The following is a 115,343-nucleotide window of genomic DNA, read 5'->3' as shown; positions in this document are numbered from 1 at the left end:
GAGGCGTGGCTGTCCGACAAGCCGCACGAGCGCATCGGCTACCTGACCTGGTTCCGCGGCAAGGATCCGGCCTCGGCCCGGGCGCTGGTCGAGGAGGCGTGGACGCAGACCGGCCTGTCTGCCGAAACCCGCGCCGCCTACGTCGAGGCGCTGGCCGTGGGCCTGGGCCCCGAGGACGAGCCGTTCCTGGAGGCGGCGCTGGACGACAAGTCCCGCCAGGTCCGCGCCGAGGCGGTACGGCTGCTGGCCACCCTGCCCTCCTCGCGGTTCGCCGAGCGCATGACCGCGCGCCTGCACGAGCGGGTCCAGGTGGCCGTCGAGGGCACCGCGGTCCTGGTCACGCTCACGGAGGAGATCACCGCGGCCACCGAGGACCAGGCCCGCGACGGCATCGGCGAGGGCTGGGTGCAGACCGAGGAGGAGCGGCGCCTGGCCCGGATGCAGCCCTCGTACTGGCTGGAGGACCTCATAGCCTCGACGCCGCTGGCGGCGTGGGAGCACTACGGCCTGTCCCCGGCCGAGCTGCTGCGCGCCACGGCGGCGAACCGCTGGGAGGCCAACTCCTGTCACCGCGGCTGGCGCTCGGCGACCCTGCGGCAGCGGGAATCGCGCTGGGCCGAGGCGTTCTGCGCCGTCAACGCCGCCACCGACATGCTGGAACTGCTTTCCGACGAGGCCGCCGAGCGCTGGTGTCTGAGCGTGGTGGCCAGTCACCGGTCGCAGTGCTCGATCCACAGCGCCCCGATCATCCTGAGCCGGCTGGGGCGGCCCTGGTCCGATCCGGTCTGCCAGGCCCTGCTCGACTCGATCCCGGCGTACCTGCCCAACGCCACCCGCAACGACGTGGCCCGCTTCTTCGGCATGGACAACCTGGCCGGCCGCTGGATGCCGCCGTCGTTCGCCGACGCGGTGGCGGCCAAGGCCGACCAGATCCGCGCCGAGCTCCCGTTGTGGGCCGAGGACCTGGACGACCTCGCGGCGATGCTGCGCGACCGGGCCCTGATGCTCGCCGAGCTGGACTCGGTCTGACGACGCCGGACCCTGTCGAACGATCTGGACGCTGTCCGAACCCTTCCCCCAAGGTGGACCCTTGAGTGGGTGCCACCTTGCCGAAAACCGAAAGTTGCCTTCGCCATGACTGCCACTGAAGTCACCGTCCTTCGCCAGCACGCCGAGCACGCCTTCGCCGGGGAACTGGAAGCCCTGCGCAATGCCGACGCCGACTCCGGCCGTCCGAAGCCGCCGCGCTGGAAGCTCTCGCCGTGGGCGGTCGCGACCTATCTGCTGGGCGGCACGCTGCAGGACGGCACCGTCATCACGGCCAAGTACATCGGCCCGCGCCGCATCGTCGAGATCGCCATCGCCACCCTGGCCACCGACCGCGCGCTGCTGCTGGTCGGCGTCCCCGGCACCGCGAAGACCTGGGTCTCCGAGCACCTGGCCGCGGCCATCTCCGGCGACTCGACGCTGCTGGTGCAGGGCACGGCCGGCACGCCGGAGGAGGCGATGCGCTACGGCTGGAACTACGCGCAGCTGCTGGCCCACGGCCCCTCGCGCGACGCGCTGGTCCCCAGCCCCCTGATGCGCGCCATGTCCACCGGCGCGATCGCCCGCATCGAGGAGCTCACCCGCATACCGGCCGACGTGCAGGACACGCTGATCACCATCCTGTCGGAGAAGACGCTGCCGATCCCGGAGCTCGGCCAGGAGACGCAGGCGGAGAAGGGCTTCAGCGTCATCGCCACCGCGAACGACCGCGACAAGGGCGTCAACGACCTGTCCTCGGCGCTGCGCCGCCGGTTCAACACCGTGGTCCTGCCGCTGCCGGCGACCGCCGAGGAGGAGATCGAGATCGTCTCCCAGCGGGTGAAGTCCCTCGGCAAGGCGCTGGAGCTGCCCGAGGTCCCGGCCGCGCACGAGGAGATCCGCCGCGTGGTCACGGTCTTCCGCGAGCTGCGCGCCGGCCTGACCGAGGACGGCAAGACCAAGCTGAAGACCCCCTCGGGCACCCTGTCCCCGGCCGAGGCGATCTCGGTGGTGGCCGGCGGCATCGCGCTGGCCGCGCACTTCGGCGACGGCACGCTGCGCCCCGCCGACGTGGCCGCCGGCATCCTCGGCGCGGTCGTGAAGGACTCCTCCACCGACAAGCTGGTGTGGCAGGAGTACCTGGAGACCGTCGCCCGCGGCCGCGACGGCTGGACCGACTTCTACCGCAGCTGCCGCGAGGTCAGCGCCTGATGACCGTCACCCTGCTGGGGATCCGCCACCACGGACCCGGCTCGGCGAGGGCGGTCGCGGCGGCGCTGGAGGAGCTGAAGCCGGACGCGATCCTCATCGAGGGTCCGCCCGAGGCCGACGCGCTGATCCCGCTCGCCGCGCATCCCGCGATGCGCCCGCCGGTCGCGCTGCTGGTGTACGCCGACGCCGATCCCTCACGGGCCGGGTTCTGGCCCTTCGCCGAGTTCAGCCCGGAGTGGGTCGCGATCCGGCGCGGCGTCGCGGACGACATCCCGGTCCGCTTCATCGACCTTCCTTCGGGCCACCGATTCGCGGAGCTCGGGACGGACGTAGAGGTACAGCCCGCCGAAAAATACGACGAGCGGCAAGACGACGGTGACGCCCAGCACGAGCCAGACGCGGATGATGTCGGCGACCACAAGCGTGAACATATCCGCACCGACCCCATCGCGGCCCTGGCCACCGCCGCCGGCTACGACGACCCCGAACGCTGGTGGGAGGACGTCGTCGAGCAGCGCGCCGACGGCACCTTCTCAGCCCTCGATTCCTTCGCCGCGATCGCCGACGCCATGACCGTCGTCCGCGACCAGGCCCGGCCCGAGGACGAGCAGCGCGAGGCGTACATGCGCCAGTGCATCCGCGAGGAGATCAAGGCGGGCCGTGAGCGCATCGCGGTGGTCTGCGGCGCCTTCCACGTCCCGGCCCTGACCGCGATCGGCCCGGCCGCCCCGGACGCCAAGATCCTCAAGGAGCTGCCGAAGAAGGCGAAGACCACCGCGACCTGGGTTCCCTGGACGCACGGCCGCCTGTCCTTCCGCTCCGGCTACGGCGCCGGCATCGAGTCGCCGGGCTGGTACCACCACTTGTTCACGGCGCCGGACCTGGTCGTCGAACGCTGGCTCGCCCGCGTCGCCGAGCTCTTCCGCGCCGAGGACCTGCCGGTCTCCTCCGCGCACCTGATCGAGGCCACGCGCCTGGCCGAGACCCTGGCCACGCTGCGCGGCCGCACCCTGGCCGGGCTGACCGAGGTCACCGAGGCCGTGCAGTCCGTGCTGTGCGGCGGCTACGACACACAGATGGCGCTGGTCCGGGACAAGCTGGTGATCGGCGAGGACCTCGGCGAGGTGCCGCCGGACGTGCCGGTCGTGCCGCTGGCCGCGGACCTGGCCCGGGAGCAGAAGCGGCTGCGCTTCCAGCCCAAGCCCGGCCAGACCGAGGCCAAGCTGGACCTGCGCAAGCCCAACGACGGCGAGAAGTCCCGGCTGCTGCACCGGCTGAACCTGCTGGGCATCGGCTGGGGCACCCTGGGCCGGTCCCAGGGCAGCGGCACCTTCTGGGAGACCTGGGCGCTGGACTGGCAGCCGGAGTTCGCGGTGAAGCTGGTCGAGGCCGCGATCTGGGGCACCACGGTGGTCACCGCGGCCTCGGCGAAGGCCGCGGACCTGGCGACGAACGCCGAGCAGCTGGCCGGGATCACCGACGTCGTCGAGGCCTGCCTGCTCGCCGACCTGCCGGCCGCCCTGGACCCGATCATGACCCTGCTGGCCGACCGCGCGGCCGTGGACACCGACGTCGCGCACCTGGCCGACGCCCTGCCCGCGCTGGCCAGGACCCTGCGCTACACCGACGTGCGCGGCACCGACACCGCGGCGCTGCGCAAGGTCGCCGACACCCTGGTGGTCCGCATAGCGCTCGGCTTCCCACAGGCCTGCTCGGGCCTGGACCAGGACGGCGCGCAGCGGATGCGGGCCCGCATGGACAACACGCACCAGGCCGTCGGGCTGCTCGACGACCCCGCCGCCAGCGAGGAGTGGTACCGGGCCATGGCCCTGGTCGCCGACCGCGAGGGCATGACCGGACTGCTCGCCGGCCGCGCCGTGCGGCTGCTCTACGACGCCTCCCGGATCGACGGCGACGAACTGAGCCGCCGCATGGGCCTGGCGCTGACCCCGGGTGTGCCCCCGGCCGAGGCCGCGGCCTGGCTGGACGGCGTGCTCTCCGGCGGGGCGATGCTGCTGATCCACGACCCGGTGCTGCTGGGCCTGCTGGACCGGTGGATCGCCGGGATCCCCGCGGACACCTTCACCGACGTGCTGCCGCTGCTGCGCCGCACGTTCGCCAACTTCGAGGGCCCCGAACGCCGCAAGATCGGCGAGCTGGCCCGGACCGTCGGCGCCGCGCCGGTGGCCGGCGTCGCGGCCGGGGCCGAACCCCCGGGCTTCGACCGGGACCGCGCCGGGCGCGCGCTGCCGGTGGTGCGGATGCTGCTCGGGATCAAGGAGGACGCAGATGTCTGACACGCTCGCCGCCGCCGACGAGGAGCGCATGCGCCGCTGGCGCCTGGTCCTGGGCGGGGACGACGACGGCACCGGCTGCAAGCTGACCGGCGTGGACCTGGAGATGGACAAGGCGCTGGCGGCTCTGTACAACAAGGGCGGCTATGAGACCGGCGGCGGCGCCGTCACCACGCGCGGCCGGGGCCGCGGCGGGCAGCAGGCGCAGCGCAGCGCCGGCCTCGGGGCGTCCTCACCGCAGGTCGCCCGCTGGCTCGGCGACATCCGCGCCTACTTCCCGCAGACCGTCGTGCAGATCATGCAGCGCGACGCCATCGACCGCCTCAACTTGCGCCAGCTGCTGCTGGAGCCGGAGATGATGGAGTCGGTCGAGCCGGACGTGCACCTGGTCGGCACCCTGCTGTCGCTGAACCACCTGATGCCCGCCGAGACCAAGGAGACCGCGCGCCAGGTGGTGCGCAAGCTGGTCGAGGACCTGGAGCGGCGGCTCGGGGCCAAACTGCGCGCCACGGTCAGCGGCGCGCTGGACAAGAGCACGCGCACCAGCCGCCCCCGGCACAGCGACATCGACTGGGGCCGCACGATCCAGGTGAACCTGAAGAACTACCTGCCGGAGTACCGCACCGTGGTGCCCGAGCGGCTGGTCGGCTACGCGCGCAAGGAACGCGCGGTGAAGCGCGACGTGGTGCTGGCCATCGACCAGTCGGGCTCGATGTACGCCTCGGTGGTGTACGCGTCGGTGTTCGGCGCGGTGCTGGCGTCCCTGAAGTCGCTGAAGACCTCGCTGGTGGTCTTCGACACCGCGGTGGTCGACCTGACGCCGCAGCTGTCGGACCCGGTGGATGTGCTGTTCGGCACGCAACTCGGCGGCGGCACCGACATCAACCGCGCGATCGCCTACAGCCAGTCGCTGATCTCCCGCCCGACGGAGTCCATCTTCATCCTGATCTCCGACCTCTACGAAGGCGGGGTCCGCCGCGAGATGCTGCGCCGGGTCGCGGAGATGACGGCGGCCGGCACGCAGGTGATCGTGCTGCTGGCACTGTCCGACGAGGGCGCGCCGTCCTACGACCGGGAGAACGCCTCGGCGCTGGCGGCGATGGGAGTGCCGGCCTTCGCCTGCACCCCGGACAAGTTCGGCGACCTGATGGCGGCGGCGATCCAGCGGCAGGATCTGGGCAAGTTCATGGAGCAGTAGAGCAGGGAGCTCTCGCTGGTGACGCCGAAGCAGGCTGCTTATACGGTGTGCGCTATGCGGGGGAACAGTAAAGCGATGGCCGGCCATCGCCGTCGAGGCGGCGGCCGGCCGTGAGCGTGAAGCGCCTGCGCGCGGGCGATCCGCGCGGCGTGGGCCCGTACCGCTTCCTGGGCCGTCTCGGCGCCGGCGGTATGGGCCTGGTGTGCCTTGCCCGCGACCCGGACGGCCGCCTGGCCGCGGTGAAACTGATCCACCCCGCGATCGCCGCCGACCAGGACTACCGCCGCCGCTTCGCCCGCGAGGTCCGCGCCGCGACCGCGATCCGCGGCCGCTTCACGGCCGCGGTCCTCGCCGCCGACCCCGACGCACCGCAGCCCTGGTACGCGGCGGAGTTCATCGACGGCCCGACCCTCGGCGAGGTGGTCCGCCGCTCCGGCCCCCTGCCCGCACCGGCCCTGCGCGCCCTGGCCGCCGCCCTCGCCGAAGCCCTGGCGGCGCTGGAAGCCGCCGGCCTGGTCCACCGCGACGTGAAGCCGGACAACATCCTGCTGGCGCCCGACGGCCCCGGACTCATCGACTTCGGCCTGGCCCACCGCGACACCGACAGCATCCTGACCCGCGCCGGCACGGTCCACGGCTCGCCCGGCTACATGGCGCCGGAACAGATCGCCGGCCACGGCGCCACGACCGCCTCGGACGTGTTCGCCCTCGGCACGGTCCTGGCCTACGCTGCGCAGAAACACGGCCCCTTCGGCACCGGACCGGCCGAGGCGGTCGCCTACCGCACCAGGTTCGGCGAGCCGCAGGTGGCGGAGGTGCCCGAGGAATTCCGCGGGCTGGTGCTGGGCTGCTTGGCCAAGGAGCCTGCCGCACGGCCGACGCCCCGGGACTTGATCGCACTGTGGGCGGTGCGGCCCGATGAGCTGGACACGCTGATCCAGGTCGGGCGCGACCACCACGCGGTCCAGCCACTGCGTGATCTGCTCTTCGGCAAGGTCGCGGGGATCATGCCGGCCCTGGACCCCTGGCTTCCATCCTCTCCCGCCGAAGCCGACCTGCCGACCCTGGCCACGGCACCGCCGATCTCCCTACCGCCCGGCTGGACCGTCGGCCCCCTTCCGCGCCGCACCCCGTGGTGGCACCAGCCAGTCGGCGTGGACCGGCTGCCCAACAACCCCCTCCTGAACATCGTGCTCGCCGGCCCGATCGCGGGCACAGTCCTGGGTTTCGCCGGCATCCCCGCCTCAAGCACCGCGACCGCCATCCTGTTGGCCGCGACCGCGCTGGCGCTCGGTTTCCTCCTCGGTGTCCGGCGCAGCTGCATGACCCTCCTGTTCTTCAGCATCGAAGCGCATTCGGTGCCGCATTTCCTCGAAGCTGTGATCCTCGTCCTGTCCGCCGCCGTCATCGCCCGGGTCGGCGGCCTCAGGCGACAACCGATCCTGTGTCTCGCAATCGCCTTCGCCGCATCCATCGCGGCCCTGGCCTGGGTCGCCCGCGGGACCGACGGACTGCTGATCTACCGGGATGCCGCCGTCGCCGCGGCGTGCGGCGCTGCCGTCGGCTTCCTGGCGCTCATAGGATCGTCGAAGGAGGCCGTCGCCGTGGACGGCCCTTACCGCGCGACAGGAGTTAACCGATGACTGGCGGCAATCTGACCCGCGACGAGGCGGCGGAGCGTGCCCGGCTGTTGACGGCCGAGCACTACGCCGTCGAGCTGGATCTGACGCGCGGGGACAGCACGTTCGGCTCGAAGAGCACCATCACCTTCGGCTGCTCCGAGCCCGGCGCCGCCACCTTCGTCGACCTGCTGGCGCCGGCCGTGCGCAGTGTGACGCTGAACGGCGAGGCGCTGGACCCCGCCGAGGTGTTCGACGGCGCGCGCGTGCACCTGAGCGGTCTGCGGGCCGAGAACGTCGTGGTCATCGACGCCGACGCCGCCTACAGCCGCACCGGCGAGGGCCTGCACCGCTTCGTCGACCCGGTGGACGGCGAGGTGTACCTCTACACCCAGTTCGAGCCCGCCGACTCCCGGCGCCTGTTCGCCAACTTCGAGCAGCCGGACCTCAAGGCCCGCTTCCAGTTCACCGTGACCGCGCCGGCGCAGTGGCGGGTGTGGTCCAACGAGACCCTGGAGGAGCTGACCCAGGGCCCGGACGGCGCCAACACCTGGCGCTTCAACGCCACCGAGCCGATCTCCACCTACATCACCGCGGTGGTGGCCGGCGACTACCACGTCGTCGAGGACGAGCACACGGTGCGCCTGGCCGACGGCTCCGACCTGCTGATCCCGGTCAGCGCGATGGTCCGCAAGTCCCTGGCGCCCTACTTCGACGCCGCCGCGATCCTCGAGGTCACCAAGGCCGGCCTGGACTTCTACCACCGGATCTTCGACTACCCGTACCCCTTCGGGAAGTACGACTCCGCCTTCGTGCCCGAATACAACCTCGGCGCCATGGAGAACCCGGGCCTGGTCACCTTCAACGAGCGCATGGTCTTCCGCTCCAAGACCACCGACGCCTCCTACCAGGGCCGCGCCAACACGATCATGCACGAGATGGCGCACATGTGGTTCGGCGACCTGGTCACCATGAAGTGGTGGGACGACCTGTGGCTCAAGGAGTCCTTCGCGGACTTCATGGGCGCCTACGCCCTGACCCACGCAACCCGCTGGGAGGACGCCTGGGTCTCCTTCGCCAACGGCCGCAAGGCCTGGGCCTACCGCCAGGACCAGCTGCCCACCACGCACCCGATCGTCGCCGACATCCGGGACCTGGAGGACGCCCGCCTCAACTTCGACGGCATCACCTACGCCAAGGGCGCCTCGGTGCTCAAGCAGCTGGCCGCCTACGTCGGCGAGGAGGCGTTCCTGGAGGGCTCGCGCCGCTACTTCAAGGCCCACGCCTTCGGCAACACCACCCTGGACGACCTGCTGGCCGCGCTGGAGGAGACCTCCGGGCGCGACCTGAAGGCCTGGTCCAAGGCCTGGCTGGAGACCGCCGGCGTCAACACCCTGACCGCCGAGCTGGAGACCGACGCGAACGGCGTGGTCACCGCCGCGGGCATCGCGCAGAGCGCCGTCCCGGAGTTCCCGACCCTGCGGCCGCACCGCATCGCCGTGGGCTGCTACTCCCCGAACGCCGCCACCGGCGCGGTGGAGCTGGTGGAGCGGATCGAGCTGGACGTCGACGGGCCGCGCACCGAGCTGCCGCAGCTGGTCGGCAAGCCGCGGCCGGGCCTGGTGCTGCTCAACGACCTGGACCTGACGTACGCCAAGATCCGCTTCACCCCGGCCGAGCTGGACGCCTTCGAGCGCGGCGCCCTGGCGGCCCTGCCGGACCCCATGGCCCGCGCGCTGGCCTGGTCCGGCGTGTGGCACATGACCCGGGACGCGGTGCTGCCCGGCCGCCGCTTCATCGCCGTCGTGCTGCGCAACATCGAGGCCGAGACCGACATCAGCGTGGTGCAGAACCTGCTGCGCCAGCTGCGGCTGGTGCGCGGGGAGTACCTCGACCCGGCGCACCGCCCGGCCGCCGACGCCGTGCTCTCCGCGCGCCTGTGGGAGCTGCTGGCGGCCGCGCCGGCGGGCAGCGACCACCAGGTGGCCTTCGGCTACGCCGCGGTGCGCTCGGCGAGTCAGGACTCGGATTTCGCCAAGCTCAAGGCCCTGCTGTCCGGCGAGTCGTCCTTCGACGGACTCACCGTGGACCAGGACCTGCGCTGGGCGATCATCGAGACGCTGGCCGCCGGGGGCCTGGACGACGACGGGGTGCTGGCCGAGCGCGAGGCCGCCGCCGACGACACCGCGGACGGCCGCCGGCACCGGGCCGCCGCCCGCGCGGCGCGGCCGCTGGCCGAGGCCAAGGCGGAAGCATGGCGGCTGGTCGTGCAGACCCCCGATCAGCCCAACGACCTGATCGGCGCCGTGTTCGCCGAGTTCTACCAGGTCGGGGCGGACAAGCTGGCCGAGCCCCACGTCGAGCCGTACTTCCAGGCCCTGGCCGCGATCTGGGCCGAGCGCAGCATCCAGAACGCCGAGCGGATCGTCAGCGGCGGCTACCCGTGGCCGCTGACCTCGCCGGCGCTGCTCGCCCGCACCGACGCCTGGCTGGCCTCCGACGCCGCGAAGGCGCCGGCGCTGCGGCGGCTGGTGCTCGAGGCGCGCGACGACGCGGCCCGGGCCTTGCGCGCGCAAGAATGCGACCGGAACGCCTAGCGAACCGCGCGTATCCCGCACGTATCCCGCGCAATCGCACCGGTCCCGTCTCGCATGGCGGGACCGGTTGCGCTCGCCGGGCGGCTCCCTCATGTGCCCGATTTCACACCCCTGCTCTTCGCCTCCCGGTTCGTGATCTGGCTGCGCACCGGACTACCCTGCGATGAGGTGGACGGCATCCGCGCATCTTGTAGCGGTAGCCGTACCGGAATCTTCCTTTGAGGGACGGACGCGTGGATCTTTTCGAGTACCAGGCGAGGGACATTTTCGCCAAGCACGGTGTGCCGGTGCTGGGCGGCGAAGTGGCCGAGACCCCGGAGCAGGCGGAAGCCGCTGCCGAGAAGCTGGGCGGCCGGGTGGTCGTCAAGGCCCAGGTGAAGGTCGGCGGCCGCGGCAAGGCCGGCGGGGTGAAGCTGGCCGACGGTCCGGCCGACGCCAAGGAGAAGGCCGCCGCGATCCTGGGCATGGACATCAAGGGCCACACGGTCCACAAGGTCATGCTGGCCCAGACCGCGCAGATCGAGGCGGAGTACTACGTCTCGTTCCTGCTGGACCGGTCCAACCGCACCTTCCTGGCGATGGCCAGCGTCGAGGGCGGTATGGAGATCGAGGAGATCGCGGTCTCCAAGCCCGAGGCGCTGGCCAAGGTCCCGGTCGACGCCGCGGCCTACCACCAGGGCCTGTCGCAGGAGAAGGCCGACGAGATCGTCAAGGCCGCCAACTTCCCGCACCACGTGGCCGACCAGGTCGCCGCCACGCTGGTGACGCTGTGGGACGTCTTCGTCAAGGAGGACGCCACCCTGGTCGAGGTCAACCCGCTGGTGAAGACCACGGACGGGAAGATCGTGGCGCTGGACGGCAAGGTGTCGCTGGACGACAACGCCGCCTTCCGCCACGAGGACCACGCCGCCCTGGAGGACGCCGCCTCGGCCGACCCGCTGGAGGCCAAGGCCAAGGCCAAGCACCTGAACTACGTCAAGCTCGACGGCGAGGTCGGGATCATCGGCAACGGCGCGGGCCTGGTCATGTCCACCCTGGACGTGGTCGCCTACGCCGGCGAGAAGCACGGCGGCGTGAAGCCGGCGAACTTCCTGGACATCGGCGGCGGCGCCTCGGCCGAGGTCATGGCCAACGGCCTGGACATCATCCTGAACGACCCGGCCGTGAAGTCGGTGTTCGTCAACGTCTTCGGCGGCATCACCGCGTGCGACGCGGTCGCCAACGGCATCGTCGAGGCCTTCAAGCTGCTGGGCGCCGAGGCCGGCTCCAAGCCGCTGGTCGTCCGCCTGGACGGCAACAACGCCGAGCTGGGCCGCCAGATCCTGGTGGACGCCAAGCTGCCGGGCGTGGAGCAGGTCGACACCATGGACGGCGCCGCGGACCGCGCGGCCGAGCTGGCGAACGCGCGCTGAGGGGTTTGAGAAAACGAAATGGCTATCTTCCTCACTGAGAACTCCAAGGTCATCGTCCAGGGCATGACCGGCTCCGAGGGCATGAAGCACACCAAGCGCATGCTGGCCTCGGGCACCAAGATCGTCGGCGGCGTGAACCCGCGCAAGGCCGGCACCAGCGTGGACGTGGACGGCGTGGACGTGCCGGTCTTCGGCACCGTCGCCGATGCCATGGAGAAGACCGGCGCGGACGTGTCCGTGGTCTTCGTCCCGCCGGCGTTCACCAAGGCCGCGATGATCGAGGCGATCGACGCCGAGATCCCGCTGCTGGTGGTCATCACCGAGGGCGTGCCGGTCCACGACACCGCCGAGGCCTGGGCCTACGCTCAAGCCAAAAGCGACTCCGCCGCGGGCGCCAAGGGCACCAAGACCCGCATCATCGGCCCGAACTGCCCCGGCCTGATCACCCCCGGCGCCTCCAACGCCGGCATCATCCCGGCCACCATCACCAAGGCCGGCAAGATCGGCCTGGTCTCCAAGTCGGGCACGCTGACCTACCAGATGATGTACGAGCTGCGGGACTTCGGCTTCTCCACCGCCGTGGGCATCGGCGGCGACCCGGTCATCGGCACCACGCACATCGACTGCCTGCAGGCGTTCCAGGACGACCCGGACACCGCGGCGATCGTGATGATCGGCGAGATCGGCGGCGACGCCGAGGAGCGCGCGGCGGCCTACATCAAGGAGCACATCACCAAGCCGGTGGTGGGCTACGTCGCGGGCTTCACCGCCCCCGAGGGCAAGACCATGGGCCACGCCGGCGCCATCGTCTCCGGCTCCGCCGGCACCGCCGCGGCCAAGCAGGAGGCCCTGGAAGCGGTCGGTGTGAAGGTCGGCAAGACGCCGTCGGCCACCGCCCAGCTGATGCGCGAGATCATGCAGGGCCTGTAAGGATTCTGCGGTAGGGCCCCGGCCGCGCTTCGTGCGCGGCCGGGGCTTTCGCGTTCCCGGATCAGCCGGCGGACAAGAGGTCAGGCAGTTCCGCCGGGAAGAACGTCTCCTCCGTCGCCCGGAGCGCTTCACAGCTCCACCACCGGTGATCGGTGTGCGTGTGCCGCTCCACCGCGTCGAACCCGGCGGTCGACACCTCGAACGGCTCGGTCCGCAACACGAAACAGTGATTGTGCTGGCGCAGCAACCGGCCGTCGAAGAAGAACTCCGCGTAGTTGCAAGACCTCCTCGCCCAGATCCTGCGGGCGGACCTCCAGGCCGGTCTCCTCGCGCCGTCGAGCTTGCCCTATCGGCCCGCGACCGCGTCAGGCCCCGCCGCGTTACGCCGCCGGGGTGAATCCCCGCCACGCCCCCGGCCAGGCGCGCCTCGCCGCCCCGGCGGCGGCGGATCCGCTGACCAGAGTGGGGGACATGCGCGATGAGACCGATCCCCGCAGCGCCGTCGACGCCGGACCGGATCGCAGCTGGGTCGCCGAGCAGCTCGCCGCCGCCAGGGCACGGCAGGAGCCCGAGGGGGAGCCGGACGCGCCGGCGCTGGCCGAGGCATTGCGCGAGCTCGCCGCCGACTGGGGCCAGGCGCTCGCCGTCGCGTGGGACGGGCCGTACGGCCGCGACCTGCGCCTGGCCGTGCGGGCCGGATCGCACGCGGTGCTGGCCGCCGTGGCCACCTGGCTGGCCGCCGTCACCCTGTGCGTCACCGTCTGGCTGGTCTCGGCCCCGGACACCTCGGGCATCATCGGCCCGCTGCGGGTCGGCGGCCAGCTCTGGCTGCTCGGCCACCACGCCGCCCTGGACGTGCCGGCCGGCCGGATCGCGCTGGCGCCGCTGGGGTTCACCGCGCTGGTCGTGTTCGCGCTGTGGCACACGACCGTCGCGCCGATCGCGCGGCCCGTGCAGATCGCCTACACCGCGTTCGGCGCCGCGACCGGGTACTGCCTGATCGCCGCGCTCGTCGCGGCCGCCGCCGAGACCGGCGATGTACGGCCCGACACCGCGCAGGCCGTGCTGTTCGGGGTGCTGTTCGGCGCGCTGGTGCCGACCGCCGCGCGGTGGCGGCGGATCGCCGGGTTCTGCGAGGCGCCAGCGTGGGTCGGCACGGCGGCGCGCGCGGCCGGTGCCGCCACCGCCGTGCTCGTCGCCGGGGGAGCGGCGGCGCTGGTCGCGACCCTGATCGCGCACCTTCCGGAGAGCGGCTGGCCGCGCGGGATCGGGGACGCCGGCGGCATGTTCCTGCTCAGCCTCGCCCTGCTGCCGAACGCGGTCGCGTGGTCGGCGGCGTTCGTGCTCGGGCCCGGTTTCGCGGTCGGGACCGGCACCGGTGTCAGCGTCCTGAGCGCGAAGGTCGGGGCGCTGCCGGTCTTCCCGATGCTCGCTGCCGTGCCGCGCGACGGCGGCGGCCTGTATCCCTACAGCCTGGCTTTCCTCGCGCTGCCGGTGGCGGCCGGGGCAGTGCTGGCACTGGTTGTGGCCCGCGGCGGGCACCGGGTGCTGGCCGACCGGGTCCGGGCGCTGTGCGCGGCCGCGCTGGGCGTGGCGGTGCTGGCGGGCCTCGTGGCGACGCTGTCCGGCGGGCCGCTGGCCGACGGCCGGATGGCCACGCTGGGCCCCTCCGGATGGCGGACGGCGGCGGCCACCCTCCTCCTCCTGGGGGTGACCGCCGCCGTCGGGGTGCTCGCGCGGCCGCTAGCCCTGGCCGTAAGGGGGCTGCCCCTGCGGCGGGTACTGGACGCCGTAGCCGTACTCCGGCCCCGGCGCCGCGGGGCGGAAGTAGGGCCCGGATTCACCCTTCCAGACGAATATGATCGCCAGCAGGCCGACCAGCAGGGTGGCGACCGAGCTGATCTTGTCGATCACCGGGATCCAGCCGCTGGCCAGGTTGCTCAGGCTGCCCAGGACGCCGATGCCGAAGAAGACGCTGGAGACGATCCGGGCGTAGTTGTGGCCGCCGCGGGTGGCCAGGGCCATCCAGAGCCACAGGCCGGCCCCGATGAGCCCGCCGACGACGGCGCTGGCGACGAAGACGCCCTTGTCGCTGTTGATGGTGGTGTCGGAGTACCCGAGGGACTTCAGGTGGTCGTTGACGGAGCTGATCTGGGTGAGTCCGATGACCATGTTGATCAGGCCGATGGCCAGGCCGGCGAACATCAGGTTGACGGCGATCCGGACTGAGTTCGGCATCGGCGGCCTCACCGGCGCCGGCGCGCCGTAGCCGTACGCCCCGCCGGGATACGACGGGTAGGCCGGCGGCGGCGTCGGGTAGCCGCCCTGTTGTTGGTCGTTCGGGTTCTGCCAGGGATCCTGGGACACGTCGCGAAGCCTTTGCTGTCAATGTGGATGTGTGCTGGTCATCCACACAGTAGGGCGCTGCCTCAGACCCCGGAAGGCCTCAGCAGATCCCGGAAGGCCTCAGCGCGACGTCGACATCCCGGTGGTGTTCTCCAACTGGGTCAGGCACTGCTTCTCCGCGACCTGTGTGTTCGCGCCCTGCATGCACTTGGCGTAGTCCTTGAACGGCGTCCACCAGACGATCGAGGCCACCAGCAGCAGCCCGGCCAGCACGCCGGAGACCGAGGCCGAGACCATGCTCGCGGTCGCCTCGGAGGCGCGCTCGTGCTTGAGCGCCGCGGTGCGCTGGGCCGAGATGGACAGCACGAACGCCGCCACCGCGAACGCCAGCCCCGCCGCCGAGCCGACCATCCATGCCGGGAACGTCGCCAGCCCCTGGTAGATCGCCAGCATCGTGCACGCCGTCGAGCCCAGCGAGAGTCCCAGAGCCCAGCGGGTCTTCAGATCGCGCTGCGGACGCTGCTGCTGCGGCTGCTCGCGCTGGTCGCGGTAGCGGCGGTCGGGGTCCTCGCGCGGGTCCGGACGCCGGTTCACCGGCCCGTACCGGTTCGGGTCGCCCCACGGGGAGTGCGGCTGCTCCGGCTCGCGCGGACGCTCCGCGCCCCACGGCTGCACCGGACCCGGACGCACCTGGCCGTACGGCTGGCGCGGCGGCGCGCCCCACGGCGAGGGCGGCACCGGACGCTGCGGATCGCGGGCGTCCTCCGGCGGCGGGGCGAAGGGGTTGTCCTCGGCCGGCGCGGAAGCGGGCGCCGTGGCTGATTCCGGCGCCGGACCCGGGACGGCGGCCGAGCCCGCACCCGGCTGCGAATCCGGAGTCCCCGACGCGGTCGCAGCCGCCCCACCCCGCCCATCCGGCTCAGCGGCCCCGACGCCACCTGCGCCGAGCCCGCTCTCCGTCGGCGTGGGCCGTTGCTCGGCGTCGGTCACGGAAGTCCTCCGGGTTATCGTGGACATGATCGGTTCATCCTCGGCCGGCTGGCGGGCAACACACCGTCCGCCCACTATCGTTGCCTATGGCGACCCCGCCCGTCCAAGTGGGTCGGGTCCGGCCGAAAGACAACAGCAAACACCCCTATGAGGAGGCCGCGGTCGTGGTCCATCCCGAAGGAACGAAGAGCCCTCCGGGGCTCGTGCACCACCGCCCGGGCGCGCCGGCGAGGATCGTGGTCCTCGTCTCCGGCTCGGGCACGAATCTGCAGGCGTTGATCGACGCCCAGCAAGCCGACCCCGCGTTCGGCGCCACCATCGTGGCCGTCGGCGCGGACCGCACCGGGATCCAGGGTCTGGATCGTGCCGAGCAGGCCGGCATTCCCACGTTCGCGCTCCGCGTGAAGGACTTCGCGAGCCGCGAGGACTGGGACCGCGCGCTGCGCGACCAGGTCGCCGAGTACGCGCCGGACCTGGTGGTCTCGGCCGGCTTCATGAAGCTGCTCGGCACCGACTTCCTGGCCGCGTTCGACGGCCGCGTCATCAACACCCATCCCGCGCTCTCGCCGAGCTTCCCCGGCATGCACGGCCCCGCCGACGCGCTGGCCTACGGCGTGAAGATCACCGGCTGCACCGTCTTCTTCGTCGCCGGCGGCGTCGACGACGGCCCGGTGATCGCGCAGGCCGCCGTCCCGGTCGAGGCCGACGACGACGTCGCGAGCCTGCACGAGCGCATCAAGACGGCGGAGCGGGCGCTGCTCGTGGACGTCGTGGGCCGGCTGGCCCGAAACGGCTGGACCATCGACAACCGAAAGGTCATTTCCAGTGAGCACCACTGAGGACATCCGCCCGATCAAGCGCGCGCTGGTCAGCGTGTACGACAAGACCGGACTGGAGGACCTGGCCCGCGGCCTGCACGCGGCCGGGGTCGCGCTGGTCTCCACGGGCAACAGCGCCCGCCTGATCCGCTCCCTGGACATCCCGGTGACCGAGGTCGCCGAGCTCACCGGCTTCCCGGAGTGCCTGGACGGCCGGGTCAAGACCCTGCACCCGAAGGTGCACGCCGGCATCCTGGCCGACCTGCGCCTGGAGGACCACCGCAAGCAGCTCGACGAGCTCGGCGTCGAGCCCTTCGACCTGGTCGTGGTGAACCTCTACCCGTTCACCCAGACCGTGGCCTCCGGCGCCACCCCCGACGAGTGCGTCGAGCAGATCGACATCGGCGGACCCTCGATGGTCCGCGCTGCGGCCAAGAACCACCCGAGCGTCGCGGTCGTGGTGAACCCGGCCAACTACGGCGCCGTGCTGACCGCGGTGGCCGGCGGCGGCTTCACCTTCGCCCAGCGCAAGCGCCTGGCCGCCGAGGCCTTCGCGCACACCGCCGAGTACGACGCCGCCGTCGCCGGCTGGTTCGCCGCGGCCTACGCGCCCGACGGCGAGTCCCGCTTCCCCGACTTCGTCGCGAACACCTACGAGCGCAAGGCCGTGCTCCGCTACGGCGAGAACCCGCACCAGGGCGCCGCGCTCTACATCAACGACGGCGAGCAGGACACGCTGGCCACCGCCGAGCAGCTGCACGGCAAGGAGATGTCCTACAACAACTACGTGGACACCGACGCGGCCATCCGCTCGGCCCACGACTTCGACGAGGCCTGCGTCGCGATCATCAAGCACGCCAACCCCTGCGGCATCGCGGTCAGCGCGGCCGGCGACATCGCCGAGGCCCACCGGCTGGCCAACGAGTGCGACCCGGTCTCGGCCTTCGGCGGCATCATCGCCGCCAACCGCACCGTCACCCACGCGATGGCGCTGCAGGTCAACGAGGTCTTCACCGAGGTCATCTGCGCCCCGGACTACGAGCCGGAGGCGCTGGAGGCGCTGAAGACCAAGAAGAACATCCGCATCCTGAAGACCGCCTCCCGCAACCGCCGCAAGCTGGAGTTCCGCCAGATCTGCGGCGGCCTGCTGCTGCAGGACGGCGACCTGTACCAGGCCGAGGGCGACGACCCGGCGACCTGGACGCTGGCCAGCGGCGAGCCGGCCGACGAGCAGACCTTCGCCGACCTGGTCTTCGCCTGGCGGGCGATCCGCTCGGTGAAGTCCAACGCGATCCTGCTGGCCTCCGGCGGCGCCTCGGTCGGCGTCGGCATGGGCCAGGTCAACCGGGTGGACTCGGCCAAGCTGGCGGTCCAGCGGGCCGGCGACAAGGCGCACGGCTCCGTCGCCGCCTCCGACGCCTACTTCCCGTTCCCCGACGGCTTCGAGGTCCTGGCCGAGGCCGGGGTCAAGGCCGTGGTCCAGCCCGGCGGCTCGGTCCGCGACGAGCTGGTCGTCGAGGCGGCGCGCAAGGCCGGCGTCACCATGTACATGACCGGCACCCGGCACTTCACCCACTAAGGAGGCGATGACAGATGTCTCACACCGCACAGCCTTCCCAGTCGGCACAGATCCTGGACGGCAAGGCCACCGCCGCCGCCATCAAGAGCGAGCTGTCGGCGCGCGTGGAGGCGCTCAAGGCCCGCGGCGTCGAGCCGGGCCTGGCCACCCTGCTGGTCGGCGACGACCCGGCGTCCGCCTCCTACGTGCGCAGCAAGCACCGCGACTGCGCGCAGGTGGGCATCGCCTCGATCCAGCGCCAGCTGCCCGCGACCGCGTCCCAGGCGCAGGTCGCCGAGGCCGTGGCCGAGCTGAACGAGGACCCGGCCTGCACCGGCTACATCGTGCAGTTGCCGCTGCCCAAGGGCATCGACGAGAACGCGATCCTGGAGCTGGTCGACCCGGACAAGGACGCCGACGGCCTGCACCCGACCAACCTGGGCCGGCTCGTGCTCGGCGCCCCGGCGCCGCTGCCGTGCACCCCGCTGGGCATCGTGGAGCTGCTGCGCCGGCACGACGTGGCGATCGCCGGGGCCGAGGTGGTGATCGTCGGCCGCGGCATCACCGTGGGCCGGCCGCTGGGCCTGCTGCTGACCCGGCGCAGCGAGAACGCGACCGTGACGCTGTGCCACACCGGCACCCGCGACCTGGCGTTCCACACGCTGAAGGCGGACATCATCGTGGCCGCGGCCGGCGTGCCGAACCTGATCACCGCCGACCTGGTGAAGCCGGGCGCGGCGGTGCTGGACGTCGGCGTCTCGCGCGGCGAGGGCGGTCTTGCCGGGGACGTCGCGGACGACGTGCGTGACGTGGCCGGCTGGGTGTCGCCGAACCCCGGCGGGGTCGGGCCGATGACCCGGGCGATGCTGCTGAACAACGTGGTGGAGATCGCGGAGCGGCAGCTCTAGCCGATGCTGCCGATGCAGATCAACCGTCGCTATTGACGGTTAATCAGATCACCCTTACAAGGGGGGACATGTCCGACGGCGATCGGGACCTGTCCCCCCTTGATGATTTCCCGTTCCATCAGACCTCGGAGTCCCTGGCACACGTCGCCACCTCCGACCGGAACTTCTACGACCGCTACTACTTCAACATCCACCGCCGCGCCGGCGATCTGTTCATGGCGCTGGGCGTGGGGCAGTACCCGAACCTCGGGGTCACCGACGCCTTCGCGGCGGTCGTTCACCGAGGCGTCCACCGCGTGGTGCGCGCCTCACGCGAGCTTGGGTCCGACCGCGGCGACACCTCCGTGGGCCCCTTCCGCGTCGAGGTGCTGGAGCCGCTGAACCGGCTGCGCGTGGTACTGGAGCCGGGGGAGTACGAGCTCTCCTTCGACCTGACCTGGACCGGCGCCATACCGGCCACCCGGGAGCCGCGGCAGTTCGTGCGGCGCAACGGCCGGGTGTGGATGGACTCGGTGCGGCTGGCCCAAACCGGTTTCTGGGAGGGGACGCTGCGCATCGGCGAGGACGAGCTCGCCGTCACCCCCGACACCTGGTGGGGCTCGCGCGACCGCTCCTGGGGCATCCGGCCGGTCGGCGAGGCCGAGCCCGCCGGGATCCAGGGCAACGGCGGGGTGCCGCCGACGTTCCACTGGGTCTACGCGCCGATGCAGTTCGACGACTTCTCGATCCTGGTGATCGCGCAGGAGGACGAGGACGGCGGCCGGGTCCTCCAGGAGGCGGTGAAGGTCTTCGGCGACGGCCGCCCCGCCGAGGAGCTGGGCCGTCCGGAGTTGGAACTGCACTATGTCTCCGGGACCCGCAACGTGGAGTCCGCGGAGGTGCATTTCGCCGGCCGGGCTGAGCGAATCCGCGTCACGCAGTTGCTTGCGCTGCATATGGCCGTCGGCAGCGGCTACGGCCTGGACGCCGACTGGCGCCACGGCATGTACCAGGGGCCGGAGCTGGTCGTGCAGCAGGTGGCGATGCCCGCGGCGGAGGCGGCGGCGAAGTCGGGGATGTTCGGCATCACCGAGCGGCTCTCGCGCTTCGAGTACGACGGGCCCGAGGGCGTCCGCACCGGATTCGGCCTGTTCGAGACGCTGTTCATCGGCGCGCACAAGCCGAGCGGATTCGGCGACTGGCTGGCCGTGGCACCGTAGCGTGCTCGTTACAGAGGCCGGTCGTCGTGGTCATGCGGCGCGGATAGAGTTTGCGCATGGCAGTGAACAACCGTCCTCCGGGTGCCTCTTTCGGCCGATCGGTCGCGGCGGAGTGGCCGATCCTGGCGGTGCTGGCCGGCTTCGGCTTCGGCATGACGGTGATACTGCACGACGAGGTCTTCCAGGGCGCCGCCGTGATGGGCATGTCCCTGCTGCTGGCCGCCGGGCTGCGGCTGTTCCTGCCGACCCGGGTGGCCGGGACGCTGGCCGTCCGGCGCCGCGGGATCGACGTCGGGATGTACACCGTCGTCGGCACCACGCTGGTGGTGCTGGGGCTGCTGGTGCAGGGGATCTTCTCGAACTGAGGCCCGGTGTCTTCTTGGTCACCGCGGGTCCGGCACCGCTTGGCGATATGCCTGTGGCGCCATGTATCTTGAGGTCGAGATAATTCCCGATCCGTAAGGACGATCCGCCATGGCCTACTCCGGTCCCAAGATCAAGGTCGCGAACCCCGTCGTCGAGCTCGACGGCGACGAGATGACCCGGATCATCTGGCAGTTCATCAAGGACTCGCTGATCCTGCCCTACCTGGACGTCGACCTGAAGTACTTCGACCTGGGCATCGAGCACCGCGACGCCACGGACGACCAGGTCACCGTGGACGCCGCGAACGCGATCAAGCAGTACGGCGTGGGCGTCAAGTGCGCCACCATCACCCCGGACGAGGCGCGGGTCGAGGAGTTCGGCCTGAAGAAGATGTGGAAGTCGCCCAACGGCACCATCCGCAACATCCTCGGCGGCGTGATCTTCCGCGAGCCGATCGTCATCAGCAACATCCCGCGCCTGGTCCCGGGCTGGACCAAGCCGATCGTCGTGGGCCGCCACGCCTTCGGCGACCAGTACCGCGCCACCGACCTCGTGGTCCCCGGCGAGGGCACGCTGACGCTGACCTTCACCCCGAAGGACGGCACCGAGCCGATCGAGCTCAACGTCTTCGACTTCCCCGGTGGCGGCGTCGCGATGGCGATGTACAACCTGGACGAGTCGATCCGCGACTTCGCGCGCGCCAGCATGCGCTACGGCCTGCTGCGCAACTACCCGGTGTACCTGTCCACCAAGAACACGATCATGAAGGCCTACGACGGCCGCTTCAAGGACCTGTTCCAGGAGGTCTTCGACGCCGAGTTCAAGGCCGACTTCGAGAAGGCCGGCCTGACCTACGAGCACCGCCTGATCGACGACATGGTGGCCTCCGCGCTGAAGTGGGAGGGCGGCTACGTCTGGGCGTGCAAGAACTACGACGGCGACGTCCAGTCCGACACCGTCGCGCAGGGCTTCGGCTCGCTGGGCCTGATGACCTCGGTCCTGATGGCCCCCGACGGCAAGACCGTCGAGGCCGAGGCCGCGCACGGCACCGTGACCCGCCACTACCGCCAGCACCAGCAGGGCAAGCCCACCTCCACCAACCCGATCGCCTCGATCTACGCGTGGACCCAGGGCCTGGCCTACCGCGGCAAGTTCGACAACACCCCCGAGGTCGTGAAGTTCGCCGAGACCCTGGAGCGCGTCTGCGTCCAGACCGTCGAGGAGGGCAAGATGACCAAGGACCTGGCGCTGCTGGTCTCGCCGGACCAGCCGTACCTGACCACGCAGGAGTTCCTCGCCGCGATCGACGAGAACCTGCAGAAGGCGATGGCCTCGGCCTGAGGCTGGCTGATTCTTCACCGCACGGAGAAGGTGCGCGGCCTGTCGGCCGCGCACCTTTGTGTTTCTTGCCGCTGTGTCTATTGCATCCAGGCTGCTGCCGCCGTCGGCGGCGTGTACGTCACGGGTGATCGCGGTCCGCGTGTCCGCCGTGCGGTGCGGACCGGCCTCAGCCGCGGGTGAGCCGCCGGTCGGCGAGTTCGGCCAGCAGCGCGGCCCCGTCGCCGAGCACCGCGTCGTCGAAATCGGCCAGCGGGCTGTGGTTGGACGGGGCGCCGGTGAAGTCCTCCGCGGTGCTCGCTCCGAGGAAGGCGTACGTGCCCGGCACCTCCTCCAGCACGCGGGAGAAGTCCTCGGCGCCGGGGTTCGGGTTGGCGAGCCGGGAGAAACGCTCCTCGCCGTGCACCTCGCGCACGACCTCCTCCAGGAAGTCGACCTCGGGTGCGTGGTTCACGGTCGGCGGGTACTGCTCCTTGTAGGTGACCTCCGCCGTGCAGCCGTAAGCCGAGGCCAGGCCGTTGAACAGGTCCACCACCACGTCCAGGAGCCGGGCCCGGGACTCGCGGGAGAACGAGCGCATCGTCACGTGGAAGGTGGCGTCGTCCGGGATGATGTTCGCCGCGGTGCCGGCGTGGAACTCCCCGACGGTGATCACCACCGGGTCGAAGATGTCGAACTTGCGGGTCACCAGCGTCTGCAGCGCCACCACCATCTCGCAGGCCACCGGGACCGGGTCCTTGCCGGTGTGCGGCCGCGAGCCGTGCGCCCCGGCGCCGCGCACCGTCACCGCGATCTCGTCGGCGCCGGCCATGAAGGTCCCGGCGCGGGAGACGAAGTGCCCGCGCGGCAGGCGGTCGGACATCACGTGCAGCCCGTAGGCGCCGATCACGCGCGGGCCGGCGGCGTCCAGCACGCCCTCGCGGATCATGTGCCCGGCGCCGTCGTCGCCCTCCTCGCCGGGCTGGAACATGAACACCACGTCGCCGGCCAGCCGGTCGCGGTGCGCCGCCAGCAGCCGCGCCGCGCCGACCAGCATGGTCGTGTGCAGGTCGTGGCCGCAGGCGTGCATGTTCGGGCCGGCCGCGGCGAAGTCCCGTCCGGTCTTCTCCACCACCGGCAGCGCGTCCATGTCGCCGCGCAGCAGCACGGCCTGCCTGGCGGCGCCGCCGGCCGCGGGCCCGGTCCCGCGCAGCACGGCCGTCACCGAGTTCAGCCCGGCGCCCAGGGTGATCTCCAGCGGCAGGCCGTCGAGCGCGGCCAGGACCCGCTCCTGGGTGCGCGGCAGGTTCAGGCCGATCTCGGGTATGCGGTGCAGGTCGCGCCGCAGCAGGACCAGGTCCTCCTGCAAGCCCTTGGCGTCATCGGTGTAGGTCATGCTGCCATCGTGCACCGCCTGTCCAGATCCGCGAGCCCCTACTGCATGGGAGCCGGCTGCAGGATGTTGAAGCGCGCCCCGAACTGGTCGGCCAGCGCCGCCAGCCGTCCGGGCGGGGCGTCGGCGGCCGGGATCAGGACGGTGCCGCCGGAGCCGGTCACGCGCTCCACGGTCGCGTCGGCGTCGGCCACCATGAAGTAGGGGATCCACTTCTCGTCCTGGATCGGCACCTGGTCGGTGATCGTCATGATCCCGCCGAAGGCGGCCAGCGGGTCGCCGGGCTGTGTCGTCCACATGTCGTAGCCCCCGCCCTCCGGCGCGCCCTCCATGTAGGGCTCGACACTCCACCCGAACAGCGCCGGGTAGAAGGTCTTCGCCGCGGCCGGGTCCCGGGTCCACAACTCGGCCCACAGCATCGTGTCGTCCACGCAGCAGGTCTGGAATCCGGTGACCGCGCCGGACTGCCAGAGCGCGAACTCGGCGCCGCTGGGGTCGCTGAGCTGTGCGAAGGTGCCCGCCTCGGGGACCTCCATGACCGGCACGCGCACCTTGGCGCCGGCCTGCTCGGCGGCGGCCGTGCTGGCCGCGGCGTCGGCGACGCGGATGTAGGTGGTCCAGTCGGGTTTCGCGGCCGGGTCGGTCAGCCCGCCCAGGCCGGCCACTGTCTTCCCGTCCTTGAGCAGGAACCAGTAGCCGGGGCCTTCTGCGGAGTCCGGCATCATCTGCTCCGCGGTCCAGCCGAAGACCCGGCCGTAGAACGCGGCCGAGGCGCCGGGGTCGGGGGAGCCCAGGTCGATCCAGCCGGGCAGGTTCGGGGTGTTGTCCGAGGTGATCATGAGGGGCCTTCCGTTGTGAGGTGCATCACGCCGTTATGCCCGAGTCTTCCACTCTGTACCGACAGTCACGAGCCGGACGCGGAACGACCTCGGGCGCTTCGCCGGCGTGTCTCGTTTCTCACAGGCGCCGCTCCCGCCAGACGGAAACCCCGCAGGTACTCCAGGAGTAGCCTGTGGGCTGGCAACACATCCATAAGGAACCTTCACATAAACGCAGGAGCCACAAGCGATGTCCCGCACCCCCGTCAACGTCACCGTGACCGGCGCGGCCGGCCAGATCGGCTACGCCCTGCTGTTCCGCATCGCCTCCGGCCACCTGCTGGGCCCGGACGTGCCGGTGAAGCTGAACCTGCTGGAGATCCCGCAGGCGGTCAAGGCCGCCGAGGGCACGGCGATGGAGCTGGTCGACTCCGCGTTCCCGCTGCTGGCCGGCATCGACATCCACGACAACCCCAAGGACGGCTTCACCGGCGCGAACGTGGCGCTGCTGGTCGGCGCGCGCCCCCGCACCGCCGGCATGGAGCGCGGCGACCTGCTGGAGGCCAACGGCGGCATCTTCAAGCCGCAGGGCGAGGCGATCAACGCGCACGCCGCCGACGACATCAAGGTCCTGGTGGTCGGCAACCCGGCCAACACCAACGCCCTGATCGCCGCCGCGCACGCCCCGGACGTCCCGAAGTCCCGCTTCACCGCGATGACCCGCCTGGACCACAACCGCGCCCTGGGCCAGCTCGCGCTCAAGACCGGCTCCCCGGTCAGCGAGATCACCAACATGACCATCTGGGGCAACCACTCCGCGACCCAGTACCCGGACGTGTTCCACGCCAAGATCGCCGGCAAGAACGCCGCCGAGGTGATCAACGACCAGGCCTGGATCGAGAAGGACTTCATCCCGACCGTCGCCAAGCGCGGCGCGGCCATCATCGAGGCCCGTGGCTTCTCCAGCGCCGCCTCGGCCGCCAACGCCGCCCTGGACCACGTGTACACCTGGGTCAACGGCACCGCCGAGGGCGACTGGACCTCCATGGGCGTGGTGTCCGACGGCAGCTACGGCGTGCCGGAGGGCCTGGTCTCCTCCTTCCCGGTGACCACCAAGGACGGCCAGTGGAGCATCGTCCAGGGCCTGGACATCGACGAGTTCTCGCGCACCCGCATCGACGCCTCGGTCAACGAGCTCGCCGAGGAGCGCGACGCGGTCCGGCAGCTCGGCCTGATCTGAGTCCGATCCGACGATCCGAAGCCTGATCAAACGTTCAACGGTCTGGTGCCCCAGTGCGGGGGCGCCAGACCGTTCGCCGTCTCACAGCATCGGATCGCGCGCCAACAACCGCGTCAGCACCAGCGCCGACCGCGTCCGCTGGATCTCCGGCTCCCGCCGGATCCGCTCCAGCGCCTCCTCCAGATGCCGCATGTTCTCGGCCACCAGGTGCAGCAGCGCGTCGGCGTCCCCGGTGATGGTGTACGCCGCGACCACCTCCGGATGCCGCGACACGCACTCCCGGATCACGTCCGGCGACGTCCGGTCCCCGCAGTACACCTCGACGAACGCCTCGGTGGTCCACCCGAGCGCGGTCTGGTCGACGATCACCGAGAACCCCCGGATCGCGCCGTCGGCCCGCAGCCGGTCCACCCGGCGCTTCACCGCCGACGCCGACAACCCCACTTCCGCCCCGACATCAGCGAACGAGGCGCGCGCGTCCTTCCGCAGCACGTCGATGATCACGCGGTCGAGGCTGTCCATACCCTGAGATTAGCGGTCGGCGGCCTGTCGGCCCCGGACCGCCGGGCCCGGCCGCCGCCCCACCCCGCGCCACCGCCCGCCGGCCCGCTGCTCACCGCGCCTCGGCAGCCACAGGGTGCCCGCGCCCGCCAGTGCCACCGCCGCCCCCGCCACCTGCACAGGCACGATCCCGACCCGGCCCGCGGCGAACCCGCCGAGCAGCGCCCCGGCCGGGATCGCCCCGGTCACCGCGGCCTGCTGGAACGCCGCGACCCGCCCCTGCAGGTGCGGCGGCGCGGCGAGCTGCCGCGCGGTGGTCATGGCGATCGCCCACACCGTGGCCAGCAGACCGAACGCGAGCTGGTAGACGATCAGCGTCTCGAACGGCATCCCCAGCGCCGCCGCCGGCATCAGGAACAGCGCCGCGGCCGCCCCGACCGCGCAGTACCGCACCGCCTCCGCCAACCCGAACCCCTCCGCCACCCGCTTGGCCGTCACCACGCCCAGCGCCGAGGCCGCCGCGAACACCGCGAACGTGACCCCCAGCTGCCAACTGCTCAGCCCCAGCTGCTCGGTGGCGTAGAACACGAAGAACCCGCCGGTCACCGCCCCGCCGAAGTTCAAGGCCCCGGCCGCGGTCACCTGCCGCCGCAGGACCTGGTCCTCGGCGATCACCCGCAGGCCCTCCCGCACGCCCCGCAACCACGGCTCCCGCTCCAGCCCGCGCTCCCCGGCGACGTTCAAAGCGGCCGGCAGGAAACACAGCAGCACGGCCTCCACCCCGAACGCCACACTGTCGCCCAGCAGCGCCTGCGACGTCCCGAACCAGGCCACGAACAAGCCGCCGAGCGCCGGCCCGCCGATCTGCCCGGCGGTCCGCGCCCCCGACAGCCCGACGTTCGCGTCGAGTAGCTGATCCGCGCCGACCGCGCGCGGCAGCGCGGCCTGCAGGGCGACCGTCAGACTCGTCGCGAACGTCCCCGACCCCAAAGCCACCGCATACAGCAGCGGCCAGGAAAGCCACCCCGAGGCGTCCGCCACCGGCACAGCCGCCACCAGCAGCCCCTGCGCGACCGTCAGCACGACGACCAGCAGCCGCCGCAACCGCGCCCGGTCCACGACCAGCCCCACGAACGGACTGAGCACCGCCCCGGGCAGAAAGCTCAACGCCATCAGCGCCGAAGCCCCGAACGGCCCAGCGTGCAGCCGCACCACAGCGGTCAACGGCAAAGCGACCGCGGTGATCTGCCTCCCCACGGATCCGGCCATCTGATCCGCGCACAAAACCAGGAACGGACGATTACGGCGAAGGGATGACGTCATCAGTTCATTGAAGACGACCGCCGCCGTCTATGAGCCGATCGCGCAGAACGAAAAAACCCGCCGGCGAGGCACACCAAAAGCAGCCCCCGCGCGTCTAAAGAAAGGAAGCCGCGCCCGCAGCGGGCCGTACCCCCGCCGCGAGCGCGGCCGCTCGCGCCGCACGGACCCGGCCGCCGAGGCCGGGTCCGTCGCGACCGACAGACAGTATCAACCCAGAGCGCTCTGTAGTTGCAGCACCGCCCAGTCCAGGTCCTCCGCCGTCACCACGAGCGGCGGCGCCATGCGGATGGTCGACCCGTGCGTGTCCTTGGCCAGCACCCCGCGCGCCATCAGCCGCTCGGAGATCTCCCGGCCGGTGCCGAACCCGGGGTCGATGTCCACGCCGGCCCACAGACCGCGCCCGCGGACCTCGCGCACCATCTCCTCCGGCAGCTTGGCCAGCGCCTGGTGCAGGTGCGCGCCCAGCGTCCGTGCGCGCGACTGGTACTCGCCGGTGGCCAGCAGGCCCACCACCGCCCGGCCCACCGCGCACGCCAGCGGGTTCCCGCCGAACGTCGAGCCGTGCTCACCGGGGGCGAACACGCCGAGCACGTCCCGGTCGGCGACCACCGCCGACACCGGCAGGATCCCGCCGCCCAGCGCCTTGCCCAGGATGTAGACGTCGGGAACCACGTCCTCGTAGTCGCACGCGAACGTGTACCCGGTCCGCCCCAGCCCGGACTGGATCTCGTCGGCCATCATCAGGATGCCGCGCCGCGTGCAGATCTCCCGCACCGCCGCCAGATACCCCTGCGGCGGCACCAGGACCCCGGCCTCGCCCTGGATCGGCTCCAGCAGGATCGCCACCGTGTCATCGGTGATCGCCGCCTCGATCGCCGCCGCGTCGCCGTAGGGCACCGAGACGAACCCCGGGGTGAACGGCCCGAACCCGTGGCGCGCGTCGGGATCGGTGGAGAACGACACGATCGACAGCGTCCGGCCGTGGAAGTTGCCCTCGCAGGTGATGATCTGCGCGCGGTCCTCCGGGACGCCCTTGACCTGGTACCCCCACTTGCGGGCGGTCTTCAGCGCGGTCTCCACGGCCTCGGCCCCGGAGTTCATCGGCAGCGCCGCCTGCTTGCCGCACAACTCGGCCAGCTCCTCGACGAACGGCCCGAACTGGTCGTGGTGGAACGCCCGCGAGGTCAGCGTCACCCGGTTCAGCTGCTCGCGCGCCGCCGCCAGCAGCACCGGATTGCGGTGCCCGAAGTTCAGCGCCGAGTACCCCGCCAACATGTCCAGATAGCGGTTGCCGTCCACATCGGTCACCCAGGCGCCGTCCGCCTCAGCGATCACCACCGGCAGCGGGTGGTAGTTGTGCGCGGTGTGCGCGTCGGACTGGGCGATCAGCGCCTCGGCGCGCGCCGAAGGCGGGTTCTGCGGGCCGGCGCCGGCCTGGGCCTTGAAGGCCCAGGGCTCGGTGCCATGGTTGGTGTTGGTGTTGGTGTTGGTGTTGGCGTTGGCGTCCGCGTTCGAGGCGGTGTCGGAGATGGTGGTCACGGGTCAGACTCCTCTCAGCTCCGGAGCTCCAGCGTGCAGCACTTCACAGAGCCACCCGCCTTCAGCAGTTCGGACAGGTCGACGCCGATCGGCTCATAGCCGCGCTCGGCCAGCCGGGCCGCCAGGCCCGTGGCGGCCTGCGGCAGCAGCACATGAAGACCGTCGGAGACCGCGTTCAGCCCGAAGACCGCGGCGTCCTCGGCGGTGGCGACGACCGCCTCCGGGTACAGCGTGCGCAGCACCGCCTGCGAACCCGGCGAGAACGCCTCCGGGTAGTAGGCGATGGTGTGGGCGTCCAAGACCGCCAGCGCCGTGTCCAGGTGGTAGTAGCGCGGGTCGACCAGCCGCAGCCCGATCACCGGCATCCCGAAGAACTCCTGCGCCTCCAGGTGCGAGTTCGGGTCGGACCGGAAGCCGTGGCCGGCCAGGATCCAGTCCCCGGCATACAGGAAGTCGCCCTCGCCCTCGTTGATGAACTGCGGGTCGTGGACCTCCGCGAAAGCGTTCTTGCGGAACCACTCCATGTACGCCGGGCCCTCGGCCCTGCGCTCCTCGTTCCGGAACGAGGCGCCCAGCACCTTGCCGCCCACCACGGTCGCGCCGTTGGCCGCGAACACCATGTCCGGCAGGCCCTCGATCGGTTTGATGGTCTCGACCTGGTGGCCCAGATCCATGTACGTGTCACGCAGGGCCTCCCACTGGCGCGCGGCCAGCGAGGCGTCGACCGGTTCGTCCGGGTCCATCCACGGGTTGATCGAGTAGGTGACCGCGAAGTGGTCGGGCGGGCACATGAGGTACCTGCGCGGGATCGCCACGCGCTGTGCCGCCGAGGGCACGAGGGGTGCTTCGGGGATCATGCATCCTGAGCTTAAGTAGGGTGTTTTCCCTGCTCAAGCAGGCTTCGTTGCGTGTCGTCGCACAAACGTTGCGAAGATCGGTCCGTCACAGGCGTTTCATTGCGTCTCTGGCGTCCCAACGCGCCGAGCGAAGGGCTGCCTACAATCAGCGGAGTGAGTCCGATTCTCGTGTCCATCCTGGTCGTGCTGGCCCTGATCCTCGTCGAGGCGCTGTTCGTGGCCTCCGAGATCGCGCTCGTTTCGTTGCGCGAGGTCCAGATCGAGACCATGGCCCAGCAGGGCCGCCGCGGCCAGGTCGTGGCCAAACTGGTGCGCGACCAGAACCGCTGGCTGGCCACGGTGCAGATCGGCGTCACCCTGACCGCGCTGCTGTCCTCCGCCTACGGCGCCATCACCCTGTCCGAAAGCGCCAAACGCGGGCTGATCAGCGCCGGACTCGGCAAAGGCCTGGCCGGATTCATCGGCGTCGTCGGCGTCACCCTGGTCATCACCTTCGTCACCCTGGTGATCGGCGAACTCGCGCCCAAGCGGCTCGCGCTGCAACGGCCCGAATCCACGGCGCGCGCGGTCGCGCCGTTCCTGAACCGGATGGCCGCGGTGGTCCGGCCCTTCATCTTCCTGCTCTCGGTGTGCACCAACGGCGTGGTGCGGCTGTTCGGCGGCGACCCGGCGGTGGGCCGGGAGGCGGTGTCCTCCGAGGAATTGCGGCTGATGGTGGCCGGCAACGAGACGCTGAACAGCGACGAACGCGAGCTGATCGACGAGATCTTCGACGCCGGCGACCGGCAGCTGCGCGAGGTCCTGGTACCCCGGACCGAGGTCACGTTCCTGGACGCCGAGCTGCCGATCCGGCAGGCGGCGCGGATCGCGGCCTCCGAGCCGCACTCCCGCTACCCGGTGATCGAGGGCTCGGCGGACAACGTCATCGGGTTCGTGCACGTGCGCGACTTCCTCAACCCGGAGCTGGCCGGGCGCTCGATCCGGCTGGAGGAGATCGCCCGGCCGGTGAAGATGCTGCCGACGTCCAAGCAGGTGCTCTCGGCCCTGTCGGAGATGCGCGCGGAGTCCATGCACCTGGCGATCGTCGTCGACGAGTACGGCGGCACCGCCGGCATCGTCACCCTGGAGGACCTGATCGAGGAGCTGATCGGCGACATCCAGGACGAGTACGACGTCGGCCAGGCCGGCACCACCCGGCTGGTCGGCGGGGTGATGGAGGTCGACGGCCTGCTGAACCTGGACGACTTCATGGACGAGACCGGCATCGAGCTGCCCGACGGCCCGTACGAGACGGCGGCCGGCTTCATGGTGGCCCAGCTCGGCCGGCTGCCGAGCCCGGGCGACGAGGTGGTGGTGGCCTTCGACGCCGCGCCCGGGGCCGGCTCCGACGACGACGAGGACGTCGAGCGCGAGGTCCACCGCTACCAGCTGAAGGTGGCCGAGATGGACGGCCGCCGGATCGCGCGGATCCGGATCACGCGGCTGCCGGAGGGCGCGGAAGCCGCGGAGGGCGCGGAGGGCGCGCAGGGCGCCGAGACCGCCCCGAATCTCACCTCGGGTGACCATTCGGGTACTGATGGTGGCGAAGCCCCGGGGCAGGCCGGTGCGGGTGAGGAGATCCCGGGAGAACCCGATCAAAGCGAGCCGCGGATCTGAGAGAATGGGGCCTATGGCAGCCGCTCCCCAGTCCTCCGGTCGCAAGCGCGTCTTCTCCGGCATCCAGCCGACCGCCGACTCCTTCCACGTCGGCAACTACCTCGGCGCGATCCGGCAGTGGGTGCCGCTGCAGGAGACCCACGAGACCATCTACTGCGTCGTGGACCTGCACGCGATCACCATCGAGCAGGACCCGAAGCTGCTGCGCCAGCGCACCCGCGTGGCCGCCGCGCAGCTGCTGGCCGCGGGCATCGACCCCGGCCGCAGCACCCTGTTCGTGCAGAGCCACGTGCCCGAGCACGTGCAGCTGGCCTGGGTCCTGACCTGCATGACCGGCTTCGGCGAGGCCAGCCGCATGACCCAGTTCAAGGACAAGTCCGGCAAGCAGGGCTCGGCCAACACAAACGTGGGGCTGTTCACCTACCCGATGCTGATGGCCGCCGACGTGCTGCTGTACAACGCGGACGAGGTCCCGGTCGGCGAGGACCAGCGGCAGCACCTGGAGCTCACCCGGGACCTGGCGCAGCGCTTCAACGGCCGCTACGGCGACTACTTCACCGTCCCGGACCCGTACATCATCAAGGCCACCGGCAAGATCACCGACCTGCAGGAGCCCGGCGCGAAGATGTCCAAGTCGGCCTCCTCGCCGGCCGGCATCATCGAGCTGCTGGACGACCCGAAGGTCTCGGCCAAGAAGATCCGCTCCGCGGTCACCGACACCGAGCGCGAGATCCGCTACGACGAGGAGAACAAGGCGGGCATCTCCAACCTGCTGTCGATCTACTCGGCCCTGGACGGCCGCACCATCGGCGAGCTGGAGACCGCCTACGAGGGCAAGGGCTACGGCGACCTGAAGAAGGACCTCGCCGAGGTGTTCGTGGAGTTCGTGACGCCGTTCCGGGAGCGCACCCAGGCCATCCTGGCCGAGCCGGACAAGCTGGACGCGGTCCTGGCCGAGGGCGCGGCCAAGGCCCGGGCCATCGCCACCCGGACGCTGGCCGAGGTGTACGACCGGGTCGGATTCCTGCCCGCGGCGGGGAACTGACTGTGGGCGGCGGCGTATCCGATCCGCTCGCGGCGACCTTCGCCGGGACGAACCCCTTCGCGGCCGGGGGCCGGGACGCGGACACCGTGACCATCGGCGTCGCGGTGCCGATCCCGGAGCCGTACGGCACCGAGCTGCAGAAGTGGCGCGAGTCCTTCCACGACCCGATGGCCCTGGCCATCCCGACCCACGTGACGCTGCTCCCGCCCAGCGAGGTCGACCGCGATGACCTGCCGGGCATCGAGGACCACCTGGCCAAGGCCGCGGCCTCGGGCCGGCCGTTCTCGATGCTGCTGGCCGGCACCGGCACCTTCCGCCCGATCTCGCCGGTGACCTTCGTCCGCGTGGCCGAGGGCGCCGAGGAGTGCGCGGCCACCGAGGCCCTGGTGCGCTCCGGCATACTCGCCGGCGAGGCCCGGTTCCCCTACCACCCGCACGTGACCGTCGCCCACGAACTGCCCGAAGAGGCGCTGAGCCGGGCCGAACACACGCTCGCGGGCTACGAGGCCCGCTTCCCGATCACCGGATTCGCCCTGTACCTGCACGGTGACGACGGCGTGTGGCGGGTACGGCGGGTCTTCCCCTACGGAGGCTAGCGGGGGAACGCGGCAGCGGCCCCCAGCAGGAGAGCTGGAAGCCGCCGCTACAGAGTTCTATTCGCTTTACTCGCTCTACTCCAGAACCGGCGCGGGCCCCGAGGCCGCCGCCGCGGGCTTCGGCTTCAGCGTCAGCGAGATCAGGCACACCGCCAGCGCGATCCCCGACCCGACCGTCAGACCGGTCCCCAGCCCGTGCGTGAAGTTCACCGCCGGGTTCGGGTTGTGGCTGCTCTTCATCGACGAGGTGAAGATGGTCACCAGCACCGCGATCCCCAGCGCACCGCCGATCTGCTGACACGCCTGCATCAGGCCGGACCCGGCCCCGGAGTCCCGCGGCGCCAGACCGTTCATGATGTTCAGCGCGATCGGGCTGAACGCGATACCGCCGCCGAGGCCGAACATCAGGAACGGCACCAGCAGCCCGGTGACGAAGCCGGTGTGCACCGAGATCTGCGACAGCCAGAACAGCGCCCCTGCGATCAGCGCCGTGCCGAGCGCGATCAGCGGCCGCGGCCCGAAGCGGGGCAGCAGCTTGGGGATGAAGCGCGAGACCGTGAACAGCGTCGCGGTCAGCGGCAGGAACGCCAGCCCCGCCCGCATCGGCGAGTACCGCAGCACCTCCTGCATGAACTGGGGCATGAAGAAGAACATGGAGAACATCGCCCCGACCAGCAGCACATAGGAGCCGTAACTACGGGCCCTGGTGCTGTCCCTCAGCAGCCGCAGGGGGAACACCGGGAAGTCCACCCGCGACTCGATCGCCACGAACGAGCCCAGCAGCACCACCGCCGCGACGAACGCGCCGATGGTCACCCCGTTGCTCCACCCGTGCTCGGAGGCGTTGATGAAGGCGTAGACCAGGCTGCCCATACCGGTGACCGACGTGATCGCACCGGGGATGTCGAACTTGCCCTGCACCCGCGGCGACTCGTTCAGCAGCCGGGCCGCGGCGATCGCCGCCACCGCACCGATCGGCACGTTGATGTACATGACCAGACGCCACGAGCCCCACGTGGTCAGCATCCCGCCCAGCAGCAGGCCGACCGACCCGCCGGCACTGGACACCGCGGTGAAAAGGCTCATGGCCTTCACCCGGGGCGCACCCTCGGGGAAGGTGGTGATGATCAGCGCCAGCATGCTCGGCCCGGCCATCGCCGCACCCACACCCTGCAACGCCCGCGAGGCCAGCAGCATGGTGGAGTCGACCGCGAGACCGCCGATGAAGGACGCGACCGTGAAGAGGATGACCCCGGAGACGAACATCCGCCGCCGCCCCAGGATGTCCCCGGCACGCCCCCCGAGCAGAAGCAGACCACCGAAGGCCAGCGTGTAAGCGTTCAAGACCCACGAAAGGTTCGCATCCGTGAACTTCAACGAAGTCTGGATCTTCGGCAGGGCTATGTTGACGATGGTCGCGTCGAGGACCAGCATCAGCTGGCAGGTCACGATGGTCGCAAGAATGAGCCCCGGCTTGGGCTCGCGCTTAGGAACAACTTTCCCAGTGGAAGGCGTTGTGGATATGGACGCAGTAGACATGGTGTCCTTCACCTGACGGCGAGCATTTAAGCGGAGGCTAACTCCGGTTAGCGTAGAGCGCCGGTCCACACGGCGGCAACTCAAATTCGCAGGGCCCGGGGAAGCCCTGCTCGACACAGGTGAAGGGATAGACACCGTGAGGGCAGACGCGCTCCGCAACCGCGAGCGCCTCGTCGAGGTCGCCCAGTCGGCGTTCGCGAACAACGGGATCGAGACATCCCTGGAGGACATCGCCCGCCAGGCAGGCGTCGGGATCGGAACCCTCTACCGCCGGTTCCCCCGGCGCGAGGACCTCATCGCCGCGGTCCTGGCCGAGCGCTACCTGAAACTCGCCGAGTGCGCACTGGTCCTGGCCGAACGCCGCGAGGACGCCGACGCCGCGCTCACCGAGTGGCTGACTCTGCTGATCGAGCACATGGCGATCTACCGCGGCCTGTCCCTGGCGGTGAAAGAGGCCATCCACGACCAGAGCACCGCCCTGGGCCGCACGTGCAAAGAGATGATGGACGCTGGCACCGAACTGCTGAAGCGCGGCCAACGCACCGGCGCCTTCCGCCCCGACGTCACCTTCTACGACGTGATGTCACTGTGCTCGGGCATCGTCACGGCCGTCGAACGCCGCGCCGAGAAGCCGGTCGACACCGACATCCCCCCGGTGAACCCGTACCTGCTGCTCGATGTGGTGCTGCGAGGCCTGCGCACGCCGGACGCCTGATCCCGCGCTCCCGATCTCGCCCGCCTGGCCCGGCGCGCCCGCCCTCCATGCTCCGGCGCGCGCCCGGCCTCGCTACCCAGCGATCCCTCGCGCCCGAGATCTCCCCCGCCCGAGATCTCTCCCGCCCAAAGAACATGAATGGGTGGTGAACATCAGCCGAACATCAGGCGAACAAGTTACTGTGAGGCATGCTCACCGAACCCCGGCATGCCGTCGCCCACCACCGCGCACCCGTCTTCGACGACCGGGCCCGAGCATCGGCACTGCGCCTGTGGGGAACGGCGTCCTTCGGCGTCTTCGTCCTGCTGGCGATCATCGTCGCAACGAAGGCATCCCGGGGCACGGACCAGTCGGTGGACAACTCGCTGAACAGGTTCGCCCTGCGCGACACCGGGGTGACCGACTTCTTCAAGGCGGTGACCAGCACCGGCGCACCGACCGTCACCCTCGGCCTAGGCCTCCTGGTAGCGGTCGCCTTCTTCGCACTCCGGATGCGCCCGACCGCCTATTTCGCCGCAGCCTCAGTGATCGGCGCCTACGCCATCGCCTACGTCGCCAAGAAGGGCGTGAACCGCCACCGCCCGGTCTGGGACGCCGCGCACACGATCTCCACAGAATCCGGCGCCTCGTTCCCCTCCGGCCACGCCACCGGCACCTCCACCCTGGCCACCGTCCTGATCCTGACCGCGGTCCCACTACTGGCCGGCCTGACCGCCCGCCGCACCGCGACAACCCTGCTGGTGCTGTACGTGATCGTCATCGCGGCCTCCCGCCCACTCCTCGGCGTCCACTTCCCCACGGACGTTCTCGCAGGCGCCGCACTGGGCACAGGGTGGACACTGTTGTGCGCCTCAGTCCTGCGCCCTTGGCAGGACCGGCCGTCCGCAGGCTGACCCGCTTAGGAGAACCAGCCGCTCACGCGTGATACTAAGGGCGGACGAGCTTAGGGTTTTGCAGCCCGCACCGCTGCGTCGCCCACCGCATCAACAGGAGGACCGGAGAAAGTGACTTACGTCATCGCCCTGCCCTGCGTGGACGTGAAGGACAAGGCCTGCATCGAGGAGTGCCCTGTCGACTGCATCTACGAGGGCGAGCGCATGCTCTACATCCACCCGGACGAGTGCGTCGACTGCGGCGCCTGCGAGCCGGTGTGCCCCGTGGAGGCGATCTTCTATGAGGACGACACGCCTGAGCAGTGGAAGGACTACTACAAGGCGAACGTGGAGTTCTTCGACGACCTTGGCTCCCCCGGAGGCGCCTCCAAGATGGGTCTGATCGAGAAGGACCACCCCCTGGTCTCCGCTCTGCCGCCGCAAGCCGAGGGTGAAAGCCACTAAGGGCTTTCCCCTCCCGGCGACATCCCGCTCCACCAGAGGAAACCCTTCACGATGCGGAAGCTCCCCGACTTCCCGTGGGACCGGCTCGCGCCCGCCAAGGCGCGAGCCACCCATCACCTGGACGGGATCGTCGACCTGTCAGTCGGCACCCCCGTCGACCCGGTGCCGGCCGTCATCCAAGACGCGCTGCGCGCCGGGTCCGACGCCCCCGGCTACCCGCTCACCCACGGCACGACCGCCCTCCGCGACGCAGCCGTCGGCTGGATGGCACGCCGCCTCGCCGTGCCCAGCGTCGCCCCAGCCTCGGTCCTGCCGGTCCTCGGCACCAAGGAGCTGGTGGCCTGGCTCCCGATGCTGCTCGGCCTCGGCCCCGGCGACCAGGTGGCCATCCCGGCGGTGGCCTACCCGACCTACGACGTCGGCGCCCGCATCGCCGGCGCCGACACCCTGGTGGCCGCCCCCGAAGACGCCGCCGAACTGATCAGCACGCACCGCCCGAAGCTCATCTGGCTCAACTCCCCGGCGAACCCCAACGGCCGGGTCGCCCCGCTGGCCGAGCTGCGCGCCGTGGTCGCCGCGGCCCGCGAGACCGGGACCGTCGTGGTCTCCGACGAGTGCTACATCGAGCTGGCCTGGGAAGCCGAGCCAGTGTCGCTGCTGCACCCCGACGTCTGCGGCGACAGCCACGAAGGACTGTTGGCCGTGCACTCCCTGTCCAAGCGCTCGAACCTGGCCGGCTACCGAGCCGGCTTCGTCACCGGCGACCCCGCCCTCGTGGCCGACCTGCTCGAGGTGCGCAAGCACGCGGGCATGATCATGCCGCAGCCGGTCCAGGACGCGATGACCGCCGCCCTGAACGACGACGCCCACGCCGCAGAGCAGAAGGAGCGCTACCGCAAGCGGCGCCAGGTGCTGCGCGAGGCGCTGGAACACGCGGGCTTCCGCATCGACCACTCCGAGGCCGGCCTGTATCTGTGGTCCACGCGGGACGAGGACTGCTGGGCGACCGTCGACTGGTTCTCCGAGCGCGGGATTCTGGTGGCTCCCGGCGACTTTTACGGCGAGGCCGGGGCGCGGCACGTGCGGGTTGCGCTGACGGCGAGTGATGAGCGCGTCGCGGCTGCGGGCGTGCGGCTAGCCGGGTCTTGATCGGGTCCTGCTCCTCACCGCTTCTCCTTCCTGCCAGCTTTGCGGCATGTCCTTAGGCCGGACCCTGGCGCCTGGGGGCGGCGCCAGGGCCGGCTGGTTGTTTGCCGTACCCGCCCCCGGAGGGGCCTGCTCGATGCGGGGCGATCCCCCATTTGCCTCCGACCTGGCCGAAGCCGGAGGCCCTTATCGCCTCGCTTCGAGCAGTCGACGACGCGAGGTCATCGAGGGCGTGGCGGCGGTTCCCTGGCCGGGTGCGGTGAGCTCTGTCCGCGTCCCGGTCGGGGGACCGCCGGCCCGGGAGCCGCTCATGTGCCTGGCTGTGGCGGGCGGCTCCCGGGATGCCTCAATAATGCTCGAAGGTGGCATATCGGACATCGGGTGATTTGCGTAGGTTCTGCTGCGCACAATGGGCGAGGCTAAATGGGTGGTTCGGGGCCCGGTTCTTTCTCCAGATAGCGCATTGCCCGCTTGAAATACCCGCGCGGGTTCGTGTCCAGGAAGCGGGCCCATGCGGGGTTGTGGTCGCCGCGCAGCCGTGCGACGCGGGCGAGTGCGTAGCCGAACATCGGCTGGTTGATGTATCCGAGTTGCTGGCGGCGCCAGCCGCCGGAGCCCTGCGAGAAGGTGAAGGCGGCGTTGGCGGTGAAGATGCCGAGGCCGAAGAACACGGTCGCCAAGTCGGTCAGCGGTTCGTGGTCGTGCTCGGTGGTGCTGGCCGCGCCGTGGTAGAGCAGCTTGTGGTGGCACAGTTCGTGGGCTGCGACGGCGACTACGCGGCGGGGGTCCGGGGCGTTGTCCATGCCGACCGCTATGACGCCGACTCCGTCGCGGACGCTGTAGTGTCCGGCGACGGTCTGGTAGCCGCTGGTGGTGGTGCCTGGGGTGGGGCGGGATGGGGGGCGGCCGTCATACAAGATGACTGCGATCTCCGCCGGGTCGATGCGCAGGTGGGCTCGGACCAGGTCGACGACTTCTAGTACATCGTCCGGAGTACCCCGATAGGTCCCGGGAAAGAATGAGGGTGTCGGCGTGAGGACCTCCGCCTGCAGCGCCTCGCGTCCGAACTGCTCGACGCACCACGCCAGCATCTTCTCGATCCACTGGCGCTCCCGGTCCTCGACCGGCGGGCGCGCCCCGAACAGCGGCATGCCCTGACACTATCCCGCCTCCGCCCGCACCCTTGCGCGCCGGAGGCGTCCGTTTCCGGCATGGCGGCGCCGGGTAGCCGCCCAACGGAGGAGAGCCATGATCCGCACAGTCCGCACCCCGGACGGCCGCCGGCTGGCCGTCTGTCAGCGCGGCGACCCCGACGGCGCCCCCGTGATGCTGTTCCACGGCACCCCCGGCAGCCGGCTGGGGCCGGTGCCGCGTCCGATGACGCTGCACGCCTGCGGCATCCGCCTCCTGACCTTCGACCGGCCCGGCTTCGGTGAGTCGGATCGGCAACCGGGACGCAGTGTCGCCTCCGTTGCGGCGGATGCGTGCACTGTCGCGGACGCGCTGGGCATCGGGCGCTTCGCTGTCCTTGGGCGCTCCGGTGGTGGTCCGCATGCGCTGGCGTGCGCGGCCCTGTTGCCGGAGCGCGTGACGAGGGCGGCGGCGATGGTGGCCCTGGCTCCCCGTGATGCCATGGGCGACGCGTGGTTCGCCGGGATGACACCGGGCAACATTGAGGCCTATACCCAGGCCTTCACGGACCCTGAGGCCCTGCGCCAGGTTCTGGAGGACCGTGCGGCCCGGATCCGTGCTGATCCGGCGAGCCTGTTGGCGAACATTGATGAGGGCTTGGAACCGACCGACCGTGCGGTGATCCGGCAGGCGAACATCCGCCAAGAGCTTGTCGCCGCTTATGCGGCTGCGGTTTCACGCTCGGCGGATGGTTGGTACGACGATGCGCTTGCGCTCGCGGCCCCTTGGGGTTTCGATCCCGCTGACATCCGTGTTCCGGTGTACCTGTGGCATGGGGCGGAGGATCGGTTCTCGCCGGTGAGTCATACGAGATGGCTGGGTGAGCGGATTCCGCGCGCGACGGTCGATCTGGAACCGAGTGCGTCGCATTTCAGCGCCCTGTTGCGGATGCCGCAGGTGATCGTGTGGTCGGGGGCGCGGGTGTCGTGGGATGCGGCGGTCGGGCTTGGTGCACGGGGGAGAGGGACAGGGACGTCAGGGCACCGTGGGTCGGGCCAGGCCGGCCAGCCCGGCCAGCCCGGTCGGTCGGTGCGGATCGGACCTGAACGGAGTAGCTAGCCGGGAGTAAGCAGAGCTCCTAGTACGCCGTGGCCTCAAGGTCCCGCCCTATACGGGCCCCGGCGCGCACCCGCGCGCATACCGGGTGTCCCTCGCCGAGCAGTGCTGTGAGGCGGTCGAGGCAGCGCGCTGTGGTCACCTCGGCCTCCGCCCCTCGTCCTGACGCGCGCAGTGTCGCTGCGTGGTTCGCTTCGGCGGTGAGCGTATAGACGTGGCTGTCGCCGAGGCGGTCTTGTGAGCCCGCTAGTACGCGCTCCTCTAGAGAGATTGCTGCTGCGAGTTCGCCGTCGTCCGCTAAGCAGTTCGCGAGGTTGCCTGCTGCTGCCAATGTGAAGGGGTGCGAGGCGCCGAGTGCGGCCTCGAAGCCCCTCAGGGTGCGCTCGGCGTGGGCTCGGGCGCGGGTGACGTTGCCGCATGCCCGCTCGTAGACCGCCATGTTGTTCACCGCCACGAGTGTGTAGGGATGGCGTTCCCCGAGCTGCTCTTCGTATGTCGCCAGGCAGTCGACGCTGATGGAGACGGCCTCCGCGTCCCGGTCCTGTGCCGCCAGGTCTGCGGCCCGGTTCAGGGCGCAGGCGCGTGTGTCGGGGTGGCGGGGGCCGAATCGCTGGAGGTAGCGCTTGTACGTGGCTTCGGTGAGGTCCTGTGCTTCGCTGAGGCGTCCGCATTTGCGCAATGCCACTGCCAAGCTCTTGGCCGTCCTTAGCGTTTCCGCGAAGTCGTCCCCTAGTACGTCGCGATATGTGTCCAGCGTTGTGCGCAGCAGTTCGACGGCCTCCGCGAATCGCCCTGCGTCGATCATGTCCCGTGCCAGCGAGCCCGCGGAGCTCAGCGTGTACGGGTGCACGGCCCCGAGTACCTCGCGGCGTCGTGCGAAGACCTCCCGGTCCATCTCCATGGCCTTGGAGAACTCGCCGACCAGCCGGTAGGAGATGGCCAGGTTGTTCGCCGAGGACAGCGCTTGGGGGAAGTCCGCGCCGAAGTTCTCGGCGAACCGTGCGTATGTCTGTTCGTCCAGTGCCAGTGCCTCCTGGAACTGTCCGAGTCCGCGGAGTGCTGCTGCCAGGCCGCCGGCGGTCATCAGAGTATGGCGATGATCGTTGCCGAGTGCGGCGGCTTGGGCCTGCAGCACCTCTGCGTTGATCTCCCGCGCCTCCTCGAAGCGGCCCATGGACCAGAGCACGTTCGCGGTGTGGAAGCGCAGGGATAGCAGGTCTGGGTCCTTGTCCGGCGCTCTTCCGCGCGAGGTCCATACGGTGGCCAACTCCTCGGCGAACGCCAAGGCCGCGCCGAGTTCGCCGCGCTTCCACAGATAGCGGACGCGATCGATCAGCAGCTGTAGGGTCTCGCCCTCGGCGCACAGGCGGGCCCGGCTCGGTCCCAGGTGTGCCCAGATCTGGTCGTAGCGCGGCCAGTTCTCCGGGTCGTCGGTGTCCCCGGCCCGGGGACGGGCGCCGACCAGCACCCGGTGCACCTCGTGGCAGGCCCGCTCCTGGTCCGCCTGGCTCATCCGGGCCCGGATCACCGACTGCACCAGGCGGTGCACCTGCAGCGTGTTCGAGGCCGCGTCCACCCGGGCCAGCGCGAACCGTCCGACCTCGCGGACCAGGCGGCCGATCATCATCCGGTCGCGCAGCGCCTCGTCGTAGGGGATCAGGGCCTGGATCATCTCGTCCGAGCGCAGCAGCGCCATGGACACCGGCTCCGGCGCCAGGAACGAGCACAGTTGCAGCAGGCGCACGGCGGCTGGGGACCGGTCTCGCAGGGCCTCGAAGGAGATCGTCCATGTCGTGGCCACCGGTACCGGGTAGTCGCCGGGCTGGTTCAGCGCCAGCACCGCCGACGCCTGCCGGTCCAGCTCCGCCAGGTACTCGCCGACCGGCGTCCCGGTCTCGGTGAGCCAGGCCGCCGCCTGCTCCACCGCCAGCGGCAGGTCCCCGAGGGCGTGGGCCAGCGCGCCGGCGTCCTCCACGGCGAGCCCCGGCACCCGCCGCCGTAGGTGCTCCACGCTTTCGGCGCGCGTGAACACCTCCACCTCGACCGGCGCCGCCTCCTGCGCCCACGCCGGGTTCCGTGAGGTGATCAGGACGTGGCCGTGTCGGCTCTCCGGCAGGTAGGGACGCACCGCGCCGGGCTCGTCGGCGTTGTCGTAGACCAGCAGCCAGCGGCGTACTGGGTCCCCGCGCCGCAGGGCCTCCAGGACGGCCGTAGCAGTCTCCGCGATGCCGCTGTCCGTGCGCAGGCCTAGGCCAAGCGGCCGGGCCAGGCGGGCGAGTTCCGCGGGGATCAGCTCCGGCTGGTCCGCGGAGAGCCACCATACGAGGTCGTAGTCGCCTTTGAACCGGTGCGCGTACTCCAGCGCGACCTGGGTCTTGCCGACGCCTCCCAGGCCGTGCAGTGCCTGCGGCGGCGGGGAGTCCGCAGCGGAGCCGCGGAGCAGTCGGTCGCGGACGTGCTCCAGGACTTCGTCGCGGCCGGTGAAGGTGGCGTTGCGGCCGCGTAGGTTCCAGACACGCGGATCGATGCCGGGGAAGCGCGGGCCATGTGCGCGTGCAGAGGGAAGTGCATCAGGGGAGCGTGCGCGCCATTGCGCATAAGCGTTCCGGTCCACGGCCAGCAGCAGCGTCTCCACGGCCTCCGGCTCGCTCAGCCGTGCTAGGTCGATCGGCGGGTTCGCTTGGTACTGCGCTGGGAGTCGGACGTCCGTGACAAGTACTGCGGTGACGGATTGCGGTGCCCGTGTGTGCGCAGAGCGTAGATATGAGTACGACGCTATAGCGAGGACCTGTCGGTCCTCTTCGGCTTCTGTGGAGATTCCCACGCTGACGAGGTCCGCGGGCACTTCTACCTGAGCCAGGATCTCCCGAACCCAGTCGGCCCACATCCGGTCCTCGGCGACGTAATGGATCAAGGGGCGGACCTTTGTCGTCTGCCGCCTGGTGAATCCCTCCAGGACCCGCTGACGCCGGGTCTCCTCAATCGTGGGAAGACCGGTGACACGGCCCACGGTGATCTCGGCGGCGAGTCGTTCGTAGGCCGCCAGCAGCGAGGTCGGCAGGCCGGGCGTGTCGCCGAAGACGGCCAGGGTCTCCTCGTATGCGTAGAAGGGCCTATAGGGGATCTCTACGGAGGCCCAGTACTGAGACCGGCGCTCGTCGTCCATGTCGGCGGGGAACCCATCGAACCGGGACGTCACCAGTGCGCGTCCGGCGTCTGCCTTCGCCTTCTCCGCTTCGTCCACGCGCATCGGCACAGGCAGGATGCGTATAGGGCGGTCCAGACAGTGCTCCCGTATACGGCGCGCCACGCCGAGCGCGCCGTCGATGTTCTGGTCGCTGAGCGCGAAGCAGTCCACGAGGACGTCGGGCAGCTGAAGCGTGCAGATGTCAGCGATGTCCGACAAGCCGGTGCGGCTGTCGATGAGGACATAGTCGTACGCGGCCTTCATGCCGTCGCGCATCGCCTGGAAGAACAGGCCGCCGCCCATCTCCTCGTAGAAGTCGTCCCAGCCGCGCGGCGCCATGGCGGAGGCGTAGTCGCGGTTCTGCCGTCCGGCCGGCAGAAAGTCCAGGGTGCCGCCGCCGGGGAACGCCCAGTCCACGGCCACCGTGTGCCGGGCTACCTCCGCGGCCTGCCGGTGCCAGTCCGTCGGCCGATCCTCGCGGTGCTGGTGGACCTGCCAGGCGTAGTCGACGATCAGGTCGATGACCCCGCCGGTTGATTGCAGCGCCGACGGCGGTAGGAACGGGTGGTAGAAGCGGTGCAGTCCCGGCGAGTCCAGGTCCCAGTCCACGGCCAGTACCCGCCGGCCGTTCGCGGCCAGGATCCACGCCACGTTCGCCAGCGCCATGGTGCGGCCGGTGCCGCCTTTATAGGAATAGAAGGTGATGACGGTCCCGTCCGGGTCAGGGGACATCGGGCGCTCCTCCTGGCGGTCGCTCGGCGGTGGGCAGGGAGCGCAGACGGGGCGGCCGTGCGGAGCGGCCGTCCGGTGCGTGGGGCGTCAGGTGCCGTAACAGAGCCGCCTTGGCGGCGGGGTGCACCTCTCGGAAGTAGAAGTCGTCGAAGTCCGCAGATGCGATCTGGCGCGGCCGAGTGACGAACCACTCCGCGAGCTTCACTTGTGCGGCGCGGATATATGCGGCCACCGCTTCGTCCGGCGAACTGGTCGGGGTCTCGGGGAGATCGGCGATCGGTTCGACCACCGGAGTGGCAGGAGCGTCGGGGCTGCCTCGCGTGCCCGCCGGCAGGGCGAGCGGACGTCGTCCCGGCAGCGAGAGGGGAGTGCGGCCACCGACTTGGCGCACCAGGTCTCCGGCTGCGTCGAAGAGCCCTTCCGCGTTCTCGAAGCGGCTACGCAGCGCTGTGAAGTCCACCGGCAGGGAGGCCTGCGGGGCGCTGCTCAGCGCCACCCGCACCACCTCGCGCGCCAGCGCGTGGATCGCCAGCTGGTACTCGTCCTTGAACCGAGCCAGCCGGATCAGCTGCAGGAAGCCCAGGCGCGCGTAGGCCTCGCCGAGCGTGTGGTGGTCGAACTGCAGCGCCTGCGCGGCGGCCGGTAGGTCGGTGTCCGGCATCGGCAGCCACAGCACCGGGATGATCGCCTCGGGCCGGGTGCCGGACGTCAGCTCGTGCGCGCTCTGCCGTGCCTGGAACAGGTACCACTCGCTGGCGCAGCTCAGGGACGTGAAGTAGCGCGGGGTGTAGAGCGGCACGAACACCCGGCACGCCGCCAGTGCCTCCGATATCCGGCGCGGCCACTCCTGCCCGACCCGCAGTTCGCGGTCCATGAATCCGGGCCTGGCGTGGCGGGGCAGCGTGGTGAGCTCCGCGACCTCGAACGTCAGGTCGTCGAAGAAGCGCAGCGTCCAGCGGTCCGGGTCCTCGGCAGTGCCGGACTTGTCCTCCGGGGCGCGGTGGTGCCGGGCGTAGCTGAGGAAGAAGACCGGAGCCGACCCGTGGTCGGCGCCTTGCGGCACCCGACTCGAGACAGCCATCCGCCTACCCCGTGGCCTTCACTCCTCTTCACACTGTGTCTCCAAAAGGATTGCGCGGCGTAATCGATGGCGTCAACGGTGCGCGGAGTAGTCAGACTTTGGACGTCCAACCTTCCAGGGTGGTCCGCAGCGCCTCCACGAAGCGCAGGCCGAGCGGGGTCAGGGACCCGGAGTCCGCCAAGACGTGTGTGGCCCGCAGTGTGTGCGCGAACCAGAGTGCGAACTCCGTGGCGGCGTGTGTGCGTTCCTCGGGATCGGTCGCGGTGAAGCGGCGGACGCGCCAGAAGTCGGTGACGCCTACGTGCGCGTATGTTCCCTGCAACAGTCCTTCCAGCGGACGCGGGTCCTCTCGCCATGGCGCCTCGAACAGCCGGGTGTCGTGCGGGTCGTGCAGGTCTGCCATGTCCAGGACCGCGCCGAGCTTTACGTGCTGGAACTCGTGGATCATCAAGAGCGCGAGCGCGGAGGCGGACCGGTCCGGCGTACCAGCGCCCGGCACAGGTAGCGCCGCGCCGATCGCGCCATAAGCGCGGCGCGCTGTAGAGCTGACGGCTCGGCCGGACAGGGACGGCGCCAGTGGCACGATCGTCGACAGCCCTGCTGCGATGCCCGGCGCGTAGGAATGGTGGTCCCGTGCGAGGAGGTCCCACGCGGCGGGGACAGTGCGCCTCCAAGCGGCGGCGTCGCCTTCAGGCAGCCGTCGCGCGACCTCCCAGTGGTGGCAGCGGCGGAACGGGTCCGTGTCCTCCAAAGCGATTCCGCCTGTGGAGAACGCAGGGAGGTCCACACGCCGGACGCCTTGCCATCCCGACGCATCGAGCACGTCGCAGTGGCCCCCGGAGATCCGCATCAGCAGGGATCGGCCTGCGTCGGCACCGACCACCAGACGCCCCAGCGTGGGGAGGTACACAGCGCCGCGCCGTACCGGCACTTCGATCTCGGCGTCGACGCCGGCGCGGATGGCGATCGCGGCAGCCAGCGAGGCCAGATGGGCGAAGTCCTCGGGATCGGCTCGGCCGGACTGTGCGTCGTCGAGGCAGCGCAGTGCCCAGACCGACGTATAGGGATGCCCGAGTACGTCGTGCAGGGCGTTCTTGTGTCCGGCATCGAGAGTCTTCAGCGTGGAGATCGCGGAGTCCACGAGTTCTTGGCGCGGTCCGCTACTGCCGTCTGCGGCGGCGAACACCTTGGCGAGCAGCAGTATGCGGAGCGAGCGTTGGAAGCGGTTCAGGTGTGTGATCGCTTTAGCGTCGCCGTATCCGTGCGCCAACTGATGCAGCACGTCTGCGGACAGTCCTAGGGAACGCTGCGCCGGAACCTGTGCGACGGCCGGCGCCTGGGTCCGGGTGCGGATCCCCATGATCAGCTCCTTGAGGTCTTTGCAGTAGACGCTCGGATGATCAAACGAATCGGTCGAGGGAGACGGGGAAGTCACCTCAGAGGGGGCGCTATAGCGATGCGTGCGCAGGCCGCCTCCGCATACCAAGACCACAGGACAGCGTCGGCAGGCTTCGCACAGATCGGCCAAGCCATGGCGCCGGGCCTCGAAGCCCGGATGCCCGGAGGCCTCGTCGAAGGAGTGCTCAGCGACTGCGAAGCCGGTGGCGGGAGCGCCGTCGTAGGCCGCTTTAAGGGAGTCCGTCTGCTCCAGAGTTCCGTCGGCCTCCACGACCACCAGATCGACCGGGTCTAAGCCGAGCGACTCCGTCCCGCTCGGCAACCCGCGGAAGGCGTCCAGGACCGAGGTGAAGGAGCGAATCGGGAAGGGACGGTTCTCGGCGTTCCAGCGATCGAACACCGCGAGCATCCAGTCCGCGTATTCGGCGCGTTCGGGATTCGCTCTGAGCGGCGGATCGCTATGCGTGGCGTGGGGGAGGAGGAAGTCCGCGCGCGGGGGAGAGGCATCGTGCACCGCCTCGTACACGGCTACTGGGTCGTTACGCACGTCGATCGTGCATAGGACGCCCGCGTAGATGTCCGGGTAGTCGTCGCGCAATAGCGAAACCGCGCGTAGTGCCTGCGTATGGCTGGATGCTCCATTGGCGAAGCGTCGGTGTCTGTCGGACGCGGCGTGATCACCGTCCAGGGACACACCGACGCGTACGCGGTGTTCGCGGAACAAGTCGCAGTACTCGCTCGTGAGTCGGACTCCGTTGGTGTGGACACGCAGGTCCACCGCACAGCCCGCGCTCTCGATGACCTCACGCAATGTAGACATTGCTACGCGCATCCGCGCCGGCCCCAGAAGCAGTGGCTCCCCGCCATGCAACACCAGGGCGACGGCAGGGAGACGGTGCGAGGCGGCGTGTTCGGCGATCCGCTCTGCGGTGCGCCGTACCGTCTCCTCCGTCATGAAGCGCGGTTTGTGGCGCCACGAGCTGTCGGCGGCCTCGTAGACGTAACAATGATCACAAGCGAGATCGCAGCGGGTTGCCACTTTCAGCACGAATTGCCGGAATGGCGGCGCCCCGTTCGCCGCGGTCATACGGCCGAGTTGAACGAGGCGGCCACCGGCACCGTCGCGGTCCCGCCGTCCCTGGGTGGGCTGATCCGCCGGTCGACATCCTCGGACCGCACCTCGCCGGCCGAGACCGAGCGCGAGACGTCGGCCAGGGACTCCTCGCTCAAGTCCACCAGACCGGAACTGACACTTGTCGTCTTGCCGTGGCGGTGCTTCATCCGTGGCTCCCGATGGGGCGGTTCACACGTTGTCGCGCATGGCGATTCATTGCGCCTTCGCGGCGGCCGCATGCGAAGAGTTGCGGATAATCGCTCCTAGGAGGGATTCCTCTTTTCATCGGGTTGTGTGACATCAGAAAGGCCTCTGGCATGCGCGGGCGCGCATGCCAGAGGCCTTGGGGAAGGGTTCTGAACCGGTCTAGAAGCTGCCGAGCGAGGTCAGGCTGCCGACCGGCAGGCCCTGCGTCAGCCCGCCGACCAGCGGCAGGTTGCCGACCAGCGGCAGCGAGCTCTGCGGCTTGGGCGCGGCGGCCGGAGCCTGCATGGCCGGCGCCGCGGCTGGGGCCGGGGTGATCGTCGGGGCGGTGACCGCGGGCGCGACCGGCGAGACCATCCGGCTGCGGGTGCCGGGGTGCGCGGCCGGCCTCATCAGGGCCGGCGGGGTCGGCATGTGCGGGGGTGGGAAGGCGGCCTGCAGGTCGGCGCCGGCCTGCTGGCCGGCGGTCTGGGCGGCCGCCGGGGTCGGGGCCGGCTCACCGGTCAGCTGGCCGATCACCGGCAGGTTCTGGGCCATCGGCCCGACCACCGGGATCTGGCCGACCAGCCCGCTCACCGGCAGCCCGCCGGCCAGGTTGTTCAGCGGCAGGGCGTTGGCCAGGCCGCCGTTGATCGGCATGATCGAACTCAGCCCGCCGGCCAGCGGCAGCGCGGAGCGGGTCACGGGCATCGGCGCGGCGGCCAGCCCGGTGGCGTCGGCGACAGTGGTCGAGATCGGCGCGGCGTCCAGCGGGGTGCTGGTCGTCGGTGCGGTCGCCGCGGAGGCGACGCCGCCGACGACGGGACCGGCGGCCATCGCGGCCGCCGTGACGACCAGGCCGCGCCGGACCGTGGTGCTCAAGGTGCTCATTGCCTGGTTCTCCTCGGATTGGGGCTGCCACGTTTACGCGACAGCTCCCTGCCCAACGGATGAACCCCGCTCGGGGAAACGCCGGAAGAAGTAAAAGGGAAGTAATATTTCCAGACGGTGATTGGGTCGTCCGATATCAGAACCGCTATCAACGTACCGGAACTGAAGGGGATTCTTTGTCGAATTCCGCAATGTGCCTCCGCGCTGCCTCCGCGCCGGTCCACACGAATGCCCGGATCCCGGCGTCGCGGGCCGCGGCGACGTTGACCTCGCGGTCGTCCAGGAAGAGGATCTCGCCGGCCGGGGCGCCGAGCCGGTCCAGCAGGGCCTGCCAGATCGCCGGGTCGGGCTTGGCGACACCCAGCTCACCGGAGATCACGAAGTGCTCGAACGGCTCGGCCCACTGCCGCGTCCGGAAAGCCGCACCGTGGGCGATCGGCGCGTTCGACAACAGCGCCAGCCGCCTCCCGGCCGCCGCGAGATCGGCGATCAGCTCCACCGAGCTCGGGTCGAGGGTGTTCCACAGCTCGACGTCCGCGGCGCTCAGCGCCGCGGCCTCGGCCGGGCCCACGTCGACCTGCGCCCGCGCGCCGACCGCCTGCCAGTAGTCGAGCTCTGCCGCGCCGCGGTCGTACTTGTCGCGATGGAGCCAGTAGCCCTCGGTGAAGTCCGCGGCCGGCGCCTCGACGATGTCGGCCAGCCGTGCGAAGGCCTGCTCCGGCGGCCGCTGGGCGATGACCTCACCGTAATCGAACACGATCCATGTCATCGCCCCAGCGTGCCAGGGGTCAGCCGCCCTTCGCCACCGAGACGTCCACCGTCCCGTTGGTCGAGGACGACGTCGACTCCCACTTGCCCGAAGACCGGGTCCACACCTCGTTCGCGTACTGCACCCGGTCCACGTTCAGCGTCTTGGACGAGGCCACGGCCCAGGCGGCGAGCACCTGCGGGGTGAACAGGTTGTTGGACGTTATCCGCAGCGTCAGGCCGTCGCTGGAGTGCGAGTACTGCGGAGCCGCGGCCGCGCCGTTCGCGCTGAACTGCTTCACCAGCGCCTGGCCCACGGTCGACGCCCGGGGCGTCAGGCCGTTCGAGCCGGGGGTCTCGGCGGCCAGCTTCGGGTCTTCGTACGTGCAGGTCAGCGAGGTTCCCGACTTGGCGTCCAGCGTGGTCGCCAGGATCGTGGCCATCTCCTCCCACTGCCCGTAGGACTCGCCCGAGGAGTCCGCCGAGCGCTGCACGGCCTGCGCGGCCTTGCCGACGTCGATGGTCTCCCAGTTGTTCACGTTCAGCAGCGCGTAGAAGAACTTCCCGGTCGAGTACACCGGGTCCATGATCTGGTCCGGGGTGCCCCAGCCCTGCGAGGGCCGCTGCTGGAACAGGCCCAGCGAGTCGCGGTCGCCGCCGGTCAGGTTCTGGATCTTCGACTCCTGCTCGGCCGTGGCCAGGGCGATTATCGTCGCCCGCTCCGGCAGGTTCTTGGCCCGGGACACCGCGGCGATGGTGGCCGCGTTGGCCATCCGTTCGTTGGCGATGGTGGAGGACTGGCCGTCTGCTCCGATGGCCGTGCAGTTCTCGGCGGAGACCCCGCCGGTGAACGCGTGGTACACGAAGAAGCCGCCGGCGCCCAGCGCGCCGAGCAACATCACGGTCACGATCCAGGCACCGATGTGCCGGGATTTGCGCGGCGCTTGTTCCTGCCTGCCTCGGGGGCGGCCTCTCTGACCCATACCGTCCAGTTCCGTCCGTAAATGTCCGAGATCCGTCCTGCGGTGTGAACGCCGCGAGGCCACCGTAGCTGAAACACATATCGTGGTGGCCATGACGAACGCACCGACTGCCCAGGATTTCGCCTCCCCGATCCCGGCAGTGATCGACGAGCTGTGGGAGCGCCGCGCGGAGCTCGGCCCGGCGGACGCCGACGCCCGCAAGGCCGTGGTGGAGGCCGTGGACCTGATCGACGCCGGCACCGCGCGGGTGGCGTTCGTGGACGCGGCCTCCGACGAGGTCGTGGTGGACGAGCGGGCCAAGCGCGCGATCCTGATGTCCTTCAAGGTCCTGGACATGGCCGAGTCCCACGCCGGCGACTTCCGCTACCACGACAAGATGCCGCTGAAGAGCGACTTCGGCGGGGCGCGCGTGGTGCCCGGGGCCATCGTCCGGTGGGGCTCCTACGTCTCCTCCGGCGCGATCCTGATGCCCTCGTTCGTGAACATCGGCGGCTACGTGGACGCCGGCACCATGGTCGACACCTGGGCCACCGTCGGCTCCTGCGCGCAGGTCGGCAAGAACGTCCACCTGTCCGGCGGAGTCGGCATCGGCGGCGTGCTGGAACCGCCGAACGCGGTCCCGGTGGTGATCGAGGACGACGCGTTCATCGGTTCGCGCTCGATGGTCGTCGAGGGCGCCCGGGTCCGCCAGGGCGCCAAGCTCGGCTCGGGCACCAACCTCACCAAGTCGATGCGCGTCTTCGACGCCGAGACCGGCGAGGAACTGCCCCGCGGCGAGGCCCCGGCCTGGTCGGTATGTGTCAGCTCGACCCGCGTGAAGAAGTTCCCCGGCGGGGAGTTCACCACCCCGTGCCTGCTGGTGCTGCGCCGCCTGGCCCCCGGCGAGTCGCACGACAAGCTGCAGATCAACGACCTGCTGCGCGACAACGGATTCACCGGCTGAGGACGGGGAGCGACCAAGCGATGTCCGGCCTGGACCTCACGCAGAGCGCCGCGCGCCTGACCGCGGCGCTCGTCGACATCGAGTCCGTGAGCGGTGACGAGAAGGCGCTCGCCGACGCGGTCGAGGCGGCGCTGCGTCCGTATCCGCACCTCGAGGTGCTGCGCGACGGCGACTCGGTGCTGGCGCGCACCAACCTCGGCCGCGCCGAGCGGGTGATCCTGGCCGGGCACCTGGACACCGTGCCGATCGCGGTCGACAGCACCGGGCGCCGCAACGTCCCCTCGCTCCTGGAGGGCGACTGGGAGACCGGGACCCTGCGCGGCTGCGGCACCTCGGACATGAAGGCCGGTGTGGCGGTCCAGTTGGTGCTGGCCGCCGCCCTGGCCGAGCCGAACCGCGATGTGACGTATGTCTTCTACGAGTGCGAGGAGGTCGAGGCCGAGCGCAACAGTCTGGGCCGGCTGATCCGCACCCGGCCGGAGTGGTTCGCCGCCGACTTCGCGGTGTTGCTGGAGCCGAGCAACAACATCGTCGAGGGCGGCTGCCAGGGCACGATGCGGGCCCGGCTGACCTTCCGCGGCGCCCGCGCGCACTCGGCCCGCTCCTGGCTCGGCGACAACGCCATCCACAAGGCCGGTGCCGCGCTGCGGCGGCTCGCGGAGTACCAGCCGCGCCGGGTCGAGGTGGAGGGTCTGGAGTACCGCGAGGGCCTGAACGCGGTCGGGATCACCGGCGGCGTGGCCGGCAACGTCATCCCGGACGAGTGCTCGGTGCTCGTGAATTTCCGCTTCGCCCCGGACCGCACTCAGGACGATGCGGAACGTCACGTCCGCGAGGTCTTCGCGGATCTGGACGCTGAGATCGTGGTCACGGACACCGCTCCGGCGGCGCGTCCCGGTCTGCACCTGCCGCTGGCGGCTGAGTTCGTCGGCGCCGTCATGGCCGGCGTGGACGGCGAGCCCACGGCGAAGTTCGGCTGGACCGATGTCGCCCGGTTCGCCGAACTCGGTGTTCCGGGCGTGAATTACGGGCCCGGAGACGGATCCCTGGCTCACAAACCCGATGAATCAGTGGACTTGGGGCAAGTTGTCCGATGTGCGGAACGGATGAGAAGCTGGCTCGGCTCCATCGCCTGAGCTGACGACCCGCGGTGGCGCGCGCCGGTTCAAAACGGTGCGCGCCGGAGGCAACCGCTTGGGACTTATTAGCGTCTTACCAGCGGCGGAGCAGCCCCCGTACGACCACGGGAGCCCGGCGATCAGCCCGCTGTCCAGGCAAGTTCCGAGAGGTCCGAAGTTTCGATGAGCCCGACCGGCTGGCCGATGATGGTTACGGCGATCGTTCTCGCGGTCGCCGCACCGATCGGCACATATCTGCTGTGGAACCGCATCCGCGGACCGCGCCCCATGCGCGCCGCGGGGCGACTGTCGATGATCGGCGTGAGTCAGGTCATGGCGATCCTGCTGTGCGGTGTGGTTGTCAACAACTACTACGGGCTCTACGCGTCCTGGGACGACTTGCTCGGCGACACCGGCAGCCCGGGCGTGATCATCCACCAGAACACGGTGGCCGCCGGCACCCCGATCGACGGCGGCGACCTGACCGACGGCCGGGCCCAGGGCGGCCGCGGCCAGGTGGTGCCGCGCGTGCGGCCGGCGGGCCCGGCGCAGGACTTCAAGAAGTACGGCGACGACGCGCTGGTGACCAGCTTCACCGGGCCCAAGTCGGGCCTGGGCGGCACGAACGACGTGATGGTCTGGACGCCGCCGCAGTACAACGACCCGGCGTATGCGAACACCGACTTCCCGGTCGTCCTGCTGTTCCCCGGCTACCCGGGCACCCCGCAGACCTGGTTCGGCAACATGGCGGGCCAGAAGGAGCTGGGCACGCTCGTCCAGCAGCACGCCGCCACCCCGTTCGTGCTGGTCGCGGTGAACATCTCGCCGGTCAAGGGCGTGAACACCGACTGCACCGACATCCCCGGCGGTCCGCAGGTGGCGACCTTCATCACCGACGACATCCGGACCATGATCGAGCGTACCTTCCGGGTCACCACCGACCGTTCCGGCTGGGGCATGATGGGCTACTCCGAGGGCGGCCTGTGCGCCGGCAAGCTGCTGGTGCAGTACCCGCAGCTGTTCAGCGCCGCGGTGCAGATGAGCGGCGACGTGCGGCCCGGCGGCTATGTGTCCAAGTACGGTCCGGCCTTCGCCAACCAGAACTCCACGCTGTGGATCCTGCAGAACCACAAGCCCAACCCGCCGGTGGCACTGCTGGCCGCGGCCTCGGCCGAGGACGCGCACGGCTCCGTGCTCTCCGACGCGCTCTCGCTGCAGCAGGTGGCACCGGGCGTGGTGGACGTGCTGAAGAAGGACCACGGCTCGCACAACACCGAGGTGTGGAAGCAGTGGCTGCCGCAGGCCTACGGTTGGCTGAGCCAGCACCTGGAGCAGGTGCGCCCGCAGTCCTGACGCGCTCCGCAGTCCTGATGTGCTCCGCGGTCCGGCTCCAGCCGCCGCGGATCGCCGCGGATCGCCGCTGGTCGGCCCGCGGCGGCGGGCCCGTCGCCTGCCAGCCGCCGTCCGGCTAATTCCGGCCGGTAGTGTGCCGACTATGAGTCAAGGCAGCGGGAACGGACACGGTACCGGCAGCAGTTTCACTGAACGTTTCGTCGGAGCGGTGACCCGGCGGCGCGGACACGAGCAGTTGCCGGCGGCCACGGCGGACCAGAAACTGCTGGACCACGCCTACGGCAAGGACTGGAAGGACGAGGACCCCTGGCGGGTCCTGCGCATCCAGGGCGAGTTCGTGGAGGGGTTCGACTCGCTGGCCCGCACCGGTCCGGCCATCACCGTGTTCGGCTCGGCCCGCACCCCGACCGGCAGCCCCGAGTACCTGGTCGGCGAGCAGATCGGCCGCGGCCTGGCCACGGCCGGCTGGACCGTCATCACCGGCGGCGGCCCGGGGGCCATGGAGGCGGCGAACAAGGGCGCCATCGACGCCGGCGGCCGGTCCATCGGGCTGGGCATCGAGCTGCCCTTCGAGCAGTCCCTGAACAGCTACATCGACCAGGGCATCAACTTCCGGTACTTCTTCGTCCGCAAGACCATGTTCGTGAAGTATTCGCAGGGCTTCGTGGTCCTGCCCGGCGGCTTCGGCACCATGGACGAGCTCTTCGAGGCCCTGACCCTGGTCCAGACGCACAAGGTGACGTCGTTCCCGGTGGTGCTGGTCGGCCGGGCCTTCTGGGGCGGGCTGGTGGACTGGATCCGCGACGTCATGGTCCCGGCGGGCAAGATCGCCGCGGCCGACCTGGACCTGATCCACCTGGTCGACGACCCGGACGAGGCGGTCACGATCATGGGGAAGCCGGGGGACCGCTAGTCCGCTCCCGCTCCCGTTCGCCGGCGGCTAGGCCAGCCCCCGCTTGGCCACCGCCGGCTCCCGGAGTCCCTGGATCGCCGAGACCATGTCCAGCACCTGCCGGGTCTCGGCCACCTCGTGCACCCGGTAGACCCGGGCGCCGAGCCAGGCCGACACCGCGGTGGTGGCGAGCGTCCCGGTCAGGCGTTCCTTCACTGGCCGGTCCAGCGTCTCGCCGACGAAGTCCTTGTTCGACAGCGACACCAGCACCGGCCATCCGGTCGCGGTCATCTCCGTCAGGCGTCGCGTCGCCTCCAGGGAGTGGCGGGTGTTCTTGCCGAAGTCGTGGCCGGGGTCGATCAGGATGCGGTCGCGCGGGACGCCCAGGCCCGCCGCGCGCTCGGCCTCGCCGTGGACCGTGCGCTCCAGGATGTCGGCCATGACGTCCGCGTAGCCGATGCGGTGCGGGCGGGTGCGCGGTTCGACGCCGCCGGCGTGCGTGCACACCAGCGCCACCGCGTGCCGGGCCGCGACCTCCGCCAGGCGCGGGTCCCAGCCGCCCCAGGCGTCGTTCAGCACGTCTGCGCCCTCGGCGCACACCGCGTCCCCGACCTCGGCGCGCCAGGTGTCCACGGAGATGACCGCTTCGGGGAACCGCTTGCGGACCTCGGCGACGAAGGGCACCACGCGGCGCATCTCCTCGGCCGGGTCCACGGTGTCGCCGGGGCCGGCCTTCACGCCGCCGATGTCCACCAGGTCAGCGCCCTCGCTCAAGGCCCGCTCCACGCGGTCCAGCGCGGCGGCGTCGGTGAAGGTGGCGCCCTTGTCGTAGAACGAGTCCGGGGTGCGGTTCACGATCGCCATCACGAGCCGCTGGTCGGGGCCGTATTCGTACGGTCCCAGGCGCAGCGTGCCCTGCGGGACGGGGGCTGTCGCCCCGGTGCTCCCGGTGGTGCCGCCCGGGGTGCCGTCCGCGTTCGATGACATGGAGATCAGCCTAACGGCGACGGCGCGGCGCCGGGCGTGGCACGATGTGGCCGTGCTGTACTTTCAGTTTCTGGTCGTCGCGGCGGTGTTCGGTGCGATCGCGTGGGTGGCCGCCGGCCGCGGCGGGGGTCTGGACGACCCGCGCCAGGACCGGCCCGAGCCCGCGCTGGCCGACGACCGGCAACTGGGCCGCGGGGACATCGACAGTGCCCGCTTCGCCGTCGGATGGCGCGGCTACCGCATGGACCAGGTCGACCGGCTGCTGGACCGGCTCGCCCTCGAGATCGACCACCGGGACCGGCTGATCGCCGACCTGACCCGCCCGGCGGGCGCCCACTTCGGCGAGGCCGGCGTCGGCTACGAGCCGGTGCCCCGGGCCCAGGACGCGGTGCCCGGCGCCGAGGGTTCCGGCGGCCTGGGAGAGGCCGGCGGCGCGACCACCGCGACCGCCGTTGTACAGCCCGGATTCGGCCCCGGCGTGGGCGTGTCGCCCGGCCAGGCCGAGACCGCCGCCCCGGCCGATCAGGACCCTGTGGAGGGCAACCCGCTGTCGTCCTGGTACCGCCGTCCGGAGAACGACCAGTAGGGTCTTCATTTCTTCAGCTCGCGCAGAACGGCCGGCCCCTGTCAGGGACCGGCCGTTCTCGGCGTTTCGGCGGCCGGTGTCAGCGGCCGATGAAGGTGGGCTTCTCCTTGGCGAGGAACGCCCGCACCGCGTTGCGGTGGTCCTCGGTGGCCGCGCACGCGTCCTGCAGGTCGGCCTCCAGCTCCAGGGTCTCCTCGAACGAGTGCGTCAGTCCGAACCCGACCGCCTGCTTGATCGCCGCGTAGGCTGCGGTAGGCCCGGCGGCCATCTTCGCCGCCAGCTCGCCGACCGCCGCGTCCAGTTCCTCGGCCGGCACCACACGGTGCACCAGCCCCAGCTCGGCAGCCTGCTCGACGCCGATGGTCTCCGGCAGCATCAGCAGCTCCAGCGCCTTGGCCGGGCCGACCAGCCGCGGCAGCGTCCAGGAGCCGCCGGAGTCGGCGGTCAGGCCGATGTTGGCGAAGGCCAGGTTGAAGGCCGCCTTGTCGGAGGCGATCCGCAGGTCGGCGGCGAAGGCCAGGGCCGCGCCGGCGCCGGCCGCCACGCCGTTGACCGCGGCGATCACCGGCTTGGGCGCCGAGGTCAGGGCCCGCAGCAGCGGGTTGTAGTGCTCCCGCACGGTGTTCGCCAGGCCGTTGCCGGCTTCCAGGGACGCCGCGTGCTCCCGCAGATCCTGTCCGACGCAGAAGGCGCGCCCGGTGGCGCGCAGCACGATCACGCGAACGGAGTCGTCCTCGGCCGCCGCCGTCGCCGCGTCGCGCAGCGCCGCCTTGGTCGCACTGTCGAGCGAGTTCAGCGCGTCCGGACGATTCAGGGTGATGGTGCCGACACCCTCGGTGACGTCGTAGACAACGTTGTCGGACATAGGGGGTCCCACTCTCCGCCTTATCGGCTTCCAGGCATGTACCAGTGTTGGTCGCGTCCGGTAGAACTGTTTGCAGACTCTGACGAAGCTACTCAGTCGGGCCTCCCGCGGCGACACCGGAACCCATTCCGGCTGCGTGCGGGATAATGGATTGGTTGAGAGCTGGCTCCTAGGAAGGGGAACGAGCATGGCGGCGATGAAGCCGCGGACGGGTGACGGCCCGCTTGAGGTGACCAAAGAGGGACGCGGCATCGTGATGCGGGTCCCGCTGGAGGGCGGCGGCCGGCTCGTGGTGGAGCTGTCGGCGGAGGAGGCCGCCGCGCTCGGCGAGGCGATCAAGGGCGTCGTCGGTTAGTCCGGCGCGGTCTCAATCGCCACCCCATTCGTCCCACCAGTGACGTCTGGCCCCCGAACGGCCGGGGTCCGGCGTCCTCCAACCCACGTGTTCCTTCTCACTTCCGCACCCGGCCGGACCGGCACCCCACCCCGGTCAGAGCGTCCGTGTCGGGTCGGACGCCACCGCCGGCTCCACGGCCTGCCCGCGGGGGCGGAGCCGCGGTCGGCTCCGGTCTGTCGTCAGGAGCCCGAGGCCTGTGCTCAGGAGCGCTTAACCGCGCACAGCAGCCCGTCCCCGGTGGGCAGCAGCGCCGGCAGCAGCCGGGTGTCCTCGGCGACCTGGCGGTGCAGGTACCGCAGCGCCGAGGTGCGCGCGTCCCGGATCGAGGGGTCGACCACGCGGTCCTGGCCCAGCGCCCCGTCGAAGGCCACCAGCCCGCCGGGCCGCAGCAGCCGCAGCGCCTCCTCGTAACCCGCGAGGTGATCGGTGCCGGGCCCGCCGCAGAACACCATGTCGTAGCCGCCGTCGGCCAGGCGCGGCAGCACCGAGCCGGAGGCCCCGCCGATCACCCGGGTGCGGCTCGCGGCGAAGCCGGCGTCGGCGAAGGCCCGCCGGGCCGCCTGCGAACCCTGAGTGTCCTCGTCCACCGTGGTCAGCACCCCGTCCGGGCGCATGCCGCGCAGCAGGTATATCCCCGACACGCCGGCGCCGGTGCCGACGTCGACGACCGCCCGGGCCCCGAGTGTGGCGGCCATCAGTCGCAGCGCCGCGCCGGTGCCGGGCTCGACCGGGACGATGCCCAGCCGCCGCGCCTCGCGGCGCGCGGAGACCAGGACGTCGTCCTCGGCGACGTACCCCTCCGCATACGCCAGGCTGGCGTGCCGGTGACTGGGGATGACGGCCTCCGAGGGTCGCGGGTCCCGGAGCCGGGTCGGCCGGGATCTGGTCGGTTGGTTGCTACTGGGCATCAAGAGCGTAGCCACCCGGCCGCGCGCATACCACGTCGGACTGTCATCCGAACAGATAGAGCGTGGGCGAGCGCTTATAAGACGCGAGCCGGCGATGCACGGTTCGGCGGGCGGTCCCGGAGCGGGACGCGCTGGTACCGCAGCACGTGGCACGGGCCTGATCGGCGCCTCTGATCGCTGTAAGCGGACACCGAGAGGGAACTGCCCTCTCGGGAACTTCACCCCGGTGACCGGCCGTTCTGCCCTCGACAGTGGCTCACGGTCTGGAGAGCCGGGAGATCTTAGACCGATCTCAGGTTCCTTTCAGCCTTTAGCAGCGAGGCAGGCGTCTATGGTGATGAGTGCGGTACTGGAAATAGGAGGTGGGGACGTCGTGGCTGACGCCAACAGCGCCCGCAATCCTGGAGCCGTCCCGGTCAACACCATTGGACCGCGGATAGATCTCGGGGAACTTCGTCGTCGGCGTGCGGCCCGCAAGGCCGCCCTGGATAAGAGCCGCCGGGGGGCGGAGGCGATCCCCGATACCGCGATGCCGGCGGAGACCGCCGCGCCGAGCGCCGGGGAGATACAGACACAGACCCAGCCCCTGGACGCCGCGGCCGTCGGCTGGGAGCCGCCGAGCTGGGACGAGATCGTCCGGACCCATTCGCAGCGGGTGTACCGGCTGGCCTACCGCCTGACCGGCAACCAGCACGACGCCGAGGACCTCACGCAGGAGGTCTTCATCCGGGTGTTCCGCTCGCTGTCCAGCTACCAGCCCGGCACCTTCGAGGGCTGGCTGCACCGCATCACCACGAACCTGTTCCTGGACATGGTGCGTCGCCGGGCCCGCATCCGCTTCGACTCCCTGGGCGAGGACGCCGACGACCGGCTGCCCGGGCGCGAGCCGTCGCCGGAGCGGATCTTCGCGGACTCGCACATGGACGCCGACATCGAGGCCGCGCTGGCCGCCCTGGCCCCGGAGTTCCGGGCCGCCGTGGTGCTGTGCGACATCGAGGGGTTGTCCTACGAGGAGATCGCGGCCACCCTCGATGTGAAGCTCGGCACGGTGCGCTCGCGGATCCACCGCGGCCGCTCGCAGCTGCGTGCGGCCCTGGAGCACCGGGCCCCGGGAGCGGCGGCGAACGCGAGTGGAAAGGAGGGCCGCCGGTGACCAGGCATCTCGGAGACCGCCTGACCGCCCTGATCGACGGCGAACTGGACCACGGCACCAGGGAGCGCATGCTCGGCCACCTCGCCCAGTGCGGGGACTGCCGGGCCGAGGCCGACGCCGAGCGGCAGGTGAAGTCGCGCCTGAGCACGATGTCCGCCCCGCAGGTCCCGGTGGAGCTGATGCTCGGGCTGCTGAGCCTGGACGCCAACCGGGGTACCGCCTCCTCGGCGGCGTCCGGCGGCGCGCCCGGTGGCGGCAGCGGATCGTCGGCGGCCGGCTCCGGCGCCGGTCCGTCCCCGTTCTCCTTCCAGACCGTGCCGATCCGCCCGCCGGCGGCTCCGGCGTCCGGCCGCCCCACGGCCGGACGCTCCCCGGTGCGCCCGCAGCGGCTGCGGGCCGCGGCGATCGGCGCGGTGTCCCTGGCGGCCCTGGGGACCGGCGTATGGCTGGTCGGCGACTTCAGCGCCAGCGCCAGTCCCTCGCACGCCCCGGCGAACCCGGCGCCGGCCCAGGTCGTCAACTACGGACCGGCCCACTGAGACCGCGGCCCCACCGCGATCACGGACCCCCTCTTGACGTCGAGGCTCGGCATTGCCGAGCCTTGACGCGTAAAGGATCGACCGACATCAACCCTCCGGGGGTCCGGCTTCCGCCCGGACGGGAGTTACGCTAGCGCGTAGCGCCGGAAAGCCGCCGGCCGCGCCCGCCAGAGCAGGAGCCCGTCACCGTGCCGTTTCTCGACATCAGCCCGCTGGAGCTGATCGCGCTGCTGGCCCTGGCCGTCATGCTGTTCGGCCCGGATAAGCTGCCCGGCGCGGTACAGGGCCTGGCACGCACCCTGCGGCAGTTCCGCGAGTTCACCCGCAACGCCCAGAACGACCTGAAGAAGGAACTGGGTCCGGAATTCCAGGACCTGGAGCTGACCGACCTGCATCCCAAGAACTTCGTGCGCAAGCACGTGCTCGGACCTGAAGACGGCGACTTCCGCGAGATCAGGGACATCACCGACTCGCTCAACGGCGAGATACGCGGTGCGGCGGAGGGTGCCCGACGGCCCCTCGCCGCCGACGACGCGACCCCGGACGATGCCCTCTACCGGGCCCCCGCCCCGCGCCTGGCCGCGGGCGAGCGCCCGCCGTTTGACGCGGATGCGACGTGAGGTTCCATGAGCAGCACCATCTCAACTGAAGATTTCTCCAACCCACCCGGCCCGGCCTCGCAGCCGGGCTCTGTGGCGCCGGTCGCCGATGGCGCGGCCGGCGCGGGCGGCGCGGACTGCGCTGCGAACCCCGCCGAGGCCGCCGGTTCCCGGGGTACCGACCGGCGCGGCGGGCGCACCGCCGACCCGGACGACTTCGTCCCGGGCCCGCCGGTCGCCTCCATCTCCGCCGCCGCCCTGGCCGCCTCCGAACCCGACGCCTGGCCCGGCCAGCGCACCGCGGTGCCCTGGTACGGCCTGGACGAGGCCTGGGCCGGCGACCGCTGGCTGGGCTCGATCATGCTCGGCCCCGACGGGGTCGCCGAGTACGGCACCCTGGGCCACGGCGACCATCCGGCCCGCCGCCCCGACGACCTGTCCCCCCGCCGCTTCTGCGGCGTGGTGACGATGGCCCGCCTGGACCGCAGATCCGGCGGCGGCGCGACCATCCTGGAGCCGACGACGCTGTCTACCCTGGCCGCCGTGGCGGGCCTGGGCCTGCTGTCGGACGCCTGGCCCTGGGGCGTGGACAAGGACCTGCGCGGCGACTGGCTGCACCAGCAGACCGAGCTGGCCTACGAGGTCGCCGAGAACCTGGACGACGCCCCCTGGCGCGCGGTGCAGCTCCCGGTCGACAGCAAGCCCACCCGCTTCCGCTACCGCGAGAGCGAGTACGGCTGGGTCCTGGCCGCGGAGCTGCGCGAGTGCTGGCTCGGCGCCTATGGCCGCGGCGTGACGGCCTACGGCCTGGGCTTCGAACAGGTCACGCTGGACGCCTGGGAGGCGTACGAGGCGCTGCCGCGCTGACAGCGGCGCCGGATCCGGCGGGCGATCGGCGGCACCCGGCATTCGCCCGGGTCCGCGTGCCCGCGAGCCCGCAAGTCTTCGCGTCCTCGTGCAGGCGGGGACGACCACGAGGGGCAGACGTGACGATCCTTTCCATGCTCCTGGCCGCGACCGGCATCGGCATCGGCCACGCGATCCTGCCCGACCACTGGATGCCGCTGGCCCTGCTGGCCCGCACCCGCCGCTACCCGTTCCGCCGCGTGGCGCGCTTAGCGCTGGCCGCCGCGGTGATGCACGTGCTGGTGTCGGTGTTGTTCGGTGTGGCGTTGGCGGCGGTCGGGCTGCGCCTGCGCGAAACGGTGGCGCGGCACGCGGACCTGGCGGTCGGCGGAGTGCTCGTGGCGACGGCGGTGGTGCTGGTGGTGCTGGAGGCCGTGGGGCGCGGGCACCGGCACGATCACGGGGAGCGGGATGCCGGCTCTGGTCACGACCATGGTCATGCCGATGGCGCCGCGAACCCTGAGGAAACGGCCGTCGCCGCACCGCTGCCGGCTCAACCAGGACGCCGGACAGGCCATGCCCTCGCCGTGCTCGAACGGCCGGCCGCTGCTCCCGCTTCCGGCCATCGGCGCCGCGCCATCCTGACCTTTCTGGGTCCCTTCGGGGCGGCCGCCAGCCCGGACCTGACGATCCTGCCGCTCTTCCTCACCGCCGGCACCCTCGGCGTCGGCGTGGCACTGGGCGTCCTGGCCGCCTTCGCTCTCGCCACCGTCGCCGTCATGGTCGGCCTCACCCTGGCCGCCGCGTCCGGAGCCCGCCGCCTGACCGCGCCCTGGATCGAGGAGCGCGCCACCTTCCTGACCGCCGCCACGCTTCTGGTCATCGGCGTGCTCGTGGTCAGCGGTGTCCTCTGAACATGCCGCCCATCGCGGGCTCCGTCTCCAGGTCCGTGATCAGGCATCCGCAGTCCGGGTGCGGCGGCCGCTCGTACCGGGTCTGCGCGCCGAACGGCGGCACCATCTCCAAGACCGCGTTCACCGTCGGCGGCGGGTCGCCCTCGACGAAGGCCAGGACGTGCAGCACCGCCTGGACGGCCAGGAGCGAGGCCAGCGTGACGTCGCAGGCGCGGTCCTCAGCCGCCGGCACCGCGTCCACGCCGCCGAAGGGCACCATCGCCCGCGGCCAGCCCGGGTCGCGCGCCGTGCGGTACAGGTCGCGGCAGCGCAGGCACGAGGTGCGTCCCGGCTGGACGAACGGTCCGAGCACGCCGGTGGTCTCGTGTACTTCGGCCGACACATGCGGCACACCGTCGGACTGCAGCGAGGCGGCCAGAGCCGGGTAGCCGTCGGCGATCGGGGCCAGGACCGCGACGTCGGGGCGCTGGCGGTTGGCCGGCAGCGAGGTGCGGGTCGATGGCGCCGAGGCCCGGATCAGGGCCCGGACGAGGTCTTGGCGGCGGGGCGGGGGAGAGGCGAGGTCGATGGTGTTCGGCGAGGTCGTCGGTGATGCCGCGGGCCTGGCCTCGGTAGTCTCGGCAGCCCCAGCAGTGGCAGCCCTGGCAGCGGTAGCCCCGGCGGCGGCAGTCGCCGCGGCCGCCCGCTTGCGCCGCGGCCCCGGAACCTCCCGCTCGCCCCGGTGACTCAACCCCCGTGGATTCTTGAAGCCGGCCGGCGCCGCGTCCGCGGGCCGCGCGCGCCCGCTGTCGATCGGCACCACGCACCCGATCCCGGCCGCGGCCAGCAGGTGCGCGATCGATGCCCCGACGCGTCCGCATCCGTACACGGCGATCACCGCGGTGCGCCGCCGCGTCATCGCCCGCACCGCACCGCCCGGGACCAGGTAGCCCAGGGCCAGCGCGGCCAGATCCGGGGCGAGCCGGTCGGTCTCGGAGATGTCGAGCGCGCGCAGCGCCGGTCCCGGGTCGTAGCCGGCATCGTCGAGGAATCCGGCCCGGGCCAGCATGTCGAGCAGGGTCGTCGCCTGCGCTCCGGACAGCCCGATCTCCTCGGCCAGGGTCAGCAGGCCGGAGATGTCCCGGTTCCCGTCCAGCGCGCCGACGAAAGCCGTCGCGGCCGGGCCCAGCCCGTTCAGCAGCAGCGACCTGCCCGGTGTCACCCCGATCTGCAGCGCGCCGCCGGGCCGCCACAGCCGCCGCAACCCCGCCTTCAGAACCGGACGCACGCCCTGGCCTCCCGCCGTGTCAGCCCCAGCACCCCGCCGCCGTTCTCACCTGCTGCTCCCCACCCTGCGGCACCCGCCGCAGTCCCCGCACCTGTCAGCTCTCCGATTCACCCGTACGGCGGCCGGAGGACCGGCCGCCGCCTTCCCGTGCCGGATCTCAGGCCTTGCCCAGGATCCGGTTGAGCTTGGTCCCGCAGGTCGGGCAGATGCCCTGCGCCATCCGCCGGCCCGAGTCGCTGACCTTCACCTGGCCGGTGAAGTTCTTCTTCTCCTTGCACTTCACGCAGTAGGCGTCCCCGGTGTACGACTCCGCCATGGTTTGTCACTACCTTCCGTACTTGAGGCTATACGTACCTTTCACCCCGAACGCGGAACACCATACGGCAGCGCCGGGCCCAAACCGCACCGCTACGCTGACGCCATGCCTGAGTCGCGTGAATATCCGCTCTTGACCGTCCGCCGCACGTCGGATGGTGTGTTGACCGTGACGTTGGACGACCCGGACCGGCGCAACGCGATGACCGCGCCGATGACGGAGTCGTGGGAGCGGCTTATGCGGGAAATCGGGCAGGACGAGGAAGTTCGCTGTGTCGTGGTGACCGGTGCCGGCTCCGCGTTCTGCGCCGGCGGCGATCTGGGCTGGATCGGTGCCGAGCCGGGCGCGCCTGTGGAAAAACTCCGCGACAAGATGCTGCCCTTCTACCGGATCTGGCTGAGCCTGCGGGATCTGCCGGTGCCGACGATCGCCGCCGTGAACGGCCCGGCGGTGGGGGCGGGCGCGTGCCTGGCCCTGGCCTGTGACCTGCGCTACGCGGTGGACACCGCGAAGTTCGCGGTGCCGTTCACCAAGCTCGGCATGCATCCGGGGATGGCCGCGACCTGGCTGCTGCCGGAGGTCGTGGGGATGGCCAACGCGCGTGAGCTGCTTTACACGAACCGTGCTGTGAATGGTGCGGAAGCCGTCGCGCTCGGTATCTACAACAGGGTGTTCCCTGCCGGGGACTTCCCTGGGGAGATCGAGCGGATCGCCTCGGACGTGGCCGCCGGCGCGCCGATCGCCGTGAAGCTCACCAAGCAGGCCCTGATCGGCGCCGGTCACGAGTCCTTTGAGGCGGCGCTGCGCTGGGAGGCGCTGGCTCAGCCGATCACGATGGCGACCGAGGACCTCCAGGAGGGGCTCGCTGCCCGGCGCGAGCGCCGTGCACCCCGCTTTACCGGCCGCTGATCGCCCACCCGTCTCCCACCGCCACCCGTTGAGGAGGCGCTACGCGCCGCAGGTTGAATTGTTTGTGTTAGGCAACCCACAGGAAGACACACCCTGTGGATAACTCTGTGGAAAACCTGTGCACGGCATGTGGACAATCGGATTTGCGCCGATCCCGACGCCCCGGGATGTCATTTCGGTAACGCCATAGGGGGGTGGCACACGCTAGGGTCCCTTGCCGTGGGACTCGACGAAGCCCCCCACCAGGGCGGTCAGATCGAGGTGCGGCGAAGCAACCGGCGGCGTCGCACCGTCTCTGCGTACCGGGACGGCGACAAGACTGTGGTGCTGATCCCAGCGCAGATGACGCGCGCTGAGGAAAAGCAGTGGGTCGACAAGATGCTCGCCCGCCTCGCCGGCCAGGAGCGCAAACGCAGGCCGGACGACGAGGAACTGTCCCGCCGGGCCCGTGACCTGTCGATGCGCTATTTCCACGGCCGCGCGCAGCCCGCCAGTGTCCGCTGGGTCGCCAACCAGCAGACCCGCTGGGGGTCCTGCACCCCTGTGGACGGCACCATCCGCATCTCCGACCGGGTGCGCGGCATGCCGGAGTACGTGCTGGACTACGTCCTGCTGCACGAGCTCGCACACCTGCTGGTGCCCAGCCACGGGCCGCGGTTCTGGGAGCTGATGAGCGTGTATCCGAAGACGGAGCGCGCCCGCGGTTTTCTGGAAGGGTTCGCCAGCGCCGGCGGCGGGGTGGCATCGGACGACGCGGACTAAGACACGCCGAGGCCCGGCGACGCGCCGACGATGAATATCGCCGTCGCGAGCCGGGCCAGGCCGGATCGGGTCAGGTCAGGTCGCGGTCCGCGCTACTCCTTCGGCTTGTCCTCGCCGCTCTCGCCGCTCTTGCCGGAGTCGGAGTCGGAACCCTTGCCGTCGTCGTCCTTGGCGTTGTCCACAGGGCCGTTGTCCACAGCCCCGTCGCTCTTCCCGGTCTCGCCGCCGCCCAGCAGCTCGTCCAGCCCGGAGAAGTCGAACTCCAGCCCGTCCTCGGCGTCCCGGCCGTGCACGAACCCGTCGGGGTCGTCCAGGTCGGCCGAGGTCGGCAGCAGGTCCGGGTGCGACCACACCGCGTCGCGACCGTCCAGTCCGCGCGCGTCGGCCAGCGAGGCCCACAGGCGCGAGGCGTCGCGCAGCCGCCGCGGGCGCAGCTCCAGGCCCACCAGGGCCGAGAAGGTCTGCTCGGCCGGGCCGCCGGCCGCGCGCCGCCGCCGCAGGGTCTCCCGCAGCGCGTCCGCCGCCGACATCTGCGGCGAGGCCGCAGCGTGCACCACCGCGTCCACCCAGCCCTCGGCCAGCGCGAGCAGCGTCTCCAGGCGGGCCAGGGCCGCCTTCTGGGCCGGGGAGTCCACCGGCTGGAACAGGCCGCCGCCGCCCAGCATGTTCTCCAGCTGCGAGGGGTCCAGGTTGGTCAGGTCCATCTGCTCGGCCTGCTGGGCCAGCTCGCTGAACTTGGAGGCGTCGACCGTGATGCCGCGCGCGTACTCCTCGACCGCGCCGAGCAGGCGGGGCTTGAGCCACGGCACGTGCGAGAACAGCCGCTGGTAGGCGGCCTCGCGCAGGGCCAGGTAGAGGCGGACCTGCTCGATGTCGATCTCCAGGCCCTCGGCGAAGACGTCCACGTTCGCCGGCAGCAGCACCGCCTTGCCCTCCGGGCCCAGCGGCAGCCCGATGTCGCTGCCGGAGACCACCTCGCCGGCCAGCGAGGCCAGGGCCTGGCCGACCTGGGAGCCGAACATCGCGGTGCCCATCTGCTTCATCATGCCGCCGAGCGGGTTCTGGCCGCCGCCCCCGGCCGCTCCGCCGAACAGGTTGCCCAGCATGTCGCCCATGCCCGGGGGCAGGCCGGCCGCCTCCGGGTTCTCCGGCATGCCCAGCTCGCCCACCGCGCCGCCGACGGCGTCGCCCATCGCCGAGGTGATGCGCTCGGCGACCGGCTCGACCAGCTGTTTCCAGACCGGCAGGGTCTCCTCGATCCACTGCGCGCGGGACCACACGCGGGTGCCCGCGGTACCGGCCGGCAGCGAGGTGACCTGGTCCAGCCAGTGCTCGGCGAGCTGCACGGCACCGTCGTAGGTGCGCTGCTCGCCGTCGGTCGGCGAGGGGTCGGGTCCGGCGGAGGCCACGGCGTTGCGCGCCATGGTCTTGGCCAGGTCCCAGTTGACCGCGCCGTCGCCGCCGCCGCTCATCAGGGCCTGGATCTGGCTGAACACCATCTGCAGCATCTGCGGGTCCGGCATGCCCGGGATGTTCGACCCCGGGGACTGCGCCCCGGTTCCGCCGAACATCTGCTGGAACATGGCCCCCAGCGGATCAACGGGGCCGTCCGGGCGCTTACCCTGGTTCTGCGACTCGTCGCCGTCCGACGGGTTGTGATCTTCGGGGTTCTTGTTCACGGCGGGTGACCTCACGGACGACGGGGAAGAAGGATCGGTTTACAGCGCGGAGACTGACTTCCTCTACACATCTAACGTAACCACAGGAGAGCCTCAGTGAGTTCCTCGCCGGACCGCAAGCGCCCCGGCCGCACCAGCAAGCCCACCATCGCCGTCACCGGCGCGGCCGCCCGGCTGGGCGAGGCACTGACCGGCAAGCTCGCGTTCGGCGGCGAAGTGCGCCGGGTGGTGGGCCTGGACGCCGAGCGCGGTGCCGCCCCGGCGACCTGGCGGTTGGGCGAGGTCACGGACCCCCAACTGGCCGAACGGCTGTCCGGGGTGGACACGCTGGTGCACCTGGCCGTGGACTCCGACCTGAACTCCGAGCCGCGCGAGCGCACCGCGCGCAACGTCCGCGCCGCCCAGACCGCGATCACCGCCGCGGCCGCCGCCGGCGTGCACCACGTGGTGCTGCTGTCCACGGCGATGGTCTATGGCGCGCTGCCGGACAACCCGCTGCCGCTGGAGGACGACGCGCCGCTGCGCGCCACCCCCGACGGCACCCTGGTCGGCGACCTGTTGGAGATCGAGCGGCTGGCGGCGATCGCGCCGCGCGCGCACCCCGGGCTGACCATTACGGTCCTGCGCCCGGCGGCCATAGTGGGTCCGGGCGTGGACACCTATCTGACGCGGCACTTCGAGGCGCCGCGCCTGCTGGTGGTGCGCGGCTCGAAGCCGGTCTGGCAGTTCTGCCACATCGACGACCTGCTGTCCGCCCTGGAGTACGCGGCCCTGGGGAAGGTGAGCGGGATCGTCCCGGTCGCCTCCGACGGCTGGCTCACGCAGGACGAAGTGGAGGAGCTCTCCGGGATGCGCCGGATGGAGCTCCCAGAGGGCTTGGCCATCGGCGCCGCGGAGCGGCTGCACAGGCTGCACCTCACTCCGGCTCCGGCCAGCGACCTCCAGTACGTGATGCACCCTTGGGCAGTCTCGAATAAGAAGCTCCGCGAGGCCGGGTGGGAACCTGGTTTCACGAATGAGGAAGCGTTCGCCCAGCTTCTGGAGGACATCGACGGCCACCACGCCGCGCTGGCCCGGCGCCTGGGCAAGAAGGACGCCGCGGCCGGACTCGGCGCGGCCGGCGCCACGGTCGCGCTGGTCGGCACCGCGGCCCTGGTGCGGCGGGCACGGCGCAAGCGCCGTGGGGGAGGATCGGTCTAGTGATCGAAGAGAAGGAAAAGGAACAGGTGACGACGGGACACCCGGCCGTCAGGACGGCCATCCACACGGACGTCCGCGAGGAGCCGCTGTCCGTCGACGAGGTCGTCGCGGCGGTCACGCACCCGGCCGCCGGCGGCATCGCGCTGTTCATCGGCGTCGTGCGCGACCACGACCACGGCCGGTCCGTCACCGCTTTGGACTACAGCGCGCATCCTTCGGCTGCGGAACTGCTGGCGACGGTCGCCGAGGACGTCGCCGCGGCGCACCCGGACGTGGTCGCGCTCTCGGCGGTCCACAGGGTGGGCGCGCTGACCGTCGGCGACCTCGCGGTCGTGGTCGGCGCCTCGGCGCCGCACCGGGCCGAGGCGTTCGCGGCGTGCCGCGCCTTCATCGACACCCTCAAGGCGCAGGTGCCGATCTGGAAGCGCGAGGAGTTCGCGGACGGCGACCACGAATGGGTCGGCTGCTAGCTTCACTGCGTGTGACGGAATAGTGCGTTAAAGTCACGGTGTGCTGTCGATCCTGGCTTGGTGGGCGATCCCCGTCGGCGCCGTGGTGCTGGCCGCGGCGGTGTCCGCATTGGCCCGTCATGTGCGGCGGCCCAGTGACGACGACACCATCCACGCCTATCGGCGCTTCCGAGAGGCGATCTCCAATGACGACCCGATCGCGGCCGAAGCCGCACCTCCGGCGTAGGTCTCAGCGCCGCTTCAGACTGCAACAGATAGCATCTGTGGAATGCAGCGCCGTGCCCTCACCCTGAGTCTGTCCGGAACGACGGTCGCCCTGCTCACGGCCTCGGCGTTTCTGATCCCGACGCCGTACGCGGAGATGTCGCCGGGTCCGACGTACGACACCCTGGGCAGCTACTCGACGGATTCCGGGCAGCCGGTCAAGCCGGTGATCGACATCACCGGCACCCAGACGTACCCGCACACCAGCGGCGGGCAGCTGCGCATGGTCACCGTCGAGGTGTCCCGGGCGGACTACAAGCCGAACAGCGTCGAGGTGCTCTCCGGCTGGCTGTCCAGCGACAAGATCGTGGTCCCGCGCACGGTCATCTACCCCGAGGGCCAGACCGCGCAGGAGGCGACCCAGCAGAACACCGCCATGTTCGACGACTCCGAGGACCAGGCGATCACCGCGGCGCTGACCTCCCAGGGGATCAAGCCGCTGCGGACCGAGGTGGTCGTCGACTCGGTGACCCCGGGCAGCCCGGCGGACGGCAAGCTGCAGCCGCAGGACGTCATCGACGCCGTGGACGGCACGGCGCTGGTGAACCCCGACGATGTGCACACGCTGATCCAGAAGCACAAGCCGGGCGACACGGTGGTCTTCACCGTGACCCGGGCCGGCAAGCAGCAGCAGGTCTCGGTGGTGACCACGCAGTCGCACGACAGCGGGCCCTCCCGGGCGCTGGTGGGCTTCCTGCCGGGCACCCAGAACGTCTTCCCGTTCGATGTGAAGATCCAGCTGGACAACGTCGGCGGCCCCAGCGCCGGCATGATGTTCGCGCTCGGGATCATCGACGAGCTGTCGCAGCAGGACATCACCGGCGGCCTGAAGATCGCCGGGACCGGCACCATCGACTCCACCGGCAAGGTCGGCCCGATCGGCGGCGTGCAGATGAAGACGCTGGCCGCCAAGCGGGACGGCGCGACCGTCTTCCTGACGCCCGCCGACAACTGCGCGGACGCCGCCAAGAACGCCCCGAGCGGGCTGCGGCTGGTGAAGGTGAGCACGCTGAACGACGCGCTGACCGCGCTGAAGACGCTGCGGGCCGGCGGGGCGCCGCAGGGATGCAGCTGACCTGCTGAGCTAAGGCCTGAAAGACAGGGCGCAGCCGGATCGACCGGCTGCGCCCTGTTTCTGTCTCGTCCCGTCTCCGCTTGTCCTGTGTTTGGCAGGCCCGGCGGATCCGCCGCCCGCCTACTCCTCGAAGGTCTCCAGCAGCGCCGTCGCCAGGTTCGGCACCAGGTCCGGCCCGGACAGCACCTCCATGTCCGAGTCCTTCGAGTGCAGCCGGATCGCGGCCTGACGCGTCCCGTCCCGCAGCACTGCGACCGCCATGCGCACGTCTTGGCGCTCCGGGTGCTTGGCCACCCAGCGCTCCAGCGCGGCGCCCTCCAGGTCCTTCGGGATCTGCGCCTCCGCGCTCGGCGGGAGCATCTGCGACTCGATGACCAGGGCGCAGCCCTCGACCGCGGCCGGCCAGACCATCTTGCCCAGCATCTCGTCCAGCGGCTGGTTCAGGGCCAGGCCGTCCTGCTCGATCGAGGTGAGCGTAGGGATGCCGCCGGTCTCCGCCGCCTCGTCGGTCAGGCCCAGGGCCGCGGCCATCCGGGGCTGGGTGACCAGCAGTTCGGCGGTGGGGACCAGGGCGAACATGCGCGGCCGCTGGTTCCAGCCGTCGGCGGCGACGTGCTGCTCGATCTCGACGACGGACTGCATCAGGGCGACGCTGGCGACAGAGCTCATGGCGCCATTCTCCCCCGGCGCGCCGGTGCTGCCGACCGGGCGCCCTCCGGGGCGTTCTCCGGCCGTTCTCCGGCCGTTCCATATGACGAACGCACCCCACGGTGGCCGCCGCCCTGCGCGGCCCGCAGCGTACGCTGAGGCCGTGGCGTTCGAGATGCCGGACTTCGGCGGGGAAGACAGGGACGCCGGGGGTGGGCGTCGGGTGGCGTTCGGCGTCCCGCCGCGACGCACCAGGGTGCTGGCCATCACGATCATGATCATGGCGGCGCTGGTCGCCGTCTTCCTGGTCTTCGACGGCGTCTACACCTCCTACCTGTGGTACCACTCCGTCGGCGCGGGGCCGGTGTACCGCACCCGGACCATCACGCAGATGGTGCTCTTCCTGGTCTTCGGCGCGCTGATGGCACTGATCGTCGGCGCCAACATGTGGCTGGCCCACCGCTTCCGGCCGCCGCTGACCGGGGTGTCCCTGGAGCAGCAGGCGCTGGACCGCTACCGCATGGGTCTGGCGCCGTTCCTGCCCTGGCTCCTGGCTGGGACGTCGGTCCTGTTCGGCATCGCGGCCGGCGCCTCCTCCGCGGGAGCCTGGCGCACCTACCTCATGTGGGCCGACGGCGTCCCGTTCGGCACCGAGGACCCCCAGTTCCACAAGGACATAGGCTTCTACGTCTTCACGCTGCCCTGGCTGCGCCACATCCAGGGCTTCCTGGTCGCCGCGGTGCTGCTGAGCCTGCTCGCCGCGCTGTTCACGCACTACCTGTTCGCCGGCTTCGCCCTCACCCCGCCGGCCGGGGCCGGTCACGGGCACGTCCTGGGCTCCCGGGCCACCCGCGCCGCACAGGTGCACATCTCGATCCTGCTCGGCTGCCTGGTCCTGGTGAAGGCCTACGCCTACTGGCTCGACCGGTACTCGCTCACCGTGGACCCCTCCAAGATCACCAGCGGCTGGGCCGGCCCGACGTACAAGGACGTGCACGCGGTCCTGCCGGCCAAGTCGATCCTGCTGGTGATCGCCGTCCTGTGCGCCCTGCTGTTCTTCGGCAACGCCGTCCGCCTGCTCGTCCGGGCCGCGGTTCCGGACTTCGACCGGGGCGGCCACGCCTGGGCCCTGCCGGCGCTCGGGGTCTCGCTGATGGTGCTGGCCTCGGTGGTGATAGGCGGGGTCTACCCGCTGGCGGTCCAGCAGCTCAAGGTGGACCCGAGCCAGGCCTCGAAGGAGGCGCCGTACATCCAGCGGAACATCGACGCCACGCGCGCCGCCTACGGCCTGGACGACAGCCAGGTGGAAACCCGCTCGTACCCCGCCCAGACCAGCGTCGCGAAGAACCAGCTGGCCACCGACACCGGGACGGTCGCCCACATCCCGGTCATGGACCCCTCGGTGGTCTCGGAGGACTTCGACGAGCAGCAGGCGGGGCCGAACAGCGCCTACTACGGTTTCCCGAACACCTTGGCCGTGGACCGTTACCAGGTCGGCAGCAAGACCCAGGGCGCCCTGGTCGGGGTCCGGGGCCTCAAGCCCGCCGGCACCCTGGCCTCCCCGGACAACTGGGCCGACGAACACCTGAAGTACACCCACGGCTATGGCGTCGTGGCCGCCAAGGACAACGCCACGGCGCTCAACGGCTCGCCGGACTACATCGAGCAGAGCATTCGGTCCACCGGCGCCTTCGGCCAGTATCAGCAGCGGGTCTACTTCGGTCCAGGCCTGCCGGACTACTCGATCGTCGGCGGGCCGGCGAACACCGCTCCCGCCGAGTTCGACTTCCCCGACGACGCCACGCCGACGGAGCAGCAGAGCACGACCTACGCGGGCCACGGCGGCGTGCCGGTCGGCTCCCTCCTGAACAAGCTCCTGTACGCGGTGAAGTTCCACGAGCCGAAGATCCTGCTGTCCAACGGGGTGAACAAGGACTCGCGGATCATGTACGACCGCGACCCCGGGCAGCGCGTGCGCGAGGTGGCGCCGTGGCTGACCGTCGACGGCAACGCCTATCCGGCGGTCGTGGACGGCCGCGTCCTGTGGGTGGTGGACGGCTACACGACCACGTCGGCCTATCCGTACTCGACGACGACGCAGCTGGGCGGCAAGGTCAACTACGTCCGCGACGCGGTGAAGGCCACCGTGGACGCCTACGACGGCACCGTGACGCTCTACGCCTGGGACGAGACCGACCCCATCCTGAAGACCTGGATGAAGGCCTTTCCCGGCACGGTGAAGCCGCGCGCGGCGATCAGCTCCGACCTGCTGGCGCACCTGCGTTACCCGCAGGACCTGTTCAACGCACAGCGCGACATGCTCGGCCGTTACCACGTGACGAACGCCAAGGAGTTCTCCGCCGGCACGTCGTTCTGGACCGTCCCGGCCGATCCGACGACGGACACCCCTGAGGGGCAGTCCGAGCAGCCGCAGCCGCCGTCCTACCTGACGCTCCAGATGCCCGGCCAGCAGGCACCCGCTTTCTCGCTCACCTCGACTCTGACCTCGGGCAGCGGCGGCAACCCGGCGGCGTTCATGGCCGTGGACTCCGAACCCGGCCCGGATTACGGGAAGATCAGAGTCCTCGAACTTCCCGCCGACACCAAGGTGCCGAGCCCAGCACAGGTCCAGAGCACCTTGCGCACCACCTACGCCGACCTGCTGAACACCCCGAAGACCGTCGAGGGCAGCCTGCTGACGCTGCCGGTCGGCGGCGGCCTGCTGTACGTCGAGCCGGTGTACGTGCCGCCGACCGCGCAGGCGGAGTACCCGGTCTTGAAGGGCGTGATGGTGGCCTTCGGGGACAACAAGGCCTTCGAGCCCACCCTGCAGCTGGCCCTCGACGCGCTCTTCCCCGGTGGATCCGGCGCCAAGACCGGCGAGAACGCCTTGCCGGCCGGCGTCCCCACCTCGCTCCCGCCCCCGGGCAGCCTGGTCGCCGACCAGCTGAGGCAGGCGCTCGCCGACGCGTCCGCGGCGCAGGACAAGGCCGTCAAGGCCCTGAACCAGTCGCCCCCGGACTGGACTGCCTTCGGCGTGGCCGAGACCCAGGCCCAGGAGGCCCTGAAGCGGGCGCAGGACATCGCGAAGAACCTCCCGGGCACGCCGTGAGACGCGGGTGATCCGCGGGTCGCCCGGATCGCCGCTCCTCGATTTGCTCTTGCGGCACCGCACGGGTTACCTTTAGTTCACCGACGCGGGGTGGAGCAGCTCGGTAGCTCGCTGGGCTCATAACCCAGAGGTCGCAGGTTCAAATCCTGTCCCCGCTACTAGGGAAAGGGCCCGGTTCTTCGGAACCGGGCCCTTTCGCGTGCCCCGGGTGCGCCACCGACCGGCCGGACCTCGCCGACATCATCCTGACCAGCGCGATCCCCTCCGCGCGACGGACTATTCACTCGGGTTATACCTCCGGTGTATAGTCCTTCCCGTGAGCGTCCCCCTGACCCTGCTGGGCCTGCTGGCCCGAGGCCAGCCGACCCATGGCTACGACCTCAAGCGCGATTACGACAGCCACTTCGCCAACGGCAAGCCGCTGCCCTACGGCCAGGTCTACTCGACCCTCGGCCGGCTGGCGCGGGACGGGAAGGTCGTCGGCGGCGAGGCGGAACCGGGGGACGGGCCCGACCGCAAGCGCTACGCGATCACCGATCTGGGGCGCGGCGAGGTGATGGACTGGCTCTCGCAGACCGTGGAGCCCGAGCCGCACCTGCAGACCGTGCTCTTCTCGAAGGTCGTGCTGGCGCTGATGCTCGGCGAGGACGCCGAGGGCTACCTCGACGCCCAGCGGGCCGCCCACCTCAAGCGCATGCGCGAGCTCACCGAGATCAAGCGGACCGGGGCGACGGTCGACGCGCTGCTGGCCGACTACGGACTGTTCCACCTCGAAGCCGATCTGCGCTGGATCGAGCTGACCTCCGCCAGGCTGACCACCCTGGCCCGCGTGGTGACCGACGACCGGAAGCAACTGGGGGAAACGCGATGAGCGAGTACATCCTGGAGGCGCGCGACGTGCACCGCGCCTTCGGCCAGACACAGGCGCTGCGCGGGGCGAGTGTGGCCGTGGAGCGCGGGGAGATCCTGGCGGTCATGGGGCCGTCAGGATCCGGGAAGTCGACGCTGTTGCATTGCCTGGCCGGCATCTACACGCCGAACCAGGGCGAGGTGTGGTTCGACCGGGCGCGGGTCGACACCCTGAACGAGGCCAAGCGCACCGAGCTGCGGCGCGACGCCTTCGGCTTCGTGTTCCAGTTCGGCCAGCTGGTGCCGGAGCTGACCGCGCTGGACAACGTCGCGCTGCCGCTGCTGCTGGCCAAGAAGCCGCGCCGGCAGGCGTACGCGCAGGCCGCGCCGTGGCTGGAGCGCCTAGGTCTGGAAGAGCACGGCGACCACCGCAGCGGCGAGCTGTCCGGCGGCCAGGCGCAGCGGGTCGCGCTGGCCCGCGCGCTGGTGCACAAGCCGCGGGTGCTCTTCGCCGACGAGCCGACCGGCGCGTTGGACACCCTGACCGGCGAGACCGTGATGAACCTGCTGGTCGGTGCGGCGCGCGACGAGGGGACCACTGTCGTGCTGGTCACCCACGACGCCCGGGTGGCCGCCTACGCCGACCGCGAGATCGTCGTGCGCGACGGCCGCGCGGTCACCACCCCGAGCTCGGCGGTGGCCTGACCATGATCCGCTTGGGGATGCGCCTGACGCTGCGCGGCGGGCGGGAGGCGGCAATCCGCCTGGTCGTGACGTCGCTCGCGGTGGCGGTCGGGGTCGCCGTCATGCTCGGTGTCTTCAGTCTGTTCAACGCCTACCAGGGCACGACGAACCGGCAGTGCTGGGAGTGCTCGCCGACCACGACGGCCGCCGTCGGCCCGAACGGCACCGCCCCGGCCGCCGCGCGGCCCGGGGCACGGGGCGATCAAGGGCTGCCGGCCGGCATGAAGGCCGACGGCACCATCGACCTGGCCGCCGCGAAGCAGGCCGGCGCCAAGGAACTGTGGAACTTCTCCCAGGACTTCTATCAGGGCACGGAGCTCCGCCGCCTCGACGTCGCGGCGCTCACCGCCGACGCCCCGACCCTGCCCGGCATGTCCTCGGTGCCCTCGCCCGGCGAGTACTACGTCTCCCCGGCGCTGGCTCACCTGCTCGCGACCGTCCCGTCCGACGAACTCGGCGACCGCTTCCCCGGCCACCAGGTCGGCGTGATCCCGCGGGCCGCCCTCTACAGCCCGGACGAGCTGGCCATCGTCATCGGCCACACGCCGGACGAGCTGGCCGGCCGCCAGGCCACCGAGCCGATCACCGCGATGTCGACCGCCAAGGAGGTGAAGGGCACCACCACCATCTACCGGTTCGCCTTCGCCTTCGGCACCGTCGCCCTGCTGCTCCCGATCGTCATCATGGTCGGCACCGCCACTCGGCTGTCTGCCGCCCGCCGCGAGGAGCGTTACGCCGCGATGCGCCTGGTCGGAGCGACGCCGCGGCAGGTCTCCGCGGTCGCCTCGGTCGAGTCGTTCGTCGGCGCGGCCCTGGGCTCGGTCCTCGGGATCGGCGTCTACCTGGCGGCCAGTTCGCAGGTGGCGAAGGTGAACGTCACCGGGACCCGGTTCTTCCCGGCCGAGGTCTCCCCGGGACTGCTCGGGTATCTCGGGGTCCTGATCCTGGTGCCGGCGCTGGCCGCGCTGGCCGCCGTGCGCTCGCTGCGCCGGGTGCGGTACGACCCGCTGGCCGTCGCCCGCAAGGCCACGCCGAAGCCGCCGACCGTGAAGCGGCTGATCCCGCTGCTGCTCGGCGCGGCGCTGTTCGTGGTCGCCGTGAGCATCCCGGCCAACGACAACGCCGACGGCGTGGTCTACCCCTCCTTGATCCTCACCATGTGGGGCGTGGTCTTCGCCGGCCCCTGGGTCACCATGTGGGCCTCCCGGCTGCTGGCCCGCATCGGCGGCGGCGCGGCCACGACGCTGGCCGCCCGCCGGCTGGCCGACGACCCGCGGGCGACGTTCCGCACCGTCGCCGGTGTCACCGTGGCCGTCTTCGTCGGGACGGCGGTCGCCGGGGTCCTGCCCACCGCGGTCGCGGCCCAGACCTCCGGGCAGCGGGCACCGCTCACGGACGTGCTGCGCTTCCGCTACGACATGAGCGCGGTGGCCGGAAGCGGCGGCCTCACCCCCGCCCAGGCCGCCAGCACGCTGCACGACCTGCGGGCCCTGCCCGGCGTCACCCCGATCCCGATCTACGTCGGCGCCGACACCTCGGGCTGGAGCCCGGGCGGCGGCACCCCGCCGCCGATCGGCTGGACGCCGCCGGCGGAGTACGTGAGCTGCGCGGATGCCGCGGCGCTCCCGGCCCTCGGCACGTGCGCGCCGGGACAGAGTGTCTCGGTGATCGCCGGTGACGAGCTCTTCATCGACAACCCTCTGATGCTGCACCTGCCGGTGATGGGCTACAGCGACATCGACCGCGTCTCCGGCAGCGGCACGGCGGGTACGGCCCCGGCCGGTGTCGATCTGACGCGGCTGAACGTCACGACCCTGATGGTCGCCGCCTCGAACCCCGCGACCTTGGAGCGCGCCCGGACCTACCTGGACCTGCACGCCCCGGTCCTGATCGGCCTGGGCAGCCCGGACCAGTGGTCCACCAACGCCGCCGGGCCGATGACCTTCGGCGAGGTCGCCGCGGTCCGCAACGAGCAGCTCCGGGCGGCCCAGCAGATGATCATGTTCGTGGTCGGCCTGACCCTGTTCGTGGCCGGCTGCGGCCTCGCCGTGGCCACCGCCGGCAGCCTGGTCGAGCGCAAGCGCCCGTTCACCTTGCTGCGGCTGTCCGGCACCCAGCTCGCGGTCCTGCGCCGCGTGGTGTTCCTGGAGTCGGCGCTGCCCCTGGTCGCGGTCTCGGCGATGGCCGGCCTGGCCGCCTACGGCATGGCGCTTATCGCGGTGCGCACGCTGGCCAAGGGCGTCTCGATGTCCTTCCCGCTGGCCACCTACTCGGTGAGCGTTTCCGTGGTGGTCGTCGCGGCCCTGGCCGTGATCCTCGGCTCGATGACCTTCCTGAACCGTATGACGCGCTCGGAGTACGCGCGTTTCGAGTAACGGGGGAGGAGACGGCCGGGCAGACATCTGGTGTCTGCCCGGCCGTCTCTGCGTGCTGCTATGTTGACCGCCATGCCGTCCGGGACCAAAGGCGTTGCCATAGCCGTCCTTGTTGCAGCCGCTCTGACCACGGCAGCGTGTGGTGGTGGTTCGGCCAAGAAGGCCGCGCCGCCGCCATCCCCGATGCAGACTGCGACGACGACGATGCCGCCGACGGCGCCGACGGCGACCTCCAGCACCGCCCCGGCCGGCGCCCTGACAGCGGCCCAGCTCGGCAAGCTACTGCTCACCAGCCAGGACGCCGCCGGCTTCACCTACGACGCCTCCCAGGACGGCACCTCCGTTACGAGCACCCAGGACGTCGTGACCACCGGCGGCAGCGCCTGCCAGACCTTCGTGGACGCCCAGGAGGCCCTGTCCACGAAGTACGGCACGACCGCCGAGGTCGACCGCCAGCTGACCAAGGCGAACGACAGCCACGTCGTCGAATCCTCGGTGATGGCCTTCCCGTCCGCGGCGAAGGCCGCGGCGATGGTCTCCGACCTGACCGTGGGCCTCAAGGGGTGCAAGAACCTGGCGGTGAACCAGAACGGCAGCGCAGTGACCATGGCGCCCAGCGTGATCCCCGAACTGGTCAAGAGCGGCCAGGCCGGCTACATCGACTACATGACCGCCGCCGGCAACACCGAGCTGATGGCCGCCGACCTGGTCCAGGTCGGCACGGTGGTCTCGGTGGTCGCCTTCCTCGGCCCGGTGACGAACGATCCCGCGGCGTTGCAGCAGATGGGCGGCACGCAGCTCGCGCACCTGTCGGATGTGCAGGTCGGGCGGTTGAAGGCGGCGCAGGGCCTGAGCTGATCGGTTCCGCACGCCTTGTTGGAACCGGTGTCGGATTCACCACCGGCGGCACCCCGGAGTTCGGCGTCCGATGCGAACAGAAATCAAAATTGTTGACACCTTCAAACAGGCCGCTGGCATACCTTGTGGTCAGAGGCGCCAAGGCCTGCTGACCACGACGCGGGCGACGCGTCGAAGAGTTAGAGCCCTGAATCGTCCTGGTTGCAACTGGGTAACGGATGGCTTCCGGCCTGTTACGGAATCTTGACAGTACCGGCTCGGCCGAGTGTGATGTGCGACACCTGTTCGTTCATGTTCGATCCTGGTGGCATTCTCATTCGGCAGGGAGACCCTCACATGACTTCCCCTCGGATTCCCCAAAACTTCCAACGGCCCCTCGCTCGTCGAGGCCTGCTCAAGGGGATGGGCGCGGCTGCGGCTTTCGCGACGGTGCCGGGCGCCCTGGCCGCGTGCTCCTCAAGCAAGAGTTCGGGCTCCTCGAGCGGCAACGCCGGCTCGGCGACCTCCCCGGTGACGTTCGGATCCAACTACTCCGACGCTAGCCCGAAGGCGGCGTTCGCGGCGCTGTGCGCGGCGGCCACGGCGGCCGGCGGCCCGAAGGTGACCATCAACACGGTCGACCACAACACCTTCCAGAACAACATAACCAGCTACCTGCAGGGCACCCCGGACGACCTGTTCACCTGGTTCGCCGGCTACCGCATGCAGTACTTCGCGGCGCAGGGCCTGGCCCTGCCCCTGGACGACGTCTGGGCGAAGATCGGCGGCAACTTCAGCGCCTCGGTGAAGACCCTGTCCACCGGCCTGGACGGTCACCAGTACTTCGTGCCGATCTACAACTACCCGTGGGTGGTCTTCTACAACAAGAGCCACTTCGCCGCGAAGGGCTACACCGTCCCGACCACGTGGGACGACTTCATCACGCTGTGCAAGAAGATGAAGTCCGACGGCATCATCCCGCTGGCCTTCGCCGACAAGGACGGCTGGCCCGCGCTGGGGACCTTCGACATCCTCAACATGCGGATCAACGGGTACGACTACCACCAGAAGCTGATGAAGCACCAGGTGCCGTGGACCGACGCCGGCGTCACCGCGGTGTTCGACAAGTGGGCCGAGCTGATGCCCTACCTGCAGACCGGTGCCAACGGCCGTATCTGGCAGGACGCGGCCAAGGCGCTGGAGCAGAAGCAGGCCGGCATGATGTTCCAGGGCACCAACCAGGTCGCCGCGCAGTACGTCACGGACAACGCGAACCTGGACGACCTGGACTTCTTCCCGTACCCGGCGATCAACCCGACGTACGGCCAGGACTACATGGACGCCCCCACCGACGGCTTCATGATCAGCAAGAAGGCCAAGAACCCGGCCGGGGCCAAGGCGATCCTGGAGTACATAGGCACGGCCGCCGCCGAGTCGACGTTCCTGAAGACCGACCAGTGGGACGTCGGCGTCGCCACCGGTCTGCAGGCGCCGTCCTACGACGCCATCCAGAAGAGCTCGGTCACGGCGATCTCCAACTGCAAGGCCGTGGCGCAGTTCATGGACCGCGACGCCGACCCGGCGATGGCCACCGCGATGATCTCGATCATCCAGAAGTTCATCGACGACCCGAGCACCGGCAACATCACCAGCCTGCAGAACAGCGCTGAGCAGCAGGCGAAGGCGATCTACACGTCATGACCGACCAGGAACTGAACCCGGCGGCGGCCGCGGCGCCTCGTGCGCCGCGCCGCCGCCGGGTGGGCCGGCTCAGCGGCCGGGACAAGGCCGTGGTGGCCGTCCTGCTGGGCCTGCCCATCGTCCTCGACCTCGCGTTCATCTGGGGTCCGGCGCTGGCCACCGTGGGGCTGTCGTTCACGAAGTGGAACGGCGTGGGCGGCCTGTCCACGAAGATCTGCCAGCCGAACGTCCCCTCGATCCTGAACAACGGATGCCTGTACGGCGTCCAGAACTACCACCAGGCCGCCACCATCTATCCCGAGTTCTGGCCGGCCGTGCGGCACAACCTGATCTGGCTGGCGGTGTTCGTGTTCTTCGCGACCCCGCTCGGCATGTTCTTCGCCGTGCTCATCGACCGCGGCATCAAGGGTAGCCGGATGTACCAGAGCATCCTGTTCCTGCCGGTGATGCTCTCGCTGGCGCTGGTCGGCATCATCTGGGAGTTCATGTACTCCCAGAACTACGGCCTGATCAACACCGTCATCGGGCACAACCACAACGGCAACGCCATCGACTGGCTGGGCAATCCGAAGCTGAACCTGTGGTCGGTGCTCATCGAGGCCAGCTGGCGCCAGGCCGGCTACGTGATGGTGCTCTACCTGGCCGGCCTGAAGGCCGTGGACCCGCAGCTGCGCGAGGCGGCGCTGATGGACGGCACCAACGCCTGGCAGACCTTCTGGAAAGTGGTCTTCCCGGTGATGCGGCCCATCAACATCGTCGTCATGGTGGTGACCGTCATCGAGTCGTTGCGCGCCTTCGACCTGGTGTACATCACCAACAAGGGCATCAACGGCCTGGAGCTGCTGTCGGTCCTGGTCACCTCCAACATCGTCGGGGAGACCCAGCGCGTCGGCTTCGGCTCGGCCCTCGGCGTGATCCTTCTGGTCATCTCGCTGGTGCCGATCTGCGCGTTCCTGTACCTCACGTTCCGCCGCGAGACCCAACCCAAGGGTGCCCGATGACTGCACAGACCATCCACCGGACGACGCCGCGCGCCGCGGCCGGCGGCGGCCGCAGGAAGCCGCTGCGCTGGGGGCAGCTCGCCTCGCAGGTGTTCCTGATATGCGCGTGCGTGCTGTGGCTGCTGCCGATCGCCTTCGCGCTGTATGTGGCGCTCCGCCCTTACTCGGAGACCCAGAAGTACGGCTACGTGTCGATGCCGCACCACCTGACGCTGAAGAACTTCAGCGACGCGTGGAGCCAGTCGGACATGCTCCACTACTTCTGGAACTCGGTGTTGATCACCGTGCCCTCGGTGCTCATCGTCCTGGCGCTGGCCGCCGGCCTGGCCTTCGTCCTCACCCGGGTGAACATCAAGATCAACGTGGCCTTGCTGATCCTGTTCACCGCCGGGAACCTGCTGCCTCAGCAGGTCATCATCACCCCGCTGTACCGGCTCTTCCTGCAGATCCACATCCCGACGTTCCTGGGGAACAGCGGGCTGCTGTACAACTCGATCCTCGGCCTGATCGTCATCAACGTCTCGTTCCAGCTCGGCTTCTGCACCTTTGTGCTGAGCAACTACATGAAGTCGATCCCCGACGAGATGTACGAGGCCGCGCTGGTCGACGGAGCGGGTCTGTGGACTCGGTTCAGGAAGCTGACCCTCCCGCTGTGCCGCCCCGCGCTGGCGGCCCTCGCGACGCTGTTGACGACCTGGATCTACAACGACTTCTTCTGGGCCATCACCCTGATGTCGTCGGGCGACAAGCGGCCCGTCACCTCCGCGCTGGCCAACCTGCAGGGCCAGTTCGTGAGCAACCAGAACCTGATCGCCGCGGCCGCGATGATCGTCGCGATCCCGACGCTGGTCGTGTACGTGCTGCTGCAGAAGCAGTTCATTGCCGGTCTGGCGCTGGGGAGCAGCAAGGGCTGAGTCCGTCGCCTGAGCGCGCTATCGGCATGCCGGAGATCGACATCGCGACACACCCGCAGCGGGCGGGCGACACGAGGGGTTGGGCGGCAGATGCTGGCAGCGCAGCGGCAGGCGTGGATCCTCCAGGAAGTCCGGCAGCACGGTGCCGTGCGGGTCACGGAGTTGGTCGCGGCGCTGAACGTGTCCGACATGACCGTGCGCCGGGACCTGGACTCGCTGGCCGACCAGGGCCTGGTGACCAAGGTGCACGGCGGCGCCACGGCGCGCGGCGGCGGCTCCACCGACGAGCCGGCGTTCAGCGTGAAGGCCGCGCGGCAGCGCCGGGCCAAGGAGGCGATCGCCCGCGCCGCCGCGGACCTGGTGCGGCCCGGCACGGCGATAGGGGTCTCGGCCGGGTCCACGACGTACGCCTTCGCCCAGCAGCTGGCCCGGGTGCCGGACCTGACCGTGGTGACCAACTCGCCGCCGGTCGCCGAACTGCTGCACGCGCTGCCCGGCCCGCCGCAGACGGTGATCCTCACCGGCGGCGTGCGCACGATCTCCGACGCGCTGGTCGGCCCGGTCGCGATCGACGCGATCCGCCGGCTGCACCTGGACTGCGTGTTCATCGGGGTGCACGGCATCGACGCCGAGGCCGGGTTCACCAGCCCGAACCTGATGGAGGCCGAGACCAACCGGATGCTGGTCTCCACCGCGCGGCGCCTGGTGGTGATGGCCGACCACACGAAGTGGGGCGTGGTGGGGCTCTCGGAGATCGCCGCGCTGCACGAGGCCTCGGTGCTGGTCAGCGACGACGGGCTGGGCTCGGCCGCGCGGCAGGCGCTGCGCGAGGCGGTGGGGGAGTTGATCGTCGTCCCCGTTGAAGGTGCGGGGGCGAATGAGGAGGAAGAGTAGGGAGGCACCATGCGTCATCGGGCCCCGCGCAGTCGACAGTTGCGCGCCGCCTTCGCAGCGTTCGCCCTCGTGGCCGGGACGTTGTTCGGCGTAGCGGTATCGGCACCTGCACAAGCGCTCGGCAACGGCCTGGCCCTGACACCGCCTATGGGCTGGAACGACTGGAACTCCTTCGGGTGCAACGTCTCGGAGAGCCTGGTCGAACAGACGGCGGACCTCATCGTCTCGTCCGGCATGAAGGACGCCGGCTACCAGTACGTGAACATCGACGACTGCTGGATGTCCTCCAGCCGGGACGCCAACGGGAACCTGGTCCCCGACCCGGCGAAGTTCCCCGACGGGATCTCGGGGACCGCCGCCTACGTCCACAGCAAGGGCCTCAAGCTCGGGATCTACGAGAGCGCGGGCACCGCGACCTGCGCCGGGTACCCCGGCAGCCTGAACCACGAGCAGGCCGACGCGAACTCGTTCGCGTCCTGGGGTGTGGACTACCTCAAGTACGACAACTGCAACAACCAGGGGATCCCGGCCCAGACCCGCTACACGGCGATGCGCGACGCGCTGGCCAAGACCGGCCGGCCGATCGTGTTCAGCCTGTGCAACTGGGGCCAGGAGTCGGTGTGGACGTGGGGCGCCGGCGTCGGCAACCTGTGGCGCACCACCGGCGACATCAACGCCAGCTTCAGCAGCATGCTGTCCAACTTCCACAACACGGTCGGGCTGGCGTCCTACGCCGCGCCCGGCGGCTGGAACGACCCGGACATGCTCGAGGTGGGCAACGGGATGTCGTTCACCGAGGACCGCTCCGAGATGTCGCTGTGGGCCGAGATGGCCGCGCCGCTGATCTCCGGGACGGATCTGCGTAACGCGACGCCGGCGACGTTGTCGCTGTACACGAACAAGGACGTTGTCGCCGTCGACCAGGACTCGCTGGGCAAGGCCGGGAAGGAGATCGCCTCCTCCGGCGGGAACGACGTGATGGCCAAGCCGCTGACCAACGGCGACGTGGCGGTCGTGCTGTTCAATGAGAACTCCTCGGCGCAGACCATCTCCACCTCCGCTTCGGCCATCGGGATCGCGTCGTCGTCCTCGTACAAGCTGGACAACCTGTGGTCGAAGATGATCACCTCGACGTCCGGCTCGATCAGCGCCACGGTGCCCGCCCACGGATCGGTGATGTACCGGGTGTCCCCGGGCAGCGGGAGCAGTGTCGGGAGCGCGCACCGGTTCGTCGGCGCGTCGTCCGGCCGCTGCCTGGACGTGCCGAACGGGAGCACGACGACCGGCACGCAGTTGGAGATCTGGGACTGCAACACCGGCTCGAACCAGTCCTTCACCCCGACCTCGGGCAAGGCGCTCCAGGTCTACAACGGCAGCCTTTGCCTGGACGCCAGCGGCCAGGGGACGACAGCCGGAACCAAGGTCATCATCTGGACCTGCAACGGCCAGACGAACCAACAGTGGAACCTGAACCCCGACGGGACGATCACCGGCGTGCAGTCCGGGCTGTGCCTGGACGTGACCGGCGGCAACGTGCCGGCCGGGAACGCCGACGGCACCCTGATCGAACTGTGGGGCTGCAACGGAGGCACGAACCAGCAGTGGAGCCTGGGGTAGCGCGCGGCGCGTAGGCGCCGGACCGTCCTGACCGCCGGGTCCACCCGGTTGCGAGCGGCACCGAGGCATTCGATCATCGCCTCATGATGCCGACCTCGGAACTGGTGGACCCGGCGGTGCGCACTTTCGTGGACGCGCTGAACGCCAACGACCCGGCGGCCGTGCGCGCCGCCATGACCGAGAACGCGACGATGACCGACGACGGGACGCCGCGGCTGCTCTGGGACTGGCTCCAACGGGAGGCCTTCGACACGCGCGGCCGGATGGACGTGATCCAACAGTCGGCGGATGGCCGCGATCTGATCGCCGACTACACGAACGAACAATGGGGCACGATGGCCACGCGCTGGCACTTCGAGGTCGCCGACGACCGGATCGCGCACTTCGACACCGGCCAGGCCGGCGAGCCGCCCTATGACCCGGCGTCATGGCTGGGACAGCCATGATCCGTTGCGGGTATGTGGCGGTGGACAACATGGGAAGCGTGCAGCGCGCTCTCTAGCGTGACCGGGTATGACGCCTTCTATGGACGCTGCTGTTGTCACATCTGCCGCTGCTGTTGCCGTCCTGGACCTGTCCGGCCGCACCGCGCTGGTCACCGGCGCCGCCGGCGGCATCGGCCTGGCCTGCGCCGAACGGCTGGCCGCGGCCGGGGCCAAGGTGGTCGTGGCCGACATCAGCGCCGACGGCGCGCACGCCGCCGCCGAGAAGGTCGGCGGCCAGGCGCTGGTCGCCGACCTGAGCGACCTGGACCAGGCCTCGGCGCTGCCGCACCGGATCGGCGGGGTGGACGTGCTGGTCAACAACGCCGGCCTGCAGCATGTGGCCCCGCTTCACGAGTTCCCGGTCGAACGCTACTCGCTGATCCTGCGACTGATGCTGGAGGCGCCGTTCCGCCTGATCCGCGAGTCGCTGCCGCACATGTACGAGCGCGGCTGGGGCCGGATCGTGAACATCTCCTCGGCGCACGGCCTGCGGGCCTCGGAGTTCAAGGCCGCGTACGTGACCGCCAAGCACGGCCTGGAAGGGCTGTCGAAGGTCGCGGCGCTGGAGGGCGCGCCGTACGGGGTCACCTCGAACTGCGTGAACCCGGCCTACGTGCGCACGCCGCTGGTCGAGAACCAGATCGCCGACCAGGCCGCCGCGCACGGCATCCCGGAGGAGGAGGTGGTGGCCAAGGTGATGCTGGAGCGCTCGGCCGTCAAGCGCCTGATCGAGCCCGCCGAGGTGGCCGAGCTCGTGGCCTACCTGTGCTCCCCGGCCGCGGCTTCGGTCTCCGGCGCCTCTATGGCCATGGACGGTGGATGGACAGCGCGGTGAGGTGCGCGTGATGCTGGGCGCCATGTCCGAGCTCGCCACCGCTTCGGTGTTCCTCGACCTGCTGGCCCGCGACGCCGCCGCCATCGAGTACGACGGCCCGGTGGTCGCCGCCCGCGTGGCCGGCGCGGGCGCCGAGGAGCTGGCCGAGCTGGAGGCGGCCAAACGGGTGGCGCTGGAGGTGCGCGCGACCCTGGCCCGCTCCCGCCGCCGCGAGGCGGAGCTGGTCGCGCTCTTCGAGACCGCCGGCGACCTGGCCGCCCTGCGCGACCTCGGCGCGGTCCTGAAGGCGATCGTCACCCGTGCGCACACGCTGATCGGCGCGGACGTCACCTACCTGACCCTCGACGACCCGGACCGCGGCGACACGTACATGCGGGTGACCCACGGCTCGGTGTCGGCCCGCTTCCAGTCCCTGCGCCTGCCGATGGGCGCGGGCCTGGGCGGCCTGGTCGCGCAGACCGCGAAGCCGTACGTCACGCCCAACTATCCCGGCGACGCCCGCTTCCGGCACACGAACGAGATCGACGAGGGCGTCGGCGAGGAGGGGCTGATCGCCATCCTCGGCGTCCCGCTGGTGCTCGGCAGCCGGGTGATCGGCGTGCTGTTCGCCGCCAACCGCACCGCCCGGCCCTTCGCGCGCCACGAGATCACGCTGCTCGGCTCCCTGGCCGCGCATGCCGCGGTCGCCATCGACAACGCGCGCCTGCTGCAGGCCACCCGCGACGCCCTCGGCGAGCTGCGCTCGGCGAACGAGCTGGTGCGCGCGCACAGCGAAGCGGTCGAGCGGGCCGCGGCGGTGCACGACAAGCTGGCGGACCTGGTGCTGCGAGGCGGCGACGTGGAAGGGATCGCGGCGGCGGTCGCGGAGGCGCTCGGCGGCGGGCTGGTGGTGGTCGACGCGGACGGGGTGGTGACGGCGCTTGGGGGAGAGGCGGCCGAGGCCGGAATACCCGCCGAGGACGAGAACCCCGAGCTCGGGATGGTCCTTCGCGACGCGGCTGATCTGATCTCCTTGTCCGCGGCGACTGGCCACGCTGTGCGCTCCGGCGACCTGGTCGTCGCGGCGGTGGCCGCCGCGGCCGAACCCCTGGGCGCGCTGATCCTGCACGCGCCCGAGTCGTTCAGCGATGTCGACCAGCGCATCCTTGAGCGTGCGGCGCTCGTCGTCGCGCTCCATCTGCTGATGCGCAGGTCTGAAGCCGAAGCCGCGGAGCGGTTGGGCGGCGATCTGCTCGACGACCTCCTCGCCGTCCCGGTCCGCCACACCTCCACCCTCGCCGAGCGTGCCCGCCGCGTCGGTGTCGACCTGGACCGTCCCCACGTCGTCGTGGCCGCCGACGCCGCCCCGGCCGACCGTCCCCGCGCGCACTTCGCCGCCGGCCGCCTGGCCAAGGCCGAGGGCGGCCTCGCGGGTTCGCACGAGGGCCGCATCGTCCTCCTGCTTCCCGGCCACGATGCGGCCGCAGCAGCGCAGCGTGTCTTGTCCGCGCTGCGCGGCGGTCTGGCCCATCCGGTCACGGTCGGCGCGGGTGGTCCGAAGTCGGACGTGGCCGCGTACGCCGACGCCCACGCCGAAGCGGTCCGCTGTCTCAGCGCCCTGCACGCCCTCGGACGCGGCGGCTGCGCCGCCGCGTCCTCCGACCTCGGCTTCCTGGCGCTGGTCCTCGGCGGCGGCGATCCCGGCGCCGTGGTGCGCAACGCCCTCGGGCCGCTGGTCGACTACGACGCCAAGCGCGGCACCGACCTGCTCGGCACGGTTGAGCAGTACTTCGCCTGCGGCCGCAGCCTCGGCCGCACCGGCGAGGCCCTGCACATCCACGTCAACACCGTGACCCAGCGCCTGGACCGCACCGCGCGGCTGCTCGGCGCCGACTGGCAGGAGCCCGGCCGCAGCCTGGAGATCCAGCTGGCGCTCCAGATCCGGCGCGTCATGGGGCTCTGACGCACAACCCCGCTTGATCTTGTGGCGGGCGAAGACATATCAAACGCCGTAGTTCGTCCATACCGTCCATCCCCATGGACAAGACAGCCCCGACCCCGTCCCAAGCGGTGGCCGACATCCCCTCGGCGGCCACGCTCGCCGTGGGCGGCTTCGGCCTCTGCGGAATCCCCAGCACCCTGATAACTGCCCTGCTCGAGCAGGGCGCGACCGGGCTCTCCGTCGTCTCCAACAACTGCGGCGTGGACGACTGGGGCCTCGGCCTGCTGCTGAGCGCGGGCCGCATCGCCAAGATGACCAGCTCCTATGTCGGCGAGAACAAGGAGTTCGCACGCCAGTACCTGGCCGGCGAGCTGGAGGTCGAGCTCCTGCCGCAGGGCACGCTCGCCGAGAGCCTGCGCGCCGGCGGCCTGGGGATCCCGGCGTACTACACCCCGGCCGGCGTCGGCACGAGCGTCGCCGAGGGCAAGGAGACACGCGTCCTCGGCGGTCGCGAGTACCTGCTGGAACCCGCCATCACCGCGGACTTCGCGCTGGTCCGCGCCGCGAAGGGGGACCGCCACGGGAACCTCGTCTTCCACGCTTCGGCCCGCAACTTCAACCCGGTCGTGGCGATGGCCGGCCGGGTCACCCTCGCGGAGGTCGAAGAGCTCGTCGAGCCCGGGGAGCTCGACCCCGACGAGATCCACCTGCCGGGCGTCTTCGTGCAGCGCGTGGTCCAGGTCCCGCCGGACCAGCGGGACAAGCGCATCGAGAAGCGGACCACCACCCCGAACGGAGTTTCCTGACATGCCCCTCACCCGCGACGAAATGGCCGCCCGAGCGGCGCGCGAACTCCGTGACGGCTCCTACGTCAACCTCGGCATCGGCCTGCCGACGCTGATCCCCGGCCACCTCCCGCCCGGCGTCGAAGTGGTCCTGCAGTCGGAGAACGGCATCCTGGGCCTCGGTCCCTACCCGGCTCCGGACGTCGTCGACCCCGACCTCGTCAACGCCGGCAAAGAGACCGTCACGGTCCGGCCCGGGGCGAGCTTCTTCGACTCGGCCACCTCCTTCGGCATGATCCGCGGCGGCCACATCGACACCGCGGTGCTCGGCGCCATGCAGGTCTCGGCCCGTGGCGACCTGGCGAACTGGACCGTGCCCGGCAAGCTGGTCAAGGGCATGGGCGGCGCGATGGACCTGGTGCACGGCGCGCGGCGGGTGCTGGTGGTGATGGAGCACACTGCGAAGGACGGTTACCCGAAGCTACTCCAGGAGTGCACGCTTCCCCTGACCGGCAAGGGTGTCGTCGACCGCGTCATCACCGACCTCGCGGTCCTCGACGTGACACCCGAGGGCTTCCGGCTGGTCGAGCTGGCGCCGGGTGTCGGCGTCGAGGAGGTGATGGCCAACACCGCGGCGCCCCTCGATGTGGCGGTGGCCCACATTTCGGGGCCCGTAACGCGCACTTAACGTTCCGGCCATGCATTCCACCAGCATCCTGCGCAGATACAGCGCCGCCGCCATAGCCGCCGCGGCCATCGCGGCCCTGGCCGCGTGCGGGAGCCCGAGCAAGGCGGCCGGCGGGTCGTCAGGCGGCGGCTCCTCCTCGGGGGCCTCCGGCGCGCCGATCAAGGTCGGCCTCGTCTACTCCGAGACCGGGGCGCTCGCCGACTACGGCAAGGACTACTACCAGGGCTTCCTGGCCGGCCTGGACTATGCCACGCACGGCACCGACGCCGTGAACGGCCACAAGATCGAGGTGGTCCAGCGCGACGACGCGGGGGACCCGACCAAGGCGGTCAGCGCCGCCAAGGACCTGATCGGCCAGGGCTACCGCATCCTGGCCGGGTCCACCGCCTCCGGCGTGGCGCTCCAGGTGGCGCCGCTGGCCGCGCAGAACAAGGTGCTGTTCATCTCCGGCCCGGCCGCGACCGACGAGGTCACCGGCCTGAACAAGTACACGTTCCGGTCGGGCCGCGAGACGTATCAGGACATCGCCACCGCCGCGTCCTTCGTCGGCGACCTGACGAACAAGCACGTCACGGTCCTGGCCCAGGACAGCGCCTTCGGCCAGGCGAACGTCGCGGCGGTGAAGGCGGTGCTCGGGGCCAAGGGCGCCAAGGTGGACTCGGTGCTCGCCCCGCCCAGCGCCACCGACCTGACGCCGTTCGCCACCCAGGCCAAGAACGCCAAGCCGGACCTGCTGTTCGTGGCCTGGGCCGGCACCACGGCGCAGGCGCTGTGGACCGCGCTGTCCCAGCAGGGCGTGCTGGACTCCACGACCACCGTCACCGGCCTGGACGTGCGCGCCTCCTACCCGGTGTTCGCCTCGACCGGCGGCAAGGTGTCCTTCCTGGCGCACTACGTCCCCGACGGCACCAGCAACGACGCGGCCAAGGCGATGGACGCCTACCTGGCGGCGCACGGTGAGCAGTCGGACCTGTTCAGTCCCGACGGCTTCACCGCCGCGCAGATGGTGGTGCACGCCGCGGAGAACGGCGACACCGACGTCGACGCCATGGTGAAGAACCTGGAGGGCTGGAGCTTCGACGGGGTCAAGGGCGCCTACACGATCCGCGCCGCGGACCACGCGCTGCTGCAGCCGATGTTCCAGGCCAAGCTGGACGGCACCACCCCGACCGTGGTGAAGACCCTGGACCCGAACGAGGTCGCGCCGCCGGCCAAGAGCTTCCCGGCGAGCTGACGATGCGCGACGTCCTCACACTGACCGGGCTGTCCTGGACAGTCGGCGGCTCGGCGATCTTGTCCGCTGTGGACCTCTCGGTCGGCGAGGGCGAGTTCGTCGCGGTGATCGGGCCGAACGGCGCGGGCAAGACCTCGCTGTTCAACCTGATCAGCGGCCTGAACCGGGCCAGCGCCGGCCGCATCGCACTGGACGGCGCCGACATCACCACCGAGCCGCCGCACAAGCGGGCCCGGCGCGGCATCGGCCGCACCTTCCAGTCCTCCAGCGTGTTCCCGACCATGACGGTCACCGAGCACGTGGCGCTGGCCCAGCAGGTCGCGGGGAAGCGGAACGCGGCCGGCGGTGATCCTCTGGAGCGCGTCCGGCTGACCGAGAAGTCGGGCGCCCTGGCCGCCGACCTGTCCCACGGCGACAAGCGCAAGCTGGAGCTGGCCATGCTGCTCGCCTCCGGCGCCGAACGGCTGCTGCTCCTCGACGAGCCGATGGCCGGCGTCGCGTCCGGCGACGTGCCCGAACTGGTCGAGGTGATCAGGACCCTGCACCGCGACGAGGGCCCCACGGTGCTGATGGTCGAGCACCACATGGAGGTCCTGCTGGGCCTGGCCGACCGCGTCGCGGTGATGCACCACGGCGCGCTGCTCGCGATCGACACCCCGGAGCGGATCATGGCCGACCCGCGGGTGCAGGAGGCTTACGTGGGGGACGCACTGTGATCCTCGAACTCGACGACGTCCGCGTCACCATCGCGGGCTCGCACATCCTGCAGGGCGTGTCGTTCGCGGTGGCGCCGACCGGCGTCACCGCCCTGCTGGGACGCAACGGCGTCGGCAAGACGACGACGGTCAAGGCGATCCTCGGCCTGGTCCCGCGCACCGGCCGCATCGCCTTCGACGGCGACCCGGTGCACCGGCTGCGCACGCACGAGATCGTGCGGCGCGGCATCGGCTACGCACCGGAGGACCGCTGCGTCTTCGCGAAGCTGACGGTGACGGAGAACCTGGCCCTGGCCGAGCGGCGCCGCTCGCACCACGCCTACGACCTGGTCTACGAACTCTTCCCCGAGCTCAAGACACGCGGCGCGCAGGCCGCCGGCACCCTGTCCGGCGGCCAGCAGCAGATGGTCGCGATCGCGCGCACCCTCCTCAACGACAACCGCCTGATCGTGGTCGACGAACCGACGAAGGGCCTGGCCCCGAAGGTGGTGACCGAAGTGGCGGAGGTGCTCGAACGCGCCGCCGAGCGCGTGCCGATGCTGCTGGTCGAGCAGAACCTCGCGCTGGTGCGCCGGCTCGCCCGCGACGGCGTGGTGCTGGCGGCCGGGCAGGTGGTGCACCGCGGGCCGGTGCGGGACCTGCTGGCGGACGCGGCGCTGACGCAGGAGTTGCTGGGCGTCGGGCAGGCGCGCGGCGGTGGTGCGGCGGAACCTGCTGGCGGCGAGGCTGGCGGCGATGCGGCGGGCCACGCTGGCGGCGATCCGGCGAGCGAGGCCGGCGGCGACCCTGTTGCGAAGCCCGGCGGCGGTGGCCGATGAGCACCCTCGTCCTCCTCACCCTCACCGGCCTGGGCCTGGGCGCCCTGTACTTCCTCATCGCCAGCGGCCTGTCCCTCATCTTCGGCCTGATGGACGTCCTCAACTTCGCCCACGGCGCCCTGGTCACCGCCGGCGCCTACGCGGCCTGGCGGCTGACCGGCCACCTGCCGTTCGCCGTCGCGATAGCGGTCGCCGTCGTCGTCGGCGCGGTTCTCGCCGCGCTGATCGAGACCGTCCTCATCAGGCCCCTGTACTCCCGGCCCAAGGACCAGATCCTCGTCACCGTCGGCCTCGGCCTCGCGCTCCCGGCCCTCGTCCAGGGCATCTGGGGCGCCGACGCCCGGCAGCTCCAGGTGCCCAAGCAACTCGCCGGGACCGTGAGCCTGCTCGGCGCGAAGGTGCCCACCGACCGCTTCGTGCTCATCGCCGCCGCGCTCGTGGTCCTGGCCGCGCTCAAGCTGTTCCTGGCCAGGACCCGCTACGGGCTCGTCGTCCGCGCCGGCGTCGAGGACCGCGCCATGGTCACCGCGCTCGGCATCGACGTGCGCAAGGCCTTCACCCTGGTCTTCGCGATCGGCGGCGCGCTGGCCGGGCTGGCCGGGGCGCTCGGCGGGGTCTACTTCGGCAGCGTCTCGCCCGACCAGGGTACGTCGCTGCTGGTGTTCGGGTTCGTGGTCGTGGTGATCGGCGGGATGGGGCGGACCGACGGGGTGGCGCTGGCCGCGGCTGCCGTCGGGCTGATCCAGCAGTTCACCAACTACTACGCCGCCTCCGGCCTCGGCGACTTCGCCGCGGTCGCGATCCTCGCCGTGGTGCTGCTCGTACGCGGAAACGGGGACGGCATCCAAAGGCTCATCCGGAGGGCCGTGTGAAGCGTCATGCCAAGCACCTGATTCATGCCAAGCACCTGATACCGGTCGCGGTCCTCGCGGTCCTGCTCAGCCTGCCCTACTCGACCCTCCAGATCCCCGGGGTGTTCGACGGTGCGGTCAACACGCCCGGCTCGCTCCAACTGCTCGCGCTGTGCCTGCTGTTCGCGGGTCTGGCCGTCGGCTACGACCTGCTGTTCGGCCGGCTCGGCCTGATGTCGTTCGGGCACGCGCTCTATGTCGCGATCGGCGCGTACAGCGCCGAGCTGGCGATGAAGGACATGCATCTGCCGCTCGCGCTCGCCGCCGTGCTGGCGATCGGGATCGGTGCCGCGGTCAGCACCCTGCTCGGCGCGGTTTCGCTGAAGGGTGTCGGAAACCTGGGCACCGTCGGGTTCGCCATGGTCACCCTGGCGTTCGCGCAGGCCGGTTCGATCCTGGTCGGCCTGCACCCGAAGACCACCGGCGGCGAGGAAGGGCTGCCGCTGAGCACCGAGAAGGTGCCCGCGGCGTTCGTCGGCGTGGTCAACACCGTCAACCTGTACTGGCTCGCGCTGGCCTACCTGGTCGTGGTCTGCGGTGTCGTGTGGTGGCTGACCGGCAGCCGGATCGGCCGGGTCTGGCAGGCGATCCGCGACAACCAGCGGCGGGCCGAGGTGCTCGGCCTGAATCCGTTCCGCTACCAGCTCGGCGCGTTCGTGCTGGCCGGGACGCTCGGCGCGGCCGGCGGCGTGGTGCACCTGCTGGTCACCGCCGGCGCCACGCCCGAGACCACGACCACCGACTTCACCCTGGCGCTGCTGGTCATGGTGGTGCTCGGCGGGTCCGGCACGCGCTGGGGCCCGGTGCTCGGCGGCGTGCTCTACACGCTGCTGGACCACCGGCTCGGCTCGGTCGCCACCTCGGACTCGGTCGCGGGCCTGCCGGCGTTCCTGCGCGTCCCGCTGTCGCAGCCGCTGGTGCTGCTCGGCGTGCTGTTCGTGCTGGTGATCTACGCGGTCCCCGGCGGTTTGGCCGCCCTGCCAGGCCGGCTACGCGGACTACGCCGCCGAGGTTCCAGAAGCCGCAGAAGTATCGGAAGGCCCGGCGGCCCCCGAGGACAGCGAGGCGAACAGCACGGGCTCGGCGTGGTCGAGAGCCAGGCGCACGGCGCCCATCCCGACCGCGTCGCCTCCGAGCTCTGACACCTTCACCTCCGGCGGGTACAGGCACACCTCACCGAGCAGGGCCTTGATCGGCTCGGTGAGGTGTTCGCCGGTCTGGGCCAGGCTCCCGCCGATCACCACCAGGTCCGGATCCAGCGGCGTCACCAGGCTGACCAGTCCTTCGGCCAGGGCCCGGGCGAACGCCTCGAACGCCGCCGCGGCCTTCTCGTCGCCGGCGGCGGCGCGTTCCATCGCGAACAGCGCGGCCTGCGACGGCGCCCGCAGCTCGCCCGGGTCGGCGGCCATCGCGTAGTCCATGACGTGCTGGAACGCCGCCCACCGGCTGTTCGGATGGCCGCCGAGCTCGCCGGCGGCGGCGTGCGAGCCCCGGTAGGGCACCCCGCCGAACAGCAGGCCCAGCCCGATCCGGCGGCCGGTGTGCAGGTAGAGCACGTTCTCGTGCTCGCAGGCCGCGCCGCGCCAGTGCTCGGCCAGCACCGCCAGCCGCATGTCGTTCTCGACCAGCACCGGGACCGGCAGCCGGGAGGCCAGTTCGGCCTGCAGGTCCACCCCCGACCAGTCGGACAGCGCCACGCTCTTGAGCACCCGGCCCTCGTTGTCGATGACGCCGGTGGTGCCGACGCCGACCGTGGCCAGCCGGCTCAGCGGCACGTCGGCCGCGCCGGCGGCGCGCTCCAGCACCCGCTGCACGGCGGTCAGCCGGTCCGCGGCGGACAGCTCGGGGCTCAGGTGCTCCACGGCCCGGCCCGCCACGTCCCCGTTCAGGTCGGCGACCATCGCGGTGATGCCGGAGCCGCCGATGGCGACCCCGGCGACGTGCGCCGCGGCCGCCCGGAAGGTGTAGCGCCGGGCCGGCCGCCCGCGCTGCCCGTCGGCCACCGCCTCGGCCTCGACCACCCAGCCGTTGCGCTGCAGCGAGTCCATGATGACCTCGGTCGTGGCCCGCGAGAGCTGCGCGGTCCGGGCCACCTCGGCCAGGGTCGGCGTCCCGGTCTCGCGCAGTGCGCGCAGCACCGCCACCTCGTTGAGGCTCCGCAGGAAGCTGCCGTCGCCGCTGGTCCGTCGCATGGCGGCCATCTTAGGCGGCCGAGCCCGGGAACGGCAGGCATTTATCCTGGTGGCTGTTTTAAAGATGTCCGGGTCATCCCGATTGAAGATCACGGACCGATCTCGGAACGAGCACTTTTTCGCGTCTCGTGCGTGACCCTGCTCGATTAACACTGGTCTCAAGCAAAAACGGCGGCTAGTGTCCCGGATCACGGGAGGCCCGCCTCCCGCCCCCACCCCTCACAGCCCTCTGACAGGCGAAGACGCCGCGGACGGCGCACGAAAACGTTGGGAGACGCGGATGTTCCGAAAGGCGTTGGTGCTGGCCGTCGGCGGGGCTCTGGCCCTGGCTGCGACCGGCTGTTCCTCCTCGAAGTCCTCGTCTTCCGGACAGGCCGACGCCGGTCCGGTCACCCTGACCTACGGCATCTGGGACCCGAAGCAGAAGCCCGCGATGCAGGAGATCGCCGACGCGTTCCACGCCCTGCACCCGAACATCACGATCAACATCCAGCTGACGCCGAACGCCGACTACTGGACCAAGCTCCAGACCGCGGCCGCCTCCGGCACCGCCCCGGACGTCTTCTGGATGAGCACCACCCGCATCGGCCTGTACGCCGGCCAGAAGCAGCTGCTGTCGCTGTCGGACAAGCCCGGCTTCGACAACACCCCGTTCCCGAAGTCGCTGAACGACGTCTACACCCTGGACGGCAAGCAGTACGGCATGCCGAAGGACTTCGACACCGTCGGCCTCTGGTACAACAAGAAGCTTTTCGACGCCGCCGGGGTGAAATACCCGACCGCCAGCTGGACCTGGCAGGACGTGATCAGCGCGGCCCAGAAGCTGAACGACCCGGGCAAGGGCGTGTGGGGCATCGCCTCCCCGGACTGGACGCAGGAGAACCTGTACAACACCATGCTCCAGGCCGGCGGCCAGGCCATCACCCCGGACCACAAGAAGTCCGGGTTCGACGACCCCAAGAGCATCGCCGGCCTGCAGTACGCGCTGGACTTCATCACCAAGTACCACGTCTCCCCGACCGCGCAGCAGATGACCGACACCCAGCCGGACCAGCTGTTCGCCTCCGGCAAGGTGGCGATGTTCGCCGACGGCGACTACGACATGCCCGAGTACAAGGCGGCGGCCGGCCTGGACGCCGACGTCGCGCCGCTGCCGGCCGGCCCGGACGGCAAGAAGGGCACAGTCATCAACGGCCTGGCGAACGTCATCTACGCCAAGACCAAGCACCCGCAGGCGGCCTGGGAGTTCGTGCAGTACCTCGGCGGCAAGGACGCCAACGAGATCCAGGCCAAGACCGGCACCGTGATCCCGGCCTACAACGGCCTGTCCGCGACCTGGGTGGCCTCGACCCCGCAGTACCACCTGCAGTCCTTCATCGACCAGCTGGACGTCTCCGTGCCCTACCCGGTGTCGAAGAACACCGCGGCCTGGACCACGCCCATGCAGGCCACGCTGGACCAGATCTGGGGCGGCAAGCTCGATCTGCAGACCGGCGTCAAGCAGATAGCGGACCAGATGAACGCCGAACTGGCCAAGGAGTAACCGGGTGTCAGCCACCGAATCCCCCTCCGTCGCCGCCGGCAAGGCGGCGCGGGGGGCCGGCCCGGAGCGCGGGCCGGCCCCCCGGCCGGTCGCCGGCCGGCGCCCCCGCTTCTCCAAGGCGCACATGAAGGAATGGGCCTGGGGCTACGCGATGATCGCGCCGCTGTTCCTGGGCCTGGTGATCTTCTACCTGTGGCCGATCTTCCAGTCCGCCTACTTCAGCTTCACCTCGTGGGGCGTCTTCGGCGGCCAGCAGTGGGTCGGCTTCCAGAACTACAGCTCGTTCATGTCCGATCCGCAGCTGCCGCGCGCGGCCTGGAACACGGTCAAGTACTCGCTGATCGTCCTGGCCGGCATCCCGCTGTCGATCGTCTTCGCCGCGCTGATGAACCAGGTGAGCGGCAAGTACGCGAGCCTGTACCGGGTCCTGTACTTCATCCCGGTGGTCACCATGCCGGCCGCGGTCGCGATGATCTGGCGCTGGCTCTACAACGGCGACTACGGCCTCATCAACTACCTGCTGTCGCTGATCGGGATCCACGGCCCGCACTGGGTGTCCGACGACCGGTACACAATCTGGGCCATGGGCCTGGTGGGCATCTGGAGCTCGCTCGGCTACAACATGATCATCTTCGCCGCCGGGCTGAAGAACATCCCGCGGCAGTACTACGAGGCGTCCTCGCTCGACGGCGCCGGCCGGATCAAGCAGTTCTTCTCGATCACGCTGCCCCTGCTGAGCCCCAGCATCTTCTTCGTCTCGGTGCTGTCGGTGATCGGCGGCCTGCAGATGTTCGACATGGTGCTGCTGATGCTCGGCAAGTCCAACCCGGCGCTGGCCGGCAGCAAGACGATCGCCTACCTCTTCTACGAGGACGCCTTCGTCACCGGCAACCAGGGCCTGGCCGCCGCCATCGCCGTGGTGCTCACGCTGGTGCTGCTGGTGCTGACCGCGCTCCAGTTCCGGCTGCAGAAGAGGTGGGTCCACTATGGGTAGCAGGCAGCGGTTGTGGCCGATCCACGTGATCCTGGCCGTCGGCGCGGCGGCGATGATCGCGCCCTTCCTGTGGCAGCTCATCACCTCGTTGCAGACCACCGGCGAGGCCACCAGCGTGCCTCCGCACTTCCTGCCCTCGTGGCAGTGGTCGAACTACAGCCAGGTCTTCCACGACACCAAGTTCGCCCAGCAGTTCCTGAACTCGGTGCTGCAGACCGTCGTGCGGGTCGTGGCGCAGGTGCTGTTCTGCTCGATGGCCGCCTATGCCTTCGCACGGCTGCGCTTCCCGGGCCGCAATGCCCTGTTCCTGGTGATGCTCGCGGTCCTGATGGTCCCCAGCCAGGTCTACCTGCTCCCGCAGTACCAGCTGGTGCAGAACCTGGGCCTGCTCAACACGCTGTCCGGCGTGGTCCTGCCGGGTCTGTTCAGCGCCTTCGGCACGTTCATGCTGCGGCAGTTCTTCATGTCGCTGCCGAACGAGGTCGAGGAGGCGGCGCGCCTGGACGGTGCCGGCACCTTCCGGATCTTCTGGTCGGTGATGCTGCCGCTGGCCAAGCCCGGGCTGATCTCCATGGGCGTGCTCACGGTGCTGTGGTCCTGGAACGACCTGCTGTGGCCGCTGGTCGTGGTGAACGACGACTCCAAGATGCCGCTCACCGTCGGCCTGTCCACGCTCCAGGGTGAGCACCTCACCGAGTACCCGCTGCTGATGGCCGGCTCGCTGCTGGCCAGCCTGCCGATGATCCTGCTGTTCCTGGCCGCGCAGCGCCGCATCACCGAGGGCATCGCCCTCACCGGCACCAAGTAAGACTTTTCAGAAAGGCACACTCTGCTGTGAGCAACCTGCGCTTCGGTGTGATCGGCCTGGGCCTGCGCACCTCGTTGGCCGTCGCCGCACACCAGCCGGACCGCGGCTTCGAGGTCGCCGTCCTGTGCGACACCGATCCCGCCGCGCTGGCCAAGGCGACGGAGCGGGTCGGGGTGACGGAGACCGTCGACGACTACCGCAAACTGCTGACGCGCTCCGACATCGACGCCGTCATCATCATGACGCCGGACGACACGCACGAGACGATAGCCGTCGAGTGCCTGCACGCGGGCAAGGCGGTCTACCTCGAGAAGCCGATGGCCATCACCATCGAGAGCTCGGACGCCATCCTGCGCGCCGCGTACGAGACCGGGACCCGGCTCTACGTCGGCCACAACATGCGGCACATGGGCGTGGTCCGGACGATGCGCGACGTCATCGCGCGCGGCGACATCGGCGAGCCGAAGACCGTGTGGGTCCGGCACTTCGTGTCCTACGGCGGCGACTACTACTTCAAGGACTGGCACGCCGAGCGGGACCGCACCACCGGCCTGCTGCTGCAGAAGGCGGCGCACGACCTGGACGTCGTGCACTGGCTGGCCGGGGGATTCACCAAGCGGGTCAGCGCCTTCGGAGACCTGATGGTCTACGGAGACCTGCCGCGGCGCGCGGAGGGGACGCCACGGCCGGCCGGGTGGCTCAAGGAGTTCGACTGGCCGCCGACGGCCCGCCGCGACCTGAACCACCGGATCGAGGTCGAGGACGTCTCGGTGATGAACATGACGCTGGACAACGGCGTCATCGCGGCCTACCAGCAGTGCCACTTCGCGCCGGACTACTTCCGCAACTACACGGTGATCGGCACCGAGGGCCGGCTGGAGAACTTCGGCGACGGCCCCGGCGACGTGGTGAAGGTCTGGAACACCGGCCCGACCGGCTACCGCGGTGACGCCGACATCGCCTACCGCGTCCCGGACGCGGCCGGCAGCCACGGCGGCGCGGACGGCGCGATCATGGCCGAGTTCGCCCGCTTCGTCCGCGACGGCGGGGCCACCGACACCTCGCCGGTCGCGGCGCGGATGAGCGTGGCCGCCGGCTACATGGCCACGCTCTCGCTGCGCGACGGCGGCACGCCGCTGGAGATCCCGCCGCTGGATCCGGAGCTGGTCGAGTACTTCGATCGGGGGCAGGTGCGCTGAGGGCGTCCGCACCGGGCGCGGGTTCGAACCCGCGCCCGGCCCGTCCGGTCGAGATCGGGGCGCCTGCCTACAGCAGCGCCCTGACCGCCTCGGCGACCGCGGTGATCCCGCGGTCGCCGAGCAAGATCGAATAGTGGTTGGTGCCGGGTACGAAACGCACGCCGACCCCGGCTCCGGGGAGCTCGGCCGCGGCCACGACCTCGGGGGAGTAGAGCCCGACGGGCTCGTTCAGCAGACCCCGTTCGGCGTACAGGAACGTCGCCGGCCTCGGCAGCCGGCGGATCGCGCCGACCACCTCAGGATTCCGCAGCTGGTCCGCCGCGTCGCCCCGCACCGCCTCCAGGATGCACGCCGAGCGGATCTCCGGCTCGGTGCCGATGATGTCGCGCAGCTGGTAGGCCTCGACCTCGGGGGTGTATCCGCCGTCCTGGAAGGACGGATGCGTGCGCCATGGCGCAAGGAATTCCTCCCGGCTGGCGTAGACCGTGCGCAGCTTGGCCATCGCCGGGCCGAGCAGTCCGTCGAGCAGCTGGTCCAGATCGGTGCCCTCGGGCAGAGGGAAACCCAGGCCGCCGTCGACCAGCACCACCCCGGTGAACCGGTCCGGGTGCCGGACCGCAGCGGTCGCGGCCACCCATCCGCCCATCGAATGGCCCAGCATGGTCGCGCGCTCCACCCCGAACTCGTCGAGGGTGCGGACCAGGTCGTCCGCGTGAGCGGCGATCGAGTACGGGCCGCCGACTTCGCGGGAGCGCCCGCGACCGCGCAGGTCCGGTGCGATGAGGTCGACCTCCGGCAGCGCCTCGGCCAACGGCGCGAAGGCCAGGCTGTTGGCGGTGATGCCGTGCGCGGCGATCACAGTAGGTGCCTGATCCGTCTCTCCGGGTCCCGACCAGTGGGTCACCGCATACGAACCGGCACCTGAGGGGAACTGGATCTCCACGCTCTGTCGCATCCTGCCAGGTTCCCCGCGACAGAATGCCATGGCAATAGGGCCCGTCGCCATATCCGGCGCCGCGGGTGTGGTGGTGCCCACGCGAATATCGCGCCAGTCGGTAGCGAAGAGGTGTTACAGTAGAGGAGAAGCAAAACGGCGCGGGGTGGAGCAGCTCGGTAGCTCGCTGGGCTCATAACCCAGAGGTCGCAGGTTCAAATCCTGTCCCCGCTACCAACGAGGCCCCTCAGATATCTGAGGGGCCTCGACGTTTATGTGGGAGCCCCGATGGTGCGCGAACCGGAAGCCGAGATGAGCATCGTCACGGCGCTTGTCCGCTCGGCCTTCCTGGTCGACGCCACCTACGAGCAGACGGCTCGCAAGCACCAGCTCACCTCGCAGCAGGGCCAGTTGCTCTGCGTCCTGATGGGCAAGCCCGAAGAGGGCTTCGGCATGGGCGAACTGGTCCGCATCCTCGGTCTGGCCAAATCCAGCCTCACCGGCCTGGTGGACCGCTCGCTGCGCCGCGGCCTGGTCCGGCGCGAGGCGGACAGCGCCGACGGCCGCGCGGTCCGCGTCTTCCTCACCGAGGAGGGCGAGAGGCTCGCCGAGGAGTTCTACGACGAGACCGTGCAGCGCGTCGCCGAGCTGCCGGTCATGCTCTCCGGCGAGGAACAGGCACAGCTGGCGGAATTGCTCGGCCGTCTGGTCATGGCGAATCAGGTGCCTGTCGTGTTCGGGGACGACTTCACCTGCGAGAAGCACGACTGACGCGCCGCGTCCGGCGATGGACCGGACCGGCGCGACGATAGGGTGAGTGCCGTGCCCGACAGCCCGCCGGAGGCCTCCGCCCAGGATGACAGCCCGGAGGACACCCCGGACGGCGGTCCGGACACCGATGGGCTCGACGACAGCCCGGATCGGCTGATCGCCCTGTCCGACGGGATCTTCGCGATCGCGATGACCCTGCTCGTCCTGAACGTCTCAGTACCCTCCGGACTGAACCACGCGCAGTTCACCAAGGCCCTGCACGACACCTGGTCCGAGATCGGCGCCTACGCGCTGACGTTCGCCATCACCGCCGACCGCTGGCGCGACCACCGCCGGATCTTCCGGCTGGTCCAGCGGACCGACGCCGCCGTGGTGCGCCTGACTCTGGCGCTGCTCGGGGTGGTGGCGCTGCTGCCGTTCCCGACCGCGTTGCTGTCGGAGTACGGCGGGAACGAACCGCTGGCCATCGTCTACTACGCGGTCACGATGGGCGTCCTCAACGTGCTGATGCTCGCGCTCTTCCTCGCCGTCCGCCGCGACGAGCGGCTGCAGGCCCGGGTCATCTCCGACCGCCTGGCCCGGGCCATGCTCTGGGACTTCGGCACGGCGACGGTGATCGCGGTAGTCGCGATCTTGGTCGCGTTCGCCGTCTCGGCCCCCGCCGGGCTGATGATCTGGCTCGCGGCCATCCCGGCCGGCCTCGTGGCCCGGCAGCTGCGCAAAGGCGCCTGATCAGAGGTTGAACAGCTCCCGGAAGTGCCCGAGCATCATCTCCGAGCCCTTCATCTGCACCACGGTCTCCGTCGGCACCTGGAACGGTGCCCCCTGCTCATTGGGGAACTGCCCGACGCCGCCGGTCGGGCCCAGCGGCAGCAGCCCGACCTTGATCGGCAGGGGGGTGTAGACGGCCGCCGGCTCCTCGCCGCGCGCGTGCGCGATGATGTTCGCCGCCACGACCTCGGCGTGCCGCAGCGCGAAGCCGGCCATCTTGGTCTCCGGCAGGTCGGTGATGTCGCCGAGGGCGTAGAGGGTGTCGTGGCCTTCGACGCTCAGCCGCTCGGTGACCTTCACCTGCCCCCGCTCGTTGCGGGGGACCGCGCCGTCCAGGAAATCGGTGTGGATCCGGGAGCCGTGCGCGCGGAACCAGATGTCCGCGGTGAGTCGCGAGCCGTCTTCATCGGTGACGGTGAACTCGCCGACGACACCCGGCGCGACCGTCGGCCCGGCCGCCAGGGCACTGCCCAGCCGCAGCTCGATCCCCAGCTCGTCGAGCTGGCCGCGCAGGTCGGCGACCAGCTCGGGCATGAAGCCGGGCAGCAGGTCGGCCGACGGGTCGACGATCGTCACCCGCTTGTCCGGCCAGGTCGTGGCGATCTCCCCGGCCAGCTCCAGGCCGACCGGCCCGGCGCCGAGGATCAGGACCCGGCCGGCGTCGGCCAGTTCCTTGTGCGCCTGGCGCAGTGCGACCAAAGCCTCATCGGCGACGTCGGTGTGCATCTTCGCCGGGAAGGCATAGGAAGAGCCCGAGGCGAGCACCACGTAGTCGGCGTCGACCCGGCCGCCGGAGGCGAGGTGTACGCCGTGCGCGTCCACCTCCACCGCCCGGTCGCGGACCACGGTGCCGTTCTTCAGCAAGGTGTCGTACGGGAAGAAGATGTTCTCCGCCCAGTCGGGGCGGACCAGCGCGCGCAACGCCGCCGCGCTGTGCACGAAGGCGTCCTTCGGATCGATGAGGACCACATCGAGGTCCGCGTCCAAGGACTTGGCGGCCTTCGCCCCGCCGTAGCCGCCGCCGACGATCGCGACCTTCTTGCGCATGGGAGCCGTCCCCTCGCGGCGGTCCGGGCCGCCGCCTCAGATGTTCGTGATGCGAACTGAATCGTTCGTGTCACGGACCATAGCTCGTCCCCGAGGTTGTTCGCAACACGAACCAAGCGCCTGGCCAGCGGGGCTTCCGTACCCTAAGAGCAGGCCGGTAGCGGACGGTGGGGTTAACCCCACCGCCGGACACCTGGTGGCTCCGTGGCGGCGGTTCCGCCGCGGCTGGCAGCCTTGAAGACGTCGATCGACAACCGACCTAGCTGAAGCTGAAGCCACCTGAGGGGAAGATCATGACAACGGCAGCACAGGCCGCGGTCACCCACCGCACCGTCGGCACCGCCGCCCGCGCCGAGGCCGTGACCAAGCGCTACGGCCAGGGGGAGACCGCGGTCGTCGCGCTCGACCGGGTCGACGTCGACATCGAGCGGGGCCGGTTCACCGCGATCATGGGGCCGTCCGGCTCCGGCAAGTCCACGCTGATGCACTGCCTGGCCGGCCTGGACGCGGTCAGCACGGGCAAGATCTGGATCTACGGCCGGGACGGCGTGGCCAGCGAGGTCACCGCCATGAAGGACAAGGAGCTGACCAACCTGCGCCGGGACCGGATCGGGTTCATCTTCCAGTCGTTCAACCTGCTGCCCACCCTGAACGCCGCGGAGAACATCACGCTGCCGATGGACATCGCCGGCCGCAAGCCGAACAAGGCGTGGCTGGACCGGGTCATCGACACCGTGGGCCTGGCGCCGCGGCTCAAGCACCGCCCCAGCGAGCTGTCCGGCGGCCAGCAGCAGCGCGTGGCCGTGGCCCGCGCCCTGGCCGGCCAGCCGGAGATCATCTTCGGCGACGAGCCCACCGGCAACCTGGACTCCCGCAGCGGCGCCGAGGTGCTCGGCTTCCTGCGCCGCTCGGTGGACGAGCTGGGCCAGACCTTCGTCATGGTGACCCACGACCCGTCCGCGGCCGCCTACGCCGACCGCGTGCTGTTCCTGGCCGACGGCCGGATCGTCGACGACATGACCGCGCCGACCGCCGACAAGGTCCTGGACCGGATGCGGCAGTTCGACACCCACGGCCACCCTGTGCACGGCCACGACCCGCGCGGCGACGCGCAGCAGCGCTGAGACGGCCGGGGGGACACGATCATGTGGAAGGCATCCCGCCGCAACTTCTTCGCGCACAAGGGCCGGCTGTGGCTGTCCCTGGTCGCCGTGGTGCTGAGCGTGGCGTTCGTCACCGGCACCCTGATGTTCACCTCGACCATCACCACCACCTTCGACCGGCTGTTCGCCACCACCGCCTCGGACGTCGCGGTGTCGGCCAAGGCCGACAAGGACGCGCTGCCCGGCGCGCCGGAGCAGACCGTCTCGCAGTCCGTGCTCGACAGCGTCAAGACCCTGCCCGGTGTGCAGGCCGTCTACGGTGACGTCAGCACCGAGCGGCTGGCCGTGGTCGGCGCCGACGACAAGGCCATCTCCAACTCCTCCGGCGGCCCGACCGTCGGCTCCAACTGGTACGTCACGCCGCACCCGGCGGTGAACCTGACCTCCGGCCGTCCGCCGGCCGGCCCCGGCGACGTGGTCGTCGACGCCGACACCGCGGCCAAGAAGCACCTGGTGATCGGGTCTCCGCTGCGCATCGTGACCGGCACCGACGCCGGCACCTTCCAGGTCGCGGTCAGCGGCATCGCGACCTTCCGGACCACCAACCCCGGCGCGTCGCTGTTCTACTTCGACACGGCCACCGCGCAGACCAAGCTGCTCGGCAAGAGCGGCGTGTTCACCGGGGTGAACCTGGACGCCAAGCCCGGCACGTCCGACGACACGCTCAAGGCCGAGGTGGCCGACAAGCTCGGCGCCGGCTACGACGTGAAGACCCGGGCGCAGCAGGAGGCCGACGGCCGCAACAGCGTGGGCTTCATCGGGTTCATGAAGTACATCATGCTGGGCTTCGCGGGGATCTCGCTGCTGGTCGGCGCGTTCCTGATCGTCAACACCTTCCAGATGCTGGTGGCGCAGCGCACCCGGGAACTGGGCCTGCTGCGGGCGCTGGGCGCCAGCCGCCGGCAGATCAACCGCTCGGTCCGGTTCGAGGCGCTGCTGCTCGGCGTCATCGGCGCCACCCTCGGCATCGCCGCCGGCGCCGGCCTGGCCTACGGACTGATCGCCATCATGAACGGCGTCGGCCTGAACCTCGAGGCCTCCGACATGTCGGTGACGGCGTCCTCGGTGATCGCCGGTTACGCGGTCGGTGTCCTGGTCACCCTGCTCGCGGCCTGGATTCCGGCGCGCCGGGCGGCCCGCATCACGCCGATGGCGGCGCTGCGCGACGCCGGCACCCCGGGCGACCGCCGCGCCTCCCGGATCCGCAACGGCATCGGCCTGGTGATCACCGCCGGCGGCGCCGCGGCCCTGATCGGCGGCGGCGTCTCCGGAGCCACCGCGGCCGGCGGACTGCTGCTGGGCCTGGGCGTGCTGGTCACCCTGGTCGGCGCGATCCTGCTCGGCCCGCTGCTGGCCGGCGTGGTGATCCGGGCGCTCGGTGTCTGGATGCCGGCCGCTTACGGTTCGATCGGCACCATGGCCCAGCGCAACGCGCTGCGCAACCCGCGCCGCACCGGCGCCACGGCCGCGGCCCTGATGATCGGGCTGTCGCTGGTGTCCGGGATGGCGGTGGTCGGCTCCTCGCTGGTGACCTCGGCGACCGCGGAGATGGACAAGAGCGTCGGCGCGGACTACATCATCACCACCAACGGCGGCCTGATGATCACCCCCGAGGTGCTGGCCAAGACCCAGGCGACGCCGGGCCTGGCGCACGTCACGGAGAACAAGTTCCTGAACGCCGCGGTGTCGGATGCCTCCGGCGGCGGCAAGGACGGCACGATCGTGATCTCTGCCTCCTCGCCGACCCTGACCCAGGACTTCGACGCCGCCACCACCTCCGGCTCGCTGTCCGACGTGTTCACCAAGGAGGGCATCGCCATCCCGGCGGCCGAGGCCAAGACCCGGAACGCGACCGTCGGCTCGGTCCTGACCGTCACCTTCCACGGCGGCACCCCGCTCAAGCTGCCGGTCCTGGCCATCCTGAGCGACAAGACGGTGTTCAACCACGGCGACGGCTACGTCTCGCTGGCCACGCTGGGCAAGTCGCTGCCGGCCTCCGAGCAGCCGGCCTCCGAGCTGCTGTTCGCCAAGGCCGACAAGGGCCAGCAGGACAAGGCCTACGCGGCGCTCAAGGACGGCCTGGCGCCCTTCCCGCAGGTGACGGTGAAGAGCCAGACCGACTACAAGCAGCTGATCCACGACCAGGTCGGCGGCGTGCTGAACATGGTCTACGGGCTGCTGGGCCTGGCGATCGTGGTCGCGATCCTGGGTGTGGTGAACACCCTGGCCCTGTCGGTGGTGGAGCGCACCCGCGAGATCGGCCTGATCCGGGCGATCGGGATGGGCCGGCGCAAGACCCGCCGCATGATCCGCCTGGAGTCGGTGGTGATAGCGCTGTTCGGCGCGGCCATGGGCGTCGGTCTGGGCCTGGCCTGGGGAGTGGCCGCGCAGCGGGTGCTGTCCGGGATCGGCATCAGCACCCTGGCGATCCCGGTCGGGACCATCGTCGCGGTGTTCCTCGGAGCCGCGGTGGTCGGCCTGCTGGCCGCCCTGGCGCCGGCCTTCCGGGCCTCGCGGATGAACGTGCTGCGGGCGATCGCGGCCGACGGCTGACACGGTCGCGGCGCACGCAGCCGGGGGATCACGGGGGATCGGGGGACAACGGGGAACCATCGGGGGACGGCCCGGCTTCGCTTCGGCGAAGCCGGGCCGCTTTCGTGGCTAGCCTTTTCGGCGACCACCTTCAGGAGGGGAACGCACGATGAACGAATCCGCCACGGCCACCGGGCTGCGACTGGTACCGGTGACCCCGGAGAACTTCGACGACGCCGTGGCGGTGAAGGTCCGCCGAGACCAGGAACACCTGGTCGCGCCGGTGATGAAGTCCCTGGCCCAGGCCTACGTCTTCGGTGCTTCGGCCTGGCCGCGCCTGATCCTGGCCGGCGACCGCGTCGTGGGCTTCCTCATGGCGTTCCTGGACGTCGACTGGAGCCAGGGCGCCTGCGCCACCCCCGACCTGCGTTCCGGGCTGTGGCGGCTGAACATCGGCCTCGGCGAGCAGCAGCGCGGCCACGGCCGCTACGCCGTGGAGCAGGTCGCCGCCGAGATACGCCGCCGCGGCGGCACGAAGATGTTCGTCAGCTATCACCCGGGCCCTGCCGGCCCTCAGGATTTCTACCTACGCCTGGGTTTCCGGGCCACCGGCGAGACCACCGGCGACCAGACCGTCGCGGTCCGCGACTTGACCTGAGACGACCGGAGGCGATGCCACGCGCGGCCGGACCGGCCGTGCGGTGGCAAGTCCGGGCCGCTCCCGCCGCTTTGGTGCGAAGGCCCGCCGTGCCTGGCCAAGGTGTACAGCAGATTGCCGAACAGCTGCCAATCCGTCATCGCAAAGCGGGCTTGGCCCCCGCCCGGGCGGCGGTAGCCTGGCACACGTGACGAAAGAACCGTCAGCCGACAGCGTCGTCGGCTGTCCTGTAGGCGCCTCCCCCGATTTCGGCGACGAAACGGTCACCAGCCACCACTTCGGCGAGGAGGGGGCGAAGCTGACCTACGGCTCGTACCTCCGGCTGGAGCAGCTGCTGTCCGCGCAGGTCCTGGAGTCGGATCCGCCGGCGCACGACGAACTCCTGTTCATTACCATCCACCAGGTGTACGAGCTGTGGTTCAAACAGCTCCTGCACGAGGTCGACGCGGCCACCGCCGCGATGTTCGGCGGCCGGCTGTGGTGGGCCAAGCACCTGCTCAAGCGGGTCGCGACCATCGAGGACGTGCTGATCCGGCAGATCGCCGTCCTGGAGACCATGACCCCGCAGGACTTCCTGGTCTTCCGCGAGCTGCTGTCCCCGGCCTCGGGCTTCCAGTCCGCGCAGTTCCGCGAGCTGGAATTCGCCTCCGGGGCCAAGGACCCGACCTACCTCAACCGGTTCCGCGGCCTGACCGAGGCCGAGCAGAAGCGGCTGGCCGAGCGTCTGGAGGCCCCGAGCCTGTGGGACGGCTTCGTGCACGCCGTGTCCCAGGCCGGCCTGCCCGCCGCCTCCGAGGACGAGCTGCGCGACTCGCTGGTCAAGGTGGCCCGTGACCGCGACAGCTACGGAGAGCTGTGGGAGCTGTCCGAGGCGCTGCTCGACCACGACGAGGCCGCCGCGCTGTGGCGGGCCCGGCACGTGACCATGGTGGAGCGGCAGATCGGCACCAAGTCCGGCACCGGCGGCTCGACCGGCGCGCCCTACCTGCGCTCTCGTCTGGGCTTGCACTACTTCCCACTCCTGTGGGAGCTCAGAAGTTTCCTTTAGACGTGACTTTTCGGCGTGTCTGTCGTCTTTTGAGTATGACCCCATGCGCGCCGGCTCGATCCGACAACTTCACAAGCAGTAGCGCGAGTCCCCTCGTAAACCACTTAGTCACGCAACGGCGCGCGACAGAATAGAGTTCACACGGCCATGCAGAGCACGTATACGGGTGCGAAACTGGGCAAGCTCGATCAGGCGAAGGCCGACCTGCTGAGCCAGGCGGCCAAACCTGCCACCGACGCCGGGGGCGGCGCCTCGGCCGCGGTGCTGATGCCGGCTAAAGGCGACGGCGCCATGGAGGCCTACCTCGACGAGTACTACCGCCACGCGGCCCCCGAGGACCTGATCGGCACCGCGGCCAAGGACATCCGCTCGGCGGCGCTGTCGCACGCGGCCCTGGCCGCCTCGCGGCCGCAGGGCACGGCGAAGGTGCGCGTGCACACCCCGACCGTGGAGACCACCGGCTGGTCCAGCGGGCACACCGTGGTCGAGATCATCACCGACGACATGCCGTTCCTGGTGGACTCGGTGACCTCCGAGCTGTCCCGGCAGGACCGCGGCATCCACGTGATCATCCACCCGGTCATGCACGTCCGCCGCGACCTGGTCGGCGACCTGCTGGAGATCATGGCCCCGGACCAGGACAAGTCCGGTCCGGACGTGACCGTCGAGTCCTGGATCCACATCGAGATCGACCGGCTGTCCCAGCGCGAGGACGCCGACGGCACGCGCTACTCCGAGATCGAGGGCGACCTGCAGCGGGTGCTGCGCGACGTGCGCGAGGCGGTCGAGGACTGGCCGAAGATGCGGGCCACCGCGCTGTCCCTGGCCGAGGACCTGCACCCGGCTTCGGACCAGCAGAAGCCGCCGGTGCGCGGTGAGGAGCTGGCCGACGCCTCCGACCTGTTGCGCTGGCTGGCCGAGGACCACTTCGCCTTCCTGGGCTACCGCGAGTACGACCTGACGACCGACGACAGCGGCGAGGAGACTCTGCGCGCCGTCCCCGGCACGGGCCTGGGCATCCTGCGTGCCGACCAGCCGATGTCGCAGAGCTTCTCCAAGCTCGGCCCGGACGCCCGGGCCAAGGCCCGCGAGGCCCGGCTGCTGGTGCTGACCAAGGCCAACACCCGGTCCACCGTGCACCGTCCGGCCTACCTGGACTACGTCGGCGTGAAGAAGTTCGACGCCGACGGCAACGTGGTCGGCGAGCGCCGCTTCCTGGGCCTGTTCGCCGCCCCCGCCTACACCGAGTCGGTGCTGCGCATCCCGGTGGTGCAGCGCAAGGTGCGCGCGGTGCTGGCCGAGTCCGGCTTCGACCAGAACTCCTTCTCCGGCAAGGAACTGCTCCAGATCCTGGAGACCTACCCGCGCGACGAGCTGTTCCAGATCCCGACCCAGGAGCTGGCCGAGATCTCGATCGCGGTCTCGCAGCTGCAGGAGCGCCGCCGGCTGCGGCTGTTCCTGCGCAAGGAGGCCTACGGCCGGTTCTACTCGGCGCTGGTGTACCTGCCCCGCGACCGCTACGACACCTCCACCCGCCTGCACATGCAGGACATCCTCATGCGGGAGCTGAACGGCGCGGTCATCGACTACACGGTGCGCAACACCGAGTCGGTGCTGACCCGTCTGCACTTCGTGGTGCGCGTCGCCCCGGGCACCACGCTGGCCGACGCGGACGCCGACGCCATCGAGGCCAAGCTGTCCGCCGCCACCCGCACCTGGGACGACGACTTCGCCGACGCCCTGCTCGGCGACTTCGGCGAGGCGCAGGCCCGCGAGCTGCGCGAGGCCTACGGCGCGGCGCTGCCGGAGTCGTACAAGGCCGAGGAACGCCCGGAGATGGCGGTCGCCGACGTCAAGGTCCTGGAAGGGCTGAAGGCCTCGGGGGAGCAGAGCGCGGTGCGGCTGTACGAGGAGGTCGACTCCACCCCGGGCGACCGCCGCTTCCGCATCTACCGTGTCGGCTCCTCGGTCTCGCTGGCCGAGGTGCTGCCGGTCTTCCAGCGCATGGGCGTCGAGGTGGTCGACGAGTTCCCCTACGACCTGGAGATCGACGCCCCGAACCAGCCCTACTCGCGCATCTACGACTTCGGGCTGCGCTGCGACCCGGCCTCGATCGCCGAGTACGGCATGGACGAGGCCGCGCGCACCCGCTTCCAGGAGGCGTTCACCGCGATCTGGACCGGCCGGGCCGAGAACGACCGCTTCAACACCCTGGTCCCGCTGGCCGGCCTGACCTGGCGGCAGGTGGTGATCCTGCGCGCCTACGTGAAGTACCTGCGCCAGGGCGGCATGACCTCCAGCCAGGAGCTGGTGGAGTCGGTCGTGGCGAACAACCGCCGGGTGGCCCGCCTGCTGGTGAAGCTGTTCGAGGCGAAGTTCTCCCCGGCGTACTCGCACGAGACGCCGGAGCTGTGGGAGAGCATCGTCGAGGAGATCGAGGGCGCGCTGGACAACGTGCAGTCCCTGGACGAGGACCGCATCCTGCGCTCGCTGCTCAAGGTCATCCAGGCCACGCTGCGCACGAACTACTTCCAGACCGGCCCGGACGGCGAGCCGAAGCCCTACGTGTCCTTCAAGCTGGACCCGCACGCGGTCCCGGACCTGCCGGCCCCGCTGCCCAAGTTCGAGATCTGGGTGTACTCCCCGCAGGTCGAGGGCGTGCATCTGCGCTTCGGCAAGGTGGCGCGCGGCGGCCTGCGCTGGTCCGACCGCCGCGAGGACTTCCGCACTGAGATCCTGGGCCTGGTCAAGGCGCAGATGGTGAAGAACTCGGTGATCGTGCCGGTCGGCTCCAAGGGCGGGTTCTACGCCAAGAACCTGCCGGACCCGTCGGTGGACCGCGACGCCTGGCTGGCGGAGGGCGTGGCCAGCTACAAGACCTTCATCAGCGGTCTGCTGGACATCACCGACAACCTGGTCTCCGGCGAGGTGGTGCCCCCGGCCGGCGTGGTGCGCCACGACGGCGACGACACCTACCTGGTGGTGGCCGCCGACAAGGGCACCGCGACGTTCTCCGACATCGCCAACGGCCTGGCCATCGACTACGGGTTCTGGCTCGGCGACGCCTTCGCCTCCGGCGGCTCGGTGGGCTATGACCACAAGGGCATGGGCATCACCGCGCGCGGCGCGTGGGAGTCGGTGAAGCGCCACTTCCGCGAGCTCGGCGTGGACTCCCAGAGCGAGGAGTTCACCGCGGTCGGCGTCGGCGACATGTCCGGCGACGTGTTCGGCAACGGCATGCTGCTGTCCGAGCACATCCGGCTGGTCGCGGCCTTCGACCACCGGCACATCTTCCTGGACCCCGAGCCCGACGCGGCGGAGTCCTTCGCCGAGCGGCAGCGGATGTTCAACCTGCCGCGCTCCTCGTGGGCGGACTACGACACGGGCAAGATCAGCGCCGGCGGCGGCGTGTACCCGCGCAGCGCTAAGTCGGTCCCGATCTCCCCGCAGGTGCGCCAGGCGCTGGGGCTGGAGTCCTCGGTGCTGCGGATGGCGCCGAACGACCTGCTCAACGCGATCCTGAAGGCGCCGGTCGACCTGTTCTGGAACGGCGGCATCGGCACCTACGTCAAGGCCTCCTCGCAGAGCCACGCCGAGGTCGGCGACAAGGCCAACGACGCGATCCGGATCGACGGCTCCGAGCTGCGCGCCCGGGTCGTGGGCGAGGGCGGCAACCTGGGCTTCACCCAGCTCGGCCGGATCGAGTACGCGACCTCCGGGGGCCCGGGCAACGCCGGCGGCCGGATCAACACCGACGCCATCGACAACTCCGCGGGCGTGGACACCTCCGACCACGAGGTGAACATCAAGATCCTGCTGGACCAGGCGGTGCACGCCGGCGACCTGACGGTCAAGCAGCGCAACAAGGTCCTGGCCGAGCAGACCGACGAGGTCGCGCGCCTGGTCCTGCGCGACAACATCGACCAGAACATCGCGCTGGCCAACGCCCAGTGGCAGGCCCCGGAGCTGATCGACGCGCACGGCCGGCTGATGCGCAAGCTGGTCAAGGACGGCCTGCTGGACCGCGAGCTGGAGTTCCTGCCGAACGACAAGCAGCTGGCCGACCGCCGCGCGGCCGGCCGCGGGCTGACCCAGCCGGAGCTGTCGGTGCTGCTGGCGTACGTGAAGATCGTCCTGGCCGACGAGCTGTTCGCCTCCTCGCTGCCGGACGACCCGTACTACGTCGAGCGCCTGGCGAAGTACTTCCCGACCCCGCTGCGCCAGACCTACCGGGGCCTGATGGACTCGCACCCGCTGCGCCGCGAGATCATCACCACCCAGGTGGTCAACGACCTGGTGAACGCCGCCGGCATCACGTTCGCCTTCCGCATGCGGGAGGAGTCGGGGGCCGCGGCCGACCAGATCGCCCGCGCCTACAGCGCCGCCAACGAGGTCTTCGACATGGGCGGCTACCTGACCGCCATCGAGGAGCTGGACAACAAGGTCTCGGCCGCGGTGCAGACGGCGATGCGGATGGAGATCCGCCGGCTCACGCAGCGCGCCTCCCGCTGGTTCCTGCAGAACCGCCGGCACCCGCTGGACATCCCGGCGCAGATCGAGCAGCTGCGCGAGGGCGTCCGCGACATCGCCGCGCACCTGCCCAAGCTGCTCAAGGGCCCGCACCTGACCCGCTACCAGGAGCACCGCGAGGACCTGATCATCGCCGGCGTCCCCGGCGAGCTGGCCTCGGCGGTGGCCGGCATGTCGTCGATCTTCGGCGCGCTGGACATCGTGGAGACCGCCCGCGCGACCGACAAGCCGGTCCTGGACGTCGCCGACGTCTACTTCGACCTGGCCGACCGCATGGGCATCGCGGCCATCCAGCAGAAGATCGTGGAGCTCCCGCGCGTCGACCGCTGGCAGACCATGGCCCGCGCGGCCCTGCGCGACGAGCTGTACGCCTCGCACGCCGGCCTGACCGCCGCCCTGCTGGCCTCCGGCAGCGAGGACGACACCCCGGAGCAGCGCTACGAGGCGTGGCTGGACAAGGACCGCGCGGCGGTGGAGCGCTCGCGGACCGTGCTGGACGAGATCATGGCGACCGAGACCTACGACCTGGCGACGCTGTCGGTCGCCATGCGGACGATCAGCGCCATACTGCGGGCGACGTCGATGTAGTCGGCGGATCTGTTTGCCTGTACTGCGCCCTGTACGGCGAGCGGCCGGGACGCGCGATGCGTGTCCCGGCCGCTTCGTGTCCGCCGCGAGTATCGTCGGTACCGACAAGGGGGACGGGGGATTCGTGAACGCGGTGACTGCTGCGCTGTGGCCGGATTATGTGCGGACGACGTGCACCACCTGCAAGCCCGGGCCGGACGGCGGCTGGACCGGCGTCGGGTGGGCGCTGATCATCGCCGGGGCGGCCGTCGCGCTGCTCGGGCTGTGCATCTTTTGGTTCACGTCGCGCTCGGACCGCGACTCGGATCCTGCGGTGAGCCAGCCCACGACGGTCATGGACGAGGTCCAGCGCCAGGACCCCGAACGCCGGGCCGCGCAGGCCGTGCAGGACGCCCAGGACGCCCAGGATGAGCAGGACGAGCAGGACCAGCAGGACGAGCAGGACCAGCAGGACCAGCAGGACCAGCAGGACCAGCAGGACGAGCAGGCGGCGAAGTCGCGCAACTCGGCGGACGGCGCGCTCATCGGGCTGGGCCTCGGAGCCGCTCTGATCGGCGTGGTGATCATGGGGTTCAGCTCGTCGCGGGTCCAGGACGACAAGAACCAGCTGCGGATGGCGGCCACGAGCGTGCTGTCGACCGCCATCGACGGCCCGTCCGTCTGCCGGGAGTCCGCAGCCGTCGAATCCCAGATATGGCCGTCCTCGTTGGGGCCGAGCCAGTTCTCGCCGAGCGCGGCGAACTGCGGTAGCTCGCCGCGGGGGTACGCGCAGCAACAGGAGCCCACGAGTCCCGCAGGGGTGTTCATCCCTGTCGAGTACGTCTTCTCACAGTCCTTCACCGCGAACGGCGAAGTCACCGTCCACGACAAGCAGGACAACCGCTCCCTGTGCGTCAAGGTGCCGGACACCGACGTCGCGGCTGCGGCGCAGCCGAGTACGGCCCCGAGCACGCTGCCGCCCTTCGAGGACGTGAGCGTCGACCCGAGCCCGTACATCAGCGACGGTGCCTGCCCCGACGCGCCGGTGAGTTCACCGAACCCGCAGTGAACAGGCGTTACCGCTTCTCCTTCTGCCGCAACATCATCTCGAAGCCCGCCGCCCGGATCCGCCCGCGCAGATCCTCGGCGGTGGTCCCGATGGCTTCGGCCGCCGCCGACAGCCGCCAGCCGTGGGAGGCGAGCAGCTCCAGCAGGTAGCCGCGCCGGATCTGCGCCTCCGAGAGCCGGAACGTCTTCAGGTAGGCGATCGCGCCGGTCTGGTCGGTGATCGCCTCCCCGATGTGGTTCTCCTCGCCGGGCTTGAAGCGCGGCCGGAAACGGACCAGGTCGAACTCGCCCATCTGGTACCCGCGCTCCGCTGTGTAGTCGTGGTCCAGAAGT

99 protein-coding genes, 2 tRNA genes and 1 pseudogene (2 of these 102 cut by a window edge) are annotated in these 115,343 nt (G+C 70.6%); 75 read left to right on the top strand and 27 right to left on the bottom strand.

The features are described 5' to 3' along the window. The 9 genes from ABH926_RS02030 to ABH926_RS01990 form a co-directional block, all read left to right on the top strand. On the top strand, window positions 1–1,029 hold the 3' portion of the coding sequence (locus tag ABH926_RS02030; RefSeq protein ID WP_370363493.1) for a DUF5691 domain-containing protein. Its footprint begins 561 nt before the window's first position; 1,029 of the gene's 1,590 nt are visible here — the last part of the coding sequence; the start codon falls outside the window, past its left edge; it ends in the stop codon at window positions 1,027–1,029. Between the two features lie 105 nt (window positions 1,030–1,134). Next, window positions 1,135–2,238: an AAA family ATPase gene (locus tag ABH926_RS02025; protein ID WP_370363492.1), complete on the top strand. Its 1,104-nt coding sequence runs from the start codon at window positions 1,135–1,137 to the stop codon at window positions 2,236–2,238. Beyond that, on the top strand, window positions 2,238–4,535 hold the full coding sequence (locus ABH926_RS02020; RefSeq protein WP_370363491.1) for a DUF5682 family protein: 2,298 nt from the start codon (window positions 2,238–2,240) through the stop codon (window positions 4,533–4,535). The genes ABH926_RS02025 and ABH926_RS02020 overlap by 1 nt, the downstream gene beginning before the upstream one ends. Continuing rightward, complete coding sequence (locus ABH926_RS02015) at window positions 4,528–5,730, top strand: VWA domain-containing protein (protein ID WP_370363490.1); 1,203 nt, start codon at window positions 4,528–4,530, stop codon at window positions 5,728–5,730. Before ABH926_RS02020 ends, ABH926_RS02015 begins: the two co-directional genes overlap by 8 nt. Window positions 5,731–5,840: 110 nt before the next feature. After that, complete coding sequence (locus tag ABH926_RS02010; protein ID WP_370363489.1) at window positions 5,841–7,373, top strand: serine/threonine-protein kinase; 1,533 nt, start codon at window positions 5,841–5,843, stop codon at window positions 7,371–7,373. Continuing rightward, a complete protein-coding gene (gene pepN, locus ABH926_RS02005) occupies window positions 7,370–9,946 on the top strand; it encodes an aminopeptidase N (RefSeq protein WP_370363488.1) in 2,577 nt (858 codons plus the stop codon). The genes ABH926_RS02010 and pepN overlap by 4 nt, the downstream gene beginning before the upstream one ends. Window positions 9,947–10,164: 218 nt before the next feature. Next, window positions 10,165–11,358, top strand: a complete 1,194-nt coding sequence (gene sucC, locus ABH926_RS02000; RefSeq protein ID WP_370363487.1) for an ADP-forming succinate--CoA ligase subunit beta — start codon at window positions 10,165–10,167, stop codon at window positions 11,356–11,358. Between the two features lie 18 nt (window positions 11,359–11,376). After that, complete coding sequence (gene sucD, locus ABH926_RS01995) at window positions 11,377–12,288, top strand: succinate--CoA ligase subunit alpha (protein ID WP_370363486.1); 912 nt, start codon at window positions 11,377–11,379, stop codon at window positions 12,286–12,288. 471 nt (window positions 12,289–12,759) lie between these two features. Next, window positions 12,760–14,517, top strand: a complete 1,758-nt coding sequence (locus tag ABH926_RS01990; protein WP_370363485.1) for a DUF6350 family protein — start codon at window positions 12,760–12,762, stop codon at window positions 14,515–14,517. Between the two features lie 237 nt (window positions 14,518–14,754). Here ABH926_RS01990 and ABH926_RS01985 read toward each other — a convergent pair whose 3' ends face one another. Further along, complete coding sequence (locus ABH926_RS01985; protein WP_370363484.1) at window positions 14,755–15,651, bottom strand: hypothetical protein; 897 nt, start codon at window positions 15,649–15,651, stop codon at window positions 14,755–14,757. A 59-nt stretch (window positions 15,652–15,710) separates the two neighbouring features. Here ABH926_RS01985 and purN point away from each other — a divergent pair, with 59 nt between their 5' ends. The 6 genes from purN to ABH926_RS01955 all read left to right on the top strand — a co-directional run bounded on the left by purN (window position 15,711) and on the right by ABH926_RS01955 (window position 21,814). Beyond that, window positions 15,711–16,463, top strand: coding sequence for a phosphoribosylglycinamide formyltransferase (gene purN, locus ABH926_RS01980; protein ID WP_370363483.1), 753 nt, complete (start codon window positions 15,711–15,713; stop codon window positions 16,461–16,463). Continuing rightward, the gene (gene purH / locus ABH926_RS01975) at window positions 16,450–18,021 is read left to right on the top strand and encodes a bifunctional phosphoribosylaminoimidazolecarboxamide formyltransferase/IMP cyclohydrolase (protein WP_370363482.1); all 1,572 of its coding nucleotides are present in this window, start codon (window positions 16,450–16,452) and stop codon (window positions 18,019–18,021) included. The genes purN and purH overlap by 14 nt, the downstream gene beginning before the upstream one ends. Before the next feature lie 14 nt (window positions 18,022–18,035). Next, complete coding sequence (locus ABH926_RS01970) at window positions 18,036–18,908, top strand: bifunctional methylenetetrahydrofolate dehydrogenase/methenyltetrahydrofolate cyclohydrolase (RefSeq protein ID WP_370363481.1); 873 nt, start codon at window positions 18,036–18,038, stop codon at window positions 18,906–18,908. A gap of 68 nt (window positions 18,909–18,976) precedes the next feature. Beyond that, window positions 18,977–20,107, top strand: coding sequence for a hypothetical protein (locus tag ABH926_RS01965; RefSeq protein WP_370363480.1), 1,131 nt, complete (start codon window positions 18,977–18,979; stop codon window positions 20,105–20,107). Window positions 20,108–20,163: 56 nt separating this feature from the next. Further along, a complete protein-coding gene (locus tag ABH926_RS01960; protein WP_370363478.1) occupies window positions 20,164–20,472 on the top strand; it encodes a DUF3017 domain-containing protein in 309 nt (102 codons plus the stop codon). Between the two features lie 109 nt (window positions 20,473–20,581). After that, the gene (locus tag ABH926_RS01955; RefSeq protein WP_370363477.1) at window positions 20,582–21,814 is read left to right on the top strand and encodes an NADP-dependent isocitrate dehydrogenase; all 1,233 of its coding nucleotides are present in this window, start codon (window positions 20,582–20,584) and stop codon (window positions 21,812–21,814) included. A gap of 166 nt (window positions 21,815–21,980) precedes the next feature. On the opposite strand, the gene ABH926_RS01950 is transcribed toward ABH926_RS01955, so the two are convergent. Further along, entirely contained in the window at window positions 21,981–23,186 is a 1,206-nt protein-coding gene (locus tag ABH926_RS01950; protein WP_370363476.1) for a M20 family metallopeptidase, read from the bottom strand. A 38-nt stretch (window positions 23,187–23,224) separates the two neighbouring features. Then, window positions 23,225–24,022, bottom strand: coding sequence for a VOC family protein (locus ABH926_RS01945; RefSeq protein WP_370363475.1), 798 nt, complete (start codon window positions 24,020–24,022; stop codon window positions 23,225–23,227). Between the two features lie 229 nt (window positions 24,023–24,251). Between ABH926_RS01945 and ABH926_RS01940 the strand changes: the two genes are divergently transcribed. After that, the gene (locus ABH926_RS01940) at window positions 24,252–25,241 is read left to right on the top strand and encodes a malate dehydrogenase (RefSeq protein ID WP_370363474.1); all 990 of its coding nucleotides are present in this window, start codon (window positions 24,252–24,254) and stop codon (window positions 25,239–25,241) included. 81 nt (window positions 25,242–25,322) lie between these two features. Here ABH926_RS01940 and ABH926_RS01935 read toward each other — a convergent pair whose 3' ends face one another. The 4 genes from ABH926_RS01935 to ddaH form a co-directional block, all read right to left on the bottom strand. Further along, the gene (locus ABH926_RS01935; protein WP_370363473.1) at window positions 25,323–25,763 is read right to left on the bottom strand and encodes an Lrp/AsnC family transcriptional regulator; all 441 of its coding nucleotides are present in this window, start codon (window positions 25,761–25,763) and stop codon (window positions 25,323–25,325) included. A 9-nt stretch (window positions 25,764–25,772) separates the two neighbouring features. Further along, window positions 25,773–27,065, bottom strand: a complete 1,293-nt coding sequence (locus ABH926_RS01930) for an MFS transporter (protein WP_370363472.1) — start codon at window positions 27,063–27,065, stop codon at window positions 25,773–25,775. Between the two features lie 207 nt (window positions 27,066–27,272). Beyond that, on the bottom strand, window positions 27,273–28,454 hold the full coding sequence (gene rocD / locus ABH926_RS01925; protein ID WP_370363813.1) for an ornithine--oxo-acid transaminase: 1,182 nt from the start codon (window positions 28,452–28,454) through the stop codon (window positions 27,273–27,275). Between the two features lie 164 nt (window positions 28,455–28,618). Further along, on the bottom strand, window positions 28,619–29,461 hold the full coding sequence (ddaH, locus tag ABH926_RS01920) for a dimethylargininase (protein ID WP_370363471.1): 843 nt from the start codon (window positions 29,459–29,461) through the stop codon (window positions 28,619–28,621). Window positions 29,462–29,614: 153 nt separating this feature from the next. Here ddaH and ABH926_RS01915 point away from each other — a divergent pair, with 153 nt between their 5' ends. Genes ABH926_RS01915 through ABH926_RS01905 form a run of 3 tightly spaced genes read left to right on the top strand, consistent with a single transcriptional unit; the run spans window position 29,615 to window position 32,758 of the window. After that, window positions 29,615–31,117 (top strand): hemolysin family protein, encoded by a 1,503-nt coding sequence (locus tag ABH926_RS01915; RefSeq protein ID WP_370363470.1) that lies wholly within the window; start codon window positions 29,615–29,617, stop codon window positions 31,115–31,117. Window positions 31,118–31,121: 4 nt separating this feature from the next. Next, window positions 31,122–32,162: a tryptophan--tRNA ligase gene (gene trpS / locus ABH926_RS01910; RefSeq protein ID WP_370363469.1), complete on the top strand. Its 1,041-nt coding sequence runs from the start codon at window positions 31,122–31,124 to the stop codon at window positions 32,160–32,162. Between the two features lie 2 nt (window positions 32,163–32,164). Continuing rightward, on the top strand, window positions 32,165–32,758 hold the full coding sequence (locus tag ABH926_RS01905; protein WP_370363468.1) for a 2'-5' RNA ligase family protein: 594 nt from the start codon (window positions 32,165–32,167) through the stop codon (window positions 32,756–32,758). Between the two features lie 75 nt (window positions 32,759–32,833). Here ABH926_RS01905 and ABH926_RS01900 read toward each other — a convergent pair whose 3' ends face one another. Next, window positions 32,834–34,207: an MFS transporter gene (locus ABH926_RS01900; RefSeq protein WP_370363467.1), complete on the bottom strand. Its 1,374-nt coding sequence runs from the start codon at window positions 34,205–34,207 to the stop codon at window positions 32,834–32,836. 226 nt (window positions 34,208–34,433) lie between these two features. On the opposite strand from ABH926_RS01900, the gene ABH926_RS01895 reads away from it, so the two are divergent. The 4 genes from ABH926_RS01895 (at window position 34,434) to dapC (ending at window position 37,498) form a co-directional block, all read left to right on the top strand. Beyond that, a complete protein-coding gene (locus ABH926_RS01895; RefSeq protein WP_370363466.1) occupies window positions 34,434–35,012 on the top strand; it encodes a TetR/AcrR family transcriptional regulator in 579 nt (192 codons plus the stop codon). Window positions 35,013–35,200: 188 nt separating this feature from the next. Beyond that, on the top strand, window positions 35,201–35,905 hold the full coding sequence (locus tag ABH926_RS01890; protein WP_370363465.1) for a phosphatase PAP2 family protein: 705 nt from the start codon (window positions 35,201–35,203) through the stop codon (window positions 35,903–35,905). Between the two features lie 111 nt (window positions 35,906–36,016). Continuing rightward, a complete protein-coding gene (fdxA, locus tag ABH926_RS01885; RefSeq protein WP_370337826.1) occupies window positions 36,017–36,349 on the top strand; it encodes a ferredoxin in 333 nt (110 codons plus the stop codon). Window positions 36,350–36,400: 51 nt separating this feature from the next. Then, on the top strand, window positions 36,401–37,498 hold the full coding sequence (gene dapC, locus ABH926_RS01880) for a succinyldiaminopimelate transaminase (protein ID WP_370363464.1): 1,098 nt from the start codon (window positions 36,401–36,403) through the stop codon (window positions 37,496–37,498). Between the two features lie 416 nt (window positions 37,499–37,914). On the opposite strand, the gene ABH926_RS01875 is transcribed toward dapC, so the two are convergent. After that, window positions 37,915–38,646 carry a hypothetical protein gene (locus ABH926_RS01875; protein ID WP_370363463.1) on the bottom strand — a complete coding sequence of 244 codons (732 nt, stop codon included), beginning with the start codon at window positions 38,644–38,646 and terminating at the stop codon, window positions 37,915–37,917. A gap of 97 nt (window positions 38,647–38,743) precedes the next feature. Here ABH926_RS01875 and ABH926_RS01870 point away from each other — a divergent pair, with 97 nt between their 5' ends. After that, entirely contained in the window at window positions 38,744–39,745 is a 1,002-nt protein-coding gene (locus ABH926_RS01870; protein ID WP_370363462.1) for an alpha/beta fold hydrolase, read from the top strand. Window positions 39,746–39,764: 19 nt separating this feature from the next. On the opposite strand, the gene fxsT is transcribed toward ABH926_RS01870, so the two are convergent. The 7 genes from fxsT to ABH926_RS01835 form a co-directional block, all read right to left on the bottom strand. After that, window positions 39,765–43,661, bottom strand: coding sequence for an FxSxx-COOH system tetratricopeptide repeat protein (gene fxsT / locus ABH926_RS01865; protein WP_370363461.1), 3,897 nt, complete (start codon window positions 43,659–43,661; stop codon window positions 39,765–39,767). Beyond that, complete coding sequence (locus ABH926_RS01860; protein WP_370363460.1) at window positions 43,651–44,742, bottom strand: TIR-like protein FxsC; 1,092 nt, start codon at window positions 44,740–44,742, stop codon at window positions 43,651–43,653. Before ABH926_RS01860 ends, fxsT begins: the two co-directional genes overlap by 11 nt. 91 nt (window positions 44,743–44,833) lie before the next feature. Then, window positions 44,834–47,227, bottom strand: coding sequence for an FxsB family cyclophane-forming radical SAM/SPASM peptide maturase (locus tag ABH926_RS01855; protein WP_370363459.1), 2,394 nt, complete (start codon window positions 47,225–47,227; stop codon window positions 44,834–44,836). Beyond that, a complete protein-coding gene (locus tag ABH926_RS01850) occupies window positions 47,224–47,421 on the bottom strand; it encodes a hypothetical protein (protein ID WP_370363458.1) in 198 nt (65 codons plus the stop codon). The genes ABH926_RS01855 and ABH926_RS01850 overlap by 4 nt, the downstream gene beginning before the upstream one ends. A 199-nt stretch (window positions 47,422–47,620) precedes the next feature. Beyond that, on the bottom strand, window positions 47,621–48,328 hold the full coding sequence (locus tag ABH926_RS01845) for a hypothetical protein (protein ID WP_370363457.1): 708 nt from the start codon (window positions 48,326–48,328) through the stop codon (window positions 47,621–47,623). A 148-nt stretch (window positions 48,329–48,476) separates the two neighbouring features. Then, a complete protein-coding gene (locus ABH926_RS01840; RefSeq protein WP_370363456.1) occupies window positions 48,477–49,097 on the bottom strand; it encodes an HAD family hydrolase in 621 nt (206 codons plus the stop codon). 19 nt (window positions 49,098–49,116) lie between these two features. Then, a complete protein-coding gene (locus ABH926_RS01835) occupies window positions 49,117–49,983 on the bottom strand; it encodes a hypothetical protein (RefSeq protein WP_370363455.1) in 867 nt (288 codons plus the stop codon). A 166-nt stretch (window positions 49,984–50,149) separates the two neighbouring features. On the opposite strand from ABH926_RS01835, the gene ABH926_RS01830 reads away from it, so the two are divergent. From ABH926_RS01830 to ABH926_RS01815, 4 genes are all read left to right on the top strand, one after another. Beyond that, window positions 50,150–51,001, top strand: a complete 852-nt coding sequence (locus ABH926_RS01830; protein WP_370363454.1) for a 2,3,4,5-tetrahydropyridine-2,6-dicarboxylate N-succinyltransferase — start codon at window positions 50,150–50,152, stop codon at window positions 50,999–51,001. Window positions 51,002–51,021: 20 nt separating this feature from the next. Then, window positions 51,022–52,137, top strand: coding sequence for a succinyl-diaminopimelate desuccinylase (gene dapE / locus ABH926_RS01825; protein WP_370363453.1), 1,116 nt, complete (start codon window positions 51,022–51,024; stop codon window positions 52,135–52,137). Window positions 52,138–52,302: 165 nt separating this feature from the next. Beyond that, a complete protein-coding gene (locus ABH926_RS01820; protein ID WP_370363452.1) occupies window positions 52,303–53,472 on the top strand; it encodes an alpha/beta hydrolase in 1,170 nt (389 codons plus the stop codon). Window positions 53,473–53,614: 142 nt separating this feature from the next. Further along, complete coding sequence (locus ABH926_RS01815) at window positions 53,615–54,385, top strand: TIGR00730 family Rossman fold protein (protein WP_370363451.1); 771 nt, start codon at window positions 53,615–53,617, stop codon at window positions 54,383–54,385. A gap of 27 nt (window positions 54,386–54,412) precedes the next feature. Here the strand turns inward: ABH926_RS01815 and folP are convergent, their stop codons facing one another. Beyond that, on the bottom strand, window positions 54,413–55,228 hold the full coding sequence (gene folP, locus ABH926_RS01810; protein WP_370363812.1) for a dihydropteroate synthase: 816 nt from the start codon (window positions 55,226–55,228) through the stop codon (window positions 54,413–54,415). Window positions 55,229–55,403: 175 nt separating this feature from the next. Between folP and ABH926_RS01805 the strand changes: the two genes are divergently transcribed. Beyond that, a complete protein-coding gene (locus ABH926_RS01805) occupies window positions 55,404–55,937 on the top strand; it encodes a DivIVA domain-containing protein (protein WP_370363450.1) in 534 nt (177 codons plus the stop codon). Window positions 55,938–56,016: 79 nt separating this feature from the next. Here ABH926_RS01805 and ABH926_RS01800 read toward each other — a convergent pair whose 3' ends face one another. Continuing rightward, complete coding sequence (locus ABH926_RS01800; RefSeq protein WP_370363449.1) at window positions 56,017–56,802, bottom strand: enoyl-CoA hydratase-related protein; 786 nt, start codon at window positions 56,800–56,802, stop codon at window positions 56,017–56,019. Window positions 56,803–56,989: 187 nt separating this feature from the next. On the opposite strand from ABH926_RS01800, the gene ABH926_RS01795 reads away from it, so the two are divergent. Continuing rightward, the gene (locus tag ABH926_RS01795) at window positions 56,990–57,157 is read left to right on the top strand and encodes a DUF3117 domain-containing protein (protein ID WP_015796491.1); all 168 of its coding nucleotides are present in this window, start codon (window positions 56,990–56,992) and stop codon (window positions 57,155–57,157) included. Window positions 57,158–57,399: 242 nt separating this feature from the next. Here ABH926_RS01795 and ABH926_RS01790 read toward each other — a convergent pair whose 3' ends face one another. Beyond that, complete coding sequence (locus ABH926_RS01790; protein ID WP_370363448.1) at window positions 57,400–58,107, bottom strand: O-methyltransferase; 708 nt, start codon at window positions 58,105–58,107, stop codon at window positions 57,400–57,402. 529 nt (window positions 58,108–58,636) lie between these two features. On the opposite strand from ABH926_RS01790, the gene sigE reads away from it, so the two are divergent. The 5 genes from sigE to ABH926_RS01765 all read left to right on the top strand — a co-directional run bounded on the left by sigE (window position 58,637) and on the right by ABH926_RS01765 (window position 62,158). After that, entirely contained in the window at window positions 58,637–59,260 is a 624-nt protein-coding gene (gene sigE / locus ABH926_RS01785; RefSeq protein ID WP_370363810.1) for an RNA polymerase sigma factor SigE, read from the top strand. Next, window positions 59,257–59,799, top strand: a complete 543-nt coding sequence (locus ABH926_RS01780; RefSeq protein ID WP_370363447.1) for an anti-sigma factor — start codon at window positions 59,257–59,259, stop codon at window positions 59,797–59,799. The genes sigE and ABH926_RS01780 overlap by 4 nt, the downstream gene beginning before the upstream one ends. 188 nt (window positions 59,800–59,987) lie before the next feature. Next, entirely contained in the window at window positions 59,988–60,419 is a 432-nt protein-coding gene (locus ABH926_RS01775) for a sec-independent translocase (protein WP_370363446.1), read from the top strand. 6 nt (window positions 60,420–60,425) lie between these two features. Further along, complete coding sequence (locus tag ABH926_RS01770) at window positions 60,426–61,265, top strand: hypothetical protein (protein ID WP_370363445.1); 840 nt, start codon at window positions 60,426–60,428, stop codon at window positions 61,263–61,265. A 119-nt stretch (window positions 61,266–61,384) separates the two neighbouring features. After that, window positions 61,385–62,158: a hypothetical protein gene (locus tag ABH926_RS01765; protein ID WP_370363444.1), complete on the top strand. Its 774-nt coding sequence runs from the start codon at window positions 61,385–61,387 to the stop codon at window positions 62,156–62,158. On the opposite strand, the gene ABH926_RS01760 is transcribed toward ABH926_RS01765, so the two are convergent. Both ABH926_RS01760 and ABH926_RS01755 read right to left on the bottom strand, forming a co-directional pair. Further along, entirely contained in the window at window positions 62,142–63,425 is a 1,284-nt protein-coding gene (locus ABH926_RS01760; RefSeq protein ID WP_370363443.1) for a hypothetical protein, read from the bottom strand. The two genes, ABH926_RS01765 and ABH926_RS01760, sit on opposite strands and share 17 nt — an antisense overlap. Window positions 63,426–63,582: 157 nt before the next feature. Further along, a complete protein-coding gene (locus ABH926_RS01755) occupies window positions 63,583–63,741 on the bottom strand; it encodes a DUF5679 domain-containing protein (RefSeq protein WP_370337876.1) in 159 nt (52 codons plus the stop codon). A gap of 105 nt (window positions 63,742–63,846) precedes the next feature. Between ABH926_RS01755 and ABH926_RS01750 the strand changes: the two genes are divergently transcribed. Then, a complete protein-coding gene (locus ABH926_RS01750; protein WP_370363442.1) occupies window positions 63,847–64,650 on the top strand; it encodes an enoyl-CoA hydratase/isomerase family protein in 804 nt (267 codons plus the stop codon). 219 nt (window positions 64,651–64,869) lie between these two features. Next, the gene (locus ABH926_RS01745) at window positions 64,870–65,412 is read left to right on the top strand and encodes a M48 family metallopeptidase (RefSeq protein ID WP_370363441.1); all 543 of its coding nucleotides are present in this window, start codon (window positions 64,870–64,872) and stop codon (window positions 65,410–65,412) included. 92 nt (window positions 65,413–65,504) lie between these two features. Here ABH926_RS01745 and ABH926_RS01740 read toward each other — a convergent pair whose 3' ends face one another. After that, window positions 65,505–67,091, bottom strand: a complete 1,587-nt coding sequence (locus ABH926_RS01740; protein ID WP_370363440.1) for a zinc-dependent metalloprotease — start codon at window positions 67,089–67,091, stop codon at window positions 65,505–65,507. Window positions 67,092–67,187: 96 nt separating this feature from the next. Here ABH926_RS01740 and ABH926_RS01735 point away from each other — a divergent pair, with 96 nt between their 5' ends. From ABH926_RS01735 to ABH926_RS01720, 4 genes are read left to right on the top strand one after another with little or no spacing between them, the layout of a single operon-like run. Further along, window positions 67,188–68,291: an NAD-dependent epimerase/dehydratase family protein gene (locus ABH926_RS01735; protein ID WP_370363439.1), complete on the top strand. Its 1,104-nt coding sequence runs from the start codon at window positions 67,188–67,190 to the stop codon at window positions 68,289–68,291. Between the two features lie 26 nt (window positions 68,292–68,317). Continuing rightward, entirely contained in the window at window positions 68,318–68,761 is a 444-nt protein-coding gene (locus ABH926_RS01730; protein ID WP_370363438.1) for a molybdenum cofactor biosynthesis protein MoaE, read from the top strand. A 40-nt stretch (window positions 68,762–68,801) separates the two neighbouring features. After that, a complete protein-coding gene (locus ABH926_RS01725; RefSeq protein WP_370363437.1) occupies window positions 68,802–68,987 on the top strand; it encodes a hypothetical protein in 186 nt (61 codons plus the stop codon). Window positions 68,988–69,029: 42 nt separating this feature from the next. Next, window positions 69,030–70,100, top strand: a complete 1,071-nt coding sequence (locus tag ABH926_RS01720; protein WP_370363436.1) for a PDZ domain-containing protein — start codon at window positions 69,030–69,032, stop codon at window positions 70,098–70,100. A 120-nt stretch (window positions 70,101–70,220) separates the two neighbouring features. Here ABH926_RS01720 and ABH926_RS01715 read toward each other — a convergent pair whose 3' ends face one another. Beyond that, window positions 70,221–70,769: a PPA1309 family protein gene (locus ABH926_RS01715; protein ID WP_370363435.1), complete on the bottom strand. Its 549-nt coding sequence runs from the start codon at window positions 70,767–70,769 to the stop codon at window positions 70,221–70,223. Window positions 70,770–70,911: 142 nt separating this feature from the next. Here ABH926_RS01715 and ABH926_RS01710 point away from each other — a divergent pair, with 142 nt between their 5' ends. From ABH926_RS01710 to ABH926_RS01610, 21 genes are all read left to right on the top strand, one after another. Further along, window positions 70,912–73,860, top strand: a complete 2,949-nt coding sequence (locus tag ABH926_RS01710; RefSeq protein WP_370363434.1) for a UPF0182 family protein — start codon at window positions 70,912–70,914, stop codon at window positions 73,858–73,860. A gap of 84 nt (window positions 73,861–73,944) precedes the next feature. Further along, window positions 73,945–74,018 (top strand) — tRNA-Met (locus ABH926_RS01705). A gap of 158 nt (window positions 74,019–74,176) precedes the next feature. Continuing rightward, window positions 74,177–74,731 (top strand): PadR family transcriptional regulator, encoded by a 555-nt coding sequence (locus ABH926_RS01700; protein ID WP_370363433.1) that lies wholly within the window; start codon window positions 74,177–74,179, stop codon window positions 74,729–74,731. Further along, entirely contained in the window at window positions 74,728–75,414 is a 687-nt protein-coding gene (locus ABH926_RS01695; protein WP_370363432.1) for an ABC transporter ATP-binding protein, read from the top strand. Before ABH926_RS01700 ends, ABH926_RS01695 begins: the two co-directional genes overlap by 4 nt. A gap of 2 nt (window positions 75,415–75,416) precedes the next feature. Continuing rightward, on the top strand, window positions 75,417–77,828 hold the full coding sequence (locus tag ABH926_RS01690) for an FtsX-like permease family protein (protein WP_370363431.1): 2,412 nt from the start codon (window positions 75,417–75,419) through the stop codon (window positions 77,826–77,828). Between the two features lie 72 nt (window positions 77,829–77,900). Continuing rightward, window positions 77,901–78,686, top strand: coding sequence for a sensor domain-containing protein (locus ABH926_RS01685; protein ID WP_370363430.1), 786 nt, complete (start codon window positions 77,901–77,903; stop codon window positions 78,684–78,686). A 336-nt stretch (window positions 78,687–79,022) separates the two neighbouring features. Next, complete coding sequence (locus ABH926_RS01680; RefSeq protein ID WP_370363429.1) at window positions 79,023–80,366, top strand: ABC transporter substrate-binding protein; 1,344 nt, start codon at window positions 79,023–79,025, stop codon at window positions 80,364–80,366. Further along, window positions 80,363–81,367 (top strand): carbohydrate ABC transporter permease, encoded by a 1,005-nt coding sequence (locus tag ABH926_RS01675; RefSeq protein ID WP_370363428.1) that lies wholly within the window; start codon window positions 80,363–80,365, stop codon window positions 81,365–81,367. The genes ABH926_RS01680 and ABH926_RS01675 overlap by 4 nt, the downstream gene beginning before the upstream one ends. Continuing rightward, window positions 81,364–82,281 (top strand): carbohydrate ABC transporter permease, encoded by a 918-nt coding sequence (locus ABH926_RS01670; protein ID WP_370363427.1) that lies wholly within the window; start codon window positions 81,364–81,366, stop codon window positions 82,279–82,281. The genes ABH926_RS01675 and ABH926_RS01670 overlap by 4 nt, the downstream gene beginning before the upstream one ends. Before the next feature lie 90 nt (window positions 82,282–82,371). After that, a complete protein-coding gene (locus ABH926_RS01665; protein ID WP_370363426.1) occupies window positions 82,372–83,175 on the top strand; it encodes a DeoR/GlpR family DNA-binding transcription regulator in 804 nt (267 codons plus the stop codon). Window positions 83,176–83,184: 9 nt separating this feature from the next. After that, window positions 83,185–84,792, top strand: coding sequence for an RICIN domain-containing protein (locus tag ABH926_RS01660; protein ID WP_370363425.1), 1,608 nt, complete (start codon window positions 83,185–83,187; stop codon window positions 84,790–84,792). Window positions 84,793–84,875: 83 nt separating this feature from the next. After that, a complete protein-coding gene (locus ABH926_RS01655) occupies window positions 84,876–85,238 on the top strand; it encodes a nuclear transport factor 2 family protein (RefSeq protein ID WP_370363424.1) in 363 nt (120 codons plus the stop codon). 79 nt (window positions 85,239–85,317) lie between these two features. Next, entirely contained in the window at window positions 85,318–86,112 is a 795-nt protein-coding gene (locus ABH926_RS01650) for a 3-hydroxybutyrate dehydrogenase (RefSeq protein WP_370363423.1), read from the top strand. A gap of 22 nt (window positions 86,113–86,134) precedes the next feature. Then, on the top strand, window positions 86,135–88,054 hold the full coding sequence (locus ABH926_RS01645) for a helix-turn-helix domain-containing protein (protein WP_370363422.1): 1,920 nt from the start codon (window positions 86,135–86,137) through the stop codon (window positions 88,052–88,054). 74 nt (window positions 88,055–88,128) lie between these two features. Continuing rightward, window positions 88,129–88,839, top strand: coding sequence for a CoA transferase subunit A (locus ABH926_RS01640; RefSeq protein WP_370363421.1), 711 nt, complete (start codon window positions 88,129–88,131; stop codon window positions 88,837–88,839). A gap of 1 nt (window position 88,840) precedes the next feature. Beyond that, window positions 88,841–89,506, top strand: a complete 666-nt coding sequence (locus ABH926_RS01635; protein WP_370363420.1) for a CoA transferase subunit B — start codon at window positions 88,841–88,843, stop codon at window positions 89,504–89,506. Window positions 89,507–89,516: 10 nt separating this feature from the next. Then, window positions 89,517–90,740: a substrate-binding domain-containing protein gene (locus ABH926_RS01630; RefSeq protein WP_370363419.1), complete on the top strand. Its 1,224-nt coding sequence runs from the start codon at window positions 89,517–89,519 to the stop codon at window positions 90,738–90,740. Window positions 90,741–90,742: 2 nt separating this feature from the next. Continuing rightward, the gene (locus ABH926_RS01625) at window positions 90,743–91,456 is read left to right on the top strand and encodes an ABC transporter ATP-binding protein (protein ID WP_370363418.1); all 714 of its coding nucleotides are present in this window, start codon (window positions 90,743–90,745) and stop codon (window positions 91,454–91,456) included. Continuing rightward, on the top strand, window positions 91,453–92,274 hold the full coding sequence (locus ABH926_RS01620; protein WP_370363417.1) for an ABC transporter ATP-binding protein: 822 nt from the start codon (window positions 91,453–91,455) through the stop codon (window positions 92,272–92,274). The genes ABH926_RS01625 and ABH926_RS01620 overlap by 4 nt, the downstream gene beginning before the upstream one ends. Continuing rightward, entirely contained in the window at window positions 92,271–93,146 is an 876-nt protein-coding gene (locus ABH926_RS01615; RefSeq protein WP_370363416.1) for a branched-chain amino acid ABC transporter permease, read from the top strand. Before ABH926_RS01620 ends, ABH926_RS01615 begins: the two co-directional genes overlap by 4 nt. Then, window positions 93,143–94,327: a branched-chain amino acid ABC transporter permease gene (locus tag ABH926_RS01610; RefSeq protein ID WP_370363415.1), complete on the top strand. Its 1,185-nt coding sequence runs from the start codon at window positions 93,143–93,145 to the stop codon at window positions 94,325–94,327. Before ABH926_RS01615 ends, ABH926_RS01610 begins: the two co-directional genes overlap by 4 nt. Before the next feature lie 9 nt (window positions 94,328–94,336). Here the strand turns inward: ABH926_RS01610 and ABH926_RS01605 are convergent. Further along, window positions 94,337–95,377 (bottom strand): annotated as a pseudogene (locus ABH926_RS01605) (ROK family protein); the annotation flags it as partial. Between the two features lie 280 nt (window positions 95,378–95,657). On the opposite strand from ABH926_RS01605, the gene ABH926_RS01600 reads away from it, so the two are divergent. From ABH926_RS01600 to ABH926_RS01585, 4 genes are read left to right on the top strand one after another with little or no spacing between them, the layout of a single operon-like run. Beyond that, window positions 95,658–96,920: a sugar ABC transporter substrate-binding protein gene (locus ABH926_RS01600; RefSeq protein WP_370363414.1), complete on the top strand. Its 1,263-nt coding sequence runs from the start codon at window positions 95,658–95,660 to the stop codon at window positions 96,918–96,920. Window positions 96,921–96,924: 4 nt separating this feature from the next. After that, window positions 96,925–97,914, top strand: coding sequence for a carbohydrate ABC transporter permease (locus ABH926_RS01595; RefSeq protein WP_370363413.1), 990 nt, complete (start codon window positions 96,925–96,927; stop codon window positions 97,912–97,914). After that, window positions 97,907–98,722, top strand: a complete 816-nt coding sequence (locus tag ABH926_RS01590) for a carbohydrate ABC transporter permease (RefSeq protein WP_370363412.1) — start codon at window positions 97,907–97,909, stop codon at window positions 98,720–98,722. Before ABH926_RS01595 ends, ABH926_RS01590 begins: the two co-directional genes overlap by 8 nt. Window positions 98,723–98,748: 26 nt before the next feature. Then, the gene (locus ABH926_RS01585) at window positions 98,749–99,921 is read left to right on the top strand and encodes a Gfo/Idh/MocA family protein (protein WP_370363411.1); all 1,173 of its coding nucleotides are present in this window, start codon (window positions 98,749–98,751) and stop codon (window positions 99,919–99,921) included. 67 nt (window positions 99,922–99,988) lie between these two features. On the opposite strand, the gene ABH926_RS01580 is transcribed toward ABH926_RS01585, so the two are convergent. Next, on the bottom strand, window positions 99,989–100,876 hold the full coding sequence (locus tag ABH926_RS01580; RefSeq protein ID WP_370363410.1) for an alpha/beta fold hydrolase: 888 nt from the start codon (window positions 100,874–100,876) through the stop codon (window positions 99,989–99,991). Window positions 100,877–101,015: 139 nt separating this feature from the next. On the opposite strand from ABH926_RS01580, the gene ABH926_RS01575 reads away from it, so the two are divergent. From ABH926_RS01575 to ABH926_RS01565, 3 genes are all read left to right on the top strand, one after another. Further along, window positions 101,016–101,092, top strand: a tRNA-Met gene (locus ABH926_RS01575). Between the two features lie 51 nt (window positions 101,093–101,143). Continuing rightward, the gene (locus ABH926_RS01570; RefSeq protein ID WP_370363409.1) at window positions 101,144–101,626 is read left to right on the top strand and encodes a MarR family winged helix-turn-helix transcriptional regulator; all 483 of its coding nucleotides are present in this window, start codon (window positions 101,144–101,146) and stop codon (window positions 101,624–101,626) included. 51 nt (window positions 101,627–101,677) lie between these two features. Further along, complete coding sequence (locus tag ABH926_RS01565) at window positions 101,678–102,358, top strand: TMEM175 family protein (protein WP_370337943.1); 681 nt, start codon at window positions 101,678–101,680, stop codon at window positions 102,356–102,358. Here ABH926_RS01565 and ABH926_RS01560 read toward each other — a convergent pair whose 3' ends face one another. Next, window positions 102,359–103,444: an NAD(P)/FAD-dependent oxidoreductase gene (locus tag ABH926_RS01560; protein WP_370363408.1), complete on the bottom strand. Its 1,086-nt coding sequence runs from the start codon at window positions 103,442–103,444 to the stop codon at window positions 102,359–102,361. 293 nt (window positions 103,445–103,737) lie between these two features. Between ABH926_RS01560 and ABH926_RS01555 the strand changes: the two genes are divergently transcribed. From ABH926_RS01555 to ABH926_RS01530, 6 genes are all read left to right on the top strand, one after another. Further along, the gene (locus tag ABH926_RS01555; protein ID WP_370363407.1) at window positions 103,738–104,568 is read left to right on the top strand and encodes an ABC transporter ATP-binding protein; all 831 of its coding nucleotides are present in this window, start codon (window positions 103,738–103,740) and stop codon (window positions 104,566–104,568) included. A 21-nt stretch (window positions 104,569–104,589) separates the two neighbouring features. Beyond that, window positions 104,590–107,160 (top strand): ABC transporter permease, encoded by a 2,571-nt coding sequence (locus tag ABH926_RS01550; RefSeq protein ID WP_370363406.1) that lies wholly within the window; start codon window positions 104,590–104,592, stop codon window positions 107,158–107,160. Window positions 107,161–107,308: 148 nt separating this feature from the next. Beyond that, window positions 107,309–107,797, top strand: a complete 489-nt coding sequence (locus tag ABH926_RS01545) for a GNAT family N-acetyltransferase (protein WP_370363405.1) — start codon at window positions 107,309–107,311, stop codon at window positions 107,795–107,797. Between the two features lie 187 nt (window positions 107,798–107,984). Further along, complete coding sequence (locus tag ABH926_RS01540) at window positions 107,985–108,845, top strand: tryptophan 2,3-dioxygenase (RefSeq protein ID WP_370363404.1); 861 nt, start codon at window positions 107,985–107,987, stop codon at window positions 108,843–108,845. Between the two features lie 147 nt (window positions 108,846–108,992). Next, window positions 108,993–113,963, top strand: coding sequence for an NAD-glutamate dehydrogenase (locus ABH926_RS01535; RefSeq protein WP_370363403.1), 4,971 nt, complete (start codon window positions 108,993–108,995; stop codon window positions 113,961–113,963). 76 nt (window positions 113,964–114,039) lie between these two features. Beyond that, window positions 114,040–115,011, top strand: coding sequence for a hypothetical protein (locus ABH926_RS01530; protein WP_370363402.1), 972 nt, complete (start codon window positions 114,040–114,042; stop codon window positions 115,009–115,011). Window positions 115,012–115,018: 7 nt separating this feature from the next. Here the strand turns inward: ABH926_RS01530 and ABH926_RS01525 are convergent, their stop codons facing one another. Next, window positions 115,019–115,343, bottom strand: partial view of a hypothetical protein gene (locus tag ABH926_RS01525; RefSeq protein WP_370363401.1) — the end only. Its footprint extends 800 nt past the window's final position; 325 of the gene's 1,125 nt are visible here — the last part of the coding sequence; its start codon lies beyond the right edge, outside the window; its stop codon occupies window positions 115,019–115,021.

The organism is Catenulispora sp. GP43 (assembly GCF_041260665.1).
Taxonomy (GTDB): Bacteria; Actinomycetota; Actinomycetes; order Streptomycetales; family Catenulisporaceae; genus Catenulispora.
The sequence above is the reverse complement of the archived record's forward strand: the minus strand, read 5'-3'. Positions and strand labels throughout refer to the sequence as shown.

What these genes read in the sequence shown, in the direction of transcription:
- ABH926_RS01930 (WP_370363472.1), bottom strand. Translation starts at nt 27,065, where the DNA reads ATGACGTCATCCCTTCGCCGTAATCGTCCGTTCCTGGTTTTGTGCGCG.
- ABH926_RS01985 (WP_370363484.1), bottom strand. Translation starts at nt 15,651, where the DNA reads ATGTCCACGATAACCCGGAGGACTTCCGTGACCGACGCCGAGCAACGG.
- ABH926_RS01670 (WP_370363427.1), top strand. Translation starts at nt 81,364, where the DNA reads ATGACTGCACAGACCATCCACCGGACGACGCCGCGCGCCGCGGCCGGC.
- ABH926_RS01650 (WP_370363423.1), top strand. Translation starts at nt 85,318, where the DNA reads ATGGACGCTGCTGTTGTCACATCTGCCGCTGCTGTTGCCGTCCTGGAC.
- ABH926_RS01645 (WP_370363422.1), top strand. Translation starts at nt 86,135, where the DNA reads ATGTCCGAGCTCGCCACCGCTTCGGTGTTCCTCGACCTGCTGGCCCGC.
- ABH926_RS01970 (WP_370363481.1), top strand. Translation starts at nt 18,036, where the DNA reads ATGTCTCACACCGCACAGCCTTCCCAGTCGGCACAGATCCTGGACGGC.
- ABH926_RS01815 (WP_370363451.1), top strand. Translation starts at nt 53,615, where the DNA reads ATGAGTCAAGGCAGCGGGAACGGACACGGTACCGGCAGCAGTTTCACT.
- sucD (WP_370363486.1), top strand. Translation starts at nt 11,377, where the DNA reads ATGGCTATCTTCCTCACTGAGAACTCCAAGGTCATCGTCCAGGGCATG.
- ABH926_RS01560 (WP_370363408.1), bottom strand. Translation starts at nt 103,444, where the DNA reads ATGCGCAAGAAGGTCGCGATCGTCGGCGGCGGCTACGGCGGGGCGAAG.
- ABH926_RS01715 (WP_370363435.1), bottom strand. Translation starts at nt 70,769, where the DNA reads ATGAGCTCTGTCGCCAGCGTCGCCCTGATGCAGTCCGTCGTCGAGATC.
- ABH926_RS01965 (WP_370363480.1), top strand. Translation starts at nt 18,977, where the DNA reads ATGTCCGACGGCGATCGGGACCTGTCCCCCCTTGATGATTTCCCGTTC.
- ABH926_RS01630 (WP_370363419.1), top strand. Translation starts at nt 89,517, where the DNA reads ATGCATTCCACCAGCATCCTGCGCAGATACAGCGCCGCCGCCATAGCC.
- ABH926_RS01615 (WP_370363416.1), top strand. Translation starts at nt 92,271, where the DNA reads ATGAGCACCCTCGTCCTCCTCACCCTCACCGGCCTGGGCCTGGGCGCC.
- ABH926_RS01665 (WP_370363426.1), top strand. Translation starts at nt 82,372, where the DNA reads ATGCTGGCAGCGCAGCGGCAGGCGTGGATCCTCCAGGAAGTCCGGCAG.
- ABH926_RS01580 (WP_370363410.1), bottom strand. Translation starts at nt 100,876, where the DNA reads ATGCGACAGAGCGTGGAGATCCAGTTCCCCTCAGGTGCCGGTTCGTAT.
- ABH926_RS01640 (WP_370363421.1), top strand. Translation starts at nt 88,129, where the DNA reads ATGGACAAGACAGCCCCGACCCCGTCCCAAGCGGTGGCCGACATCCCC.
- dapE (WP_370363453.1), top strand. Translation starts at nt 51,022, where the DNA reads ATGTCCGGCCTGGACCTCACGCAGAGCGCCGCGCGCCTGACCGCGGCG.
- ABH926_RS01690 (WP_370363431.1), top strand. Translation starts at nt 75,417, where the DNA reads ATGATCCGCTTGGGGATGCGCCTGACGCTGCGCGGCGGGCGGGAGGCG.
- ABH926_RS01675 (WP_370363428.1), top strand. Translation starts at nt 80,363, where the DNA reads ATGACCGACCAGGAACTGAACCCGGCGGCGGCCGCGGCGCCTCGTGCG.
- sigE (WP_370363810.1), top strand. Translation starts at nt 58,637, where the DNA reads ATGCCGGCGGAGACCGCCGCGCCGAGCGCCGGGGAGATACAGACACAG.
- ABH926_RS01890 (WP_370363465.1), top strand. Translation starts at nt 35,201, where the DNA reads ATGCTCACCGAACCCCGGCATGCCGTCGCCCACCACCGCGCACCCGTC.
- ABH926_RS01855 (WP_370363459.1), bottom strand. Translation starts at nt 47,227, where the DNA reads ATGACCGCGGCGAACGGGGCGCCGCCATTCCGGCAATTCGTGCTGAAA.
- ABH926_RS02025 (WP_370363492.1), top strand. Translation starts at nt 1,135, where the DNA reads ATGACTGCCACTGAAGTCACCGTCCTTCGCCAGCACGCCGAGCACGCC.
- ABH926_RS01870 (WP_370363462.1), top strand. Translation starts at nt 38,744, where the DNA reads ATGATCCGCACAGTCCGCACCCCGGACGGCCGCCGGCTGGCCGTCTGT.
- ddaH (WP_370363471.1), bottom strand. Translation starts at nt 29,461, where the DNA reads ATGATCCCCGAAGCACCCCTCGTGCCCTCGGCGGCACAGCGCGTGGCG.
- ABH926_RS02015 (WP_370363490.1), top strand. Translation starts at nt 4,528, where the DNA reads ATGTCTGACACGCTCGCCGCCGCCGACGAGGAGCGCATGCGCCGCTGG.
- ABH926_RS01750 (WP_370363442.1), top strand. Translation starts at nt 63,847, where the DNA reads ATGCCTGAGTCGCGTGAATATCCGCTCTTGACCGTCCGCCGCACGTCG.
- ABH926_RS01860 (WP_370363460.1), bottom strand. Translation starts at nt 44,742, where the DNA reads ATGGCTGTCTCGAGTCGGGTGCCGCAAGGCGCCGACCACGGGTCGGCT.
- ABH926_RS01660 (WP_370363425.1), top strand. Translation starts at nt 83,185, where the DNA reads ATGCGTCATCGGGCCCCGCGCAGTCGACAGTTGCGCGCCGCCTTCGCA.
- ABH926_RS01950 (WP_370363476.1), bottom strand. Translation starts at nt 23,186, where the DNA reads ATGACCTACACCGATGACGCCAAGGGCTTGCAGGAGGACCTGGTCCTG.
- ABH926_RS01625 (WP_370363418.1), top strand. Translation starts at nt 90,743, where the DNA reads ATGCGCGACGTCCTCACACTGACCGGGCTGTCCTGGACAGTCGGCGGC.
- ABH926_RS01635 (WP_370363420.1), top strand. Translation starts at nt 88,841, where the DNA reads ATGCCCCTCACCCGCGACGAAATGGCCGCCCGAGCGGCGCGCGAACTC.
- ABH926_RS01550 (WP_370363406.1), top strand. Translation starts at nt 104,590, where the DNA reads ATGTGGAAGGCATCCCGCCGCAACTTCTTCGCGCACAAGGGCCGGCTG.
- ABH926_RS01600 (WP_370363414.1), top strand. Translation starts at nt 95,658, where the DNA reads ATGTTCCGAAAGGCGTTGGTGCTGGCCGTCGGCGGGGCTCTGGCCCTG.
- purN (WP_370363483.1), top strand. Translation starts at nt 15,711, where the DNA reads ATGGCGACCCCGCCCGTCCAAGTGGGTCGGGTCCGGCCGAAAGACAAC.
- dapC (WP_370363464.1), top strand. Translation starts at nt 36,401, where the DNA reads ATGCGGAAGCTCCCCGACTTCCCGTGGGACCGGCTCGCGCCCGCCAAG.
- ABH926_RS01800 (WP_370363449.1), bottom strand. Translation starts at nt 56,802, where the DNA reads ATGTCCGACAACGTTGTCTACGACGTCACCGAGGGTGTCGGCACCATC.
- ABH926_RS01830 (WP_370363454.1), top strand. Translation starts at nt 50,150, where the DNA reads ATGACGAACGCACCGACTGCCCAGGATTTCGCCTCCCCGATCCCGGCA.
- ABH926_RS01695 (WP_370363432.1), top strand. Translation starts at nt 74,728, where the DNA reads ATGAGCGAGTACATCCTGGAGGCGCGCGACGTGCACCGCGCCTTCGGC.
- ABH926_RS01945 (WP_370363475.1), bottom strand. Translation starts at nt 24,022, where the DNA reads ATGATCACCTCGGACAACACCCCGAACCTGCCCGGCTGGATCGACCTG.
- ABH926_RS01960 (WP_370363478.1), top strand. Translation starts at nt 20,164, where the DNA reads ATGGCAGTGAACAACCGTCCTCCGGGTGCCTCTTTCGGCCGATCGGTC.
- ABH926_RS01590 (WP_370363412.1), top strand. Translation starts at nt 97,907, where the DNA reads ATGGGTAGCAGGCAGCGGTTGTGGCCGATCCACGTGATCCTGGCCGTC.
- ABH926_RS02020 (WP_370363491.1), top strand. Translation starts at nt 2,238, where the DNA reads ATGACCGTCACCCTGCTGGGGATCCGCCACCACGGACCCGGCTCGGCG.
- ABH926_RS01720 (WP_370363436.1), top strand. Translation starts at nt 69,030, where the DNA reads ATGCAGCGCCGTGCCCTCACCCTGAGTCTGTCCGGAACGACGGTCGCC.
- ABH926_RS01845 (WP_370363457.1), bottom strand. Translation starts at nt 48,328, where the DNA reads ATGAGCACCTTGAGCACCACGGTCCGGCGCGGCCTGGTCGTCACGGCG.
- ABH926_RS01990 (WP_370363485.1), top strand. Translation starts at nt 12,760, where the DNA reads ATGCGCGATGAGACCGATCCCCGCAGCGCCGTCGACGCCGGACCGGAT.
- ABH926_RS01850 (WP_370363458.1), bottom strand. Translation starts at nt 47,421, where the DNA reads ATGAAGCACCGCCACGGCAAGACGACAAGTGTCAGTTCCGGTCTGGTG.
- ABH926_RS01545 (WP_370363405.1), top strand. Translation starts at nt 107,309, where the DNA reads ATGAACGAATCCGCCACGGCCACCGGGCTGCGACTGGTACCGGTGACC.
- ABH926_RS01875 (WP_370363463.1), bottom strand. Translation starts at nt 38,646, where the DNA reads ATGCCGCTGTTCGGGGCGCGCCCGCCGGTCGAGGACCGGGAGCGCCAG.
- trpS (WP_370363469.1), top strand. Translation starts at nt 31,122, where the DNA reads ATGGGGCCTATGGCAGCCGCTCCCCAGTCCTCCGGTCGCAAGCGCGTC.
- ABH926_RS01770 (WP_370363445.1), top strand. Translation starts at nt 60,426, where the DNA reads ATGAGCAGCACCATCTCAACTGAAGATTTCTCCAACCCACCCGGCCCG.
- fxsT (WP_370363461.1), bottom strand. Translation starts at nt 43,661, where the DNA reads ATGTCCCCTGACCCGGACGGGACCGTCATCACCTTCTATTCCTATAAA.
- ABH926_RS01755 (WP_370337876.1), bottom strand. Translation starts at nt 63,741, where the DNA reads ATGGCGGAGTCGTACACCGGGGACGCCTACTGCGTGAAGTGCAAGGAG.
- ABH926_RS01555 (WP_370363407.1), top strand. Translation starts at nt 103,738, where the DNA reads ATGACAACGGCAGCACAGGCCGCGGTCACCCACCGCACCGTCGGCACC.
- ABH926_RS01570 (WP_370363409.1), top strand. Translation starts at nt 101,144, where the DNA reads ATGGTGCGCGAACCGGAAGCCGAGATGAGCATCGTCACGGCGCTTGTC.
- ABH926_RS01955 (WP_370363477.1), top strand. Translation starts at nt 20,582, where the DNA reads ATGGCCTACTCCGGTCCCAAGATCAAGGTCGCGAACCCCGTCGTCGAG.
- ABH926_RS01790 (WP_370363448.1), bottom strand. Translation starts at nt 58,107, where the DNA reads ATGCCCAGTAGCAACCAACCGACCAGATCCCGGCCGACCCGGCTCCGG.
- ABH926_RS01685 (WP_370363430.1), top strand. Translation starts at nt 77,901, where the DNA reads ATGCCGTCCGGGACCAAAGGCGTTGCCATAGCCGTCCTTGTTGCAGCC.
- ABH926_RS01840 (WP_370363456.1), bottom strand. Translation starts at nt 49,097, where the DNA reads ATGACATGGATCGTGTTCGATTACGGTGAGGTCATCGCCCAGCGGCCG.
- ABH926_RS01655 (WP_370363424.1), top strand. Translation starts at nt 84,876, where the DNA reads ATGATGCCGACCTCGGAACTGGTGGACCCGGCGGTGCGCACTTTCGTG.
- ABH926_RS01535 (WP_370363403.1), top strand. Translation starts at nt 108,993, where the DNA reads ATGCAGAGCACGTATACGGGTGCGAAACTGGGCAAGCTCGATCAGGCG.
- ABH926_RS01820 (WP_370363452.1), top strand. Translation starts at nt 52,303, where the DNA reads ATGAGCCCGACCGGCTGGCCGATGATGGTTACGGCGATCGTTCTCGCG.
- folP (WP_370363812.1), bottom strand. Translation starts at nt 55,228, where the DNA reads ATGGCGATCGTGAACCGCACCCCGGACTCGTTCTACGACAAGGGCGCC.
- ABH926_RS01935 (WP_370363473.1), bottom strand. Translation starts at nt 25,763, where the DNA reads ATGGACAGCCTCGACCGCGTGATCATCGACGTGCTGCGGAAGGACGCG.
- ABH926_RS01795 (WP_015796491.1), top strand. Translation starts at nt 56,990, where the DNA reads ATGGCGGCGATGAAGCCGCGGACGGGTGACGGCCCGCTTGAGGTGACC.
- pepN (WP_370363488.1), top strand. Translation starts at nt 7,370, where the DNA reads ATGACTGGCGGCAATCTGACCCGCGACGAGGCGGCGGAGCGTGCCCGG.
- ABH926_RS01940 (WP_370363474.1), top strand. Translation starts at nt 24,252, where the DNA reads ATGTCCCGCACCCCCGTCAACGTCACCGTGACCGGCGCGGCCGGCCAG.
- ABH926_RS01680 (WP_370363429.1), top strand. Translation starts at nt 79,023, where the DNA reads ATGACTTCCCCTCGGATTCCCCAAAACTTCCAACGGCCCCTCGCTCGT.